Annotated in this window: 94 protein-coding genes, 1 pseudogene and 1 riboswitch (1 of these 96 running past the window's edge); of the genes and pseudogenes, 69 read left to right on the plus strand and 26 right to left on the minus strand. The window is 71.2% G+C overall.

All coding sequences use genetic code 11. From position 1 onward, the window contains the following. Together KUF83_RS29025 and KUF83_RS29030 are read left to right on the plus strand one after the other, a co-directional pair. A partial coding sequence (locus KUF83_RS29025; protein WP_217457941.1) for an AAA family ATPase occupies nucleotides 1-1,047 on the plus strand: 1,047 nt, incomplete at its 5' end. Between the two features lie 425 nt (nucleotides 1,048-1,472). Further along, nucleotides 1,473-2,891 carry a sugar porter family MFS transporter gene (locus KUF83_RS29030; RefSeq protein WP_217457942.1) on the plus strand — a complete coding sequence of 473 codons (1,419 nt, stop codon included), beginning with the start codon at nucleotides 1,473-1,475 and terminating at the stop codon, nucleotides 2,889-2,891. Nucleotides 2,892-2,975: 84 nt separating this feature from the next. Here KUF83_RS29030 and KUF83_RS29035 read toward each other — a convergent pair whose 3' ends face one another. After that, nucleotides 2,976-3,950: an LLM class flavin-dependent oxidoreductase gene (locus KUF83_RS29035; protein ID WP_217457943.1), complete on the minus strand. Its 975-nt coding sequence runs from the start codon at nucleotides 3,948-3,950 to the stop codon at nucleotides 2,976-2,978. A 452-nt stretch (nucleotides 3,951-4,402) separates the two neighbouring features. Between KUF83_RS29035 and ftsY the strand changes: the two genes are divergently transcribed. Next, nucleotides 4,403-5,590 (plus strand): signal recognition particle-docking protein FtsY, encoded by a 1,188-nt coding sequence (gene ftsY / locus KUF83_RS29040; RefSeq protein ID WP_217457944.1) that lies wholly within the window; start codon nucleotides 4,403-4,405, stop codon nucleotides 5,588-5,590. Nucleotides 5,591-5,687: 97 nt separating this feature from the next. On the opposite strand, the gene KUF83_RS29045 is transcribed toward ftsY, so the two are convergent. Further along, nucleotides 5,688-6,341 carry a bifunctional DNA primase/polymerase gene (locus tag KUF83_RS29045; protein WP_217457945.1) on the minus strand — a complete coding sequence of 218 codons (654 nt, stop codon included), beginning with the start codon at nucleotides 6,339-6,341 and terminating at the stop codon, nucleotides 5,688-5,690. A 438-nt stretch (nucleotides 6,342-6,779) separates the two neighbouring features. Here KUF83_RS29045 and KUF83_RS29050 point away from each other — a divergent pair, with 438 nt between their 5' ends. From KUF83_RS29050 to ffh, 5 genes are all read left to right on the plus strand, one after another. Next, nucleotides 6,780-8,267 (plus strand): hypothetical protein, encoded by a 1,488-nt coding sequence (locus KUF83_RS29050; protein ID WP_217457946.1) that lies wholly within the window; start codon nucleotides 6,780-6,782, stop codon nucleotides 8,265-8,267. Nucleotides 8,268-8,653: 386 nt separating this feature from the next. Beyond that, nucleotides 8,654-9,994, plus strand: coding sequence for an ammonium transporter (locus KUF83_RS29055; RefSeq protein ID WP_217457947.1), 1,341 nt, complete (start codon nucleotides 8,654-8,656; stop codon nucleotides 9,992-9,994). Then, nucleotides 9,991-10,329: a P-II family nitrogen regulator gene (locus KUF83_RS29060; protein ID WP_217457948.1), complete on the plus strand. Its 339-nt coding sequence runs from the start codon at nucleotides 9,991-9,993 to the stop codon at nucleotides 10,327-10,329. Before KUF83_RS29055 ends, KUF83_RS29060 begins: the two co-directional genes overlap by 4 nt. A 25-nt stretch (nucleotides 10,330-10,354) precedes the next feature. Beyond that, nucleotides 10,355-12,802, plus strand: coding sequence for a [protein-PII] uridylyltransferase (locus KUF83_RS29065; RefSeq protein WP_217457949.1), 2,448 nt, complete (start codon nucleotides 10,355-10,357; stop codon nucleotides 12,800-12,802). Between the two features lie 190 nt (nucleotides 12,803-12,992). Further along, entirely contained in the window at nucleotides 12,993-14,546 is a 1,554-nt protein-coding gene (gene ffh / locus KUF83_RS29070) for a signal recognition particle protein (RefSeq protein WP_217457950.1), read from the plus strand. A 217-nt stretch (nucleotides 14,547-14,763) separates the two neighbouring features. On the opposite strand, the gene KUF83_RS29075 is transcribed toward ffh, so the two are convergent. After that, complete coding sequence (locus KUF83_RS29075) at nucleotides 14,764-15,621, minus strand: SAM-dependent methyltransferase (protein ID WP_217457951.1); 858 nt, start codon at nucleotides 15,619-15,621, stop codon at nucleotides 14,764-14,766. 1,193 nt (nucleotides 15,622-16,814) lie between these two features. Here KUF83_RS29075 and KUF83_RS29080 point away from each other — a divergent pair. From KUF83_RS29080 to KUF83_RS29160, 17 genes are all read left to right on the plus strand, one after another. Next, a complete protein-coding gene (locus KUF83_RS29080) occupies nucleotides 16,815-17,411 on the plus strand; it encodes a hypothetical protein (protein WP_217457952.1) in 597 nt (198 codons plus the stop codon). A 320-nt stretch (nucleotides 17,412-17,731) separates the two neighbouring features. Further along, a complete protein-coding gene (gene rpsP / locus KUF83_RS29085; RefSeq protein WP_217457953.1) occupies nucleotides 17,732-18,151 on the plus strand; it encodes a 30S ribosomal protein S16 in 420 nt (139 codons plus the stop codon). A 2-nt stretch (nucleotides 18,152-18,153) separates the two neighbouring features. Next, entirely contained in the window at nucleotides 18,154-18,393 is a 240-nt protein-coding gene (locus KUF83_RS29090) for an RNA-binding protein (protein WP_005479813.1), read from the plus strand. 104 nt (nucleotides 18,394-18,497) lie between these two features. Further along, complete coding sequence (gene rimM, locus KUF83_RS29095; protein ID WP_217457954.1) at nucleotides 18,498-19,103, plus strand: ribosome maturation factor RimM; 606 nt, start codon at nucleotides 18,498-18,500, stop codon at nucleotides 19,101-19,103. Further along, on the plus strand, nucleotides 19,103-19,924 hold the full coding sequence (trmD, locus tag KUF83_RS29100) for a tRNA (guanosine(37)-N1)-methyltransferase TrmD (protein ID WP_217457955.1): 822 nt from the start codon (nucleotides 19,103-19,105) through the stop codon (nucleotides 19,922-19,924). The genes rimM and trmD overlap by 1 nt, the downstream gene beginning before the upstream one ends. A 135-nt stretch (nucleotides 19,925-20,059) precedes the next feature. Then, nucleotides 20,060-20,410, plus strand: a complete 351-nt coding sequence (gene rplS, locus KUF83_RS29105; RefSeq protein WP_217457956.1) for a 50S ribosomal protein L19 — start codon at nucleotides 20,060-20,062, stop codon at nucleotides 20,408-20,410. Nucleotides 20,411-20,454: 44 nt separating this feature from the next. Then, on the plus strand, nucleotides 20,455-21,213 hold the full coding sequence (lepB, locus tag KUF83_RS29110) for a signal peptidase I (RefSeq protein ID WP_217457957.1): 759 nt from the start codon (nucleotides 20,455-20,457) through the stop codon (nucleotides 21,211-21,213). Continuing rightward, entirely contained in the window at nucleotides 21,206-22,291 is a 1,086-nt protein-coding gene (gene lepB / locus KUF83_RS29115; protein ID WP_217458027.1) for a signal peptidase I, read from the plus strand. The genes lepB (KUF83_RS29110) and lepB (KUF83_RS29115) overlap by 8 nt, the downstream gene beginning before the upstream one ends. Continuing rightward, nucleotides 22,176-23,126, plus strand: a complete 951-nt coding sequence (gene lepB / locus KUF83_RS29120; RefSeq protein ID WP_217457958.1) for a signal peptidase I — start codon at nucleotides 22,176-22,178, stop codon at nucleotides 23,124-23,126. The genes lepB (KUF83_RS29115) and lepB (KUF83_RS29120) overlap by 116 nt, the downstream gene beginning before the upstream one ends. A 79-nt stretch (nucleotides 23,127-23,205) precedes the next feature. After that, nucleotides 23,206-23,952: a signal peptidase I gene (gene lepB, locus KUF83_RS29125; protein WP_217457959.1), complete on the plus strand. Its 747-nt coding sequence runs from the start codon at nucleotides 23,206-23,208 to the stop codon at nucleotides 23,950-23,952. A gap of 88 nt (nucleotides 23,953-24,040) precedes the next feature. After that, a complete protein-coding gene (locus tag KUF83_RS29130; protein WP_217458028.1) occupies nucleotides 24,041-24,526 on the plus strand; it encodes an NUDIX hydrolase in 486 nt (161 codons plus the stop codon). A 55-nt stretch (nucleotides 24,527-24,581) separates the two neighbouring features. After that, entirely contained in the window at nucleotides 24,582-24,890 is a 309-nt protein-coding gene (locus KUF83_RS29135; protein WP_055510545.1) for a DUF2469 domain-containing protein, read from the plus strand. A 118-nt stretch (nucleotides 24,891-25,008) separates the two neighbouring features. Beyond that, nucleotides 25,009-25,380 carry a YraN family protein gene (locus tag KUF83_RS29140; RefSeq protein WP_217457960.1) on the plus strand — a complete coding sequence of 124 codons (372 nt, stop codon included), beginning with the start codon at nucleotides 25,009-25,011 and terminating at the stop codon, nucleotides 25,378-25,380. Beyond that, complete coding sequence (locus KUF83_RS29145; RefSeq protein ID WP_217457961.1) at nucleotides 25,380-27,002, plus strand: YifB family Mg chelatase-like AAA ATPase; 1,623 nt, start codon at nucleotides 25,380-25,382, stop codon at nucleotides 27,000-27,002. The genes KUF83_RS29140 and KUF83_RS29145 overlap by 1 nt, the downstream gene beginning before the upstream one ends. Next, nucleotides 26,999-28,141 (plus strand): DNA-processing protein DprA, encoded by a 1,143-nt coding sequence (gene dprA / locus KUF83_RS29150; RefSeq protein ID WP_217457962.1) that lies wholly within the window; start codon nucleotides 26,999-27,001, stop codon nucleotides 28,139-28,141. The genes KUF83_RS29145 and dprA overlap by 4 nt, the downstream gene beginning before the upstream one ends. Before the next feature lie 277 nt (nucleotides 28,142-28,418). After that, entirely contained in the window at nucleotides 28,419-29,255 is an 837-nt protein-coding gene (whiG, locus tag KUF83_RS29155; protein ID WP_217457963.1) for an RNA polymerase sigma factor WhiG, read from the plus strand. A 237-nt stretch (nucleotides 29,256-29,492) separates the two neighbouring features. Next, complete coding sequence (locus KUF83_RS29160) at nucleotides 29,493-30,050, plus strand: TetR/AcrR family transcriptional regulator (RefSeq protein WP_217458029.1); 558 nt, start codon at nucleotides 29,493-29,495, stop codon at nucleotides 30,048-30,050. A gap of 270 nt (nucleotides 30,051-30,320) precedes the next feature. Here KUF83_RS29160 and KUF83_RS29165 read toward each other — a convergent pair whose 3' ends face one another. Next, entirely contained in the window at nucleotides 30,321-30,962 is a 642-nt protein-coding gene (locus KUF83_RS29165; protein WP_217457964.1) for a M23 family metallopeptidase, read from the minus strand. Between the two features lie 281 nt (nucleotides 30,963-31,243). On the opposite strand from KUF83_RS29165, the gene rpsB reads away from it, so the two are divergent. From rpsB to KUF83_RS29190, 5 genes are all read left to right on the plus strand, one after another. Beyond that, nucleotides 31,244-32,197, plus strand: coding sequence for a 30S ribosomal protein S2 (gene rpsB / locus KUF83_RS29170; protein WP_217457965.1), 954 nt, complete (start codon nucleotides 31,244-31,246; stop codon nucleotides 32,195-32,197). Between the two features lie 151 nt (nucleotides 32,198-32,348). Beyond that, nucleotides 32,349-33,185, plus strand: a complete 837-nt coding sequence (gene tsf / locus KUF83_RS29175; RefSeq protein ID WP_217457966.1) for a translation elongation factor Ts — start codon at nucleotides 32,349-32,351, stop codon at nucleotides 33,183-33,185. A 207-nt stretch (nucleotides 33,186-33,392) separates the two neighbouring features. Continuing rightward, nucleotides 33,393-34,166: a UMP kinase gene (gene pyrH, locus KUF83_RS29180; protein ID WP_217457967.1), complete on the plus strand. Its 774-nt coding sequence runs from the start codon at nucleotides 33,393-33,395 to the stop codon at nucleotides 34,164-34,166. Nucleotides 34,167-34,286: 120 nt separating this feature from the next. Continuing rightward, a complete protein-coding gene (gene frr, locus KUF83_RS29185; RefSeq protein ID WP_107021830.1) occupies nucleotides 34,287-34,844 on the plus strand; it encodes a ribosome recycling factor in 558 nt (185 codons plus the stop codon). Continuing rightward, the gene (locus tag KUF83_RS29190) at nucleotides 34,844-35,968 is read left to right on the plus strand and encodes a phosphatidate cytidylyltransferase (RefSeq protein WP_217457968.1); all 1,125 of its coding nucleotides are present in this window, start codon (nucleotides 34,844-34,846) and stop codon (nucleotides 35,966-35,968) included. The genes frr and KUF83_RS29190 overlap by 1 nt, the downstream gene beginning before the upstream one ends. A gap of 308 nt (nucleotides 35,969-36,276) precedes the next feature. On the opposite strand, the gene KUF83_RS29195 is transcribed toward KUF83_RS29190, so the two are convergent. Next, entirely contained in the window at nucleotides 36,277-36,519 is a 243-nt protein-coding gene (locus KUF83_RS29195) for a hypothetical protein (protein ID WP_217457969.1), read from the minus strand. Nucleotides 36,520-37,104: 585 nt separating this feature from the next. On the opposite strand from KUF83_RS29195, the gene rlmN reads away from it, so the two are divergent. From rlmN to KUF83_RS29220, 5 genes are all read left to right on the plus strand, one after another. Then, the gene (rlmN, locus tag KUF83_RS29200; protein ID WP_217457970.1) at nucleotides 37,105-38,211 is read left to right on the plus strand and encodes a 23S rRNA (adenine(2503)-C(2))-methyltransferase RlmN; all 1,107 of its coding nucleotides are present in this window, start codon (nucleotides 37,105-37,107) and stop codon (nucleotides 38,209-38,211) included. A gap of 24 nt (nucleotides 38,212-38,235) precedes the next feature. Further along, nucleotides 38,236-38,341: riboswitch (TPP riboswitch) on the plus strand. 79 nt (nucleotides 38,342-38,420) lie between these two features. Beyond that, on the plus strand, nucleotides 38,421-39,503 hold the full coding sequence (locus KUF83_RS29205; protein ID WP_217457971.1) for a thiamine ABC transporter substrate binding subunit: 1,083 nt from the start codon (nucleotides 38,421-38,423) through the stop codon (nucleotides 39,501-39,503). Continuing rightward, a complete protein-coding gene (locus KUF83_RS29210; RefSeq protein ID WP_217457972.1) occupies nucleotides 39,479-41,230 on the plus strand; it encodes an iron ABC transporter permease in 1,752 nt (583 codons plus the stop codon). Before KUF83_RS29205 ends, KUF83_RS29210 begins: the two co-directional genes overlap by 25 nt. 2 nt (nucleotides 41,231-41,232) lie before the next feature. Next, the gene (locus KUF83_RS29215) at nucleotides 41,233-42,264 is read left to right on the plus strand and encodes an ABC transporter ATP-binding protein (RefSeq protein ID WP_217457973.1); all 1,032 of its coding nucleotides are present in this window, start codon (nucleotides 41,233-41,235) and stop codon (nucleotides 42,262-42,264) included. Nucleotides 42,265-42,274: 10 nt separating this feature from the next. After that, nucleotides 42,275-43,066 carry a maleylpyruvate isomerase family mycothiol-dependent enzyme gene (locus KUF83_RS29220; protein ID WP_217457974.1) on the plus strand — a complete coding sequence of 264 codons (792 nt, stop codon included), beginning with the start codon at nucleotides 42,275-42,277 and terminating at the stop codon, nucleotides 43,064-43,066. 126 nt (nucleotides 43,067-43,192) lie between these two features. Here the strand turns inward: KUF83_RS29220 and KUF83_RS29225 are convergent, their stop codons facing one another. The 7 genes from KUF83_RS29225 to KUF83_RS29255 all read right to left on the minus strand — a co-directional run bounded on the left by KUF83_RS29225 (nucleotide 43,193) and on the right by KUF83_RS29255 (nucleotide 50,225). Further along, the gene (locus KUF83_RS29225; protein ID WP_217457975.1) at nucleotides 43,193-43,876 is read right to left on the minus strand and encodes an LAETG motif-containing sortase-dependent surface protein; all 684 of its coding nucleotides are present in this window, start codon (nucleotides 43,874-43,876) and stop codon (nucleotides 43,193-43,195) included. Between the two features lie 136 nt (nucleotides 43,877-44,012). After that, on the minus strand, nucleotides 44,013-45,146 hold the full coding sequence (locus tag KUF83_RS29230) for an LOG family protein (RefSeq protein ID WP_217457976.1): 1,134 nt from the start codon (nucleotides 45,144-45,146) through the stop codon (nucleotides 44,013-44,015). 24 nt (nucleotides 45,147-45,170) lie between these two features. Continuing rightward, nucleotides 45,171-45,578, minus strand: coding sequence for a VOC family protein (locus KUF83_RS29235; RefSeq protein WP_217457977.1), 408 nt, complete (start codon nucleotides 45,576-45,578; stop codon nucleotides 45,171-45,173). 121 nt (nucleotides 45,579-45,699) lie between these two features. After that, nucleotides 45,700-47,367 carry a hypothetical protein gene (locus tag KUF83_RS29240; RefSeq protein WP_217457978.1) on the minus strand — a complete coding sequence of 556 codons (1,668 nt, stop codon included), beginning with the start codon at nucleotides 47,365-47,367 and terminating at the stop codon, nucleotides 45,700-45,702. Continuing rightward, complete coding sequence (locus tag KUF83_RS29245; protein ID WP_217457979.1) at nucleotides 47,349-48,086, minus strand: ABC transporter ATP-binding protein; 738 nt, start codon at nucleotides 48,084-48,086, stop codon at nucleotides 47,349-47,351. The genes KUF83_RS29240 and KUF83_RS29245 overlap by 19 nt, the downstream gene beginning before the upstream one ends. 241 nt (nucleotides 48,087-48,327) lie before the next feature. Next, nucleotides 48,328-49,725, minus strand: a complete 1,398-nt coding sequence (locus KUF83_RS29250) for an aspartate aminotransferase family protein (protein WP_217457980.1) — start codon at nucleotides 49,723-49,725, stop codon at nucleotides 48,328-48,330. Next, on the minus strand, nucleotides 49,710-50,225 hold the full coding sequence (locus tag KUF83_RS29255; protein WP_217457981.1) for an Lrp/AsnC family transcriptional regulator: 516 nt from the start codon (nucleotides 50,223-50,225) through the stop codon (nucleotides 49,710-49,712). Before KUF83_RS29255 ends, KUF83_RS29250 begins: the two co-directional genes overlap by 16 nt. 188 nt (nucleotides 50,226-50,413) lie before the next feature. On the opposite strand from KUF83_RS29255, the gene KUF83_RS29260 reads away from it, so the two are divergent. The 5 genes from KUF83_RS29260 (at nucleotide 50,414) to KUF83_RS29280 (ending at nucleotide 55,568) form a co-directional block, all read left to right on the plus strand. Continuing rightward, on the plus strand, nucleotides 50,414-51,853 hold the full coding sequence (locus KUF83_RS29260) for a gamma-aminobutyraldehyde dehydrogenase (protein WP_217457982.1): 1,440 nt from the start codon (nucleotides 50,414-50,416) through the stop codon (nucleotides 51,851-51,853). A 174-nt stretch (nucleotides 51,854-52,027) separates the two neighbouring features. Next, nucleotides 52,028-53,215, plus strand: a complete 1,188-nt coding sequence (locus KUF83_RS29265; protein WP_217457983.1) for a spermidine/putrescine ABC transporter substrate-binding protein — start codon at nucleotides 52,028-52,030, stop codon at nucleotides 53,213-53,215. 117 nt (nucleotides 53,216-53,332) lie between these two features. Next, the gene (locus tag KUF83_RS29270) at nucleotides 53,333-54,013 is read left to right on the plus strand and encodes a DUF6308 family protein (RefSeq protein ID WP_217457984.1); all 681 of its coding nucleotides are present in this window, start codon (nucleotides 53,333-53,335) and stop codon (nucleotides 54,011-54,013) included. Between the two features lie 133 nt (nucleotides 54,014-54,146). Next, complete coding sequence (locus KUF83_RS29275) at nucleotides 54,147-54,947, plus strand: SGNH/GDSL hydrolase family protein (protein ID WP_217457985.1); 801 nt, start codon at nucleotides 54,147-54,149, stop codon at nucleotides 54,945-54,947. Between the two features lie 24 nt (nucleotides 54,948-54,971). Continuing rightward, the gene (locus KUF83_RS29280; protein ID WP_217457986.1) at nucleotides 54,972-55,568 is read left to right on the plus strand and encodes a PadR family transcriptional regulator; all 597 of its coding nucleotides are present in this window, start codon (nucleotides 54,972-54,974) and stop codon (nucleotides 55,566-55,568) included. A 61-nt stretch (nucleotides 55,569-55,629) separates the two neighbouring features. Here the strand turns inward: KUF83_RS29280 and KUF83_RS29285 are convergent, their stop codons facing one another. Continuing rightward, nucleotides 55,630-56,775: a serine hydrolase gene (locus tag KUF83_RS29285; protein WP_217457987.1), complete on the minus strand. Its 1,146-nt coding sequence runs from the start codon at nucleotides 56,773-56,775 to the stop codon at nucleotides 55,630-55,632. A gap of 604 nt (nucleotides 56,776-57,379) precedes the next feature. On the opposite strand from KUF83_RS29285, the gene KUF83_RS29290 reads away from it, so the two are divergent. Further along, nucleotides 57,380-59,071, plus strand: coding sequence for an RNA polymerase sigma factor (locus tag KUF83_RS29290; RefSeq protein WP_217457988.1), 1,692 nt, complete (start codon nucleotides 57,380-57,382; stop codon nucleotides 59,069-59,071). Nucleotides 59,072-59,074: 3 nt separating this feature from the next. Here the strand turns inward: KUF83_RS29290 and KUF83_RS29295 are convergent, their stop codons facing one another. Further along, nucleotides 59,075-59,758, minus strand: coding sequence for a glycerophosphodiester phosphodiesterase (locus KUF83_RS29295; RefSeq protein ID WP_217457989.1), 684 nt, complete (start codon nucleotides 59,756-59,758; stop codon nucleotides 59,075-59,077). Nucleotides 59,759-59,775: 17 nt separating this feature from the next. Then, on the minus strand, nucleotides 59,776-60,939 hold the full coding sequence (locus KUF83_RS29300; RefSeq protein WP_374106191.1) for an adenosine deaminase: 1,164 nt from the start codon (nucleotides 60,937-60,939) through the stop codon (nucleotides 59,776-59,778). A 54-nt stretch (nucleotides 60,940-60,993) separates the two neighbouring features. On the opposite strand from KUF83_RS29300, the gene KUF83_RS42860 reads away from it, so the two are divergent. Then, nucleotides 60,994-61,938 carry a hypothetical protein gene (locus tag KUF83_RS42860; RefSeq protein ID WP_308403186.1) on the plus strand — a complete coding sequence of 315 codons (945 nt, stop codon included), beginning with the start codon at nucleotides 60,994-60,996 and terminating at the stop codon, nucleotides 61,936-61,938. Between the two features lie 153 nt (nucleotides 61,939-62,091). On the opposite strand, the gene KUF83_RS29310 is transcribed toward KUF83_RS42860, so the two are convergent. Then, the gene (locus KUF83_RS29310) at nucleotides 62,092-62,652 is read right to left on the minus strand and encodes an NADAR family protein (protein WP_217457990.1); all 561 of its coding nucleotides are present in this window, start codon (nucleotides 62,650-62,652) and stop codon (nucleotides 62,092-62,094) included. A gap of 207 nt (nucleotides 62,653-62,859) precedes the next feature. Here KUF83_RS29310 and KUF83_RS29315 point away from each other — a divergent pair, with 207 nt between their 5' ends. From KUF83_RS29315 to KUF83_RS29350, 8 genes and pseudogenes are all read left to right on the plus strand, one after another. Next, the gene (locus KUF83_RS29315; protein WP_217457991.1) at nucleotides 62,860-64,380 is read left to right on the plus strand and encodes a gamma-aminobutyraldehyde dehydrogenase; all 1,521 of its coding nucleotides are present in this window, start codon (nucleotides 62,860-62,862) and stop codon (nucleotides 64,378-64,380) included. 49 nt (nucleotides 64,381-64,429) lie between these two features. Further along, nucleotides 64,430-65,674, plus strand: a complete 1,245-nt coding sequence (locus KUF83_RS29320; protein WP_217457992.1) for a spermidine/putrescine ABC transporter substrate-binding protein — start codon at nucleotides 64,430-64,432, stop codon at nucleotides 65,672-65,674. Beyond that, on the plus strand, nucleotides 65,671-66,843 hold the full coding sequence (locus KUF83_RS29325; RefSeq protein ID WP_374106192.1) for an ABC transporter ATP-binding protein: 1,173 nt from the start codon (nucleotides 65,671-65,673) through the stop codon (nucleotides 66,841-66,843). The genes KUF83_RS29320 and KUF83_RS29325 overlap by 4 nt, the downstream gene beginning before the upstream one ends. Beyond that, entirely contained in the window at nucleotides 66,843-67,772 is a 930-nt protein-coding gene (locus tag KUF83_RS29330; protein WP_217457993.1) for an ABC transporter permease, read from the plus strand. The genes KUF83_RS29325 and KUF83_RS29330 overlap by 1 nt, the downstream gene beginning before the upstream one ends. Next, entirely contained in the window at nucleotides 67,773-68,573 is an 801-nt protein-coding gene (locus tag KUF83_RS29335; protein ID WP_217457994.1) for an ABC transporter permease, read from the plus strand. A gap of 45 nt (nucleotides 68,574-68,618) precedes the next feature. Next, nucleotides 68,619-70,047 (plus strand): annotated as a pseudogene (locus tag KUF83_RS29340) (NAD(P)/FAD-dependent oxidoreductase). A 214-nt stretch (nucleotides 70,048-70,261) separates the two neighbouring features. After that, complete coding sequence (locus KUF83_RS29345) at nucleotides 70,262-70,714, plus strand: bifunctional DNA primase/polymerase (protein WP_217457996.1); 453 nt, start codon at nucleotides 70,262-70,264, stop codon at nucleotides 70,712-70,714. Nucleotides 70,715-70,842: 128 nt separating this feature from the next. Next, on the plus strand, nucleotides 70,843-72,666 hold the full coding sequence (locus KUF83_RS29350; RefSeq protein WP_217457997.1) for a glycoside hydrolase family 18 protein: 1,824 nt from the start codon (nucleotides 70,843-70,845) through the stop codon (nucleotides 72,664-72,666). 31 nt (nucleotides 72,667-72,697) lie between these two features. Here KUF83_RS29350 and KUF83_RS29355 read toward each other — a convergent pair whose 3' ends face one another. From KUF83_RS29355 to gabT, 4 genes are all read right to left on the minus strand, one after another. Next, nucleotides 72,698-73,972, minus strand: coding sequence for an McrC family protein (locus KUF83_RS29355; RefSeq protein ID WP_217457998.1), 1,275 nt, complete (start codon nucleotides 73,970-73,972; stop codon nucleotides 72,698-72,700). Nucleotides 73,973-73,975: 3 nt separating this feature from the next. Beyond that, nucleotides 73,976-76,441 (minus strand): AAA family ATPase, encoded by a 2,466-nt coding sequence (locus KUF83_RS29360; RefSeq protein WP_217457999.1) that lies wholly within the window; start codon nucleotides 76,439-76,441, stop codon nucleotides 73,976-73,978. A 33-nt stretch (nucleotides 76,442-76,474) separates the two neighbouring features. Then, nucleotides 76,475-77,182: a phosphatase PAP2 family protein gene (locus KUF83_RS29365; RefSeq protein WP_217458000.1), complete on the minus strand. Its 708-nt coding sequence runs from the start codon at nucleotides 77,180-77,182 to the stop codon at nucleotides 76,475-76,477. A gap of 489 nt (nucleotides 77,183-77,671) precedes the next feature. Next, nucleotides 77,672-79,006 carry a 4-aminobutyrate--2-oxoglutarate transaminase gene (gene gabT / locus KUF83_RS29370; protein ID WP_217458001.1) on the minus strand — a complete coding sequence of 445 codons (1,335 nt, stop codon included), beginning with the start codon at nucleotides 79,004-79,006 and terminating at the stop codon, nucleotides 77,672-77,674. A gap of 323 nt (nucleotides 79,007-79,329) precedes the next feature. On the opposite strand from gabT, the gene KUF83_RS29375 reads away from it, so the two are divergent. The 4 genes from KUF83_RS29375 to rpmF all read left to right on the plus strand — a co-directional run bounded on the left by KUF83_RS29375 (nucleotide 79,330) and on the right by rpmF (nucleotide 85,346). Beyond that, nucleotides 79,330-81,453, plus strand: a complete 2,124-nt coding sequence (locus KUF83_RS29375) for an ATP-binding protein (RefSeq protein ID WP_217458032.1) — start codon at nucleotides 79,330-79,332, stop codon at nucleotides 81,451-81,453. A gap of 196 nt (nucleotides 81,454-81,649) precedes the next feature. Further along, nucleotides 81,650-83,341 carry a PucR family transcriptional regulator gene (locus KUF83_RS29380; RefSeq protein ID WP_217458002.1) on the plus strand — a complete coding sequence of 564 codons (1,692 nt, stop codon included), beginning with the start codon at nucleotides 81,650-81,652 and terminating at the stop codon, nucleotides 83,339-83,341. Between the two features lie 262 nt (nucleotides 83,342-83,603). Next, nucleotides 83,604-85,049, plus strand: coding sequence for an aldehyde dehydrogenase family protein (locus KUF83_RS29385; protein WP_217458003.1), 1,446 nt, complete (start codon nucleotides 83,604-83,606; stop codon nucleotides 85,047-85,049). 126 nt (nucleotides 85,050-85,175) lie between these two features. Next, nucleotides 85,176-85,346 carry a 50S ribosomal protein L32 gene (rpmF, locus tag KUF83_RS29390; RefSeq protein WP_217458004.1) on the plus strand — a complete coding sequence of 57 codons (171 nt, stop codon included), beginning with the start codon at nucleotides 85,176-85,178 and terminating at the stop codon, nucleotides 85,344-85,346. Between the two features lie 87 nt (nucleotides 85,347-85,433). Here the strand turns inward: rpmF and KUF83_RS29395 are convergent, their stop codons facing one another. Next, a complete protein-coding gene (locus tag KUF83_RS29395) occupies nucleotides 85,434-88,271 on the minus strand; it encodes a glycoside hydrolase family 3 C-terminal domain-containing protein (RefSeq protein ID WP_217458005.1) in 2,838 nt (945 codons plus the stop codon). Between the two features lie 373 nt (nucleotides 88,272-88,644). On the opposite strand from KUF83_RS29395, the gene KUF83_RS29400 reads away from it, so the two are divergent. The 7 genes from KUF83_RS29400 (at nucleotide 88,645) to KUF83_RS29430 (ending at nucleotide 99,709) form a co-directional block, all read left to right on the plus strand. After that, nucleotides 88,645-90,324, plus strand: coding sequence for an extracellular solute-binding protein (locus KUF83_RS29400; RefSeq protein ID WP_217458006.1), 1,680 nt, complete (start codon nucleotides 88,645-88,647; stop codon nucleotides 90,322-90,324). Nucleotides 90,325-90,328: 4 nt separating this feature from the next. After that, nucleotides 90,329-91,426: a sugar ABC transporter permease gene (locus KUF83_RS29405; RefSeq protein WP_217458007.1), complete on the plus strand. Its 1,098-nt coding sequence runs from the start codon at nucleotides 90,329-90,331 to the stop codon at nucleotides 91,424-91,426. Further along, nucleotides 91,423-92,373 carry a carbohydrate ABC transporter permease gene (locus KUF83_RS29410; protein WP_217458008.1) on the plus strand — a complete coding sequence of 317 codons (951 nt, stop codon included), beginning with the start codon at nucleotides 91,423-91,425 and terminating at the stop codon, nucleotides 92,371-92,373. Before KUF83_RS29405 ends, KUF83_RS29410 begins: the two co-directional genes overlap by 4 nt. Before the next feature lie 154 nt (nucleotides 92,374-92,527). Continuing rightward, nucleotides 92,528-94,750 carry a sialidase family protein gene (locus KUF83_RS29415; protein WP_217458009.1) on the plus strand — a complete coding sequence of 741 codons (2,223 nt, stop codon included), beginning with the start codon at nucleotides 92,528-92,530 and terminating at the stop codon, nucleotides 94,748-94,750. Continuing rightward, nucleotides 94,747-96,735: a beta-galactosidase gene (locus KUF83_RS29420; protein WP_217458010.1), complete on the plus strand. Its 1,989-nt coding sequence runs from the start codon at nucleotides 94,747-94,749 to the stop codon at nucleotides 96,733-96,735. Before KUF83_RS29415 ends, KUF83_RS29420 begins: the two co-directional genes overlap by 4 nt. Next, entirely contained in the window at nucleotides 96,732-98,945 is a 2,214-nt protein-coding gene (locus KUF83_RS29425) for a glycoside hydrolase N-terminal domain-containing protein (protein WP_217458011.1), read from the plus strand. The genes KUF83_RS29420 and KUF83_RS29425 overlap by 4 nt, the downstream gene beginning before the upstream one ends. A 50-nt stretch (nucleotides 98,946-98,995) precedes the next feature. After that, a complete protein-coding gene (locus tag KUF83_RS29430; protein ID WP_217458012.1) occupies nucleotides 98,996-99,709 on the plus strand; it encodes a hypothetical protein in 714 nt (237 codons plus the stop codon). Nucleotides 99,710-99,783: 74 nt separating this feature from the next. Here the strand turns inward: KUF83_RS29430 and KUF83_RS29435 are convergent, their stop codons facing one another. Together KUF83_RS29435 and KUF83_RS29440 are read right to left on the minus strand one after the other, a co-directional pair. Then, entirely contained in the window at nucleotides 99,784-101,853 is a 2,070-nt protein-coding gene (locus KUF83_RS29435) for a TIM-barrel domain-containing protein (RefSeq protein ID WP_217458013.1), read from the minus strand. Between the two features lie 117 nt (nucleotides 101,854-101,970). After that, nucleotides 101,971-102,984, minus strand: a complete 1,014-nt coding sequence (locus KUF83_RS29440) for a LacI family DNA-binding transcriptional regulator (RefSeq protein ID WP_217458014.1) — start codon at nucleotides 102,982-102,984, stop codon at nucleotides 101,971-101,973. A gap of 383 nt (nucleotides 102,985-103,367) precedes the next feature. On the opposite strand from KUF83_RS29440, the gene KUF83_RS29445 reads away from it, so the two are divergent. From KUF83_RS29445 to KUF83_RS29475, 7 genes are all read left to right on the plus strand, one after another. Beyond that, complete coding sequence (locus KUF83_RS29445) at nucleotides 103,368-105,314, plus strand: acyl-CoA dehydrogenase family protein (protein ID WP_374106193.1); 1,947 nt, start codon at nucleotides 103,368-103,370, stop codon at nucleotides 105,312-105,314. A 209-nt stretch (nucleotides 105,315-105,523) separates the two neighbouring features. After that, entirely contained in the window at nucleotides 105,524-106,813 is a 1,290-nt protein-coding gene (gene dxr / locus KUF83_RS29450; protein ID WP_217458016.1) for a 1-deoxy-D-xylulose-5-phosphate reductoisomerase, read from the plus strand. Continuing rightward, on the plus strand, nucleotides 106,810-108,114 hold the full coding sequence (locus KUF83_RS29455; protein ID WP_217458017.1) for an RIP metalloprotease: 1,305 nt from the start codon (nucleotides 106,810-106,812) through the stop codon (nucleotides 108,112-108,114). Before dxr ends, KUF83_RS29455 begins: the two co-directional genes overlap by 4 nt. A 167-nt stretch (nucleotides 108,115-108,281) precedes the next feature. Further along, a complete protein-coding gene (ispG, locus tag KUF83_RS29460) occupies nucleotides 108,282-109,439 on the plus strand; it encodes a flavodoxin-dependent (E)-4-hydroxy-3-methylbut-2-enyl-diphosphate synthase (protein WP_217458018.1) in 1,158 nt (385 codons plus the stop codon). A 245-nt stretch (nucleotides 109,440-109,684) separates the two neighbouring features. Beyond that, entirely contained in the window at nucleotides 109,685-110,533 is an 849-nt protein-coding gene (locus tag KUF83_RS29465) for a GNAT family N-acetyltransferase (RefSeq protein WP_217458033.1), read from the plus strand. A gap of 144 nt (nucleotides 110,534-110,677) precedes the next feature. After that, entirely contained in the window at nucleotides 110,678-111,250 is a 573-nt protein-coding gene (locus KUF83_RS29470) for a GNAT family N-acetyltransferase (protein ID WP_217458019.1), read from the plus strand. A 143-nt stretch (nucleotides 111,251-111,393) separates the two neighbouring features. Continuing rightward, nucleotides 111,394-113,091: a proline--tRNA ligase gene (locus KUF83_RS29475; protein ID WP_217458020.1), complete on the plus strand. Its 1,698-nt coding sequence runs from the start codon at nucleotides 111,394-111,396 to the stop codon at nucleotides 113,089-113,091. Between the two features lie 50 nt (nucleotides 113,092-113,141). On the opposite strand, the gene KUF83_RS29480 is transcribed toward KUF83_RS29475, so the two are convergent. From KUF83_RS29480 to KUF83_RS29490, 3 genes are read right to left on the minus strand one after another with little or no spacing between them, the layout of a single operon-like run. Then, on the minus strand, nucleotides 113,142-114,035 hold the full coding sequence (locus tag KUF83_RS29480) for an aminoglycoside phosphotransferase family protein (protein WP_217458021.1): 894 nt from the start codon (nucleotides 114,033-114,035) through the stop codon (nucleotides 113,142-113,144). Nucleotides 114,036-114,062: 27 nt separating this feature from the next. Beyond that, nucleotides 114,063-114,551, minus strand: coding sequence for a ferritin-like domain-containing protein (locus KUF83_RS29485; RefSeq protein ID WP_308403189.1), 489 nt, complete (start codon nucleotides 114,549-114,551; stop codon nucleotides 114,063-114,065). Further along, nucleotides 114,548-115,096 (minus strand): hypothetical protein, encoded by a 549-nt coding sequence (locus KUF83_RS29490; RefSeq protein WP_217458022.1) that lies wholly within the window; start codon nucleotides 115,094-115,096, stop codon nucleotides 114,548-114,550. The genes KUF83_RS29485 and KUF83_RS29490 overlap by 4 nt, the downstream gene beginning before the upstream one ends. 206 nt (nucleotides 115,097-115,302) lie before the next feature. Here KUF83_RS29490 and rimP point away from each other — a divergent pair, with 206 nt between their 5' ends. Further along, on the plus strand, nucleotides 115,303-115,343 hold the start of the coding sequence (gene rimP / locus KUF83_RS29495; RefSeq protein ID WP_217458023.1) for a ribosome maturation factor RimP. The gene runs 478 nt beyond the window's last position; 41 of the gene's 519 nt are visible here — the first part of the coding sequence; it begins with the start codon at nucleotides 115,303-115,305; its stop codon lies off the right edge, out of view.

Consider the following 115,343-nt stretch of genomic DNA (forward strand, 5'->3'; position numbering starts at 1 on the left):
CACGAGGCCGCCGTCGCCGAGGCCGTCGCCGCGGGCGCGCGGCAGTTGCTCACCCACGTGGAGGTCTCGCTCGGCCGTGCGGACGAGGAGCGCACGGCCGCCGAGAGCGCCAAGGCGCGACGGGAGCAGGACCTCGTCGTCGCCCGGAACCAGGGCCGCGACCTCAAGGCCGAACTCGACAAGCTCACGGACTCGGTGCACCGCGGTGAGGTGCTCGGGGCCGAGAAGCGGCTGCGGATCGAGCAGTTGGAGGCCAAGGCGCTCGAAGAGCTGGGCGTCGAACCGGCCGGACTGATCGCGGACTTCGGGCCCGGACAGCTCGTACCGCCGTCCCTGCCCGCCGAGGGCGAGGAGCTGCCCGACGACCCGGAGCATCCGCGCAACCAGCCCCGCCCGTTCCACCGGGCCGAGCAGGAGAAGCGGCTCAGGTCCGCCGAGCGGGCCTACCAGCAGCTGGGCAAGGTCAATCCGCTCGCGCTGGAGGAGTTCGCCGCGCTGGAGGAGCGCCACAAGTTCCTCAGTGAGCAGCTGGAGGACCTGAAGAAGACACGGATCGACCTTCTGCAGGTGGTGAAGGAGGTCGACGAGCGGGTCGAGCAGGTCTTCACCGAGGCCTTCCGGGACACGGCGCGGGAGTTCGAGGGGGTCTTCGGCCGGCTGTTCCCGGGCGGGGACGGTCGGCTGGTCCTGACCGACCCCGGCAACATGCTCACCACGGGCGTCGATGTCGAGGCGCGGCCGCCCGGGAAGAAGGTCAAGCGGCTCTCGTTGCTCTCCGGCGGGGAGCGGTCGCTGACGGCCGTCGCGATGCTCGTGTCGATCTTCAAAGCGCGGCCCAGTCCGTTCTACGTGATGGACGAGGTCGAGGCGGCGCTCGACGACACCAACCTGCAGCGGCTGATCCGGATCATGGAGGAGCTGCAGGAGGCGTCGCAGCTGATCGTGATCACGCACCAGAAGCGGACGATGGAGGTCGCCGACGCGCTGTACGGCGTGTCCATGCAGGGCGACGGAGTGTCGAAGGTCATCAGCCAGCGGCTTCGCTGACGCTCGCCCGAACGGTCGTAGCGACCGCCGCCGGATCGGGGTCACCGCGCCTGCGGCCCACTCGGCGGCCGCCCCCGGCCCCGTGCCGTGAACCGGTCCCGGTCCCTACCCCGGCCCCGCTTGACGGTCCGGCAAGCCGCACGCCCGAGGTTGGCGCGATCACGGAGTTCTCAGCGGCGCTTCCGGGGTACTCCAGAGTTCATGCTGTTTCTGTCTCTTCAAGACTTGAACACAATTTCGTCACCTGAGGCATCCTTCTGGACGAGAGGCCGCCTCTTGACTACGAAACTTGAAGGCATAGTCTCTGCATCGATGCTTTTACCTTCAGGTGGTGGGTGGCGTAAACGTGTGCGCCACTGGAGACACCGTCCGGAAGGGCTCGCCCCCACCCCCGGCAGTGAGGCCGGTGGCCCGAGGAGTTACACGTGACCAGCACAGCGCAGCCATCCCCGTCAGGAGCCCAGGCGGCTCACCCCGAACATCTCGGGCACGTCATCTTCATCGCGGCGGCGGCCGCGATGGGCGGTTTCCTCTTCGGCTACGACAGTGCCGTGATCAACGGCGCCGTCGAGGCCATCAGGCACCGGTACGACATCGGCTCCGCGGCCCTGGCCCAGGTCATCGCCATCGCGCTGATCGGCTGCGCGATCGGTGCCGCCACCGCCGGCCGGATCGCCGACCGCATCGGCCGCATCCGCTGCATGCAGATCTCAGCCGTGCTGTTCACCGTCAGCGCCGTCGGCTCCGCGCTGCCCTTCGCCCTGTACGACCTGGCCTTCTGGCGGGTCGTCGGCGGGTTCGCCATCGGTATGGCCTCCGTCATCGGCCCGGCCTACATCGCCGAGGTCGCCCCGGCCGCGTACCGCGGGCGGCTCGGCTCCTTCCAGCAGGCCGCGATCGTCATCGGCATCGCCATCTCGCAGCTCGTCAACTGGGGCATCCTGAACGCCGCCGGCGGTGACCAGCGCGGCGAGATCATGGGTCTGGAAGCCTGGCAGGTCATGCTCGGCGTCATGGTCGTCCCGGCCGTCCTCTACGGCCTGCTCTCCTTCGCGATCCCCGAGTCGCCGCGCTTCCTGATCTCCGTGGGCCGCGACGAGCGCGCCCGCGAGGTGCTCCGGGAGGTCGAGGGCGACAAGATCGACCTGGACGCCCGCGTCGCCGAGATCGAGCACGCCATGAAGAGCGAGCACAAGTCGGTCTTCAAGGACCTGCTCGGCGGCACCTTCTTCTTCAAGCCGATCGTCTGGATCGGCATCGGCCTCTCGGTCTTCCAGCAGTTCGTCGGCATCAACGTCGCCTTCTACTACTCCGCGACGCTGTGGCAGTCGGTCGGCGTCGACCCGTCCGAGTCGTTCTTCTACTCGTTCACCACGTCGATCATCAACATCATCGGCACCGTGATCGCCATGATCTTCGTCGACCGGATCGGCCGCCGGCCCCTCGCGCTCATCGGTTCCGTGGGCATGGTCATCGGGCTCGCGCTGGAGGCCTGGGCCTTCTCCTTCGACCTCGTCGACGGCAAGCTGCCCGCCACGCAGGGCTGGGTCGCCCTGATCGCCGCCCACGTGTTCGTCCTCTTCTTCGCCCTCTCCTGGGGTGTCGTCGTCTGGGTCTTCCTCGGCGAGATGTTCCCCAACAAGCTCCGCGCCGCCGCCCTCGGTGTCGCCGCCGCCGCGCAGTGGATCGCCAACTGGGCCATCACCGCGAGCTTCCCGTCGCTGGCCGACTGGAACCTCTCCATGACCTACGTGATCTACACCGTGTTCGCCGCGCTCTCCATCCCGTTCGTGCTCAAGTTCGTGAAGGAGACGAAGGGCAAGACGCTGGAGGAGATGGGCTAGCCCATGAACCCGGGGAGACGGGCCAAGACCCCGCTGTCCTTCTCCCCGTACTCGTAGGAGGGCGCGCCGCCCCGGTTCGAGGGCCTACCGGTCCTTGAGCCGGGGCAGCACGTTCTCGCAGAACAGATGCATGCTCCGCCACCCCTCGTCGACGGGCATCCCGCCGGACAGCGGATGCAGTACGTAGTTGTCGAGGCCCTGCTTCAGGCACTCGTCCGGCGTCACGATCCGGTAGACGCCCTCGGCACGCAGCTCGTCGACCGTCGTGGCCGCCGACCTCACCGCCGAGCGGATGTCGGAGGACTGCCAGGAGGCGTACGTCCGCGCCTCGTGCAGGAAGTGCTCACCGTGCTCGGCCCAGGCGCGGTCCGGGTCCTCGGCGAGGTGCAGGAGCGGGGTCACCGCCGGGGGCATCATGGTCCAGCCCTGCGTGCCGTACTCGACGAGCCGCTCCTTGTAGTACGCCTCGAGCTCCGGCAGGTGCGCGCTCGGGAAGAACGGCAGCCCGAGCCGGGCGGCGCGCCGGGCCGCCGCCTTCGAGGAACCGCCCACCAGCAGCAGGGGGTGCGGATCCGAGAAGGGGCGCGGGGTGACCCGTACCGTACGGCCGCGGTACTCGAACTCCTCGCCGGACCACGCCTTCAGCAGTGTCTCCAGAAGCTCGTCCTGGAGGCGGCCGCGCCGCTTCCACTCCACGTCGAAGAGCTCGTACTCCTCGGGCCGGTAGCCGATGCCCGCCACCGTGACGAGCCGGCCGCCGCTGAGGAGGTCGAGTACGGCGATGTCCTCGGCCAGGCGCAGCGGATCGTGCAGGGGGCCGATGATCGCCGAGACGGTGACCGCGATCCTGCGGGTCGCGCCGAAGACCGCGCCCGCGAAGGTGAACGGCGACGGCAGCCAGTTGTTGGCCGCGCCGTGGTGTTCCTCGGTCTGCACGGTGGTCATACCGCGGTCGTCGGCATAGGCGGCCATCTCCAGTGCGGCCTTGTAGCGGTCGCTGAGCGAGGCGGGTGTGGCGCCGGGTTCGACGAGGTTGAAACGTACGACCGTTACGGGCATGGGAAAGTCCCCCTTCGCCGAGCGGGCGGGGTGCCGGTGGATCCGGTGCAGGGGGACGGTAGCTGACGGATCGTCAGACGGCCATAGTCCCGGAGCGGTCATGGCCCCGGACCGGCCGTCGTCCCGGACCTGCCGGCGGGGGGTTGGGCGGTTCCGTGGGGGCCGAGGCGTGGCCTCTCGGACGGCCGGGGCGGCACGGCCGGGTTCGTGCCCGGCGGCGGCTCACCGGCGGCTCACCGGCGACGAGGACATGTCATGGACCGCGCCACGCGCACTGCGCACACCGCGCCACGGCCAGTCGGTCGGCGTGGTCCATGACACGCCGCGGGAGCGCTGTGCGTACCCTGACGCATTCGATACTGGGCGCGCCGTGACCGTGCCCCCGAGGGGCCCGCGGCCCCACCGGCCGTGACGGACGGCCCGGCGGGAGGTCACGCCATACTGGAGCTGTTATGGAAATCGTCATCCTTGCTGTAGTCATCGCCGTGGTCGTGATCGGCGCGCTCGGCGGGCTCGTCGTCGGCAGCCGCAGGCGCAAGCAGCTGCCCCCGCCGCCCCCCGCCGCTCCCGACATCACCGCCCCGCCGGCCGAGCCGCACGTCGGCGACGAGGCCGAGACGCCGCGCGACGAACCGCGCCGCACGATAGAGGAGGTGGATCTTCCGGACACCTCGGCGACCGCACCGGTCGTCGAAGCACCCCCGGTCGAGGTCCCGGAGCCGACCGCCGGCCGGCTGGTGCGCCTGCGCGCCCGCCTCTCCCGCTCACAGAACGCGCTCGGCAAGGGGCTCCTCACGCTCCTCGCGCGCGAGCACCTCGACGAGGACACCTGGGAGGAGGTCGAGGACACGCTGCTCACCGCCGACGTCGGGGTGCAGCCCACCCAGGAGCTGGTCGAGCGACTGCGCGAGCGGGTGAGGGTGCTCGGCACGCGGACGCCCGAGGACCTGCGCACCCTGCTGCGTGAGGAACTGCTCGCGCTGCTGGAGCCCGACTTCGACCGCACCGTGAACACCGAGTCCGGCCTGGACACCCCCGGCATCGTGATGGTCGTCGGGGTCAACGGCACCGGCAAGACCACCACCACCGGCAAGCTCGCGCGCGTGCTCGTCGCCGACGGCAAGCACGTGGTGCTCGGCGCGGCCGACACCTTCCGGGCCGCCGCCGCCGACCAGCTGCAGACCTGGGGCGAGCGCGTCGGCGCCCGCACCGTCCGCGGTCCGGAGGGCGGCGACCCCGCCTCCATCGCCTTCGACGCCGTCAAGGAGGGCATCCAGGAGGGTGCCGACGTCGTCCTCATCGACACGGCGGGCCGGCTGCACACCAAGACCGGCCTCATGGACGAGCTCGGCAAGGTCAAGCGCGTCGTCGAGAAGCACGCCCCGCTCGACGAGGTGCTGCTCGTCCTGGACGCCACCACCGGCCAGAACGGCCTGGTCCAGGCGCGAGTCTTCGCCGAGGTCGTCGACATCACCGGCATCGTCCTGACCAAGCTGGACGGCACGGCCAAGGGCGGCATCGTCATCGCCGTCCAGCGCGAACTGGGCGTCCCCGTCAAGCTCGTCGGCCTGGGCGAGGGCGCGGACGACCTGGCCCCCTTCGAGCCGGAAGCGTTCGTGGATGCCCTTATCGGCGAGTGACATCGCGTACGAGAGGTACGCGCACGAGGAAGGGCCCCACCGCATGGTGCAGATGCGGCGGGGCCCTTCCGTACGGGTGGCGCCAGGCCGACAGGCGCTAGGCGCGTGAGCGGTGCGCCACGTAGGCCAGCGTCCCGAGCAGCAGTCGTGCGGCCGGCGGCTTCGTGGCCGAGTCGAGGGCGGGGGAGCGGAGCCAGCGGACCGGGCCGAGGCCGCCGCGGTCGGAGGGCGGGGCCGTGATGTGCGTACCGGACCCCAGGCCGTGCAGGTCGAGCGACGCGTCGTCCCAACCCATGCGGTAGAGCAGCTCGGGCAGTTCGGCCGCCGCGCCCGGAGCGACGAAGAAGTGGGCGCGGCCCTGGGGGGTGACCGCCACGGGACCCAGCGGCAGGCCCATGCGCTCCAGCCGGACCAGGGCCCGGCGGCCGGCGGACTCGGCCACCTCGATGACGTCGAAGGCGCGGCCCACGGGAAGCATCACCGCGGCGCCGGGGAACTCGCCCCAGCTCTCCGAGACCTCGTCCAGCGTGGCGCCGGCGGGGACGACCGGAGCGAAGTCCAGGGGATGCGCGCCGCGTTCGCGGCAGTTCGTCCGGCCGCATGAGCAGACTCCCGCGGCCGTCCGGGCGCCGGGCACCACGTCCCAGCCCCACAGGCCGGTGTACTCGGCCACGGTGGTGCACTCTGACGCACGGCCGCGGCGACGCGAGCCGGACCGGATTTCGCGGATGCCGCCGATCGTGAAGCCCATGCCCCCTCCAACGGGTCCGGCGCACCGGTGGTTACGTGACGGAATCGGAACGTAACTCTCAGTTCCCCCGGGTGCGCAGTCCATGCGGCGCCCGGTGGTGCCGCGGGTGGTGCGCCCGGCTTCGCGCGCCCCGATGTGCGTCACTCCGCCCACTCCCGGCCGTCATGTGTCAAGTGAATCGCGTACGAGCGGACGCGAGTTCATTCGAAGGGGTGGCGAATGGTGGCGTTTCCGGGATCGCCATGGCTGGAGGGGTGATCGTGGGATTACTGTGAGTGCACGAGTCCTGGGGACGCATGCACCAGTGGGTATGCCGGAGGCAACCCGGCTTCCCGTTCGATGGGTGAGAACGGCCGGACGGACGGCCCTGTGTACCGGCATTCTGGTAGGGCTTGGCGCACACAGCGCACAAGTGGGTTCAGGGATGGGGGCGTTCCGGTGGGCGGCAACGGCGGAAGCGGGACGACCGCGACTGGCACGGACAAGCGCCCCAATGAGCTGTTGGGTTCCTGGTTCGTGCGCAGCGGCTGGTCCAAGGGTGAGCTGGCGCGCCAAGTGAACCGCAGAGCGCGCCAGTTGGGAGCCAACCACATCTCGACGGACACCTCCCGTGTCCGCCGCTGGCTCGACGGCGAGAACCCCCGCGAGCCGATCCCGCGCATCCTCTCCGAGCTGTTCTCCGAGCGCTTCGGCTGTGTCGTCGCCGTCGAGGACCTGGGCCTGCGCGCCGCCCACCGGTCACCGTCGGTCTCCGGCGTCGACCTGCCCTGGACCGGCCCGCAGACGGTCGCGCTCATCAGCGAGTTCTCGCGCAGCGACCTGATGCTGGCGCGGCGCGGCTTCCTCGGCACGTCCCTGGCCCTCGCGGCGGGACCCACGCTCATCGAGCCCATGCAGCGCTGGCTGGTGCCCAGCCCCGCCTCCCCGCGCGAGGAGCCCGCTCCCTCCGCCGCCGCCTCGCGCCGCCCCGGCCGGCTCTCCCAGCCCGAGCTGGACCTCCTGGAGTCCACCACCGTCATGTTCCGCCAGTGGGACGCCCAGTGCGGCGGCGGCCTGCGCCGCAAGGCGGTCGTCGGCCAGCTGCACGAAGTGACCGACCTCCTCCAGGAGCCCCAGCCCGAGTCCACCACCAGGCGGCTGTTCAAGGTCGCCGCCGAGCTGGCCGAGCTCGCGGGCTGGATGAGCTACGACGTGGGGCTCCAGCCCACCGCGCAGAAGTACTTCGTCCTCGCCCTGCACGCCGCCAAGGAAGCCGCCGACCGGCCGCTGGGCTCGTACATCCTGTCCAGCATGAGCCGCCAGATGATCCACCTGGGCCGGCCCGACGACGCGCTGGAACTGATCCACCTCGCCCAGTACGGAAGCCGTGACTGCGCGAGCCCGCGCACCCAGTCCATGCTGTATGCGATGGAGGCCCGCGCCTACGCCAACATGGGGCAGCCCGGGAAGTGCAAGCGGGCCGTCCGGATGGCGGAGGACACCTTCGGCGACGCGGTCGAGTTCGACGAGCCCGAGCCCGACTGGATCCGCTTCTTCTCCGAGGCCGAGCTGCACGGCGAGAACTCCCACTCCTACCGTGACCTCGCCTACGTCGCGGGCCGTAGCCCCACCTACGCCTCGCTGGCCGAGCCCGTCATGCAGAAGGCCGTCGACCTCTTCGGGAAGGACTCCGAGCACCAGCGTTCGTACGCGCTCAACCTCGTCGGGATGGGCACGGTGCACCTGCTCCGGCGGGAGCCCGAGCAGAGCACCGTCCTGGTGCGCGAGGCCCTCAGGATCGCCAAGAAGGTCCGCTCCGAACGGGTCAACACTCGTATCCGAAAAACCGTCGACACGGCCGTCCGCGACTTCGGGGACCTCGCCGTCGTCGTGGACCTGACCGAGCAGCTCGCCGTCGACCTGCCCGAGACCGCCGAGGCGGTCTGACCCCAGTACGCCGGCCGCGGCCGCCGTCCTTACCGCCCGACTCGGCTCCCCCATGCCAGGTCATCGGACGGACGGCCGTGGTCGGTCACCTCTTTGCGCCTGAGCCGGAGCCGCTCCCGCGGAGGTGGCCGGTCGCCGCAGGGGTTCCTCAAGCGGTGATTGCGGTCGCACAGGTCAAAGGTTGCGTCACGATAACGATCGAGATCGCTGCTTTCCGGCGGTTCATCGAGGCGTAACACGCACGTCCTCTTCGTCACCCGGGCGAAACATTCAGGGGCGCCGGTCGAAACCGCGCTGCGCCAATCTCTGGCGCATAACCGGCCCACCCCTCATGACCGCTCATGGCTTCGCCCGCACGGGGCCGTACCAAAGACGAGGAGACGCCGATGGCACCAGCCATCACGATCGCCGCAGACGCTCCCACGCTGTCTGCCGCCAACACCGGGTTCATGCTCATCTGTTCCGCCCTGGTGCTGATCATGACGCCCGGTCTCGCCTTCTTCTACGGAGGCATGGTCCGGGTCAAGAGCACCCTGAACATGCTGATGATGAGCTTCATCAGCATGGGGATCGTCACCATCCTGTGGGTGCTCTACGGCTTCTCACTCGCCTTCGGCACCGACTCCGGCAGCATCATCGGCTGGTCCTCGGACTACGTCGGCCTCAGCGGCATCGGCCTCACGCAGCTCTGGGACGGCTACACGATCCCGATCTACGTCTTCGCCGTCTTCCAGCTGATGTTCGCGATCATCACGCCCGCCCTGATCAGCGGTGCGGTCGCGGACCGCGTGAAGTTCACGGGCTGGGCGCTGTTCGTCGCCCTGTGGGCCACCGTCGTCTACTTCCCCGTCGCGCACTGGGTCTGGGGCGCCGGCGGCTGGGCCTTCGAGCTCGGAGTCATCGACTTCGCCGGTGGTACGGCGGTCCACATCAACGCGGGTGCCGCGGCACTCGGTGTGATCCTCGTCATCGGCAAGCGTGTCGGATTCAAGAAGGACCCGATGCGCCCGCACAGCCTGCCGCTGGTCATGCTCGGCGCCGGTCTCCTGTGGTTCGGCTGGTTCGGCTTCAACGCCGGCTCGTGGCTCGGCAACGACGACGGCGTCGGCGCGCTGATGTTCATCAACACGCAGATCGCCACCGCCGCCGCCATGCTGGCCTGGCTCGCCTACGAGAAGATCCGCCACGGCGCGTTCACCACGCTGGGCGCCGCCTCCGGCGCGGTCGCCGGTCTGGTCGCGATCACCCCGGCGGGCGGAGCGGTCTCCCCGCTCGGCGCCATCGCCGTGGGAGCCATCGCGGGCATCCTCTGCGCCATGGCCGTGGGCCTGAAGTACAAGTTCGGCTTCGACGACTCCCTCGACGTCGTCGGTGTCCACCTCGTCGGCGGTGTCGCCGGCTCCCTGCTGATCGGCTTCTTCGCCACCGGCGGCGGCCAGTCCGACGTCGCGGGCCTCTTCTACGGCGGCGGCCTCGACCAGTTCTGGAAGCAGTGCGCCGGTGTCTTCGCGGTCCTCGCCTACTCCCTCGTGGCCTCCGCGGTGCTCGCCTTCCTGATCGACAAGACGATCGGAATGCGCGTCTCCGAGGACGACGAGATCGCCGGCATCGACCAGGCGGAGCACGCCGAGACCGCATACGACTTCAGCGGCGCCGGCGGCGGTGCCGCCCGGACCGCCGTCACGGCCCCGGTCGCCGGTACCGCGAGCAAGAAGGTGGACGCATGAAGCTCATCACCGCCGTCGTCAAGCCCCACCGGCTCGACGAGATCAAGGAGGCCCTCCAGGCCTTCGGCGTGCACGGCCTGACGGTCACCGAGGCGAGCGGCTACGGTCGTCAGCGGGGTCACACCGAGGTCTACCGCGGTGCCGAGTACACCGTCGACCTCGTTCCCAAGATCCGTATCGAGGTACTGGCCGAGGACGACGACGCCGAGCAGCTGCTCGACGTGATCGTGAAGGCGGCCCGTACCGGCAAGATCGGAGACGGCAAGGTCTGGTCCGTCCCGGTCGAGACGGCGGTCCGGGTCCGGACCGGCGAGCGCGGACCCGACGCGCTCTAGTCAGCAGACGAACAGGAGCCACTGGGTGACGAGTACGGACATGCGTACGGAAGCAGAGGACTCGGGACCCAGCGGCTATGCGGCGGCCCGGCTGCGTCTCCTCCAGGAGGGGGCGCGGTCCGGGCCGCCGCGCCGTGCGGCCCTCGCCGAACTGACCGACGACTGGCTCTCCGGTCTCTTCGACGCGGGCGCCGACCAGCCGCGCGGCATCTCGCTCGTCGCCGTCGGCGGCTACGGCCGCGGCGAGCTCTCCCCGCGCAGCGACCTCGACCTGGTGCTCCTGCACGACGGCAGCGCCGACCCCGGCACGGTGGCCCCCCTCGCCGACCGCATCTGGTACCCGGTCTGGGACCTCGGCCTCGCCCTCGACCACTCCGTCCGCACCCCGGCGGAGGCACGCAAGACGGCGGGCGAGGACCTCAAGGTGCAGCTCGGGCTGCTGGACGCCCGGCACATCGCGGGCGATCTCGGGCTGACCGCCGGACTGCGTACCGCCGTCCTCGCCGACTGGCGCAACCAGGCGCCGAAACGTCTCCCCGAACTCCAGGAGCTGTGCGCCGAACGCGCCGAGCGGCAGGGCGAGTTGCAGTACCTCCTCGAACCCGACCTCAAGGAGGCCCGCGGCGGCCTGCGCGACGCCACCGCACTGCGCGCCGTCGCCGCCTCCTGGCTAGCCGACGCACCTCGCGAAGGCCTCGCCGACGCCCGCAAGCGCCTTCTCGACGTCCGTGACGCCCTGCACCTGGCCACCGGCCGTGCCACCGACCGCCTCTCCCTCCAGGAGCAGGACCAGGTCGCCGCCGACCTCGGCCTGCTGGACGCCGACACCCTGCTCCGCCAGGTGTACGAGGCCGCCCGCGTCGTCTCGTACGCCAGTGATGTCACCTGGCGCGAGGTGGGGCGCGTGCTGCGGTCGCGCGCTGTCCGCCCGCGTCTGCGCGCCATGCTGGGCGGCGGCAAACCGGCCCCCGAGCGTTCCCCGCTGGCGGAGGGCGTGGTCGAGCAGGACGGCGAGGTCGTCCTCGCCCGCGCCGCCAGGCCCGAGCGCGATCCCGTGCTGCCGCTGCGCGCCGCCGCGGCGGCCGCCCAGGCGGGTCTGCCGCTCTCCCTGCACGCGGTCCGCCGGATGGCCGCCGCGACCCGTCCGCTGCCCACGCCGTGGCCCGCCGAGGCCCGCGAGCAGCTCGTCACGCTGCTCGGCTCGGGGCCCTCGACCATCGAGGTCTGGGAGGCGCTGGAGGCGGAGGGGCTGATCACCCGGCTGCTGCCCGACTGGGAGCGCGTCCGCTGCAGGCCGCAGCGCAACGCCGTGCACATCTGGACCGTCGACCGCCATCTGATCGAGACGGCGGTCCGCGCCGCCGAGTTCACCCGCCGCGTCCACCGCCCCGACCTCCTGCTGGTCTCCGCCCTGCTGCACGACATCGGCAAGGGATGGCCCGGCGACCACTCGGTGGCCGGCGAGATCATCGCGCGTGACGTGGCGGCCCGGATCGGCTTCGACCGCGCGGACGTGGCGACCCTCGCCACGCTCGTACGCCATCACCTGCTGCTCGTCGAGACCGCGACCAGGCGCGACCTGGAGGACCCGGCGACCGTGACCTCGGTCGCGGAGGCGGTCGGCTCGCAGGGCACCCTGGAGCTGCTGCACGCGCTGACCGAGGCGGACGCCCTGGCCACCGGGCCCGCCGCCTGGTCGTCGTGGCGCGGCTCCCTCGTCGCCGACCTGGTGAAGAGGGTCTCCGCCGTGCTCGCCGGGGACGACCCCGAGGAGCCCGAGGCCGCGGCGCCCACCGCCGAACAGGAGCGGCTCGCCATCGAGGCGTTCCGCACCGGCGGTCCCGTGCTCGCGCTGCGGGCCCAGACCGAACCGCCCACCGAGGAGCCCTCCGGAGACCCGGAACCCCTCGGTGTGGAACTGCTCGTCGCGGTGCCGGACCAGGAAGGCGTCCTGCCCGCGGTGGCGGGTGTCCTCGCCATGCACCGGCTCACCGTGCGGACGGCGGAACTGCGGGCGCTGGACCTGCCCGACGGCGTCCCCGGCTCCGTCCTGCTGCTCGACTGGCGGGTCGCCGCCGAGTACGGCTCACTGCCACAGGCCGCCCGCCTGCGCGCCGATCTCGTACGCGTCCTCGACGGCTCCCTCGACATCTCCGGACGCCTCGCCGAGCGCGACGCGGCCTACCCGCGCCGGCGGGGCATCGTGGCGCCGCCGGCCCGGGTGAGCGTGGCCTCCAGCGCATCGCGGCTCGCCACCGTCATCGAGGTGCGTGCCCACGACGCCCCCGGGCTGCTGCACCGCATCGGCCGCGCGCTGGAGAACGCGCACGTCCGGGTGCGCAGCGCGCACGTCTCCACGCTGGGCGCGAACGCGGTGGACGCGTTCTACGTGACGGGGCCCGAAGGGGCGCCGCTGCCGGGGGAGCAGGCGGCCTCGGTGGCCCGGACACTGGAGGACACGTTGCGGGAGTGAGCGCTCGCGCCGCCGCCCGATCGCTGTCGCGGTGCCTCCGGCCGTCCGTGGCCGGCCGCACACGTCCCCGCGCCCCTGAAGGGTGCGGATCCGGAACCCCGTGACAGGGTGGAGACCCTTCCTGGCGCGGGCAGATACCCTGGAGGGCGGACCTGCCCCCCTGCCCCCGACTTGAGGATTCGCGACCGCCGTGTTCGACACTCTCTCCGATCGCCTCGCAGCGACATTCAAGAACCTTCGCGGCAAGGGGCGCCTGTCCGAGGCGGACATCGACGCCACCGCGCGCGAGATCCGTATCGCCCTGCTGGAAGCGGACGTCGCGCTTCCCGTTGTGCGGGCCTTCATCAAGCAGGTCAAGGAGAGGGCCCTCGGGGCCGAGGTTTCCCAGGCGCTGAACCCTGCCCAGCAGGTCGTCAAGATCGTCAACGAGGAGCTCGTCGGCATCCTCGGCGGCGAGACCCGGCGGCTGCGGTTCGCGAAGCAGCCGCCGACCGTGATCATGCTCGCGGGTCTGCAGGGTGCCGGTAAGACCACGCTCGCCGGAAAGCTCGGCAAGTGGCTGCAGGGTCAGGGGCACGCCCCGCTGCTCGTCGCGTGCGACCTCCAGCGCCCGAACGCGGTGAACCAGCTGAGCGTCGTCGCCGAGCGCGCGGGCGTCGGCGTCTACGCGCCCCAGCCGGGCAACGGCGTCGGTGACCCGGTCCAGGTCGCCAAGGACTCCATCGAGTACGCGAAGCAGAAGCAGCACGACGTCGTCATCGTCGACACCGCGGGCCGCCTCGGTATCGACCAGGAGCTGATGCAGCAGGCCGCGGACATCCGTGACGCGGTCTCGCCGGACGAGATCCTCTTCGTCGTCGACGCGATGGTCGGTCAGGACGCGGTCAACACCGCCGAGGCCTTCCGCGACGGAGTCGGCTTCGACGGCGTGGTCCTCTCGAAGCTCGACGGCGACGCCCGCGGTGGTGCGGCGCTGTCCATCGCGCACGTGACCGGCCGCCAGGTCATGTTCGCGTCGAACGGCGAGAAGCTGGACGACTTCGACGCGTTCCACCCGGACCGCATGGCGTCCCGCATCCTCGGCATGGGCGACATGCTCACGCTGATCGAGAAGGCCGAGCAGACCTTCTCGCAGCAAGAGGCCGAGAAGATGGCTGAGAAGCTGGCCTCCAAGAAGGGCCAGGACTTCACGCTCGACGACTTCCTGGCGCAGATGGAGCAGGTCAGGAAGATGGGCTCCATCTCCAAGCTGCTCGGCATGCTTCCCGGCATGGGCCAGATCAAGGACCAGATCAACAACCTCGACGAGCGTGACGTCGACCGCACGGCCGCCATCATCAAGTCGATGACCCCGGCCGAGCGCCAGGACGCGACGATCATCAACGGCTCGCGCCGGGCCCGTATCGCCAAGGGTTCGGGCGTCGACGTCAGCGCGGTCAAGGGCCTGGTCGAGCGGTTCTTCGAAGCCCGCAAGATGATGTCCCGCATGGCCCAGGGCGGCGGCATGCCGGGCATGCCCGGGATGCCGGGCATGGGCGGTGGCCCCGGCCGGACGAAGAAGCAGCCCAAGAAGGCCAAGGGCAAGCAGCGCTCCGGCAACCCGATGAAGCGCAAGCAGCAGGAGGAAGAGGCCGCCGCGCGTCGCGAGGCCGCGGGTCAGGCCGGCGGCGCCTTCGGACTGCCGGGTGGCCAGCAGCCCCAGGACTTCGAACTGCCGGACGAGTTCAAGAAGTTCATGGGCTAGGGACTTTCCGTCCCCGCACCCCGTTCCGTCCCCGCACCTCGTTCCCTTCCACGGAAGCCGGGCGGGCTGAGTCCTTCAGCCCGCCCGGCTTCCGGCGTACGAGGCCGAGGACGAGACCGATCAGGCCGCAGAGATCCGGGGCGCGGCCGCAGGGACGGTTCGGACGGCCGTCCGGGGGAGGCGGGGGCGGAACCACCCCCGCCTCGCCCCTGGTGCCTCAGACCGTCCGCGCGACCAGATACCGGAAGACGTTGGGCATCCACACCGTCCCGTCCCGCCGCCGGTGCGGGTGCAGGGCCTCCCGCACCTCCTTGTCGACCCGAGCCTGGTCCGTGGCCGCGACGGCCGCGTCGAAGAGCCCGGTGGACAGCAGCCCACGGACCGCGTTGTCCACGTTCGCGTACCCGAAGGGGCAGGCGACCCGCCCGGACCCGTCGGGCCGCAGACCGGCCCGCCGGGCGACCTCCTCCAGGTCGTCACGGAGAGCCGGGCGCCAACTGCCCGTACCGTGCGGGGGTTCCGCCAGTTCGGTCGCGACCCGCAGGACCGAGGACGTGGCACAGCGCTCCGGAGGCCCCCAGCCCACGAGGACCACGGGAACACCCCGGGCGACGAGCGGGGTCGCGGCCGCCAGCGACTCACCGAGCCCTTCGGAGTCGCCGGCCACGCACCCGATCGGCTCGAAGACGGTCACCAGGTTGTACGCCGCCGTCGCCATGTCCTCGACGTCCGCGGGCCCTCCGTCCGTCAGCCGGGCACCGGCACGCGCGCGTGTGCCCCGCGGCTCGGGCAGTAAGCGCTCCCGCGCGAGAGCCAGCCGCTCCGGCGCGCGGGCCTGGGTACCGGAGACCGAGGCCCCCCGCGCCGCCGCCATCAGCAGCGCGAGGCCGGACCCGCAGCCGAGCCCCAACAGCCGGGTCGAGGAGCCCACTTCGAGTCGCTCGTAGACGGCCTCGTAGAGCGGTACGAGCATCCGCTCCTGAATCTCGGCCCAGTCACGCGCGCGTGCCCACTGATCCACCCGGGGTGTCGTCCCCGAGTGACGTAGGTGCTGCCGCACGAGCGTAGGTGTCATCGAATGCGCCCCAATCGCCGAGAGTTGCTTCTGTGCCCCGTTTCTTCGCCCCCGTGCAGTGCGCCGGCACTTCCCCCGTATGCCAGGTAACTCCGCGCTCGTCGTGGCGTCCAGGGGTTGCGGCGCCCGGTTTGGGTGCCACCGGCGTGCGACCCGGAAATTCACATACCGGCAACATGTGCCCCCATCAACACGCCATGGCAAAGGCACCTGTTCGACAGGAACGACCGACGTGGACCGCACGTCCGGAGGCCCCTGGCGCCTACGGAAAAGCGTCCGGCAGGCTTCTTGGGGGCCTCTTCTCGCGAGGCGAGTGGCCTGATCGCGTCGCACGGTGATGACAGTGGGTTGCGGGCGCCGCCGCGCCACGCCCCCGAGCGGGCCGTGGCCCCGCCCTCGAAGGTGACGAGACGGTTCCGGCCAAGGTCCACGCCCTCTGCGCCGACTGAGGACCGCGAGATCCCCGTGTCAGGGACGACGACCACCCCGGCGTCCCGTTCAGCCGCAGTACCGCCGACCGGGAACTCGGGGGAGCAGCCTCCGCGCGTCGGAACAGGCCCGTGACCTGGGGTACGGCGCCGCGAAGCCGCCCCGCCGCCTCCCCGGCCGCGAGGAACCTGAGGCGAGCGGCTTCCTCGGCCGCCTCCTTCCCGCTGTCGCAGAAGAGGACCTGGCGCCGCTTCCGGCCCGGTCCTACGAGCGGGGGAGGCCCGGACGTCCGGGCCGTCGGCGGTGGAGGAGGCCGCCGCGGCCGCCGCCGCGGTCGGTACGCGTGTTCCGTGTCACCCCGCGAAGGCGCCCATGGCCGGAGAAGAGGGATGCCGAGCTCGCCGCACGCGCGGCGACCGCACGGTGCCGGTGGTCGAGGGCGGGTCGGTGCCCGTGGCCTATGACGCACCCGGTAACGTCACCGTCGTGGCCCGCGCCCACAGAGCCCCGGCATTCCGCCGCAAGAAGGACCGAAACGCCTCTTGCGCACCGGATGACCGCAGGTGCCACGGCGTGCAGACGGTGCCTACACGCCAGGACGTACGTGGTACTACGTACCGGCTGGGTGGGAACTGTGAGGCTTCTCCGCAGATCAGCGCACCCGCCCTCGTCAGGACGCATCAGCGGCAACTGACGGGTACGTGCAAATTATTTGGGATGCCCCGGAATAGGAACACGGAGGCACCCCGGCTCGTTGTCATTACGTGAGCACGACACCACCTGTTCTCGCCGCAGAGCTGGCAGGGGCGTGGGCCGACATTCAGCGGCACCACCCCGAGCTGCCAGATCTTGCCGCGCCAGAGTCCCTGATCGGGGAGTCGTCGTCCGCCTGCGGACACGAACTCTCCTTCGAGCGACTGCTTCACGAGGCAGTCCACGGCATCGCCGCCGCCCGAGGTGTCCGTGACACCTCCCGCGCCGGCCGGTACCACAACCGCAGATTCCTCGCGATCGCCGAGGAGCTGGGCCTGGACCACCCCGAGGAGCCGCATCCCAGCAGCGGCTTCTCGCTGGTCACGCTCAACCCCGAGGCGAAGCGGCGCTACCGCCCGACCATCGAGCGGCTGCAGCGCGCCCTCAAGGCGCACACGGTCGCGACCGCCGCGGACACGGCCCGCAGCTTCCGGGGTCCGGCCGCCCGGCACGGCTCCTCCGGAGGAGGCGTGCGCGTGAAGGCGGTGTGCGACTGCGGACGGAACGTCCGCGTCGTCCCGTCGGTCCTCGCGCAGGCGCCGATCATGTGCGGAGGGTGCGGGAAGCCCTTCCGTATCCCGGAGGTGGTCGGCGCGGCAGCGGTCTGAGCGGACAGCCGACACAGCGGCGGGCGTCGTGCCGCCGGGGTGGTGCGGAAGGACGCGGCGGCACTTCGTGGGTGCCGGTTCGCGCGGCGGCCCACCTCGACGGCAGCACCCGCGCGGGCTCCTGCCCCGCCGCGGGCCGGCCGGAGACTGCCCGGGTCGAGGCGCCTGTCAGGGTGTGGCAGAATGGCCAGCTGTACTCGACAGCCGCACAGGACCCCTCTCTCCTCCGGCTGACGCGTCCATCGGGCACTCGGGTACCGCAACCCCACGCGGCAATCTCGCCGTGCCCAACCACGTCAAGACCAGGAGACACCACTTCCGTGGCAGTCAAGATCAAGCTGAAGCGTCTGGGCAAGATCCGTTCGCCTCACTACCGCATCGTCGTCGCCGACTCCCGTACCCGCCGTGACGGCAGGGCCATCGAGGAGATCGGCCTGTACCACCCGGTACAGAACCCCTCGCGCATCGAGGTCGACTCCGAGCGTGCGCAGTACTGGCTGGGTGTCGGCGCGCAGCCGACCGAGCCCGTTCTCGCCATTCTCAAGCTGACCGGCGACTGGCAGAAGCACAAGGGCCTGCCCGCCCCGGCGCCGCTGCTCGTCGCGGAGCCGAAGGCCACGCGCCCGTTGTTCGACGCCCTCGGCGGCGACGACGAGAGCAAGGGTGAGGCCATCACCCAGAAGAAGAAGGCTGAGAAGAAGGACGAGGCTCCCGCCGAGTCCGCGTCGACCGAGGCCTGAGCATGCTCGAGGAGGCTCTCGAGCACCTCGTGAAGGGCATCGTCGACAACCCGGACGATGTGCAGGTCGCCTCGCGTGACCTGCGCCGCGGTCGAGTCCTCGAGGTCCGGGTCCACCCCGACGACCTCGGCAAGGTGATCGGCCGCAACGGCCGCACGGCGCGCGCCCTGCGCACCGTCGTGGGTGCCATCGGCGGCCGCGGTGTCCGCGTCGACCTCGTCGACGTGGACCACGTCCGCTGACGTACACGCAACACCGGCTCGGGCCGGGGAGGGCCACTGGGCCGTCCCCGGCCCGTAGTCGTCTACGCAGGAATGCAGTAGGCACACGACAGGAGATCAACGAAGTGCAGCTCGTAGTCGCGCGGGTGGGCCGCGCCCATGGCATCAAGGGCGAGGTCACCGTCGAGGTACGCACCGACGAGCCGGAGCAGCGGCTCGGCCCCGGCGCCGTCCTGGCCACGGACCCCGCTTCGGCCGGCCCCCTGACCATCGAGACGGGGCGGGTGCACAGCGGCCGCCTCCTGCTGCGCTTCGCGGGCGTACGCGACCGCAACGCCGCCGAGGCGCTGCGCAACACCCTGCTGATCGCCGAGGTCGACCCGGACGCGACACCCGAGGACCCGGACGAGTACTACGACCACCAGCTCATGGACCTGGACGTCGTCCTGAAGGACGGCACCGAGGTCGGGCGGATCACCGAGATCTCGCACCTGCCCTCGCAGGACCTCTTCGTGGTCGAACGGGCCGACGGGACCGAGGTGCTGATCCCGTTCGTCGAGGAGATCGTCGTCGAGATCGACCTGGAGGAGCAGCGGGCCGTCATCGACCCGCCGCCGGGGCTGATCGACGACCGGGCCGAGATCGCCTCCTCCAGGGACGCCGACGACGCCCTCCCCGAAGACGCCGGGAACGGCCCGGCCCCGGAGAGCGCCCCGGGGGCGGACGCCTGATGCGGCTCGACGTCCTCACGATCTTCCCCGAGTACCTGGACCCCCTGAACGTCTCGCTCGTCGGCAAGGCACGCGCGCGTGGACAGCTGAACGTGCACGTGCATGATCTGCGGGAGTGGACCTACGACCGGCACAACACGGTCGACGACACCCCGTACGGCGGCGGTCCAGGCATGGTCATGAAGACCGAACCCTGGGGCGACGCGCTGGACTCCGTCCTCGCGGACGGCTACGAGACGGGCTCCCACGGGCCCGTCCTGGTCGTCCCCACGCCCAGCGGCCGCCCCTTCACCCAGGAACTCGCCGTCGAGCTCTCCGAGCGCCCGTGGCTGGTCTTCACGCCCGCCCGCTACGAGGGCATCGACCGCCGCGTCATCGACGAGTACGCGACCCGCATGCCCGTCGTCGAGGTGTCCATCGGCGACTACGTACTGGCCGGCGGCGAGGCGGCCGTCCTCGTCGTCACGGAGGCCGTGGCCCGGCTGCTGCCGGGCGTCCTCGGCAACGCCGAGTCGCACCGGGACGACTCGTTCGCGCCCGGCGCCATGGCGAACCTCCTCGAAGGGCCGGTCTACACGAAGCCGCCGCAGTGGCGCGGCCGCCAGATTCCGGACGTCCTGGTCAGCGGCCACCACGGCAGGATCGCCCGCTGGCGCCGGGACGAGGCCCTGCGGCGCACGACCGCCAACAGACCGGACCTCATCGAGCGCTGCGACCCCGCGGCCTTCGACAAGAAGGACCGCGAGATGCTCTCCATCCTCGGCTGGCAGCCCGGCCCCGACGGCCGATTTGGGCGCAGGCCGCAGACCGTGGAAGAATAGGCGGCTGTTGTACGTCGTCCGGCGTGCGCCCCTGCCACAGGGGGACACGACGCCCGCCCCGACGACGACAGCCCCCTTCTTTCACCACCGACTTCCGTTGATGACCTGTGGCATCAGCGAAGAAAGCAGACGATCATGTCCCAGCTGCTCGACTCCGTCGACTCCGCGTCGCTGCGCAGCGACGTCCCGGCCTTCCGCCCGGGTGACACCGTCAACGTCCACGTCCGCGTCATCGAGGGCAACCGCTCCCGTGTGCAGCAGTTCAAGGGCGTAGTCATCCGCCGCCAGGGCGCCGGTGTCCGTGAGACCTTCACGGTCCGCAAGGTCTCGTTCTCCGTGGGCGTCGAGCGCACCTTCCCGGTGCACACCCCGATCGTCGAGAAGATCGAGCTCGTCACCCGCGGTGACGTGCGTCGCGCGAAGCTCTACTACCTCCGTGAGCTGCGCGGCAAGGCCGCGAAGATCAAGGAGAAGCGCGACAACTGAGCTCGCGCCGGGTCCACATGAGAGCCGGATAGCATCTGGCTCACATGGACGCCCAAGCACAGCAGACGGAGCGCGACCGCTCCTCCCACCCCGCCGTGCCCGAGGAGATCTCGGACACAGAGGGGGCGGAGGGGCGGTCGCGTTTCGCGTTGGCGGGCCGGGCCGCCGACTGGCTTCCGGGCGGACGGATCAGCCTGACCGTGCTGTTCTGTCTGTTCTCCCTGCTGCTCCTCACCCGCTTCGTGATCCAGCCCTACGAGATTCCCAGCGGCTCGATGGAGCCCGGATTGAGGATCGGGGACCGCGTTCTCGTAAATAAGTTGGCGTACCGTTTCGGTGCTGAGCCGAGGCGCGGTGACGTCGTCGTGTTCGACGGCACCGGTTACTTCGGCGACGCCGACTACATCAAGCGTGTCGTCGGCGTGGGGGGAGACCATGTGGTCTGCTGCGACAGGCAGGGGAGGATCGAGGTGAACGGCCGGTCGGTCGACGAGTCGACGTTCCTTCACGAAGGGGACGAGCCGTCCGAAGCACCCTTCGACGTCGTCGTACCCGACGGCACCCTCTTCCTCCTCGGTGACCACCGTGGCGACTCCAGCGACTCCCGCGACCACCTGGGCTCCCCCGGCGGCGGCATGATCCCCGTCGGTGACGTGATCGGCAGAGCCGACTGGATCGCCTGGCCCACCGGCCACTGGACCCGGGTCGAGCGCGCCGACGTCTACGCGCGCGTGCCCGCCGCCACGGGCAGGACCGGCCCAGGCGCGAGCGGGCCGAAGAGCGCGGACGGTGTCCATGGGTAACCGCGGCAAGCCCCGCAGTGCTCGCAGTGCCGCCGAGGACCTCCTGCCCACCGGCTCCCGGCGTACCGGCGGCCCCGTACTGCCAGGCCGGGCGGAGCGCCGCAAGCTGGCCCGGAGAGTCAAGCGGCGCAGGCAGCGCTCCGCCGTCAAGGAGATCCCTCTCCTGATCGGTGTCGCCCTGCTCATCGCGCTCGTCCTCAAGACGTTCCTCGTCCAGGCCTTCGTGATCCCCTCGGGCTCCATGGAACAGACGATCCGGATCGGCGACCGCGTCCTGGTCGACAAGCTGACCCCGTGGTTCGGTTCGAAGCCCGAGCGCGGGGACGTCGTCGTCTTCAAGGACCCCGGCGGATGGCTGGAGGACGAGCAGCCGGTGGCGAAGACGAACGACCCGATCGTCGTCAAGCAGGTCAAGGAGGCGCTGACCTTCATCGGTCTGCTGCCCTCCGACAACGAACGGGACCTGATCAAACGGGTCGTCGCGGTCGGCGGCGACACCGTCAAGTGCTGCGACACCCAGGGCCGCGTCACCGTCAACGGCATGCCGATCAACGAGCCGTACATCAACCCCGGTGACAAACCGTCGTCGCTCGTCTTCGAGGTGAAGGTCCCCGCGGGGCGCCTCTGGGTGATGGGCGACCACCGCTCCAACTCCGCCGACTCCCGTTTCCACCGCACCGAGAAGTACAACGGCACCATCTCCGAGGACGTCGTGGGCCGCGCCATGGTCATCGCCTGGCCCATCGGGCACTGGAGCCGCCTGGAGGAGCACGACACCTATGTGTCCGTGCCCGACGCGTCAGGCGGGTCGACCGCCGCACTCGGCGCGTCGCATAGGGTGGCCACCGCGGATCGATACGGATTGATCCCGCTCCCGACCCCTGCGGAACTCCCGCTCGTTATGGGAGTGGTGGGCCTGCGTCGTATCCGTCGCAGGCGGCGGCACGGAGTGAGGAGTGGATGTGGGGGATTTGGCGGTCGGCGCACGATCCGGACACGAGGGCCCCGAAGGGCGACCGGGACGATCCGAAGAGGCGGTTTCCCCGGCCGCAGAGGACGCCGTGACCTCCGGAGATGACTCCGGTGACGACGCCGGCCGGGACGAGCGGGACACCGACGGCGCCTCGGCGGCGCCGAAGAAGCCGCGGTCCTTCTGGAAGGAACTGCCCCTGCTCATCGGCATCGCGCTGGTTCTCGCGCTGCTGATCAAGACTTTCCTGGTGCAGGCGTTCTCGATTCCCTCGGACTCGATGCAGAACACCCTCCAGCAGGGCGACCGCGTCCTCGTCGACAAACTGACTCCGTGGTTCGGCTCGGAGCCCGAGCGCGGCGAGGTCGTCGTCTTCCACGACCCCGACAAATGGCTGGCGGGCGAGCCGGCGCCGAACCCGAACGCGATCCAGACGGCTCTCAGCTGGATCGGCCTGATGCCCTCCTCCGAGGAGAAGGACCTCATCAAGCGCGTCATCGGGGTCGGCGGCGACACCATCGAGTGCAAGGGGACCGGCCCGCTGAGGGTCAACGGCAAGGCGCTGAACGAGCCTTACGTGTACCCGGGGAACACGCCCTGCACGGTGGACGACGGCGGCGGCCAGTTCAAGCTGAAGGTCCCCGAAGGCAAAATCTGGGTCATGGGCGACCACCGGCAGAACTCGCTGGACTCCCGTTACCACCAGCAGGACGCGCACAAGGGCTTCGTGCCCGTGGGCAACGTCGTGGGCCGCGCCATCGTCGTCGCCTGGCCGCCCACCCGCTGGTCCACGCTCCCCGTGCCGGACACCTTCGACCAGGACCTCAGCGCCGCCGCTCCGGGGGCGCTCGGGCTCGCGGGCGCGGTGCCCCTGGTGCTGTGGCGCAGGCGTCGCCTTACCGTCGGGAACACCAGGGTGTCCGGGCCGGGTACCGCCGGGTAGGGTGCCGTCCCAGATCGCCGATCTTCCGCGGCCCGGACCTGGGCCGCGGGGTCGATTCTCCGAGTTGGGGAGCACTGGGATGAGCGGGACAAGTCGTACGGACGAGGGCCACGGACGGCTCGGCAGCACGCTGTCGGGGCTGGCCGTGGCCCTCGGCTGTGTGCTCTTCCTCGGTGGGTTCGTGTGGGGCGCGATCGTCTACCAGCCGTACACCGTGCCGACCGACTCCATGTCGCCGACCATCGTCGCCGGTGACCGGGTGCTCGCCGAACGGATCGACGGCTCCGAGATCGAGCGCGGCGACGTCGTCGTCTTCAAGCAGGCCAGCTGGGGCAACCTCCCCATGGTCAAGCGGGTCGTCGCCGTCGGCGGGGACACGGTCGCCTGCTGCACGGAGGGCAAGCTGACCGTCAACGGCAAGAAGATCGAGGAACCGTATCTGCCGAAGGGCAGCGAGGCCGAGTCGACCGCGATCCCGTCCATCAAGGTGCCCGAGGGCCGGCTGTTCCTGCTCGGCGACGAGCGCAGCGGCTCGCTGGACTCCACCGCCCACCTGACGGAGGCCGGCAGCGGCACGGTGCCGCGCAGCTCGGTGAACGCGCGCGTCGACGCGGTGGCCTGGCCCATGAACGGCATGCTGATCCGTCCCACCGGCTTCGAGACGCTCGGCGGCATCTCCGAGCCGGGGCCCCTGCGACTGGTCCTCACCGCGGTCGTGGTGGGCGCGGTGCTCGTCCTCGGCGGTGGGGCGTACGGGCCGATCGCCAAGCGGGCCGGGCGCCGACGGAGCCGTACGGGGCCGAGGGAGCGGGCTCTTGCCGGCTGAGACACCTGGACCGGCGGAGGAGCGGTCGCCCTCCGGATCCGAAGGGCCGGGCGAGCGGCCGGTCTCGGGACCCGGCGGGCTCGGGGAGCTGCGGAAGGTCGCCCGGGTGGTCCTGCTCGACCCGAGGGACCGCATTCTGCTGCTGCACGGGCACGAACCGGAGGACCCGTCCGACAACTGGTGGTTCACCCCGGGCGGCGGTGTGGAGGGCGACGAGACCCGGGAAGAGGCCGCGCTGCGGGAACTCGTGGAGGAGACCGGCATCACCGAGGTCGAGCTGGGGCCGGTGCTGTGGCGGCGGACCTGCTCGTTCCCGTTCGCGGGGCGCCGCTGGGACCAGGACGAGTGGTACTACCTGGCCCGGACGGCGGACACGCGAGAGGTGGTGCCCGGGGCCACGGGGCTGACCGAGCTGGAACGGCGCAGTGTCGCCGGAGCGCGCTGGTGGACGTGCCAGGAACTTCACCAGGCGCATGAGACGGTGTATCCGACCAGACTCGCCGAGCTGCTGCGCAGGCTGCTCGACGAAGGGCCCCCGGCCAGGCCCGAGACCCTCGACACGGAAATCGTCTAGGGGCTCGCGGGGCTGGCGCACAATAGGGGGACGCACGGCTGAAGGGGAACATGCCATGAGCGCCGAGGACCTCGAGAAGTACGAGACCGAGATGGAGCTGAAGCTCTACCGGGAGTACCGCGATGTCGTCGGTCTGTTCAAATATGTGATCGAGACCGAACGGCGCTTCTACCTCACCAACGACTACGAGATGCAGGTGCACTCGGTTCAGGGTGAGGTGTTTTTCGAGGTGTCCATGGCGGATGCCTGGGTGTGGGACATGTATCGGCCTGCTCGGTTCGTCAAGCAGGTGCGCGTCCTCACGTTCAAGGACGTGAATATCGAGGAGCTGAACAAGAGCGACCTCGAACTGCCGAGCAGCTGAGGAGTCCACGGCGACCGCTCGTGTGGGTGACTGAGTTGTCCACAACCGGGCGGTCGTCCACCAAGATCCACTAGCGGATCGCGGTGGGCCCAGTGTTGGCGCCGGAGGTGGTGCCGACATGAATACGTCCAAGGCACGCAACGCACTCGGCCAGTACGGCGAGGATTTGGCCGCCCGGCGGCTGACCGAAGCCGGAATGACGGTCCTGCAGCGCAACTGGCGCGCGGGCAGGACCGGCGAGATCGACATCGTGGCCCGGGACGGCGACGCGCTGGTCTTCTGCGAGGTCAAGACCCGCCGCGCCGGGGTCTTCGAGCATCCGATGGCCGCCGTGACCCCCGTCAAGGCCCAGCGCCTGCGCCGCCTGGCCGAGCGCTGGCTGCAGGAACACGGAGGGGCACCACCCGGCGGCGTCCGTATCGACGTCGTGGGCGTCCTGCTGCCCGGCCGCGGCGCACCCGTCGTGGAGCACGTGCGAGGGGTGGCCTGATGGGCTTCGCGCGTACGTGCTCGGTGGCCCTCGTGGGCGTGGACGGAGTCGTCGTCGAGGTCCAGGCGGATCTGGAGCCCGGGATCGCGGCGTTCACCCTGGTGGGGCTGCCCGACAAGAGCCTGACGGAGAGCAGGGACCGGGTCAGGGCGGCCGTGGTCAACTCCGGCGCCGAGTGGCCGCAGAAGAAGCTCACTGTCGGACTCAGCCCGGCCTCGGTGCCCAAGGGCGGGAGCGGCTTCGACCTCGCCATCGCCTGCGCCGCGCTGGGCGCCGCCGAGCGCATCGATCCTCGTGTGCTGACCGACATCGTGATGATCGGCGAACTGGGTCTGGACGGACGGGTCCGTCCCGTACGGGGTGTGCTGCCGGCGGTGCTGGCCGCGGCCGACGCGGGATACGAACAGGTGGTGGTGCCCGAGTGCGCTGCCGCCGAGGCGTCACTGGTGCCCGGAGTGTCCGTGCTCGGTGTCCGCAGCCTCCGGCAGCTGATCGCCGTCCTCACGGACGAACCCGTGCCCGAGGAGGACCCGGACGGGGAGCGCCGGCCCGACCCGCTCGCGGGCCTGCGCATGCCGGGCACGAGCGCGGCCACCGGCATGCACGGCATGGGCGCCACCCAGCACGACCACGGACACGACCTGGCCGATGTCGTCGGCCAGCTCTCGGCACGGACCGCGGTGGAGGTCGCCGCGGCCGGTGGACATCACCTGTTCCTGGAGGGGCCGCCGGGAGCGGGCAAGACGATGCTCGCCGAGCGGCTGCCCGCCATCCTGCCGCCGCTCAGCCGTGGCGAGTCCCTGGAGGTCACCGCCGTCCACTCGGTCGCCGGCCTGCTGCCGCCCGGCAAACCCCTGGTGGACGTCGCTCCCTACTGCGCCCCGCACCACTCGGCGACCATGCAGGCACTGGTTGGCGGCGGCCAGGGGGTGGCACGGCCGGGGGCGGTCTCACTCGCCCACCGAGGAGTGCTCTTTTTGGACGAGACACCGGAATTCAGCAGTCATGCCCTCGACGCGCTGCGCCAGCCCCTCGAGTCGGGGCACGTGGTGATCGCGCGCAGTGCGGGTGTCGTGCGCTTTCCGGCCAGATTCCTGATGGTGCTCGCGGCCAATCCCTGCCCCTGCGGGCGGTTCTCGCAGCGCGACACCCTCTGCGAGTGCCCGCCCTCCGCGATCCGCCGCTATCAGGCCCGGCTCTCCGGACCGCTGCTCGACCGCGTGGACCTCAGGGTCGAGGTGGACCGTGTCACCCGTTCCCAGCTGACGGATCGGGGCGCACGGGGTGAATCCACCGAGACGGTCGCCGGCCGGGTCCGGGGGGCCAGGGAGCGGGCCGCCGTGCGTCTGGCAGACACCCCCTGGCGGACGAACAGCGAGGTGCCGGGCCGTGAGCTGCGCAGTCGGTGGTTCGCCTCCCCGGGCGCCATGGACGACGCGGAGCGCAGCCTGGAGCGCGGGGTGCTCACCGCCCGAGGGCTCGACCGTGTCCTGCGTGTCGCCTGGACCGTCGCGGATCTCGCGGGCCACGACCGGCCCGACGCCGGAGACGTGACCCTCGCGCTGCAACTGCGCACCGGGGTTCCCCGGGGTGTGCCGATGGCGATCGGGGCGTCCTCGTGAGCGGGGGCGAGGAGCGGTTCCACCGGGCTTTCCTCACCCGTGTCGTCGAGCCGGGGGACGAGGTCTGCGGACGGTGGCTCCGCGAGGTCGGAGCGGGGGAGGTGGTCCGACGCCTCATGGGACTCGGTCAGCAGCTGCCGGGCGTGACGGACACGAGATGGGCCGGTCTGCGGGCGCGGGCCGAGCGGGCGGACCCCGAGCGGGACCTCGCCCTGGCGCGGGATGCCGGCACCCGGTTCGTGTGTCCCGGTGATCCCGAATGGCCCGCGCAGCTCGACGACCTCGGGGATGCGAAGCCCATCGGGCTGTGGGTGCGAGGGCGGCCCAGCCTGCGGATATGGGCTCTGCGTTCCGTCGCGGTCGTCGGCGCGCGGGCCTGCACCGAGTACGGCGCCCACATGGCGTCCACGCTCGGGGCCGGGCTAGCGGAGCGAGGGTGGGTCGTGGTGTCGGGGGGTGCCTACGGCGTCGACGGTGCGACGCACCGAGGCGCGCTCGGGGCGGGCGGGGCCACCGTCGCCGTGCTCGCCTGCGGGGTCGACCGGCCCTACCCACGCGGCCACACACAGTTGATCACAAGGATCGCCGAACAGGGTCTGGTCATCGGTGAGTTGCCGCCCGGGGAGCATCCGACACCGAGCAGGTTCATTTTGCGCAACCGCGTCATCGCGGCGTTGACCCGCGGCACGGTGGTCGTCGAGGCGGCGTACCGGAGCGGCGCTCTGGTGACCGCCCGTGCCGCACAGAGGTTGGGCCGATTCACGATGGGAGTACCGGGGCCCGCCACCAGCAGTCTCTCCGCCGGCGTGCACGAACTCCTGCGCGGGGACGCGGTGCTGGTCACCGACGCCGCGGAAGTCGCCGAGCTCGTCGGCGACATGGGCGAGCTGGCCCCGGCCCGCAGAGGACCGGTGCTGCCCCGCGACCTGCTGGATCCGGCGGCCGCCCGTGTGCTGGCCGCGTTGCCAGCCAGGGAGGAGAGGACGCGGCAGGAGGTCGCCAGAGGCGCCGGGACGACCGAGGACGAGGCGATCGCGAGGCTGTACGAACTCCGCTCACTTGGCTTCGTCGAACGACACGGCGACGGCTGGAAGTTGACACGCCAGGCCACGATCTCTGTCGGCCCGAATCGGGGATGATGCTGACCGAGAGTGTTCGGCCGTCCGGGCGACGCCCCGAAGTCCTTGGAGTTTCCCGCAGTTGGCGCCTCGCGTTGATTACACAGGGCGACAGCAGTGCCCCTGGGAGGCGTCCAGCGGAACGTATCTGCGCACGGTGAGTCCCTCGATGTTCGCGCACTGCGACTCCTCAGTCACGCTACGCTCACGAGGACTCCGCTCAGACAGGCAACTCGACATCAGACAGACAGCTCACGCAGGTACCCCCAGTTCACTGCAGAACGGCACAAGGCGACGAATGCCCCAGCACACCTCCGGGTCCGACCGGGCGGCAGCTCCCCCCGCCGCCCGCGACGGCGTGCGGCCGCCCGCCCCCTCGACGCTCGACGAGCTGTGGAGGTCGTACAAGACCACCGGCGACGAGCGGCTGCGCGAACAGCTGATCCTGCACTACTCGCCGCTGGTGAAGTACGTCGCGGGCCGGGTGAGTGTGGGGCTGCCGCCCAATGTGGAGCAGGCGGACTTCGTGTCGTCGGGTGTGTTCGGGCTGATCGATGCCATCGAGAAGTTCGACATCGAGCGGGAGATCAAGTTCGAGACGTACGCGATCACGCGGATCCGGGGCGCGATGATCGACGAGCTGCGGGCGCTCGACTGGATCCCCCGGTCCGTCCGGCAGAAGGCACGCAACGTCGAGCGGGCCTACGCGACGCTCGAGGCGAAGCTGCGGCGCACGCCGTCGGAGTGCGAGGTGGCCGCGGAGATGGGGATCGCGGTCGACGAACTGCACACGGTGTTCAGCCAGTTGTCGCTGGCCAACGTCGTGGCCCTGGAGGAACTGCTGCATGTCGGCGGCGAGGGCGGCAACCGGCTGAGCCTGATGGACACGCTCGAGGACACCGCGGCCGACAACCCCGTGGAGGTCGCCGAGGACCGTGAACTGCGGCGCTTTCTGGCGCGGGCCATCAACACGCTGCCCGAGCGGGAGAAGACCGTGGTCACCCTCTACTACTACGAAGGTCTCACGCTCGCCGAGATCGGCAACGTACTCGGGGTGACGGAGAGCCGCGTCAGCCAGATCCACACCAAGTCCGTGCTGCAGCTTCGCGCGAAACTGGCGAGCTTCGGGCGCTGACTCGGCCCGATGATCCTGCTCCGGCGGACGGCACCCGGCGGTGCGGCCTCGACGGGGCTTCTTGCGCGCGGCCGGGAGTGGCCCGGCATGGCCCGTTCGGCGCCCCGGTTCGAGGTGTCTTGGCGGGATGTCCACTTCGGGCCCGGGGCCATGGACCAAGCCCTCACGGACGAGAGACTCCCGTCCTGGGCGGGGCGTCCGTAAAGTGGGAGCGTGCCAAGGATTCGAGCGGCCTCCGTGGCCGAGCACCGGTCGATGCAGCGAGCCGCTTTGCTGGACGCGGCACGGTCACTGCTGTCCGAGGGTGGGACGGAAGCGCTGACGTTCCCGGCGCTCGCCGAGCGGACGGGGCTGGCGCGGTCCTCCGTGTACGAGTACTTCCGGTCCCGGGCGGCTGTCGTCGAAGAGCTCTGCCAGGTCGACTTCCCGCTCTGGGCCGCCGAGGTCGAGTCGGCGATGTCGCTGGCCGGGACGCCCGAGGGCAGAGTCGAGGCGTATGTCCGCCGGCAGCTTGCGCTGGTCAGGGACCGGCAGCACCGGGCCGTCGTGGCGATCTCCGCGAGTGAGCTCGACGCGGGCGCGCGCGAGAAGATCCGTGCCGCCCACGGGGGACTCGTCGCGATGATCGTGGAGGCGCTGCGGGAGATGGGGCACGAGCAGCCCCGGACGGCCGCGATGCTCCTTCAGGGGATCGTGGACGCGGCGGTGCGCCGGATCGAGACCGGGGCGGCCGAGGATCCCGGAGCGATCACCGACGCCGCGGTGGCGATGGCTCTGCGAGGCGTCAGCGGCTGAGCCTGCCCGCTCGCGCGGCCGCCTCCCGAAGGCGGCGGCCCGACATCTCGCCCGCACCTGTGCGTACGACGGCGTGTGCTTCGGTGGCCGCTGTCCACAGCCCCGCCTCCGCCCTGGTCCTCCCAGACCGCTCCGCCCCTCGCCGAATCGGCCGGATTGCCGAATCAGCCGGATTGCCGGATCCGGAGATCTGTGGATCCGGCAGATCTGCGGATCCGGCAGGTTCGGTCGGGAGAGTGCAGGGCTCTTTGGAGGCGGAGTGGTCGCTCGTCACTGCCGGTACTCCAGTAGTCCGGTGACCGGCAGCAGGCGGGAGGGCCCCCGGTCGAGCAGCCACGGCGGCAGCAGGGACAGCGGGTCCAGATAGGTGTCGGTCCGGCGCAGTCCCCAGTGCAGGCACGAGGTCGGACAGTGCGACCCCGCTGGTTCGAGCACGCCGACCACCTCGCCCGCGGCCACTTCGGCGCCCTTCTCCGCCGTCGCCCGCACCGGCTCGTACGTCGTGCGCAGGGGCGGGTCTCCCGTGCCGGTCAGCTCGACCGAGACGACGCCGCGGCCCGCGACCCGGCCCGCGAAGGAGACCCGGCCGGGAGCGGCGGCACGGACCGGGGAGCCGGGGGCCGCGGTGAGATCGACGCCGCGGTGGCCGCGACCGTAGGCGGTCGCCGGAGGTTCCCAGCCGCGCACCACCGACGGACGCGATCCCACCGGCCAGGCGCGGCCGACCGTCGGGACCGGTGGGCCCACATCGCCTGAGGCACCGCCCCGGCCGCCGCCCGGGTCGCCGTCGCGGGCGGCGGCCGCCGGTCCTCCGACGACGAGCGCGGCGGCCACCGACAACGTCGACAGCAGGGCCGCCGGCACGGCCCACAGTGCCACCCGCCACGTACGAAGAAATCGTTCTGCTCGCATACGAGAACGGTCGCGTGTGCGGCGCGAAAAAGTGGATCATGACCGGGATCTGTGGAGTACCCGTCGGTTGTGGACATCGGCGTCACCCGGCGCCTCGCGGGTCCCGTACACTTCTTGTGGCGATCCGGGTCACCGGGTCGACTTCGCACGCCCCGACATCAGGCCGTCAAACAGTCGATGTCAGCGCCCCTCGGTCCCTTGTGGCAAGGCGCAACGCGGGCGTCAGGCGCGACCGCCGTCCGGCGGACGCGGCACAACCGAGAACACCAAGGAGTACGGCCATGGCCGTCGTCACGATGCGGGAGCTGCTGGAAAGCGGCGTCCACTTCGGTCACCAGACCCGCCGTTGGAACCCGAAGATGAAGCGCTTCATCTTCACGGAGCGCAACGGCATCTACATCATCGACCTGCTCCAGTCGCTGTCGTACATCGACCGCGCCTACGAGTTCGTCAAGGAGACCGTCGCCCACGGCGGCACGGTCATGTTCGTCGGCACCAAGAAGCAGGCGCAGGAGGCCATCGCCGAGCAGGCCACCCGCGTCGGCATGCCCTACGTCAACCAGCGCTGGCTGGGCGGCATGCTCACCAACTTCTCGACCGTCTACAAGCGTCTGCAGCGCCTCAAGGAGCTCGAGCAGATCGACTTCGAGGACGTCGCCGCGTCGGGTCTCACCAAGAAGGAGCTTCTCGTGCTCTCGCGCGAGAAGGCCAAGCTGGAGAAGACCCTCGGTGGTATCCGCGAGATGTCCAAGGTGCCCAGCGCCGTCTGGATCGTGGACACCAAGAAGGAGCACATCGCGGTCGGTGAGGCCCGGAAGCTCAACATTCCGGTCGTCGCCATCCTCGACACCAACTGCGACCCCGACGAGGTCGACTACAAGATCCCGGGCAACGACGACGCGATCCGCTCCGTCACCCTGCTCACCCGCGTGATCGCCGACGCCGTCGCCGAGGGCCTCATCTCCCGTTCCGGTGCCGGCAAGGCCGCCGAGGGTGACAAGGCCGCGGGCGAGCCGCTCGCCGCGTGGGAGCGCGACCTGCTCGAGGGTGGCGAGAAGAAGGCCGACGAGACCGCTGCCGAGGCGCCCGCCGCCGAGGCTCCGGCCGCTGAGGCCGAGGCTCCGGCTGCCGCCGAGGCTCCCGCCGAGACCGAGGCCCCCGCTGCTGAGGCTCCGGCTGCCGCCGAGGCCCCCGCCGCCGAGGCCGAGAAGCCGGCCGCGGCCGAGCAGGCCTGACGATCCAGCGTCACGGTTGAGTGACGGCGGGCGGCGCCGAGTGCGTCGCCCGCCGTTCACCCCCAGCCCGTAGATCTTCGGTGGACGCCCGCCCGATCAGCGGCGGACGCCGACCTCGAGACTTCGAACTCCGAGAAGAGATTCACAGATCATGGCGAACTACACCGCCGCCGACGTCAAGAAGCTCCGTGAGCTCACCGGCGCCGGCATGATGGACTGCAAGAAGGCGCTGGACGAGGCCGACGGCAACGTCGACAAGGCCGTCGAGGCGCTGCGCATCAAGGGCCAGAAGGGCGTCGCCAAGCGCGAGGGCCGCTCCGCCGAGAACGGCGCCGTGGTCTCCATCATCGCTGACGACAACACCTCCGGTGTCCTGGTCGAGCTGAAGTGCGAGACGGACTTCGTCGCCAAGGGCGAGAAGTTCCAGGCCGTCGCCAACCAGATCGCCCAGCACGCCGCCGCGACCTCCCCGGCCGACATCCAGGCGCTGCTCGCCTCGGAGATCGAGTCCGGCAAGACGGTCCAGGCGTTCGTCGACGAGGCCAACGCCAACCTGGGCGAGAAGATCGTCCTGGACCGCTTCGCGCAGTTCTCCGGCGCCTACGTGGCCACGTACATGCACCGCACCATGCCCGACCTGCCCCCGCAGATCGGTGTCCTGGTCGAGCTGGACAAGGCCGACGCCGACCTCGCCAAGGGCATCGCGCAGCACATCGCCGCCTTCGCGCCGAAGTACCTCTCCCGTGAGGACGTTCCGGCCGAGGTCGTCGAGTCCGAGCGTCGCGTCGCCGAGGAGACCACCCGCGCCGAGGGCAAGCCCGAGGCCGCGCTCCCGAAGATCGTCGAGGGTCGCGTCAACGGCTTCTTCAAGGAGGCCACCCTTCTCGGTCAGCCGTACGCGCTCGACCAGAAGAAGTCCGTCCAGAAGGTCCTGGACGAGGCCGGTGTCACCCTGAAGCGCTTCGCGCGCATCAAGGTCGGCATCTGAGTCCGTACCGCGATCGACGCGCGATCCCGCTAGGGTCGACAGCAGTCGTCCGTGCTGGTCGCGTATCCCGTTACGCGCGGGCGTGACGGACGACAGCAGATCAGACGAGGAGGCCATTGCCGAGCATGGGATGCGAACAACACCCCACCGGCAGTGGCCTTCTTCGTATGTGCGACACGTGCGACACGTAGAAGAGGCGAGATCTCCATGACCACCACCAAGGCCGCCGACAAGGACGAAAAGGGCGATACCGGCAAGGGTTCCGGCCGTTTCCTGCTGAAGCTTTCCGGTGAGGCGTTCGCCGGTGGCGGGGCACTCGGCGTCGACCCCGACGTGGTGCACAAGATGGCCCGGGAGATCGCCGCGGTGGTCCGCGGCGGTGCCCAGATCGCCGTCGTCATCGGCGGCGGCAACTTCTTCCGCGGGGCCGAACTCCAGCAGCGCGGCATGGACCGGGCCCGCTCCGACTACATGGGCATGCTCGGCACCGTCATGAACTGCCTCGCCCTCCAGGACTTCCTGGAGAAGGAGGGCATCGACTCACGCGTGCAGACCGCCATCACCATGGGGCAGGTCGCCGAGCCGTACATCCCGCTGCGCGCCGTGCGCCACCTGGAGAAGGGCCGTGTGGTCATCTTCGGCGCCGGCATGGGCATGCCGTACTTCTCCACCGACACCACCGCCGCCCAGCGCGCACTGGAGATCGACGCCGAGGCCCTGCTCATGGGCAAGAACGGTGTGGACGGGGTCTACGACTCCGACCCGAAGACCAACCCGGAAGCGGTCAAGTTCGACTCGCTCAGCTACGGCGAGGTCATCACCCGCGACCTGAAGGTCGCGGACATGACCGCGATCACCCTGTGCCGCGACAACAAGCTCCCGATCCTCGTCTTCGAGCTTCTGACAGAGGGCAATATCGCGCGGGCGGTCAAGGGTGAGAAGATCGGCACGCTTGTGGGTGACCAGGGCGGCCGGGCCTGACCGGGGGATGGACAATGTCCTGCCGGTCGGGAACCGTGCAGGAACAAGACGCGACGCAGCCGGCCGCCTACCCGTCAAGGAACCGCAGCCGGGCCTACTCAAGACACGCAGGAGCAAGTGGTGATCGAAGAGACCCTCCTCGAGGCCGAGGAGAAGATGGAGAAGGCCGTCGTGGTCGCCAAGGAGGACTTCGCCGCGATCCGCACCGGCCGTGCGCACCCGGCGATGTTCAACAAGATCGTGGCGGACTACTACGGCGCGCTGACACCGATCAACCAGCTGGCCTCGTTCTCGGTGCCCGAGCCGCGCATGGCCGTGGTGACGCCGTTCGACAAGAGCGCGATGCGCAACATCGAGCAGGCGATCCGTGACTCCGACCTCGGGGTCAACCCGAGCAACGACGGCAACATCATCCGGGTGGTGTTCCCCGAGCTGACCGAGGAGCGCCGCAAGGACTACATCAAGGTCGCCCGGACCAAGGCCGAGGACTCCAAGATCTCGATCCGTTCCGTCCGCCGCAAGGCGAAGGACGGCATCGACAAGATGATCAAGGACGGCGAGGTCGGCGAGGACGAGGGCCGCCGTGCGGAGAAGGAGCTCGACGACACCACCGCGAAGTACGTGGCCCAGGTCGACGAGCTGCTCAAGCACAAGGAAGCTGAGCTGCTCGAGGTCTGATGAACGACTCTTCCTGGGGGGCGCCGCCGCAAGCCGGGTACTGGGGGCCGTCCGACCAGGGGCCTGTCCAGGGGGTTGCCCCGGCGGGTCCCGCGTACGATGCGCACAACGCGCAGCAGACTCGCCCCATGCCCATCGTGCCCCACGTACCCGCACACGGCGGAGACCAGGACGACGACCGGGGGGCTGCTCGGACGGGCGGCCCCCTGTTCCGCGACGAGACGCCGACGCCGCCTCACCGGGCTCCGTCACAGAATCCGCAGGAGCCCATGTCCAGCGCCGCACAACCCGCACCCGCGCCGCAGAAGAAGAGCGCGGGCCGCGACCTGGGCGCTGCCATAGGGGTCGGGGTCGGGCTCGGCGCGGTGATCGTCGCGTCGTTGTTCGTCGTCAAGGCCGCCTTCATCGGCGTCATAGCTGTCGCCGTCGTGGTCGGCCTGTGGGAGCTCACGTCGAGGCTCGCGGAGCGCAAGGGCATCAAGGCGCCGCTCGTGCCACTGGCGTTGGGCGGCGCGGCGATGGTCGTCGCCGGTTACGTCCGCGGTGCCGAGGGCGCATGGGTGGCGATGGCGCTCACGGCGCTCGCGGTTCTGGTCTGGCGGATGACGGAACCACCCGAGGGCTACCTCAAGGACGTCACCGCGGGGGTCTTCGCGGCCTTCTACATCCCGTTCCTCGCCACGTTCGTGGCGATGATGCTCAGCGCGGACGACGGTGCGTGGCGGGTTCTCGTGTTCCTGCTGCTGGCCGTGGTCAGCGACACGGGGGCGTACGCCGTCGGCTGGCGCTTCGGCAAGCACAAGCTCGCTCCGCGCATCAGCCCCGGCAAGACCCGCGAGGGCCTGTTCGGCGCGGTGGCCTTCGCCATGGTGGCGGGCGCGCTGTGCATGCACTTCCTCATCGAGGACGGCACCTGGTGGCAGGGCCTGGTCCTCGGTGTCGCGGTCGCGGGCAGTGCCACGCTCGGTGACCTCGGTGAGTCGATGATCAAGCGGGACCTGGGCATCAAGGACATGGGCACCCTGCTCCCGGGCCACGGCGGGATCATGGACCGGCTGGACTCCCTGCTTCCCACGGCCCCTGTGGTGTGGCTGCTGCTGGTGATCTTCGTCGGCTCCGGCTGACGGCTGACGGCTGGTGACCACTGTGCGCGGAGACGGCTGACGGGTCCCGCGGACGACTGCCGGGTTCGCCTGACGGTCGCGGGGCTCCGGTCGACGGGCGCCGTGGTCCGGCCGACGGTTGCCGAAGGGTGCCGCCGAGCTGCGGAAGTGCGTGAGGGGCCCGCTGTCCACAGGACGGCGGGCCCCTTTTCTTTTCATGTGGCCGCAGCCGGGCCGCTCCCGCTCCACGTCGGCGTAACGTCCGTCATGACGGGGGCGTGACTGGGGCATGACCGGGAGCGCTTGCCGCAGGACCGCCCGCGGTGTCGTCATTCCGCGCCGTACTGGTGTGGTCGGCCGCCCTGCCATTCCACCCACGACGGATCGTCCAGCAGCTCCGACGCGTCCGGCAGGCCCGCGCGGCGCAGAAACTCGACGAGGTCGGCGTCACTGTGGGCGAGGCCGGCCCTTCCGGAGTGGATCGTGACCCGCCGTCCAGCGGCGCCCGTCAGGCGGTGCACAACGATGGGGGCGGCGCTTTTTCCCCCAGGCTGGGACTGTTCGCGGCTCACAGCACACCGGAGTCGGTGTGGGGTCGGCAATGGGGGCATGTCGCTGCGCCGCGTCCCGTAACCGCCCGGAGGTCCTGCTCGCGGGACCGCGGCTTCGTGTGCTCGCCTGGCACACCGCTGTGGCCTGGGCGGGAGGCACCGGGGGTGGCCATGCTGCCCGTTCGCCGCACGGCGAACTCCCGGCCGGGCACGGCCAAGGGCAGCGTGTGCGCAGCGCGGGCGACGGCTTCCTGTCGAACCGACCCGGAGGCGGGGTCATCTGCGCTGCGCGGCTGCCGGGCCGGCATCGAGCGGACGTGGTGCTGAGGATCCAGGTGAGACGCTTTATCGGACACACATTCGATTCTAGGTCCAGGGGTGACCTATATGGCAATGCCCTGCGCCAGCGGACCTGTGGGGCGCGAGGCCATGGCGGGAACGGATCGAAGGGGGGCGGCAGGGCGTCAGCCAGGGAGAACGCCTCTCGCGCCGAGCCGTTCATGGCCGTCGTACGCAGGCCGACCTCGGCCGCTCGACCCCGGACGACCTCTCTGCGGGAATCGGCGGCCCAGGTCACATGATTTGATCTGCGACACTGGGAGGGTTATGCCTGCACCCGGAGAACTCACATTCGTCGCCCCCCGCGGAGCCAAGAAGCCGCCGCGGCACCTTGCCGATCTCACGCCCGCCGAGCGTAAAGAGGCCGTTGCCGCGATCGGTGAGAAGCCGTTTCGTGCCAAGCAGCTCTCGCAGCACTACTTCGCGCGGTTCGCGCACGATCCGGAGCAGTGGACCGACATCCCGGCGGGATCGCGCGCCAAGCTCCAGGAGGCGTTGCTGCCCGAGCTGATGACGGTCGTGCGGCACCTGTCCACCGATCAGGACACCACCCGCAAGACCCTCTGGCGGCTCTTCGACGGCACCCTCGTCGAGTCCGTGCTGATGCGCTACCCGGACCGGGTCACCATGTGCATCAGTTCGCAGGCCGGCTGCGGGATGAACTGTCCGTTCTGCGCCACCGGACAGGCGGGCCTCGACCGGAACCTCTCCACCGGTGAGATCGTGCACCAGATCGTGGACGGGATGCGGGCCCTGCGGGACGGCGAGATCCCCGGCGGTCCTGCCCGGCTCAGCAACATCGTCTTCATGGGCATGGGCGAGCCCCTCGCGAACTACAAGCGGGTCGTCCAGTCCATCCGGGCCCTCACCGACCCCGAGCCGGACGGGCTCGGACTGTCGCAGCGCGGGATCACCGTGTCGACCGTCGGTCTCGTCCCCGCCATCCACCGGTTCTCCGACGAGGGCTTCAAGTGCCGCCTCGCCATCTCGCTGCACGCTCCTGACGACGAGCTGCGCGACACCCTCGTCCCGGTCAACACCCGGTGGAAGGTGCGCGAGGTACTGGACGCCGGCTGGGAGTACGCGGAGAGGTCGGGGCGCCGACTGTCCATCGAGTACGCGCTCATCCGGGACATCAACGACCAGGCGTGGCGGGGTGACCGGCTCGGCCGGATGCTCAAGGGCAAGCCCGTGCACGTCAATCTCATCCCGCTGAACCCCACCCCGGGTTCCAAGTGGACCGCCTCGCGGCCCGAGGACGAGAAGGCGTTCGTCGAGGCGATCGCCGCCCATGGTGTGCCCGTCACCGTCCGGGACACCCGTGGCCAGGAGATCGACGGGGCCTGCGGGCAGCTCGCGGCGACCGAGCGGTAGTCTGGCGGACGTACGTACATCTTCATATTCCGACAGGGGAGCGCCACAGCGCTGAGAGTGCGGGACAGCCCGCAGACCCTCTGAACCTTGCCCAGGTCATTCTGGGTAGGAAGTTCGGTCACTACTCAAGCTGTTGCGCCCTGCCCGGGATCCGACCGAGGTCCCGGGCAGGGCCGCGTCTCTTCCTGGTCACCCCCAGGAGGAATTCAGTGAGCACCACCACCAGGAAGTTCACGGCCGTGGCCGTGGGGCTCGGCCTCGCCGCGCTCACCGCGTGCGGGTCGTCCGACTCCGGCGACGAGGGCTCCGGGTCCAAGACCGTCACCCTCGTCAGCCATGACTCCTTCGCCTACACCAAGGCCGTACTGAAGGACTTCGAGAAGGAGTCCGGTTACAAGGTCAGGGTCCTCAAGGACGGCGACGCCGGTACGGCCGTCAACAAGGCCATCCTCACCAAGGACAACCCGCAGGGCGACGTCTTCTTCGGCGTCGACAACACGCTGCTGTCGCGGGCGCTCGACAACGGGCTGTTCCAGTCGTACGAGGCCAAGGGATCGGACCTGATCCTGCCGGAGTACCGGGTCGACCAGGACAAGCACCGGGTCACGCCCATCGACTCCGGTGACATCTGCGTCAACTACGACAAGGCCTACTTCAGCAAGCACAAGCTGGCCCCGCCGACGTCCTTCGACGACCTGATCAAGCCCGAGTACAAGGATCTTCTCGTCACCGAGAACGCGTCCACGTCCTCGCCCGGCCTCGGGTTCCTGCTCGGCACCGCCGCCAAGTACGGCGACAAGGGCTGGCAGGACTACTGGAAGAAGCTCAAGGCCAACGGCGTGAAGGTCGTCGACGGCTGGGAGCAGGCCTACAACGAGGAGTTCTCCGGGTCCGCCGGCGGCAAGAAGGCGAAGGCCGACCGGCCGCTCGTCGTCTCGTACGCGTCCTCGCCGCCCGCCGAGGTCATCTACGCCGACCCGAAGCCGAAGACCGCGCCGACCGGTGTCGCGGACGGCACCTGCTTCCGCCAGGTCGAGTACGCGGGCCTGCTGAGCAACGCGAAGAACACCGAGGGCGGCAAGGCGCTCATCGACTTCCTGGTCGGCAAGCCGTTCCAGGAGGACATGCCGCTGAACATGTTCGTGTACCCGGTGGTCGAGGGCGCCGCGGTGCCCGAGTCGTTCACCAAGTACGGTCCTGCGGCCGAGAACCCCGAGACCCTGGAACCCGCCAAGATCGCCGACAACCGTGACGAGTGGGTCAAGTCATGGACCTCGCTCGTACTGAAGTAGAGCCCCGCGCCGAGGCCGAGGCTGTGGTCGCGGGCGAGCCGCGCAAGCGCCCGCGCCCGCGCCCGCGTGCGCGACAGCGCTCGCGCCGGGGGAGCGCGGCCCGGCTCGGCCTCATGGCCGTACCCGTCGCGTTCTTCGCGGTCTTCTTCGCGTACCCGGTCGCGGCGATCACCGCCCGAGGGCTGAAGACCGACGGGGTCTGGCGGTTCGGGCGGATCTGGGACGTGCTCGCGCAGCCGGACGTCCGGCACGTCCTGTGGTTCACGACCTGGCAGGCGCTCGCCTCGACAGCGCTCACCCTGCTCATAGCGCTCCCCGGCGCGTATGTCTTCGCGCGCTTCGATTTCAGGGGCAAGCAGGTCCTGCGGGCGGTTGTGACCGTGCCGTTCGTGCTGCCGACCGTGGTCGTCGGCACGGCCTTCCTGGCGCTGCTCGGGCGGGGCGGGCTGCTGGACGAGCTGTGGGGCGTACGGCTCGACACGACCGTGTGGGCGATCCTGCTCGCGCACGTCTTCTTCAACTACGCGGTCGTCGTCCGCACGGTCGGCGGGCTGTGGTCACAGCTCGACCCGCGTCAGGAGGAGGCCGCGCGGATGCTCGGCGCCTCCCGGTTCGCGGCCTGGCGCACGGTGACCCTCCCGGCGCTCGGCCCGGCCGTGGCCGCCGCCGCGCTCATGGTCTTCCTCTTCACCTTCACCTCCTTCGGCGTGGTGCAGATCCTCGGCGGACCCACCTTCTCGACGCTGGAGGTGGAGATCTACCGGCAGACCTCGGAGATCTTCGATCTCTCGACGGCCGCCGTGCTGACACTCGTCCAGTTCGCGGCGGTGGGCGCGATCCTCGCCGTCCACGCCTGGACCGTACGGCGACGGGAGACGGCCCTGCGCCTGGTCGACGCCGCCACGACCGCGCGACGACCGCACGGGGCGGGGCAGTGGGCGCTGCTCGCCGGCGTCCTCGCCGTCATCGCCGTCCTGCTGGTGCTGCCGCTGGCCGTCCTCGTCGAGCGGTCCCTCGACGCCCCGGGGTTCGGCTACTACAAAGCGCTGACCAGCGACGAAGGCGGTCTCTTCCTGGTACCGCCGATCGACGCCGTCGGCAACTCGCTGCGGTACGCCCTCGCCGCCACCGCCATCGCGCTGCTGATCGGCGGACTCGCCGCGGCCGCCCTCACCCGCCGGGACGCCGGACGTCTCGTACGGGGCTTCGACGCGCTGCTCATGCTGCCGCTCGGCGTCTCCGCGGTGACCGTCGGCTTCGGTTTCCTCATCGCACTCGACGAACCGCCGCTGGACCTGCGGAGCACGTGGATCCTCGTGCCGCTCGCGCAGGCGCTGGTGGGCGTCCCCTTCGTCGTACGGACCATGCTGCCGGTACTGAGAGCGGTGGACGGGCGGCTGCGCGAGGCGGCATCGGTGCTCGGGGCCTCGCCCTGGCGGGTGTGGCGCGAGGTCGATCTGCCCATGGTGCGCCGGGCGCTGCTGATCGCGGCCGGGTTCGCCTTCGCCGTGTCGCTGGGCGAGTTCGGCGCGACCGTCTTCATCGCACGGCCCGACAACCCGACGCTGCCGGTCGCCGTGGCACGGCTGCTCGGGCGGGCCGGCGAGCTCAACTACGGGCAGGCCATGGCCCTTTCGACGATCTTGATGGTGGTGTGCGCGGTGGCGCTGCTGCTCCTCGAACGCCTTCGCACCGACCCTCGCTCCGACCGGACGGGAGAGTTCTGACCATGCTCAAGCTCGATGGGGCGACCGTGCGGTTCGACGGGCGGGCGGTGCTCGACGACGTCGGCCTCGAGGTCGCCGAGCACGAGATCGTGTGCGTCCTCGGACCCAGCGGCAGTGGCAAGTCGACGCTGCTGAGGGCCGTCGCCGGGCTCCAGCAGCTGGACGGCGGGCGGGTGTTCCTGGACGGCCGCGACCTCGACGGGGTGCCCGCGCACAAGCGGGGCCTCGGCCTGATGTTCCAGGACCACCAGCTGTTCCCGCAGCGCGACGTGGCCGGCAACGTGGCCTTCGGGCTGCGGATGCACGGCGAGTCCAAACACCAACAGGCTTCGCGGGTGGGGGAGTTGCTGGAGCTCGTGGGCCTGCCGGGCGCCCACCGGCGGGCCGTCGCCTCCCTCTCCGGTGGTGAACAGCAGCGCGTCGCGCTCGCCCGTGCCCTCGCGCCCCGGCCCCGGCTGCTCATGCTCGACGAACCGCTCGGCCAGCTGGACCGCTCGCTGCGCGAACGCCTCGTGGTGGAACTGCGGGAACTGTTCGCCGAGTTGGGCACCACCGTGCTCGCGGTCACCCACGACCAGGGCGAGGCCTTCGCGCTCGCCGACCGGGTCGTCGTGATGCGGGACGGGCGGATCGCCCAGTCGGGTACGCCACTCCAGGTCTGGCAGCGCCCTGCCGACGAGTTCGTGGCGCGGTTCCTCGGCTTCCAGAACGTGGCCGGGGCGACTGTCGTCGGGGAAGCGGCGGACACCCCCTGGGGCAAGGTGCCGGTGCCCTCCGACGCCCCGCAGGGCGAGGTCAGCCTGCTGGTCAGGCCGGCCGGAGTACGGCTCGTACCGGCCTCGGAGGGGCTGCGCTGCACGGTGGCCGCGCGGACCTTCCGGGGCACCCATGTCGCCGTGCACCTGCAGCCGCGCAACGCGCCGCGCCTGGAGGCGGCGTGCGCGCTGCGGGACGCTCCGGAGACCGGGGACGAGGTCGGGGTGGCCTTCGACGCAGCCGAAATCGTCGTACTCGAAGGGGCTCGGGCCGCCTAGGGTGCGGCTCATGACGCTACTGGGGCATGACCGCTACTGCGACGAAGTCGTCGGCCAGACCGCGCTGCTGAGGTCCCATCTCGCCGGAGCCGATCTCACCGAGACCGTGCCGACCTGCCCGGACTGGACACTGCGGGAGCTCGCCGTGCACGTGGGCGAGGCGCACCGCTGGGCCGAGCACATCGTCCGGACGGGAGCGGCGAAGAACGTGCCGGTCGAGAACGTGACCGGCGTCGGAGGGCCGCAGGACAGCGACCCCGCCGCGCTCGACGCGTGGCTCGCGGAGGGCGCCGCGCTGGCCGCCGGGACCTTCCGCACCGCCGGGGCCGACGCCGCGGCCTGGTCATGGGCCTGGGAGCACACGGCAGGCTTCTGGGCGCGGCGCATGGCGCACGAGACGCTGATCCACCGGGCCGACGCCGCCGTCACGGCCGGGGCGGCGTACGAGGTCGAGCCGGATCTCGCGGCCGACGCGATCGACGAGTGGCTGCAGATCGTCCGGTTCGCGCAGGAGACGTATCCCGGCAAGGCCGCGAACGAACTGCGCGGGGCGGGCCGCAGCATCCACCTCCACGCCACCGACACCGAGCCGGGCCTCGACGCCGAGTGGCTCATCGAGTTCGAGGACAAGGGCATCGACTGGCGGCGCGGTCACGAGAAGGCGACCGTGGCGTTGCGCGGGCCGCTCAGCGAGGTGCTGCTCGCCTTCTACCGGCGGCTTCCACCGGACGGCGGCCGTCTGGAGGTCCTGGGGGAGCGGGAGTTGCTGGACTTCTGGCTGGAGCGTGCCACGTTCGGCTAGCCCGCACAGGCAGGCAGGCAGGCAGGCACGCAGGCAGGGCGAGGCGGGCTCGTGCGTGGCCGGAGCGGCGAAGGGCCCGCCCCCTCGGTGAGGGGACGGGCCACAACGGGTACGAACAGGCCGGTCTCAGCGGCCGTTCGACGCGCCACGACGACGCAGCGCGAACATCACACCGGCACCGGCCGCCACGAGCGCGGCCGCTATCCCGGCGATGGCCCCGGTGTTGGAGCTCGAACCGGTCTCGGCGAGGTTCGACTCGCCCGCGGGCGACGGGGTGTTGTCCCCGGTCGACGCGGCCGGAGTGCTCTGCGACTCCGACGGCTCCGGGGACTCCGGAGTCGCCGAGGGGGTCGCGGGCGAGGAGGGCTTCTCCGAGGGCGACGGGGTCGCCGGAGGCGTCGACGTGTCCGAGGACTTGCACGCCTCGGACGGGGTGACCAGGTTCGGCTTGATGTCCTCGTCGACCTGCTTGCCGGCCTTGACGTGGATCCGGTACGTCGCGTTCGGCTTCCAGTCCTCCGAGAAGTCGATGGTCACGCCCTCGCGGGAACCCTTGACCTCCTGGCTGCCGACGAGCCGCTCGTCCGCGCCGTTCGACTCCAGGTAGACGGTGACCGTGGCCGGGACGCCGGTCGGGTCCTTGTCGGTGACGCTGATGACGCCCTTGGCGCCGTCGCACTTGGCGACGGCGGAGAACTCACTGATGTTGCAGGCGAGCGCGTTGCCGGCGAGACCCAGCGTGAGCGCGGCCGAGGCGGAGGCAACTCCGAGAATGCGCACGGAACGTGCGGTACGGCGAGATATGGACACGATTGCCCTTCACGGGATGCACAAGAACGAGGGGGGTGGTGGGAGCGGCTACGAAACAGCGATCCCAGACGCCTCACAGGTTTATTGGGCGCTGTCTCCGGTTGTCAATCCGTGTGTCCGTCTTGACCCCTTGGCTTTAACTTTCGTTTACATGGGCCAGCCGGGCCAGCGCCTCCGGTGCCTCCTCGATCCGGTCGACCAGGGCGATCCGGGACTCCATGGGCCGCTCGCGGGCGAGGGCCTGGAGAAGAGGCCAGGTGGGGAGGCGTTCCGTCCAGTGGGTGCGGTTGACCAGGACCATGGGGGTGGGTTCGCCGCGGGACTCGTAGTAGTTGGGCGTCGCGTTGTCGAAGATCTCCTGGACCGTTCCGGCGGCGCCGGGCAGGAAGACCACACCCGCGTTCGATCGGGCCAGCAGGCCGTCCTCGCGGGTGGCGTTGGCGAAGTACTTGGCGATGTGCGAGGCGAACGCGTTCGGCGGCTCGTGCCCGTAGAACCAGGTCGGGATGCCCACCGAGGTGTTGCCCTCGGGCCAGCGGGCGCGCACCTCGAAGGCGGCGCGTGCCCAGTCCGTCACCGACGGGACGAACGAGGGGGCCTTCGCGAGGAGTTCGCACGCCTCGTCCAGCATGGTGTCGTCGTACGGGGCCGCGTACGCGCCGAGGTTCGCCGCCTCCATCGCGCCGGGGCCGCCGCCCGTGGCCACCGTGTACCCGGCGCGCGCGAGCGCGCGTCCGAGCCGGGCCGCGCCACCGTACGCGTCCGTGCCGCGCGCGATGGCGTGGCCGCCCATCACGCCCACCACCCGTGACCCGCGCAGAAGTTCGTCGAGGGCGTCGGAGACGGCGTCGTCGTGGACCGAGCGCAGCATCGACGCGTATATGTCGCCGTCGGCCCTGGTCCGCTGGAACCACGTGTAGGCGAGGGCGTCCGGCGTCTGTTCGTACCCCTTGTCGAGCGCGTCGAACAGCTCGCCGGGCGTGTAGAGGAGCCCGCGGTACGGGTCGAACGGCAGGTCGGGAACCGGAGGGAAGAGCAGGGCGCCGTCGGCGCGGACCTTCGCCGCCGCGTTCTCCCGCATCAGGCAGCCGAGGAAGACGGCGCCCGCGGTGTCACTGGCGAGCAGCTCTCTCGTACGGTCCGTCAGATCGACGGCCTGGACGCGGAATCCGGCGAGTGTGCCGCGTGCCGAGACGGTCGCGTCGAACTCCTCGAGCGATTCGATCTCGCGGTCACCGTGGTGGGCCACATGGGCGGGGCTCGTCTGCACCCGCCCATGTAAGCACGGGCCGGGTCAGCCCTGGACGGCCGCCGGGTCCATCCACATGACCTCCCAGGAGTGGCCGTCCGGGTCGTCGAAGCCGCGCCCGTACATGAAGCCGTGGTCCTGGGGCTCGCCGCTGGCCGAACCGCCCGCCGCGATCGCCTTGTCGACCAGCTCGTCCACCTTCTCGCGGCTCTCGGCGCTGAGACACAGGAGCACCTCGCTCGTCTTCGTCGAGTCCGCGATCTCCTTCTTCGTGAAGTCCGCGTAGCGCTGCTTGTTCAGCAGCATCGCGACGATCGTGTCGCTGATCACGACGGACGCGCAGTGCTCGTCCGAGAACTGCGCGTTGAGCGTGTAGCCGAGCTCCGTGAAGAACTTCTTCGAGGCGTCGAGGTCGTTCACGGCCAGGTTCACGAAGATCATCTGCTGGTACATGCCTGGTCTCTCCCGTCGTGGTGATGTGCTGTTCGAAGGGGTAGACCGGAGGGCTGCCGGAAAGTCATCGGCCCGTGCGAACTTTTCTCGTACGCCCGGTCGATCCCTGCGTGTACGGGGGTCAGTGGGCCAGCGGCAGGGCCGCGAGCTCCGCGATCGCCCAGGTCAGGGGGCCGAGGACGGCCAGCAGGATGCCCGCGCGCAGGGCGGCCGCGGCGCGCAGCGTCGTGGCGGGCGCTCCGATCCGCAGCAGGGCGGCCGTGGTGTCGGCGCGCGCGTTCCTGGCCTCGACCGCGGCGGTCAGGAGCGTCGCCACGGCGCACCCGGCGACGAGCAGCGCGCCGAGCGTGGTGAGGGGCCCGACGTCGGGACGCGTACCGGTGTGGAGCACGGCCATGGCGTACGCGCCCGACGCCACCGCGCACACCACGCCGAGGGGGCGTCCGACGCGGGTCGCCTCCTCCATGAGCACGCGCCCGGCGAGCAGCCGCAGGGCGCCGGGCCGTACCGCCTGGAGCAGCCTGCCGCAGAGGTGGGTGATCGCCGGACCGGCCAGCGCCAGCCCGATCGCGGTGAGCGCCCAGCCGACGAGCACCCCGAGGGGCCCGCCGGTGAGTCCGCCGGGCAGCGCGGTCCCGTCGGGAGCGGGAGCGGTGCGGCCGGCGTACGTCTCCACCGCGAGACCGGCGGCGAGCACGGCGGCACCCCAGGGGAGACCACCGGGGGCGGGGAGCGGGGCCAGCGGGTGGTGGGGGTCCAGCGGGTGGCCGGGGCGGCCGGGGTGGTGCGGGAGTCCGGTGCGGTCCGAGTGGACCGTGACGTCGGCACGGTCCGCCCTGCCCTGGCCGCGGTCGTCGGGGCCGCCGTGGTGGATGGGTGCGGCGGGTCCGTCTTGCGCGGGCGGACCGGCGGCGACGGGCTCGTCCGAAGAGGTGCGCGTACCGGCGGGAGCCCGGCTGTCGGCGCGGGCGGCGGAGCGGCGGGGCACGTCGAGTCCGACGGTGGCGGCGGCCGCCCCGGGGCTGCTGTGCCCGGTGCTCGCGGCGTGTTCGTCGAGGTCTCCGCGAGCGCTCCGCGCGCCGGCGGCACCGGCCTGCGCGGGGGCGCCGGGGGCGTCCTGCCCGGGACCGTCCGCTCCCTCGGCGTGGCCGCCGGTCCTCGCGCCCCCTCGTGCACCGAAGCGTCCGTAGGCGCCGAACCCGACGCGCTCGGTGGAGCGTCCGTAGCCGCCGAAACCGCCCAGCCGTCCCGGGCGCCCGCCCGCCCTGGCCGGCCGGTGGTCCCGCGGGCGCAGCACCACCGCTGAGGCCACCGACGCGATGACCGGGACGAGCGCCAGGAGCGTGAGGGCGGCGGGCAGGGGCAGCGACTCGTCGGCGGCGAGGAGGCCGGCCGCGTCGCCGTCGAAGGGGAGGCCGGTCAGATCGCCGCGCAGGTGGAGGAAGAACAGCAGGGCGACCATCGAACCGAGCGTGCAGGACACGGCGGTGGAGACGGCCGCGAGGACCATCAGGCGGCCGGGGCCCAGTCCGATGGCCGAGAGGCCCGGCCGGGGCCGGGTGGCCGGGTCGGTCCGGGCCACGGCCACCGCGAACTGCACGGTGGCGGCGAGCGGCGCGAGGCACCAGGCGAGCCGCAGCACGGCCGCCGCCGACGCGTCCGGGTGCCCCATCGCGTATCCGAGGGTGCACAGCAGCAGGAAGCCCGTGCCCGCCGACGCCGCGGCGACGAGGAGCCTGCGGAACTGGACGGCGGGGTGGGCGCTGCGGGCTAGGCGGAGAGCGAGCACGCCGCCCGGCCTTCCGACTCGGCGACCGGCGGCAGGTGGACGGTGTTCACGCGCCGCCCGTCGAGCAGCGACACCGTGCGGTCGGCGAGCGCCGCGGTGTCCGCGTCGTGCGTGGCAAGGACGACGGTGATGCCGTGCGAGCGGGCCGCCGTGGTGAGCGTGCGCAGCACCTGGGCGCGGTCCGCGCGGTGCAGCGGAGCGGTGGGCTCGTCGGCGAAGAGCACGGTCGGCGCGGGGGCCAGCGCGCGGGCGATGACCACGCGCTGACGTTCCGCCTGCAGCAGGGCGTACGGGCGCTTGCGGGCGCAGCCGCCGACGTCGAGGCGGTCCAGCCACTCCAGGGCGGTGGTCTTGGCCCGGCGGCGGCCCACGCCCCGCAGCATCAGGGGCAGGGCCGCGTTCTCCCAGGCGTTCAGCTCGGGGACCAGGACCGGAGCCGGGTCGATCCAGCCGAAGCGGTCGCGGCGCAGCCGCTCGCGGGTCAGCGGACCCATGGTGTGGACCGGTGTGCTGTTGAACCAGACCTCGCCCTGCTGGGCCAGGAGCTGCCCCGACAGGCACTGGAGGAGGGTTGTCTTGCCGCTGCCGCGTGGGCCGCCGACGGCGAGGATCTCGCCCTCGCGGACTCCGAGGGAGACGCCGATGAGTGCGGGTGAGCCGTTGTGCTTGACGTGCAGGGCGCGTGCCCAGAGCACGTCGTTGTCCGGCGGAGCCACCATCGCGTACACCTCGGTTCAGATCTGACTTGCGCTGCCCGAGCGCCTCCGGGAAGGTCGCTCGGTCCCCCGGTCGGGGGAACGAAGGCAGGGCCGATCGGTCACTGGGCACGCTAGGGAGTCGGGGCCCGGAGGCCGGACAGCACGCGGCCCCGGGGCGCCCATTCTCACTCGAACGGGCGGCACCGGGGCCGGGGTTGATCACAGGTTCGGCTCATCGGGGCCGAGCCGGGCCGAACGGGGATCAGAGCTTCGCCCAGGCCTCCGTCAGCACCTGGCGGACGATCCCCTCGATCTCGTCGAACGTCGACTGGTCGGAGATCAGCGGCGGCGACAGCTGGATGACCGGGTCACCGCGGTCGTCGGCGCGGCAGTACAGGCCGTACTCGAAGAGCTTCTTGGAGACGAAGCCGTAGAGCACGCGCTCCGACTCCTCGTCCGTGAAGGTCTCCTTGGTGGCCTTGTCCTTGACGAGTTCGATGCCGTAGAAGAAGCCGTTGCCGCGGACGTCGCCGACGATCGGCAGGTCGTGCAGCTTCTGGAGGGTGGAGAGGAACGAGCCCTCGTTGTCCAGGACGTGCTGGTTGAGGTTCTCGCGCTCGAAGATGTCGAGGTTCGCGAGGCCCACGGCCGCCGACACCGGGTGGCCGCCGAAGGTGTAGCCGTGCAGGAAGGTGTTGTCGCCCTGGTAGAACGGCTCGGCGAGCCGGTCCGAGATGATGCAGGCGCCGATCGGGGAGTAGCCCGAGGTCATGCCCTTGGCGCAGGTGATCATGTCCGGTACGTAGTCGAACTTGTCGCAGGCGAACATCGTGCCGAGGCGGCCGAAGGCGCAGATGACCTCGTCCGAGACCAGCAGTACGTCGTACTGGTCGCAGATCTCGCGCACCCGCTGGAAGTACCCGGGCGGCGGCGGGAAGCAGCCGCCGGCGTTCTGCACGGGCTCCAGGAACACCGCGGCGACCGTCTCCGGGCCCTCGAAGAGGATCTGTTCCTCGATCTGGTCGGCGGCCCAGCGGCCGAAGGCCTCGGGGGAGACACCGGAGCCGTTGTCGAGGAAGGCGGGCGCGCGGTAGATGTTGGTGTTCGGGACCTTGTGGGCGCCCGGGACCAGCGGCTCGAAGGGGGCCTTCAGCGCCGGCAGCCCGGTGATGGACAGGGCGCCCTGGGGGGTGCCGTGGTAGGCGACCGCGCGCGAGATGACCTTGTACTTCGTCGGCTTGCCCTGGAGCTTGAAGTACTGCTTGGCGAGCTTCCACGCGGTCTCGACGGCCTCGCCGCCGCCCGTCGTGAAGAAGACCTTGTTCAGGTCGCCCGGGGCGTGGTGCGCGAGCCGCTCGGCCAGCTCCACGGCCTTCGGGTGGGCGTAGGACCAGATGGGGAAGAAGGCCAGCTCCTTCGCCTGCCGGGCGGCGGTCTCGGCCAGCTCGGCACGCCCGTGGCCCGCCTGGACCACGAACAGACCCGCGAGGCCGTCGAGGTAGCGCTTGCCCTTGTCGTCGTAGATGTAGGTGCCCTCGCCACGGACGATCGTGGGGACGGGCGCGTTCTCGTACGAGGACATGCGGGTGAAGTGCATCCACAGGTGGTCGTACGCGGTTCGGCTGAGGTCCTTGGCAGTCACGGCTATCGGGTTCCCCACATGTAGGTCTGCTTCTTGAGCTTGAGGTAGACGAAGCTTTCGGTGGAGCGCACGCCGGGCAGGGCCCGTATGCGTTTGTTGATGACCTCCAGCAGGTGGTCGTCGTCCTCGCAGACGATCTCGGCGAGGATGTCGAACGAGCCCGCGGTCATCACCACGTACTCGACCTCCGACATCGCGCTCAGCGCGTCCGCCACCGGTTCGAGGTCGCCGTCGACGTTCACACCCACCATCGCCTGCCTCCGGAAGCCCACGGTGAGCGGGTCCGTGACGGCGACGATCTGCATCACGCCCTGGTCGAGCAGCTTCTGGACGCGCTGGCGCACGGCCGCCTCGGAGAGGCCCACGGCCTTGCCGATCGCGGCGTACGGACGGCGGCCGTCCTCCTGCAGCTGCTCGATGATGGCGAGGGACACGGCATCCAGCTGAGGAGTGCCGCTCCTGGACTCGCGGGAGTCCCTGGGGTCTGCGCTTCGACTGGCCACGAGCTCACTGTGCACGAGGGCTCGACAGTTCCGCAAGGTCTGATCGATGAAATTCGTTGTCTGGGTGCGTGCAGTCTGCGGATTTCGCAGTTCTGGGGCGATCGGGGGTGTTGAAAACGTCGGGGTGAGGATTAGGGTGGGAGCCCAGGCGTCTCAGGTAGTGGACACCTGAGCCGTAGGACATCCGACAGGAGGGCCGGGCAGTGAGCACCGAGCTGCGTCGTCTGCGCAATTACATCGCCGGAGAGTTCCGCGATGCCGCCGATGGACGGACCACCGACGTGGTCAACCCCGCGACGGGCGAGGCGTACGCCACCGCGCCGCTGTCCGGTCAGGCCGACGTCGACGCGGCGATGGAGGCCGCCGCCGCGGCCTTCCCCGCCTGGCGCGACCAGACCCCCGCCGAGCGCCAGAAGGCCCTCCTCAAGATCGCGGACGCTTTCGAGGAGCGGGCCGAGGAGCTCATCGCGGCCGAGGTCGAGAACACGGGCAAGCCCATCGGACTGACCCGGTCCGAGGAGATCCCGCCCATGGTCGACCAGATCCGCTTCTTCGCGGGCGCGGCGCGCATGCTGGAAGGCCGGTCGGCCGGCGAGTACATGGAGGGCCTGACCTCGATCGTCCGCCGTGAGCCGGTCGGCGTCTGCGCGCAGGTCGCGCCGTGGAACTACCCGATGATGATGGCCGTGTGGAAGTTCGCCCCGGCGCTCGCCGCGGGCAACACGGTCGTGCTCAAGCCGTCCGACACCACCCCGGCCTCCACGGTCCTGATCGCCGAGATCATCGGCTCGATCGTCCCCGAGGGCGTCTTCAACGTCATCTGCGGCGACCGGGACACCGGCCGTCTGATGGTCGAGCACAGGACCCCGGCCATGGCGTCCATCACCGGATCCGTACGGGCGGGCATCTCCGTCGCCGAGTCCGCCGCCAAGGACGTCAAGCGGGTGCACCTGGAGCTCGGCGGCAAGGCGCCCGTCGTCGTCTTCGAGGACACCGACATCGCCAAGGCCGTCGAGGACATCTCGGTGGCCGGTTTCTTCAACGCGGGCCAGGACTGTACGGCCGCCACCCGCGTCCTCGTCCAGGAGTCCATCCACGACGAGTTCGTGACCGCGCTCGCCAAGGCCGCCGCCGACACGAAGACCGGTCAGCCGGACGACGAGGACGTGCTGTACGGGCCGCTCAACAACCCGAACCAGCTCAAGCAGGTCACCGGCTTCATCGAGCGTCTCCCCGCCCACGCCAAGGTCGAGGCGGGCGGCCACCGGGTCGGCGAGAAGGGCTTCTTCTACGCTCCGACCGTCGTGTCGGGCGTGAAGCAGGACGACGAGATCATCCAGAACGAGGTCTTCGGACCGGTCATCACCGTCCAGTCCTTCTCGGACGAGGCGCAGGCCGTCGAGTGGGCGAACGGCGTCGAGTACGCCCTCGCCTCCTCCGTCTGGACGAAGGACCACGCGCGCGCGATGCGCATGTCGAAGGTCCTCGACTTCGGCTGTGTGTGGATCAACACGCACATCCCGCTGGTCGCGGAGATGCCGCACGGCGGCTTCAAGAAGTCGGGCTACGGCAAGGACCTGTCGGGCTACGGGTTCGACGACTACACGCGCATCAAGCACGTGATGACGTCCATCGAGGGCTGAGTTCCCCGGTCCTCCGTCCCTCTTCGGGGAGCGAGACGGGGCCGGGGCGTCCGGGGCGGCCGTCCCCGGGGCGGGGCGGGCGGTGGTGGCGGGGCGACAACGTGTCCGCCGCCGGCCGGACGGCTCGACACCGCGTCCATTGCCCGGCCCCGCGCCCGGCGGCATGCTGCCCGGGTGCGAGCGAATCCGAGAAGCCTCCCGTCCCGCCGGTCCGTGCTGCGCACCCTGGGGACGGGCGCCGCGGCCGCGCTCGCCGCGGGATGCGGGGTGCCGGCCGGGTACGTCGCCCCGGCGGACCGGTCCAGAAGCGACCTCTCGGCCAGTGAGAAGCGGCTGACCTGGTCGAACTGGCCGCTCTACATCGACACGGACGACGAGGACGAGTCACGGCGTCCCACGCTCGACGCCTTCGAGGAGCGCACCGGGATCGCGGTCACCTACACCGAGGAGATCAACGACAACGACGAGTTCTTCGGGAAGATCAGCCCCTCACTGATGAACCATCAGGAGACCGGCCGGGACCTGATGGTGATCAGCGACTGGATGTGTGCGCGGTTCGTGCGCCTGGGGTGGGTCCAGGAGATGGACCGTGCCCGGCAGCCGAACGTCACCCGGTACCTCGACCCGCAACTGGGTTCGCCCGCCTTCGACCCGGGCCGCAGGTACACCGTGCCGTGGCAGTCGGGGATCACGGGCATCGCGTACAACCGCCGCAGGACCGGCCGGGAGATACGGCAGGTCTCCGACCTGTGGGCGGACGACCTCAAGGGGCGCGTCACGCTCCTGTCGGGGCTCGACGAGGCGTTCGCCCTGCTCATGCAGGGCAACGGCGTCGACGTCACCCGGTGGACCGCGGACGACTTCCACACGGTGTGCGACCAGGTCGACGAACTCGTCCGCACGGACCACATCCGCCGCTTCACCGGCAACGACTACATCAAGGACCTGTCGAGCGGAGACGTACTGGCCTGCCAGGCGTACAGCGGCGACGTGATCCAGCTCCAGGCCGACGACCCCGACATCGAGTTCGTCGTACCGGAGGAGGGGGCCGAGCTGTGGTCCGAGTCCCTGATGATCCCCAACCTCGCCCGCCACAAGGCGAACGCGGAGGAACTGGTCGACCACTACTACGAGCCGTCCGTGGCCGCCGAACTCGCCGCGTGGGTCAACTACGTCTGTCCCGTCCCGGCCGCCCGGGACGTCCTGGCCTCCGCCAAGGACGAGGAGACCGCCGCCCTGGCCGAGGATCCGCTCATCTTCCCCGACGGCGCCCTGCGCGCGCGTCTCGCCGTGGCCCGCGACATCACGGCCAAGGAGCGCACGGAGTACGCGAAGCGGTGGAACGCGATCGCGGGGCTGTAGGAGCAGCGCTGTTCCTGTGACGCGGAGTTCCCGTGGGCGCGAGGATGGGCCGGGCAGGGGCGCCGGGTCGGCGCGTCGTGCCGCGGAGCATTCACCCACCACGTCCCGGAGTGGCCCATGACCGCTGTCGCCCCACCGCCGCTGGATCACCGGCTGCGCGCTCTCGTCACCTCGGACCGGGCCGTGTCCGACCTCCGGCAGTACTTCGGCACCGGCGGGCAGGCCGGAGCGGTGCCGTTCACGGGCAGTCGATTCGAGTGCCTGGCCGGCGGGGGCGACCGCCCGGCGGTCGCGAACGCGGTGACCGCCGACGACCTGATCGCGGTGCAGACCCTGTCGGTCAGGATTCCCGTGCGGGCCGCACTCGACCTCCTGGAGGGCGACCTCGGCGCCGAGGTGGGCGGGCTGCTGAGCCGAGTCCCCCTCGGCCTCGACATGGCCGAGGCCGAGGCCGCCGACCTGGCCGACGGGTCACCGGCCCACACGGCCTGGCAGTTGCTGTGCGACCAGCCCGGAATCGGGTGGGTCACGGCAGGCAAACTCCTCGCCCGCAAGCGTCCACGGCTGCTGCCCGTCTACGACCAGGTCGTCCGCTGCGTCCTCGGCAGGCCCGCGTCCTTCTGGCTGGACCTGCACACCGCGCTGCGCCTCGACGACCGGGCGCTGCACCACGAGCTGACCGCCCTGCGGCGGTCCGCCGGCCTCCCCGGGACCGTCAGCGCGCTGCGGGTCTGTGACGTGGTGCTCTGGATGCGTCACCGTACGGACCACCAGCGCAGGAACTGCGCGGGGACCTGAGCCCGAGCCGGTCCCGGTGAGGCTGCCTGGGCGCCCGCGCGGCGCATGTCACGTCACCGGCCCGTCCCGCCTCTTGCCTTATTCAACAAAGTGAATAGGGTACTAGTGGGCTATGGGGAGTGGAGGTCATGCCGTGCCGAACAGCGGATATCTGCGGTACGTCGCCCTCGGTGACAGTCAGACCGAAGGGCTGGGGGACGGCGACGACGTGACAGGGCTGCGCGGATGCGCCGACCGGTTCGCGGAGGAGCTGGCGAAGGGGTCTCCGGACGTCCTGTACGCGAATCTCGCCGTCCGCGGGCGCCTCGCCGGGCAGGTGCGCGCCGAGCAGCTGCCGCCGGCCCTCGCGCTGCGGCCCGATGTGGCGACCGTGGTCGCCGGGATGAACGACCTGCTGAGGCCCCGCTTCGACGCGGACGAGGTGGCCGGCCACCTGGAGGCGATGTTCGCCGCGCTGACCGGGCAGGGCGCCCGCGTCGCGACGGTCACCTTTCCCGACGTCGGCCGGCTCACCCCGCTGGCCCGGCCGCTGGGCCGCCGGGTCCTCGCCCTCAACTCCCGTATCCGGGAGGCGGCCGGACGCCATGGAGTGGTCATCGCGGACATGTCCGCCCACGAGGTGGTGACGGACCCCCGGCTGTGGAGTCCGGACCGGCTGCACGCGAGCCCGCTCGGCCATGCGCGTATTGCCGCCGCGGTCGCGCACGCGTTCGGCCTGCCGGGCGGTGACGAAGCCTGGACGCTGCCCCTGCCGCCCGACGCGTCGGTGCCCACGCGGCTGCGGGTCGTCGGAGCGGAACTGCGCTGGGTCGGCGGTTTCCTGGGGCCCTGGCTCCTGCGCCGGGTCCAGGGGCGTTCGTCGGGCGACGGCCGGCAGGCCAAGCGGCCGGAGCTGCTCCCTCTCGTCCGCGTCGATAGTCGCGCCCTTGACTAATCAACACGGTGCTAGCTTGGACTCATGGCGTTGCGCAACGCGGTGATGGCCGCTCTCTTGGAGGGCGAGGCGTCCGGGTACGACCTCGCGAAGGGCTTCGAGGCCTCGGTCGCCAACTTCTGGATGGCCACCCCCCAGCAGCTCTACCGCGAGCTGGAGCGCATGGAGGGCGACGGACTGGTCCGCGCCCGCGTCGTCCAGCAGGAGCGCCGGCCCAACAAGCGGCTCTTCTCGCTCACCGCGGAGGGGCGCGGGGTCCTGCGCGCGTACGTCGCCGAAGGCCCGGCCAAACCACCGGCCATCAGGGACGAGCTGATGGTCAAGGTCCAGTGCGTCGACATCGGGGACGCCGCCGACATCGAGGCCGTACGGACGGCGGTCGCCGAGCGCGTTGAGCGGGCCACCGCCAAGCTCGCCCGCTACCGGCGCATGCAGGAACGCATGCTGGCCGGGCGCACCGAGGACGAGTACCTCGCCACCGCCGAGCGCGTCGGCCCCTACCTCACCCTCCAGGGCGGCATGGCCCTGGAGCGGGCGAACCTCCAGTGGGGCGACACGGTCCTCAAGCGCCTGGAACAGCGCGTCGCGGCACTCGGCGGCCCGGCCCGCGCCCACGGCTGACCCGGCCGCGCGCCGTTCACGCCGTTCGCGCCGGGCGGGCCTCACCGTCCGAGCGCCGCCCTCACCCTCCGAACGCCGCCCGCACGATCCGCTCGGCCACCGGATTCATGCCCTCGCCCTTGGCGTCGGTCGCGTTGACCGAGTACACGAGCGTGCGGGACAGGTCGCGCGTGGCCGCGACGAGCGTGCCGTACCCCGGGCGGGCTCCGGACTTCAGCCACAGGACGGTGCCGTTGCCCATGTCGTACCGCTGGAGGCCGGCGCTCATGGTCGCGCCGGGCACGTCGGGAAGCGTGAACATCTCCCTGTCCAGGAGCGGTTGGGGGACCAGCCGGCCCCGGAACAGCGCGAAGAGGAGCCGCTCCAGGTCCGCCGTCGTGGAGATCATGTCGCCGGCGGCCCACCGGTCCGACATGTTCCACTCGGTGGCGTCGACCAGCCTGCCGTCCGTCAGCTTCTGGTATCCGCGGTTGTGCGGTCCGTGGATGCGCGGGTCGGGGCCGCCGGGGAAGTACGTGTGCCGCATCCCGGCCGGCCGCAGGACCCGCACGGCTGCCTGGTGCTCGTACGAGTCGCCGGTGACCTTCTCGACGAGCAGGCCGAGCACGGTGTAGTCGATGTTGCCGTACTGCTGCCGGTCGCCGGGGTGGAAGGCCGGCCCCTGGGCGACCGACGCGGCCACGACCTCCTCGGGGGTCAGCGTCTCGTACCGCCGCTCGTACCCCTCGCCGGCCACGTCCCCCAGTGACGAGCCCGGCTTCAGCCCGCTGGTGAAGGTGAGCAACTGCCGTACGGTGATGGGCTCGAAGTCCTTCGACAGGAGGCCGGGGAGGTACGTCTGGACGTGCCCGTCCAGGTCCACCCTGCCCTCGGCGGCGAGCTGCAGCACGACGGCGGCCGTGACCACCTTGGTGGTGGAGCCGGCCCGGAAGCGCCCGTTCTCCAGCGCCTTTCGGCCACTTGGGAGATCGCGCACCCCGGCGCTGCCCCGCCAGGTGCCGTCCGTGCCGGCGACGCGTACGAGCGCGGCCGTGGTGTGTTCGTCCGGGATCCCCTTGAGTGCGGCGCGCAGAGCGGTGTCCGGATTCGCGCTCTCGCGTACGACGGCCGTGGGGGAGGGGGCGGCGAGGGCGGTCCCGGCCAGGGGGACCGCGGTCAGACCCAGGACCACGAGGGCGGCACAGGCGGTACGGAGACGGGCATGCATCAGTGGACTCCCGGAGTGATCGGTGACCTTCATCGTCCGGGCGTACGCCTTCTCGCGGATCCTCATCGAGGAGGGCGGCGACCCTGGACCGGGCTCCGGGCAACTGCCGTCCCGGATAGGGGAGTTGTCAGGGATCTTCCTTAGGGTGACGGGGCCCCGCACGAAAAAACTGTTATCCCGGAAGTCCTTCCCCCGTCTCCTGTGCGCGCGCTCCGCATGGCGCACACACCCCCTCACCCGCCCAGGAGTCGTCCGTGGCAGAGCAGAACAAGCACCGCGTCGGCCGGCGCGGCGCCCTCCGGATCGCGGGACCGCCAACCGGCACCTGAAGCGCCGCAGGCCGTGATCTCCGACATAGGCCGCGGGCAGATCAGGCCGGTCTGGGAGCTTTTGCGCAACCGCTGCGCGCGACACCGCCGGCCCTCGGGCCCTCGTATCTCGGCCATGGCTGAGAAAGTACGTGCCGAAGGCGGCGGTGGGGACCACGGGCCCCGCCACGGCGGGTTCGACCAGATGGACTTCGGGGCGCTCCTCCACCGCAAGTGACCTCCGGCGGCCCCGGTGGACGGCCCCGGCGAGCGACCTCGGCAGGGAAGGGACGGACGTGGACGGCCGGCAGTGGCGTACGACGATCGCGGCAGCGCAGGCCGGTGACCGGCGCGCGCTCGACGAACTCGTCGAGGGCTGGCTTCCGCTGGTCTACAACATCGTCGGCCGCGCGCTGAACGGCCATGCCGACGTCGACGACGTGGTGCAGGAGACCATGCTGCGCGCCGTCGGCAACCTCGGCACACTGCGCGATCCGGACAGCTTCCGTTCCTGGCTGGTCGCCATCGCCATGCGGCAGATACGCGACCGCGCCAGGCGGCGCACCTCCGAGACGCTCTCCGACGACGCGGCCCAGGAGGTCACCGACTTCGCCGAACTCACCGTCCTGCGCCTTCAGTTGGAGGGACAACGGCGTGAGGTCGCGGAAGCGGTGCGCTGGCTCGACGAGGAGGACCGGCAGCTGCTGTCGCTGTGGTGGCTGGAGGTCGCGGGCGAACTGAGCCGACGCGAACTGGCGGCGGCCGCCGGCGTCAGCCGCCAGCACGCCGCCGTACGCGTCCAGCGGATGAAGGCCCGGCTGGAGGCGGCGCGCGGCATCGTGCGGGCCCTCGACTCCTCCTGCCCCGGGCTGCGTGAGCTGACCGCCCGCTGGGACGAGCGGCCCGGCTCGGTGTGGCGCAAGCGGCTGGCCCGGCACATCCGGGGCTGTCGCCACTGCGCCGAACAGGGCGAGGCGGTCGTCCCCGCGGAACGGCTGCTCGTCGGCATCGCACTCGTCCCCGTCCCCGTCGGTCTCACGCTCTCGCTCGCCCTCGGCGGCAAGACGGCGGCCGCCGCCACGACCGCCGCCACCGGCATCGGCTGGTCCGCCAAAGCCGTCGCCGCGCTGACCAAGCCCGCCGTAGCCCTGACGGCCGGGGCGACCCTCGCCGCGGGCGGCGCCTACGTCGTCACACAGCCGGAACCGCCGCCACGGGCCGCCGCGCCCCCCACGGCGCCCTCCACGGCGTCGATCACGGCATCGAGCACCGCAGAGCCTAAGGCGCCCGGCCGCACCGCGACACCGGCTCCGTCGCCGTCCCCCGTCAGAACGCGGACGGACCTGTACGGCACGGTCGTCGATGCCGTCGACGAGGCTCCGGACCCGAACGCGCGGCCCGGCGATCTGCCGCGCCGACCCGAGTCCGGACTCACCAGCACCGGCGGCCCCAAGGCCGTGATGCAGCACCGCGGGGACAGCGTGACGCTCAGCGGCCGGGGCTATGTCCTGGTGCGCTGGCAGATCTCGCCGAAGTCGCGGCCGGGCGCCCTGGTCATGCCCGCCTGGACGGGCCTCAGGGGAAGGCTGTTCCACGTGGCGTCGGGCGGCGGCCGCCGGATGGACGACACCTTCGCCCCGAACGCCGACGGCTACACCTCCGGCATGGGCGGCCCGGCCGTCGGACACGCCGTCCTGCCGGCCGGCGCCCAGCAGATGTGGCAGAACGAGTACTTCTACGTCGACGGCACCGTCACCCTCACCCAGAACGAGCGGGGCTGCGACTACGGGCTGATCGTCTTCCCGTCCGACCGGGACGCTGTGACCAGGGACGTCATGACCGGCCCCGGCCAAGGCGCCATCCGCTACGGCCTCGTCCGCGACACCGGACAGGACACGGCACCCACCCCCCAGTACGTCACCCGCGAGACGCCGGCCGACCCGGCGACGGTTCGGCAGAGGTCCCGGGTGACCGGCGAACGCGGCTGAACCTCAGTCCCTGCGCAGGGCACACAGGGTGTCGATGCGGTTCGTCGTGATCGAGTCGACTCCCGCGTCGAGGAGGCGCCGCATGGACCGCCGGGTGTCCGGCGTCCACACCGACACCAGGTAGCCGTCCCGGTGGACGCGTGCGACGAGGTCCCGGTCGACCAGCCCGAACCGGTAGTTGAGCCAGCGCGGGCGCACCGCGTCGAGCACCGCGGGCCGCGGGGGCGCGAGGCTCGTCCAGGTGAGGGCGATCTCCGCGGCGGGGTCGGCCGCGCGGACCGCGAGCATGGTGCGGGCGCCCGCGCAGTAGTACACGCGCTCCTCGGCGCCGAGGTCATGGATGACGCCGACGATCCGGCGGACGGCACGCGCGTCCACCGGACCCGGCACGTCGACCATCAACCGGCCCTCGTCCGTCTCCTTGAGGGCCTCCTCCAGAGTGGGTACACCGTCCGAGGTGAGGCCCCGCACCTCGTCGCAGGAGAGCGACAGCAGCGGCCGGTCGTGCTCCCACAGCCGCTTCAGCGAGACGTCGTGCAGGAGCACGGGCACCCCGTCGCGGGTGAGCCGGACATCGATCTCCACCGCGTCCGCGCCCCGGCGGAGCGCGGAACGCAGCGAGTCGACGGTGTTCTCACGGACGCGGTAGGGGTCGCCGCGATGGGCCACGGCAGTCACGGTACGCATCGGCCCATTGTGCTGGTTCAGGGTGCGAGCCACCCAGCGGTGTACGTGTCGATCTCCGCGGCGAGGGCCGCCTTGCCGGGGCCGTCCAGGAAGGAGGCCTCGACGGCGTTCCTGGCGAGCGCCGCGAGACCCCGTTCGTCGAGGTCGAGGAGGCGGGCGGCCACCGCGTACTCGTTGTTGAGGTCCGTGCCGAACATCGGCGGGTCGTCGGAGTTGACGGTGACGACGACGCCGGCCCGCACGAACTCCTTGATGGGGTGCTCGTCGAGGGTGCGGACCGCGCGGGTGGCGATGTTGGAGGTCGGGCAGACCTCCAGGGGGATCCGGTGCTCGGCGAGGTGCGCGAGGAGCTCGGGGTCCCGGGCGGAGCTCGTACCGTGACCGATGCGCTCGGCACGCAGGTCCCTCAGCGCGTCCCAGACGGTCTCCGGCCCTGTCGTCTCTCCCGCGTGCGGCACGGAGTGCAGGCCGGCCGCGATCGCACGGTCGAAGTACGGCTTGAACTGCGGGCGGGGCACGCCGGTCTCGGGCCCGCCGAGCCCGAAGGCGACCAGGCCCTCGGGGCGGATCTTGTCGGTGGTGGCGAGCCGGACGGTCTCCTCGGCGGATTCCAGTCCCGCTTCACCGGGGATGTCGAAGCACCACCGCAGGACGGTCCCGAAGTCGGCCTCGGCGGCCGTGCGGGCGTCCTCGATCGCGTCCATGAAGGCGCCCTCGTCGATGCCGCGGCGGGTCGACGAGAACGGCGTGATCGTCAGCTCGGCGTAGCGGATCCGCTGCCGGGCCATGTCGCGGGCGACCTCGTACGTCAGGAGGCGGACGTCCTCGGGGGTGCGGATGAGGTCGACGACGGACAGGTACACGTCGATGAAGTGGGCGAAGTCCGTGAACGTGAAGTAGTCGGCCAGCGCCTCGGGGTCCGACGGCACCTTGGAGTCGGAGTGGCGGGCGGCCAGCTCGGAGACGATCCGGGGGGAGGCTGAGCCGACGTGGTGCACGTGGAGTTCGGCCTTGGGCAGTCCGGCGATGAAGGCGTGCAGGTCACGCGGGGTGCCGGGGGTGATCGGGTCGAGGTGGTCGGTCAAGGGTTCCTCCCCAGGAACGGCGCCGGGCCGGTGTACGGCGGCGCGGGTGATCGGCTGATCGGTGCTTCGGGGATCATCGTAGGCCGCCGTCCGCACGGGCAGGGCTCGGGCCGTAGCATGACGCCACGTACGACAGAGGGGACTCCGCGCATGTCCGACGACGCGCAGACACCGGATGCGCCGGGCGACGAGCCGCGGGACCACCCCGAGGATGCCCGTCCGGGGGCGGGGGTTCCGCTGGACAAGGCCCCTGCCGAGCCGAATCCCTGGGCTCCTCCGGCGGACGCGGGCCCGCTCCCGCCCTCGGTCCACGACCGGCAGACGGTCACGTCCTTCCCCGGCGCGGGGACACCGCCGCCTCCCGGGGCCGGGTATCCCGCGGGTCCGCCGGCCTGGACCAACCCTTCCGCGCCCGCACCGGGCGCCACCCCCGCCGACCCGTTCGCGCCCCCGGCCGCCCCGGCGCAGGGGAACCCCTTCGCCCCTCCGGGCGCCCCGTACCCCGCCCAGTACCCCGCGCCGTACCCCGCCGCGGGCGGCCCGCCCTCGGATCTTCCGGGCGACCCGTTCGCGCCCCCTGCCGGCCCTTATCCGCAGCCGCACCCGCACGCCCACCCCGCTCCGGGGTCGCCGGTGCCGCCGCCGCCCATCGCGCCGGGAGGGCCGGGCGAGGTGCCCTACGGATACGGCTACCCGGGGTATCCCGGGTACGGCGGTCAGGGCGCCGCCCACGGAACCGGCCCCGGCGGTCCTGGTTACGGCTGGCCCGGGATGCCCATGATGCCCAGCAACGGGCTGGGCACCGCGGGGCTCGTGCTCGGCATCATCGCCGCGGTCGGCTTCTGCCTGTGGCCGGTGGCCCTCGCCTGCGGCGTCCTCGCGGTGATCTTCGGCGCGATCGGCCGGGGCAGGGCGCGCCGCGGGGAGGCCACCAACCCCGGCCAGGCGCTGGCCGGCATCATCTGCGGCGCCGTGGGCATCGCCCTGGCCATCGCGTTCGTGGTGGTCTTCCTCGTCATGCCCGACGAGGAAGACGGCGGAGGCTCGGAGACGACCGACGACGGCTACAGCGCGGCGCTGACCGTCAACGGCTGACCCGGAGGGAGGACCGGGCTCCGCCCCGGCCTCCCCGTTGTGCCCTCAGCGGGGCCCGCCCCCTGCGGGGCTCGGGCCGGTGGCCGGCGCGGGGCGTCGTGGGCCGCGCGCGGTTCCCCGTGCCCGCTCAGGCCCGGGCGGGCGGGCGGGCTGTCAGGCGGCGGACCGCAGCCGGTCCCGGGCCTCCATCAGCGCGAATCCCAGCAGGTTCGGTCCCTGCCACCGCTCGGGGTCGAAGGCCCGCTCGTCGTCCGCGGCCAGACCGATCCCCCACACGCGATCCATGGGACTCGCCTCGACCAGCACCCGATCGCCCGTACCCATCAGGAACGATCCGAGCCGGATGTCCGAGGCGAACTTGCGCACGCTGCCCTCGACCACGATCCCGAAGCGCTCCCGCTCCCAGACGGCATCGTCGAACCCCCGCACCAGTCGCCCGGCCTTCTTCGCGAGCGCGGGGCTCGACGCGTCCAGCGCAAGCCGCTCCGCCTCCGCGTCGCCGAACAGCCGTGCCTTGTGCGCCATCATCCAGTGCTCGGCCGTCCGGTACTCCACCCCGTCCGCCGTGAAGGGCGAGGGCCACCACTGGCTCAGACAGCTCGCCCCGACCTGCCCGTCCGCGCGCGGCCGATGGCCCCAGAAGTGCAGATACCTGACTCTCGCCCCCGAGCGGACCGCGCCGACCAGCGTGTCCCGACAATCGATCTTCCCCATGCACGCGAGTGTGGCACGCACCACTGACACTCCGTCCTGCCTTTTCGCGGGCGACTCGACACCTGGTCGACAGATTCCGTCGCGTAACCAAAAGGCAACAACGGAATCACTTGTTGGAGCACCATTGCTCTGCCAGGATCGGCACTCAAATCGAGCTGGAGCTACGCCGACCCCCGGGTTGCGGGGCGTGCGGCGGAGGAGAGCGACATGCACAGTCCGGGCCATCGCTTCCAGGCGCAGGACCACTTCGCGGACGGCGCGCAGTACATCGCCGGCCGGCTGACCAAGGGCACGTCAGGCCGCGGCCACACCGTCGTCGACCCCGCCACCGGCGACGAGGTCTACACGTACGAACTGGCCAGCACCGTGGACGTGGACGCGGCCGTGGAGGCGGCGCGGGAGGCGTTTCCCGGCTGGGCCGGGGCCACCCCCGGTGAGCGCTCCGACGCCATGCACCGTTTCGCCGCGGTGCTCGCCGACCGTGCCGAGGAGTTCGCGCAGGCGGAGTCCCTCCAGTGCGGCAAGCCGATCAAGCTGACCCGGGAGTTCGACGTCCCGGGCACGATCGACAACGCGGCCTTCTTCGCCGGCGCGGCCCGCCACCTCCAGGGCCAGTCCGCCGGCGAGTACTCCGGCGACCACACCTCGTACGTACGCCGTGAACCCATCGGCGTCGTCGGCTCCATCGCCCCCTGGAACTACCCCCTCCAGATGGCCGCCTGGAAGGTCCTCCCGGCGATCGCCGCGGGCAACACCATCGTCCTGAAGCCCGCCGAGCTCACCCCGCTGACCTCGCTGCTGTTCGCCGAGGCGGCCACCCAGGCGGGCATCCCGGACGGCGTCGTCAACATCGTCACCGGCGCGGGCAAGGACGCGGGCGAGCACCTCGTCGGACACCCCGACGTCGCCATGACCTCCTTCACGGGCTCCACGGCCGTCGGCAAGCGGGTCGCCGAGATCGCCACCGCCACCGTCACCCGCCTCCACCTGGAGCTCGGCGGCAAGGCTCCCTTCGTGGTCTTCGACGACGCGGACCTGGAGGCCGCCGTGCACGGCGCGGTCGCGGGCTCGCTCATCAACACCGGCCAGGACTGCACGGCCGCCACGCGCGCGTACGTCCAAAGGCCCCTCTACGAAGAGTTCGTCTCCCGGACGGCCGACCTCATGGCGACCGTCCGGCTCGGCGATCCCTTCGCGCCGGACACCGACCTCGGCCCGCTGATCTCGGTCGCCCAGCGCGACCGCGTCGCCGGGTTCGTCGACCGGGCACGCTCCTACGCGCGCGTGGTCACCGGCGGCGAGATCCCGCGCCACCTCGGGCACGGCGCCTACTACCGCCCCACCCTCGTGGCCGACGCCGCGCAGGACAGCGAGATCGTGCAGGCCGAGATCTTCGGACCGGTCCTGGTGGTGCTGCCCTTCGACAGCGACGACGAGGGCATCCGGCTCGCCAACGACACCCCGTACGGTCTCGCCGCGTCCGCGTGGAGCCGTGACGTGTACCGCGCGAACCGTGCCACCCGCGAGATCAAGGCGGGCTGCGTGTGGATCAACGACCACATCCCGATCATCAGTGAGATGCCGCACGGCGGCTCCAAGGCGTCCGGCTTCGGCAAGGACATGTCCTCGTACTCGTTCGAGGAGTACACGCAGATCAAGCACGTCATGTTCGACAACACCGCGGTGGCCAGGAAGGACTGGCACCGCACGATCTTCGGGGACCGCTAGTCACCACCGGCCGAGACCGGCCGAACCCTCCCGAAAGGGCACCACGAGCATGGAGCAGTACGAGCCCGACCGCCTGTTTCCGGCCCGGCCGGCCGCCGTGCGGCGCAGCCTCGGCGACGGCAGGGCCTCCCTCACCCGCCGTTCGCTGTTGCGCGCCTCGACGGGCGGCGCGCTCGCCCTCGGCGGGCTCGGGACGCTGAGCGCCTGCGGCATCCCCGCGGCGAAGAACACCGCGGGCGTCTCGTCCGAGGACCACTCGGCCAAGGAGAAGCGGATCAGCTTCTCCAACTGGACCGAGTACATGGACGTCGACGACAGCGAGAAGCGTCACCCCACGCTCGACGCGTTCACCGGACGCACCGGCATCAGCGTCAAGTACACCGAGGACATCAACGACAACGTCGAGTTCTTCGGGAAGATAAAACCGCAGCTCGCGGCGGGCCAGGACACCGGGCGCGACCTCATCTGCGTCACCGACTGGCTGGCCGCCCGCCTCATCCGCTTCGGCTGGGTACAGAAGCTGGACGCCTCCAACCTGCCGCACGCGTACGCCAACCTCTCCCAGCAGTTCCGCACCCCCGACTGGGACCCGGGACGCGCGTACTCGTATCCCTGGACCGGTATCTCCACCGTCATCGCCTACAACAAGAAGGCGCTGGACGGTGTGGAGGTGAAGTCGCTGTCGGACATGCTCGACAACCCCAAGCTCAAGGGGCGTATCGGTTTCCTGTCGGAGATGCGCGACAGCATGGGCATGACCCTGCTCGACATGGGCAAGGACCCGGCGAAGTTCACGGACGACGACTTCGACGCGGCGATCGCCCGGCTCCAGAAGGCCGTCGACAAGGGCCAGATCCGCCGCTTCACCGGCAACGACTACACGTCCGACCTCACCAAGGGCGACCTCGCGGCCTGTGTCGCCTGGGCCGGTGACGTCGTGCAGCTCAAGGCGGACAGCCCGGACGTCGACTTCGTCATCCCGGACAGCGGCTACCTGACGTCCACGGACAACCTGCTCGTCCCCAGCAAGGCACGGCACAAGACCAACGCCGAGCGGCTCATCGACTACTACTACGAGCCCGGTCCGGCCGCGCAGCTCGCCGCGTACATCAACTACGTCTGTCCCGTCGACGGAGTGAAGGCCGAGCTGGCGAAGATCGACAAGTCGGCGGCGAACAACCCGCTGATCATTCCCGACGCCGCCATGGCGGCCAAGTCCCACTCCTTCCGCTCCCTGAGCACGAAGGAAGAGACGTCGTACGAAGAGAAGTTCGCAAAGCTGACGGGGGCGTGATCACCGTGACCACGAAGAACGACACAGACACCGGTGGCGACGTCCGTCTCTCCGGGATCAGCAAGACCTACGGCTCCTTCACCGCGGTCCAGCCCCTCGACCTGACCGTCCCGCAGGGCTCCTTCTTCGCCCTGCTCGGCGCCTCCGGCTGCGGCAAGACCACCACCCTGCGCATGATCGCCGGCCTGGAGGAACCTTCCTCCGGCTCGGTCTCCCTCGGCGACCAGGACGTCACGAACCTGCCGCCGTACAAGCGGCCCGTGAACACCGTCTTCCAGTCGTACGCCCTCTTCCCGCACCTGGACATCTTCGAGAACGTCGCCTTCGGTCTGCGCCGGCGCGGCATCAAGTCGGTGAAGAAGCAGGTCGGTGACATGCTCGACCTGGTCCAGCTCGGCGAGCAGGCCCGCAAGAAGCCGCACCAGCTCTCCGGCGGCCAGCAGCAGCGCGTGGCCGTCGCCCGCGCGCTGATCAACACCCCCAAGGTGCTCCTCCTCGACGAGCCGCTCGGCGCCCTCGACCTCAAGCTGCGCCGCCAGATGCAGCTGGAGCTCAAGCGCATCCAGACCGAGGTCGGCATCACCTTCGTGCACGTCACGCACGACCAGGAGGAGGCCATGACGATGGCCGACACGGTCGCCGTGATGAACGCGGGCCGTGTCGAGCAGCTCGGCTCGCCCGCCGACCTCTACGAGAACCCGCACACCACGTTCGTCGCCAACTTCCTCGGCACCTCCAACCTCATCGAGGCCGAGGTCGACAGCCGCAGCGGCGACGAGATCGTCCTCAGGGCGGGCGGCGGCAAGCTCGTCCTGCCCGTGGCCCGGTGTTCCGCGCCCACGACGACCGGCGGCAAGGTCCTGGTGGGCGTACGTCCCGAGAAGATCTCGCTCACGCACGCCGACGCCGCGGGCGAGATCCCGGCGGGCCGCAACCGCATCACCGGCACGATCGCCGACTCCAGCTTCATCGGCGTCTCCACGCAGTACGTCATCGACAGCCCGGTCTGCCCGGAGTTCGAGGTCTACGCCCAGAACATCGACCGCGACGCACGGCTCGTGCCCGGCGCCGAGGTGGTCCTGCACTGGAATCCCGCGCACACCTTCGGTCTGGACGCCGCTCAGGACATCGACGCCGGCATCGAAACGGTCGAGGAAGAGGCGTCCTGATGACGACCGTCACCGACGCGCCACCCCTGGCGCCGGCCCCAGCGCCGAAGGAGCGCCCGCCTCGCAGGAGAGGCCGCCTCACCCCGTACTGGCTGCTGCTCCCCGGCCTGCTGTGGCTGGTCGTCTTCTTCGCCCTGCCGATGGTCTACCAGGCCTCCACGTCCGTGCAGACGGGCTCCCTGGAGGAGGGCTACAAGGTCACCTGGCACTTCGCGACCTACTGGGACGCGGTGGCCGACTACTGGCCGCAGTTCGTGCGCTCCATCGCGTACGCCGGCACCGCCACCATCCTGTGCCTGCTGCTCGGTTACCCGCTCGCGTATCTGATCGCGTTCCGGGCGGGCCGCTGGCGCAACCTCATCCTGATCCTGGTGATCGCGCCGTTCTTCACCAGCTTCCTGATCCGTACGCTCGCCTGGAAGACGATCCTCGCGGACGGCGGCCCGGTCGTCGGCGCCCTCAACTCGCTGCACGTCCTGGACGTCACGAGCTGGCTCGGCATCACGGCGGGGGACCGGGTCCTGGCCACCCCGCTCGCGGTGGTCTGCGGCCTCACGTACAACTTCCTGCCGTTCATGATCCTGCCGCTCTACACCTCCCTGGAGCGGATCGACGGGCGGCTGCACGAGGCGGCGGGCGACCTGTACGCGAAGCCCTTCACGACCTTCCGCAAGGTGACGTTCCCGCTGTCGATGCCCGGTGTCGTCTCCGGGACCCTGCTCACCTTCATTCCGGCGAGCGGCGACTACGTGAACGCCGACCTGCTCGGCTCCACGGACACCCGCATGGTCGGAAACGTCATCCAGACGCAGTTCCTGCGCATTCTCGACTATCCGACGGCCGCCGCCCTCTCCTTCATTCTCATGGCGGGAATCCTCGCCATCGTCACGCTCTACATCCGTAAGTCCGGGACGGAGGATCTGGTCTAGATGGCCCTCTTGCGCTGGTTGAAAAGGCGTCTCGTCGTCATCGCGGGTCTGCTGACGCTCGGTTATCTGCTGCTGCCGAACATCGTCGTCACGGTGTTCTCCTTCAACAATCCGAAGGGGCGCTTCAACTACGAATGGCAGCAGTTCTCCACGGACGCCTGGACCGATCCCTGCGGGGTCGCCGACCTGTGCGGCTCGCTCTCGCTGAGCCTGCAGATCGCCGCCTGGGCGACGCTGGGTGCCACCGTCCTCGGCACGATGATCGCCTTCGCGCTGGTCCGCTACCGCTTCCGTGCGCGCGGCGCCGTGAACTCGCTGATCTTCCTTCCGATGGCGATGCCCGAGGTCGTCATGGCCGCCTCGCTGCTCACGCTCTTCCTCAACCTGGGCGCGCAGCTGGGCTTCTGGACGATCCTGATCGCGCACATCATGTTCTGCCTGAGCTTCGTGGTCACCGCCGTCAAGGCGCGCGTGATGTCGATGGACCCGCGCCTGGAACAGGCGGCGCAGGACCTGTACGCGGGTCCCGTGCAGACCTTCGTCCGCGTCACCCTGCCCATCGCCGCTCCCGGGATCGCCGCGGGAGCGCTGCTCGCGTTCGCGCTCTCCTTCGACGACTTCATCATCACCAATTTCAACGCGGGTTCGACGGTCACGTTCCCCATGTTCGTCTGGGGCTCTGCGCAGCGCGGCACACCCGTTCAGATCAACGTCATCGGTACGGCCATGTTCATCGTCGCCGTACTGTTCGTGCTGGCCGGAATGGTCATCGGCAACCGCAGGAACCGCCACAAGGCATAGCAGCACAGGAATTCAAGAAAGCAGCAGTCGTAGGGAGTTGAAATCATGGCCCGAGGCGCCATGAGCCGTGACAAGAACTGGGCGAAGTCGCTTTCGGACGTCCAGCCGGTCTCTTACTGGCTGGACGACCCGGGCAGGCCGCGTCCCGAGCCCGCCCTCACCACCGCCGAGACCTGCGACCTGCTCGTCGTGGGCGGCGGCTACAGCGGGCTGTGGACCGCGCTCCTCGCCAAGGAGCGCGACCCCGGACGCGAGGTGGTCCTGGTCGAGGGCCGCGAGGCCGGCTGGGCCGCCTCGGGCCGCAACGGCGGCTTCTGTGCGGCCTCCGTCACCCACGGTCTCGCCAACGGCCTGACCCGCTGGCCCGACGAGATCCACAAGCTGGAGGAGCTGGGCGCCCGCAACCTCGACGCCATCGAGGCCGCCGTCGCCCGCTACTCCCTCGACTGCGACTTCGAGCGCACCGGCGAGATCGACGTCGCCACCGAGCCGTACCAGGCGGCCGAACTGCGCGAGTGGCACGAGGAGTTGAAGAACCGGGGTCTGGCCGACGGCGTCGAGTACCTGGACGCCGAAGCCGTACGGGAGCAGGTCGACTCGCCGACCTTCCTCGCCGGCCTGCACGACCGCCGGGGCGTCGCCATGCTCAACCCCGCCAAGCTCGTCTGGGGCCTCAAGCGCGCCTGCGTCGAGCTGGGTGTCCGCGTGTACGAGAACACGCCCGCGCTCGACCTGAAGCCGTACGGCGCCGGGATGGCCGTGCGCACGCCGTACGGCAGTGTGCGCGCCCGCCAGGTCGCCCTCGGCACGAACATCTTCCCGAACCTGGTCCGGCGCGTGCGCCCGTACACCGTCCCCGGTCTACGACTACGCGCTGATGACCGAGCCGCTGACCGCGGGCCAGCTCGCCTCGATCGGCTGGAAGAACCGGCAGGGGCTCGGGGACTCGGCGAACCAGTTCCACTACTTCCGGCTGTCCGCCGACAACCGGATCCTGTGGGGCGGTTACGACGCGGTCTACCCGTACGGCGGCCGGGTCCGCGCCGAGTACGACGACCGGCCCGAGACCTACGCCAAGCTCGCCGGGCACTTCTTCACCTGCTTCCCGCAGCTGGAGGGCGTCCGCTTCAGCCACGCCTGGGGCGGTGCGATCGACACCTGCTCCCGCTTCTCGGCCTTCTTCGGCACGGCGCACCGGGGGCGGGTCGCGTACGCGGCGGGCTACACGGGCCTCGGTGTCGGGGCGACCCGGTTCGGTGCGGACGTGATGCTCGACCTGCTGTCGGGGGAGCGCACGGAGCGTACGTCGCTGGAGATGGTCCGCAGGAAGCCGGTGCCCTTCCCGCCGGAGCCGTTCGCGTGGACGGGCATTGCGCTCACCAAGTGGTCGCTCGCCCGGGCGGACGCACACGGTGGCCGGCGCAACCTGTGGCTGCGGACGATGGACCGGGTGGGCCTCGGCTTCGACAGTTGAGCGCCCGGACGCCCTGGGTGGGGGAACGGCCGGGGCGGCCGCGTGCGGCCCCGAGGGCGTGCGGGTCCGTATGTGATCCACGGGCGTACGCCCAGCTCGCTCCCGTGATCCGCTTCACCACCAACACGCAGCCGGAACCCGCGTAATGCCCGGCCCGAACCTCCCTCTCCCCTGTGACGCGACCAGCGTCGACACGAGAGAGGGAGGTTCCGCCATGACTGGGCCCAAGACGGCGGTCGAGTGGCTGGCATCCGTGGCACCGGACCCCGAGGCCTGCCGCTGGGAATGGGAGCGCAATCCGATGGGGGTCGCGCTGCTGCCGGCGGGCAAGGCGTGGGACGTGCTCATCCTGCCCGGCCGGCTCGGCTATCCGACGCTCGACGTGCTGACCCGTGTGCTCGACCAGCCCGGACCGGTACTCGTCGACTTCGGTGACGCGCGGATGGGTTTCCTCGTCCCGCCGGGGACGGCCGCGCGCTGGCTCGGCACGGGGGTGCGCACAGCGGGGCGCGGTACGTGGATCGTGGTGCCCTACCCCGGGCGGTCGACCGGCGGGGTCCGCTGGCTGGTCCCCCCGGACGGCTCCGGCACGCTCACCGACCCGGCGCTCCTGGAACTGGCGATGCACGAGGCGGCGGCGGGCCTCGCCGGGAACGGGGAGCGATAGCCGTGCCGGTCCCGGCAACGGGCGGCCGTACGCGGCCCGGTGCGTGTCACAGGTCTTGACAACCGGATTGGTCTGGACCAGGTTGGGCGCGCTCCTCCCTCCTCTTCCCCCATGCTCTGGAGGCAGTTGTGGACCGCACCGGACGTGCCGGACCGTTCCCGCGTCACAGACTTCTCGCCGTGTGCACGGCCACCGTCCTGGCCGTACCCGGCCTCGCCGCACTCTCGTCGGCCGCCCGTGCGGCCGACGCGGACCTGGTCCGCAACGGCGGATTCGAGGCAGGACTCGACGGCTGGACCTGCACGGCGGGCACGGTCGTCGGCTCACCCGTCCGCAGCGGCGCTTCGGCGCTGAGGGCGACCCCGGCCGGCGGCGACAACGCCCGATGCGCACAGACCGTGACCGTCCGGCCCGACTCCCAGTACACACTCGCCGCCCACGTCCGCGGCGCCTACGTGTACGTCGGCGCGAGCGGCACCGGCACCACCGACGTCTCCGCCTGGACGCAGTCCGCCCCCGACTGGCAGCGGCTCGCCACGACCTTCCGCACCGGCCCCTCCACCACCAGGGTCACGCTCTACACGCACGGCTGGTACGGCACCGGCGCGTACCACGCCGACGACCTCTCCCTGGTCGGGCCCGGCGTCGACGCGGGGCAGCCACCCGCCGCACCCACCGGTCTGACGGTCGCCGCGGTCACCTCCACCGGCGTCGGGCTGTCCTGGCCGGCGGTGCCGGGCGCGACGGGCTACGCCGTCTACCGCGACGGAGCGAAGGTCCGGACACCGAGCGGGACCTCGGCCACCGTCGACGGGCTGACACCGTCGACCGCCTACTCCTTCCAGGTCGCCGCCGTGAACGCCGCCGGAGAGTCCGCGAAGTCCCCGGCCGTCACCGCGACCACCACGGCCGGACCGGGCGGCGGCGACCCCACGGACCTACCCGCACACGCCCTGGTCGGCTACCTCCACGCGAGCTTCGCCAACGGCTCCGGCTACACGAGGATGGCCGACGTCCCGGACAGCTGGGACGTGATCGACCTCGCCTTCGGCGAACCCACCACCACGACCTCCGGCGACATCCGCTTCGACCGCTGCCCGGCCGCCGAGTGCCCGGGGGTCGAGACCGACGCCGAGTTCAAGGCGGCGATCAGGGCCAAGCAGGCCGCGGGCAAGAAGGTCCTCATCTCCATCGGCGGCCAGAACGGCCAGGTGCAGCTGACGACGGCGGCGGCCCGCGACACGTTCGTCTCCTCCGTGTCGAAGATCATCGACGAGTACGGACTCGACGGCCTGGACATCGACTTCGAGGGACACTCCCTCTCCCTGAACGCCGACGACACCGACTTCAGGAACCCGAAGACCCCGGTGATCGTGAACCTCGTCTCGGCCCTGAAGACCCTGAAGGCCAGGTACGGGGACGACTTCGTCCTCACGATGGCCCCGGAGACGTTCTTCGTCCAGCTCGGACACCAGTACTACGGAACCGGCAAGTGGGGCGGCCAGGATCCGCGGGCCGGCGCCTACCTCCCGGTCATCCACGCCCTGCGCGACGACTTGACGCTGCTGCACGTCCAGGACTACAACTCCGGGCCGGTCATGGGTCTCGACAACCAGTACCACTCCATGGGCGGGGCCGACTTCCACATCGCCATGACGGACATGCTCCTGACCGGCTTCCCAGTCGCGGGCGACGCGGCCAACGTCTTCCCGCCCCTGCGCCCGGACCAGATAGCCATCGGCATGCCGGCCTCGACGAACGCGGGCAACGGCCACGTGCCGTCGTCGGAGGTCGACAAGACCCTGGACTGCCTGACGAAGGGTACGAACTGCGGCTCGTACACCCCGCACGGCACCTGGCCCGCCCTGCGCGGCCTCATGACGTGGTCGATCAACTGGGACCGGTACGGGGACTGGCAGTTCTCGAGGAACTTCGACCGCTACTTCGGCTGAGGCCGCACGCCGCGGCGGCGCGTCGGCGCGGTCAGCCCAGCGCCGCCGCGAAGACGCTCGCGAGCACAGGGCCGCGCTCGGCGCCGCCCAGGGCGTCGAGCACCGACGGCAGGTCGAGCGACACGGACCTGACCCGTGCCGACGCGCTGCCGTCCCAGCGGCGCACCGTGACGCTCTCTCGCGCCGCGGACGCCCCGCCGGGGTGGAGCAGCACACAGGTCGGCGTGCCGCCCCCGGGCTGCCGGGCCAGGGCATGGGCGTAGAGGAAGGCCTGGTACAGGTCGGGCGTGCTGAGCTTCCTGCCGTCGTACAGCTTGTACTTGACGTCGACGGGACGGGTCAGCGTTTCCCCGTCCCGGCTCCCGGAGATCAGGATGTCCGGCCGCACCTCGCTGTAATGACGCCCGGTCCGGTCGTCGCGCAGCACACCGCGCAGGCGCGCCTGGTCCCGGACGGCGAACCCGGTGCCGGCCGCCGCCTCCCGCAGCAACCGGGTGGCGAAGGACTCGAACAGCACGTTCATGTCGACGAGGAACGCCCTGGAGGGGAGCGGCCCCGCAGCAAAGAGGTCCGTGATGCCGCCGCCCGACAGCAGCAGAGCCGCCCAGCGGTGCGCGCCCTCGTAGTGGGCGTTGTGGCGGTGATAGCCCAGGGACGCCAGCGCCACCCGCAGATCGCCGAGCCGCGTCGGTGCGAGCCCGGCGAACCGGGCCGCCGCACGCCGGGCCCTGGAGCGCACGGCCGGGGAGCTCGCCGTACGCGCCGCGAGGTCCACGGCGGCGGCGCACAGCCGGTTGTCCACGATGTCCGTGTCGTGTTCGTCGAACCGGCAGGCCAGCCGGTCCAGCCGCCCGTAGTGCCGCAGGACCTGACGGTCGACCAGCAGACGCCCCCGGACCACGGGCAGTTCGTCCTCGACGCTGACGTAGTCGCGGCGCACCCCGCGGGCCAGCAGTCGCTCGCAGTGCTCGGTCACCAGGAGCGCGACCAGGTCCCGCAGGTGCGGGGCTCCCTCGCGCAGGGTGCGCGCCGCGTCGAGGGCGGGCAGCCCGCGGCCCGCCGCGTACTCCAGCATCCGCAGGACGTCGAGCTCCTCGCCCAGGTACTTGGGCAGGACGCGGATCTCGCAGGCGTCGAGACGGACGACTCCCACGCACGGGCCGGCAGTCAACTCCATCCGCCCGCCCGCCAGTTCACGCACCCGGAGACGCGTGGCCAGCCCTTCGGCCGCGCACAGCACCCGGTCGGCGGCACTCAGCCGGACCCCTTCGACGACTCGCGTCTCGTACTCCCGCAACGTGACCACGGGCTACTCCGCCGCCCCGCCCCCGAGCTGAAGCTCGGTGTAGAGGGCGGTCGTGAGCCCCTCGTCGCTGAGGTCGCGCAGGGTGTGCGTCTCGGGGTCGACCAGCGCCTCACCGAGGAAGGCCGCGAGCAACGAGTAGTCGTCGTACGCGTACTCCTGGAGCAGCGGGAGGATCTCGCCCCGGACGATCGCGGCCAGTGCGGCGGCCGAGTCCACCGGCGTGCCGTTCGGCAGGAAGAACGCCTGGCCGATCTGCTTCTCCCGGTCCAGGTGGGCACGGATGCGCTGGTTGAGCGAGTCCAGCAGGTCCGCGAGATGCAGTTGCTCCACATGGCAGCCCTGCAACGGCGAGGAATCGGGGAGCAGTTCGAGGAAGGCGAAGCGTCGGCGGATCGCGGCGTCGAGCAACCGGACGGAACGGTCGGCGGTGTTCATGGTGCCGATCAGATACACGTTGTCGGGCACCCTGAATTGCTCCTGGCTGAGCGGCAGCAGGACCGAGTAGCCGCGTTTGTCCTTCTCCAGCAGTGTGATCAGTTCACCGAAGATCTTGGGCAGATTGCCGCGGTTCAGCTCGTCGACGACGACCAGGTAAGGGTGGTCCGGGTCGGCCGCGGCCGCCGCGCACACCCGCTTGAACACACCGTCCGTCCGGTCCAGCAGGAGTCCGCCCGATCCGCCCTGCACCGGACGGAACCCCTCGACGAAGTCCTCGTAGCCGTAGCCGGGGTGGAACGTGACCGTCGTCAGCCGTCCGGCCCCGGTCAGCGCGTCGAGCGTGCCGCCGAAGGAGGGGGTGCCCGGTTCCGCGTAAGGGTCGACTCCCGGGAGGCCGTCCGACAGTTCGCCGAGCCAGCGGGCGGCGAAACGCAGCGCCGTGTACGTCTTACCGGTGCCCGGCGGCCCGAACAGGACGGCCTGGCCGCGTCGTTGCAGAGCGTCGGCGAGCGGCCGAAGATCGGCGTCGAGCGGCTGGGCGGCCAGGGTGCTCGCCGTCGTGGAGGGGGCCTCGGCCGGCTGCCCTGTTCGCCGGACCCTCGCCCACAGCTGAGCGGGTACGTCCTTCACGGTGACGGTCGCCCAGGACCTCTCCGGCTCCTCCAGCCGTCCCGCGTGGGTCTCGTCCCACTCCACCTCGACCGTGTGGCGGAACGTGGCGCGGTCCTCCCGCCACACGTATCCGTCGCCCGTCACCTGTCCGACGGCGAGGATCTCGCTGGTCCCTCTGTTGGCGACGACCAGGTCACCGGGGCGCAGGCTCAGCAATTTCCAGACCTCGTTGGCCTTCGCGGAGATCTTGGACCTGTAGCCGTTGTACTCGTCGGAGTAGGCGGCGGCGAACGCGGTCACGAATTCGTCCTTGTCCGCGTACGAGCGCAGGTCCGGCACGTCGTCCCAGCCCACCGCGATGAAACCGCCCGCGCGGCACTCCTCCCACATCTTGCCGCCCTCCCCGGCGGCGATCTTCACGATCTGCTGCGTCCGGTTGGGGTCGGCCCACCAGTACAGGAACTCCACCACCAGGTCGTACGGCCAGCCCGCGAACCGTTCGTCGGTGTCGACGACCTCCTTGAGCCGGGCCCGCAGCGCGAACCGCTCCAGCCCGGACGCCGGCTGCCCGGTCAGCCGCTGGAGGAAGTGCCGCGAATGATCGGTGCCGTACACCGGGACGGACCCCTCCGGCGCGTACACCCGGAGGGTCTTGGAAACGAGCGAGGGCCCCGAGCGGATGGCGTCGATCGAGTCGAGGTCGGCGATGCGGCCCTCGCGGGCCGCGGTCACGGCGGCGACGATTCCGGCACGCACGGCCTCCCACGCCTCCTCCTCGTCCGCGTAGCGCGGGTCGTGCCACCAGGAACCGTCCTGGCTGCGGGCGTAGAGGAGGTGCTTCATGGAGGAGCCGCCGGCGATGCTGCCCAGCGCGTGACTGCCGAACTCCATGAGATAGCAGAACGGCTTGGCCTGCGCACTGTCGCCCTGGCCCAGGGCGTACCGCGCCAGGGGCAGAGAGGGCCAGTCCTCCCAGGGGAAGGACCGGCGGACCTCCTCCGCGGCCTCCTCCATCTCGTGCAGCCTCGACGCGAAGCGGCCGGGGTCGAACGCCGTGATCGCGTCGTCGAGGGGCCAGGGCCGCAGGGCCGCCGCCCGAGTGGACGAGATGGGCCGCAGCACACAGCTGCAAGGGGCGACGAGCGGCCGCCCCGAGCCGTTCAGCAGCCCGATCGACCGGGCGAACTCCGTCCGCCCCGCGATGTCGTCGGACGGGGCCGAATCGATCAGGCGACGCCAGAGCAGACGTTCCGGGTCGGGGAAGCGAGGCAGCTCGTGCGGGTCGGTCAGGTGGAGGCAGGCGGGGTCGTGGTGGATCATCCGGCCGTGCGTGGGGAGGATCACCTCTCCGGGTGAGGGGGTGAGCGCGTAGTCGCGGCGTTCGAAGGTGACGGCCACCTGTTCCCGCTCGTCCGCCATCGTGCTCCCCTCACCCCGCCGACCGCAGGCCGGCTACCGCTGCAAAGACCCTCGACCGTATCGCGCGACGGCCGACGCCATGAGGTGAAGCAGGATCAGGGACAGGCACCAGCTTCCCGCCACGTCCAGCGGCCAGTGGTAGCCGCGCCGGATCAGGCCGTAGCTCACGGCCGCCACCAGGACCAGGCAGGCGATGGCCAGTTCGCGGCGCAGGTAGCGGTTGTGGAGCCAGGGGAGCAGCAGGAGGACGGCGGCCCCGTAGGCGACGGCGGCCGTGGCGGTGTGGCCCGAGGGGTAGTAGCCGTCGCCCGCCATGCCGGGCGGGCCGGTGCGTCCCACGGCCTCCTTCAGCGGGACGACCAGGACCGGCACGGCGGCCATGGCGGTCAGGGCCGCGAGCGGCGGAAGCCACCAGCGGGGGAGGGCCGCGCGCAGGGCACGCCACGCGACGTACGCGGCGACCGCGAGCAGGACGGGGACGGCGACCGTGACGTTGCCGAGGTCCGCGAGGAACTCGGCGGCGCCCTCCGGGAGGCGGCTGCCCGCGAGCGCCTCGGCGAGGCGCTCGTCCGCGCGGCGCACCGGGGTGTCGACGGCGGCCTGCCAGGTGAGGAGGGCGAAGAGGACGAGGAGCGGGCCGAGGATCCACACCGGCCGCACCGCGACGGGGGCCCTCCCGGCGGGGACGGGAGGGTCGGGCTGCGGCTGGGGCGGGTCCTGCTGGTCCGGCACGGTCGGCATGGCACCCAGCCTGGCAGGAACGACCGGCCGCGCGTACGCGAGGGGTCCGAAGGTGTCCCCGGATACGCCGAAGGGCTTGCACCAGGGGGGGTAGGTGCAAGCCCTTCGGTGGTACCGGCGCTCCGCGCCGTCCGCTGCGACCCGCTTGCGCGGATGCTCACGAAGTGGCGCCGAGGCGTCAGATCGGATCGGGTTGTCGCGCGCCCCGGGGGGTTTGGGGCGAGCGACTGTCCGATCGGTGAGGAGACCCGGAGCGCAAGGCCCCGGTTGTGTGCGCGAAGGCACGACCAGGGCGAAGCTGGGGAGGCCCCGACCCGGTGTCGCCCACAGTCCCCTGTGGGCGGGGTGCATCTCTCATCTGCGTAGAACCTACGACAGGGAAAGAGCGTCCGACAGGCCCCGTCGGATCCCGCCATGCACCTCGCACACCTTCTTCACACGCCCCGCTCCTCGCGACCCCGAGACCGGAACCGATGAGACAGACGCCGCTCAGATGCGGGCAAAAGCCTGCTCGATGATGTCGAGGCCCTCGGACAGCAGGTCCTCGCCGATGACCAGCGGCGGCAGGAAACGCAGCACGTTCCCGTAGGTGCCACAGGTCAGGACCAGCAGGCCCTCCTGGTGGCAGGCCTTGGCGAGCGCGGCCGTCGCCGCCGCGTCCGGCTCCTTCGTCGTACGGTCCTTGACCAGCTCGATCGCGATCATCGCGCCCCGGCCGCGGACGTCGCCGATGATGTCGAACTTCTCCGCCATCGCGCCGAGGCGCGCCTTCATCGTCGTCTCGATCGCCTTCGCCCTGGCGTTGAGGTCGAGCTCCTTCATCGTCTCGATCGAGCCGAGCGCGCCCGCGCAGGCCACCGGGTTGCCGCCGTAGGTGCCGCCCAGGCCGCCCGCGTGCGCGGCGTCCATGATCTCGGCGCGGCCGGTGACGGCGGCGAGCGGCAGACCGCCCGCGATGCCCTTGGCGGTGGTGATCAGGTCCGGGACGATGCCCTCGTCCTCGCACGCGAACCACTGGCCCGTGCGGCAGAACCCGGACTGGATCTCGTCGGCGACGAAGACGATGCCGTTGTCGGACGCGAACTCGCTCAGAGCCGGCAGGAAGCCCTTGGCGGGCTCGATGAAGCCGCCCTCGCCGAGCAGCGGCTCGATGATGATCGCGGCCACGTTCTCCGCGCCGACCTGCTTGGAGATCTGGTCGATGGCCTGCGCGGCGGCCTCCGGGCCCGCGTTCTGCGGACCGGTCGGCCAGCGGTAGCCGTACGCCACGGGAACGCGGTACACCTCGGGCGCGAACGGGCCGAAGCCGTGCTTGTACGGCATGTTCTTCGCGGTCAGGGCCATCGTGAGGTTGGTGCGGCCGTGGTAGCCGTGGTCGAAGACGACGACGGCCTGCCGCTTGGTGTACGCCCGTGCGATCTTGACGGCGTTCTCGACGGCCTCGGCGCCGGAGTTGAACAGGGCGCTCTTCTTGGCGTGGTCCCCGGGCGTCAGCTCGGCGAGCGCCTCGGCGACGGCCACGTACCCCTCGTACGGCGTGACCATGAAACAGGTGTGGGTGAAGTTCTGCAGCTGGGCGGCGGCCCGGCGCACGACGGCCTCGGCGGAGGCGCCGACGCTCGTCACCGCGATGCCGGAACCGAAGTCGATGAGCCGGTTCCCGTCGACGTCCTCGATGATCCCGCCGCCCGCGCGCGCGGTGAAGACGGGCAGCACGGACCCCACACCGGCGGCGACCGCGGCACTGCGGCGGGCCTGCAGCTCCTGCGACTTCGGGCCGGGAATGGCGGTGACGAGGCGGCGCTCCTGCGGAACTGCGCTCATGAGGGGCTCCCTGGGGTCTGGCGAACGGCTGGCGTACGACGGGCTGGCGGGCTTGCGTGCGGCTTGCGGAACGGCTTCTCTTCGCACGCTCGGCTTCCTTCCTCGCAGGCTAGGGCCGGGAGCGGGGAGCGGGCATGCTCCATCTGGGCGTTGTCCCGGGATGCGCTTGTCCGTCTTGGACAGGGCGCGGCCGGGAAGCGCCGAGGGGCCGGGCGCCGGTATCGCCGCGCACCCGGCCCGGTAAGCGGTGAACTCCCCTTGTGAGGGCGTTAGATTGACTCGCAGACGACGTACGGAGCGGCTGGTCAGGGGTGGCAGAGGCGATGGACAGCGACGGCACGCACGACGCACGGGGCACGCACGCCGATCGTGTGCCGCGGCCTGCCGGGCCGCCCCAGGTGCCGCCGAGGCCCGCGCAGGCGCCCGGGGCGCCGCCGCTGCCGGACGGCTCCGCCTTCCTCACCTGGTTGCGGACGCCCCGGCCCGAGGCCGCGCCGGGCGTGTGGCGGTTCGGGCACCGGCCCCGGCCGGACGAGGAGCCGGACGAGATCCCCACGCGCCAATTGCTGAGCGGGGCACTGATCGCCTTCCTCGTGGGATGGCTGGTCTGGTCACTGCTGCAGAACCGCTACCTGGGCGACTGGTGGTGGGTGCCGCTCTACCTGATCACCCCCGACTCCTGGCGCGGCGGGGACAGCCAGATCGGCAACTTCCTCGTCTACCGGGGCTATGAGCTGCTCGTCGCCCTGGCCATCATGGTCGCCGTCGGACGGGTCGGCCGCTGGAGCGAGGTCTGGCGCCGCTTCGCGGCCCCCCACTTCCGGCGCCGACGGCCCCAGCAGGCGGCGCCCGCGCCCGAGGAGGACCCCGCCCAGTGGAACCAGCTCCGCGCCGCCGGGGCCGCCGACGCCGCCGAGCGGCTCGGCGCCGACGCGCGGGCCGGGCTCATGCGCGACGTCGACCACGCCCGGATCACCCGGGCCTGGCAGGGCGTGCGCAGCGGGCGGCACAGCCTCGCGACCTTCACCGGAGCCGTGCTCAGGGAAGGCGCCGCCGCCTGTCTGCACCCCTCCGGCGAGCGGGACCTGCCGGGCCGGCTCGCGCGGCACGACCTCGTCACGGGGCAGGTGCGGCTCGGTACGACCGCCGACGACCCGCGCAACCCGTACGCCTACCGCGGCACCGGGCTGGCGCTCGGGCCCGACCTGCTCGGGACCTCGCTGCTCGCCGTCGGACCCGCCGGATCCGGCAAGACCGGCGCCGTCGTCTGGCCGCTGGCCGAGTCGCTGTGCCTGCACGCACTCGCCGGACGGGCCGCCGTGGTCGTCGTCGGCGCCGCGGGAGCGGGCCTCGGCCCGGTGGACGCGTACGACGTCGTGGTGCGGGTGGGCAACCCCGAGTCCGTGTACGACCTCGACCTGTACGGCGGTACCACCGACCCCGACGAGGCCGCTGCCGTACTCGCCGAGGCGCTCGTCGGGGATCTCACCGACCCCCACCCCAGCGGGGAGAGCCGCCGGTCCACCACCGTGCTCGCGCAGCTGCTCGGGCCGTACCGGGCCGTCCACGGGCGCTTTCCCTCCGTACCCGAGCTGAGGCAGCTCCTCGACGGAGCGCCGGGTCCGCTCGCGGCGCTCCGGAAGGCCCTGACCGAGGGCGGCCAGGAGTCGCTGCTGCGGGAACTGGACGCGCGGGAACGGCAGCTGGGACATCCCGGCGACGTGGGGAGCGTCCTCGCGGACCGGGTGGCCCTGCTCGACCGGCCCGCCTTCGCCGGCTTCTTCGACACGTCCGGCCAGTCCCGGCCCTTCTCGCTGCGGGCCCTCGACCATCCCGTGCGCGTGCGGATCGATCTGCCCCAGCGCGGGCACGCGGACGCCTCACGGATTCTCGCGCGGCTCGTGCTCGCCCAGTTCGCGGCGAGTGTCGCGGTACGCGAGGACCGGTCGCTGTTCGCCTGCCTGGTGCTCGACGACGCCACAGGGCTCGTCACCCCCGACGCGGTACGGGGGATCCAGCGGCTGCGGTCCGCCAACGCCGGGGTCGTGATGACGCTGCGCACCCTCGACGACGCGCCGCGGCCGCTGCGCTCGCCGCTGCTGGGCGCGATCGGGTGCCGGGTGGCGCTGTCCGGGCTCACACCGTGGGACGGCCAGGACTTCGCCGAGGTGTGGGGCAAGGAGTGGACCGAGGCGCGGGACGTCACCGACCGGCAGATCATCGCGGAGACACCGGCCGGGAAGGCGGTGCACATGCTCCGGCGGGTGATCACGGGGAACGCGCCCACCGCCCGGGCCGTGACCGTGCGGCAGGTCGAGCGGGAGCGCTGGTCGGCGTCCGAACTGGCCCACGGGGTTCCGCCGGGGCACGCCGTGCTCTCGCTCACCAGCGTGCGGGGCGAGCACGCGCCGCCGCTGCTCGTGGATCTGCGCAACCCGGGCGGCTGAGGGGCTGAGGGGCTCGGGGGCCGCCCGAGTCCGGCAGGGCCTCGGTCTGACAGGTGCGCCGAGCAGGACGTCTGGACATATGGTCACGGGCCGACCGTACGGTGAGGCAGAATCGGCATAGGTCGTTCATACATCGCGGCCAAAAGATCACACCGTCCGTGCCCCTCGAAGAACCTGTGAAGACCTGAAGGCCCTCATGCCCCCCACGCTCGCCTCGCTCGTCCATCACTCGACGCTCAAGCTCACCGTGCGCGCGGGCGGGGACCGCCTGGACACCCCTGTCCGCTGGGTCCACGCCAGCGAGCTCACCGACCCCGTGCCGTACATGGAGGGCGGGGAGCTCCTGCTCATCACCGCCCTCAAGCTGGACGCCGAGGACGCCGACGCCATGCGCCGGTACGTGAAGCGGCTGGTCGGGGCGGGAGTGGCCGGGCTCGGCTTCGCCGTCGGCGTGCACTACGAGGAGATTCCCGGGGCGCTGGCCGACGCGGCGGCCGAGGAGGGCCTGCCGCTGCTGGAGGTCCCCCGGCGTACGCCCTTCCTCGCCATCAGCAAGGCCGTGTCCGCGGCCATCGCCGCCGACCAGTACCGGGCGGTGACCGCGGGGTTCGCCGCCCAGCGGGAGCTGACGAAGCAGGCCCTGAGCGACGGGCCCGAAGGGCTGCTGTCCGCACTCGCCTCGCAGATCGACGGATGGGCCGCGCTGTACGACGCCTCCGGGGCCGTCGTCGCCACCGCGCCGGAATGGGCGGGGCGCAGGGCGGCCAGGATCACCGGGGACGTGGAGAGGCTGCGGGAGCGGGCCGCGCCCGCGAGTTCCGTCGTCGGCGGGGACCCCGCGGACGACGAGGACCGGATCGAGCTGCACTCGCTGGGCACCGGACGGCGCGCTCGCGCCGCACTCGCCGTCGGGACCGCGGCCGCGCTGGGAACGGCCGAGCGGTACGCCGTGCACTCCGCCATCGCCCTGCTGACCCTGACCACGGAGCGGTCCCGGTCGCTGTACGCCGCCGAGCAGCGGATCGGGGCGGCCGTGCTGCGGATGCTGCTCGCCGGGCAGCCCGACCACGCCCGGGGGGTCGCCGGGGACCTGTACGGGGGACTGCTGGACGCGCCCTACCGGATGATGCTCGCCGAGGCCGCGTCGGCGTCCGCCGGGCGGGCGCGGGCCGGTGGCCCTGACGGCGAGGTGGACGCGTCGGGGGTCGAGGCGGCCGCGGCCGTGCTCGCCGACGCCGGGGGTGATCTGGTGGCCGGCCTCGTCGAGATCGTGGAGTCGGCGGCCGCCCGGTCCGGCGAGGCCGTGCTCGTGGTGCCCGACGGGGAGCGGCTGGTGGTGCTCGCCGCGGACGGGGGCGCGGTGGTCGCGGCCTGCGCCCGGTACGCGGAGACCGTCGGTATCGCGCGGAGCGGTTCAGAACAGGGGACCGACGAGGACGAGCTCGTCGTGGGCGTGTCCGCGCCCGCGGGCCCCATCGCCGCCGGGGCCGCCTACAAGCAGGCCGAGCAGGCGTTGTCCGTCGCCCGGCGGCGGGGGCGGGTGCTGGTGGAGCACGAGGAGGTGGCGACGGGGTCCGTGGTGCCGTTGCTGGCCGACGACGCCGTGCGGGCCTTCGCCGACGGGCTGCTGCGGGCGCTGTACGAGCACGACGCGACGGGGCGGGGAGATCTCGTCGCCTCGTTGCGGGCCTGGTTGTCGCGGCACGGGCAGTGGGACGCGGCAGCGGCGGATCTCGGGGTGCACCGGCACACGCTGCGGTACCGGATGCGGCGGGTCGAGGAGATCCTCGGGCGGTCCCTGGACGATCCGGATGTGCGGATGGAGCTGTGGCTGGCCCTGAAGGCCACGAGTGCGGCGACGACTGTGGTGGGGGCCGGGGCGGAGTAGGCCTCCGCCCCGGCCCCCACCGGGGATGGGGAGAGGCGGGGCGGGGTGCGGTGGTGTTGTGTCCGCGGGCGGGTGAGGGCTTGTCGCGCAGTTCCCCGCGCCCCTCACAAGCGGGCGCCGAGCCCCTCGGAGCCCCGGCTACGACAAAGCGGAGCGAGAGCGGTGCGGAGTGCTCCGGGGCGGACAAGCGACCTCGGGGGGTCGCAGGCCTACCGTGGGGGTGGAAAGCCTCAGACACACCAACGGAAGGGCCGGGAACTCGATGACTTCCACCCATGCCTTCTGGCTCGCCGGTCGCCAGGCCACCGGTGAGACCACCTTCGACGTCACCTCGCCCTGGGACGGCCGCCTCGTCGGCACGGTCGCCGTACCGAGTGACGCCCAGGTCGAGGAGGCCGTCGCGGCCGCGTACGCCGTGCGGGACGAGTTCGCCGCCACGCCGGCCCATGTGCGCGCCGCCGCCCTGGACCACGTCAGCAGGCGGCTCGTCGAGCGGACCGAGGAGATCGCCCGGCTCATCTCCGCCGAGAACGGCAAGCCGCTCAAGTGGGCCCGCGGCGAGGTCGGCCGGGCCGTGTCCGTCTTCCGGTTCGCCGCCGAGGAGGCCCGCCGGTTCAACGGCGGAGAGGCCCAGCGGCTCGACACCGACCTCGGGGGCCAGGGGCGGCTCGCCCTCACCCGGCGCTTCCCGAAGGGCGTCGTCCTCGGCATCGCGCCCTTCAACTTCCCGCTCAACCTGTGCGCCCACAAGATCGCTCCGGCGATCGCGGCGGGCGCGCCCATCATCCTGAAGCCCGCTCCCGCGACACCGCTGAGCGGCCTGCTCATCGGGGAACTGCTGGCCGAGACCGAGCTGCCGGCCGGCTCCTGGTCGGTGCTGCCCGTCGCGAACGACAGGATGCCCGCGCTGGTGCAGGACGAGCGGCTGCCCGTCATCTCCTTCACCGGGTCCGACAAGGTCGGCTACGCGATCATGGACTCCGTGCCGCGCAAGCACCTCACCCTGGAGCTCGGCGGCAACGGGGCGGCGGTCGTGCTCGCCGACTGGGCCAGTGACGAGGACCTGGACCGGGCCGCGACGCGTATCGCGACCTTCAGCAACTACCAGGGCGGCCAGTCCTGCATCTCCGTGCAGCGGGTGATCGCGGACGCGTCGGTGTACGACCGGCTGCTGCCCCGCATCGTCGCCGCGGTCGAGGCGCAGGTGACGGGTGACCCGTCCGACGACGCGACCGATGTCGGACCCCTGGTGAGCGAGGACGCCGCCCGGCGTGTGGAGTCGTGGGTCGAGGAGGCCGTCGGGGCCGGGGCCCGGCTGCTCGCCGGCGGCAAGCGCGACGGTGCCTCGTACGCGCCGACCGTGCTGGCCGACGTGCCGGCCGACGTGACGATCTCCTGCGAGGAGGTCTTCGGGCCCGTGCTCACCGTGCAGAAGGTGCAGGGGGAGGCCGCTGCCTTCGCCGCGGTCAACGAGTCCAAGTACGGGCTGCAGGCAGGTGTGTTCACCCATGACCTGCAGACCGCCTTCCGTGCCCACCGGGCGCTGGAGGTGGGTGGCGTCGTGATCGGTGACGTGCCCTCCTACCGTGCCGACCAGATGCCGTACGGCGGGGTGAAGCAGTCCGGTGTGGGGCGCGAGGGCGTGCGGTTCGCCATGGACGACTACACGTACGAGCGCGTACTGGTGCTCACGGGGCTCGCTCTCTGAGACCTGGCGCCCAAGCGACGGCCGGAGCCCGCTGTGCGGGGGCTCCGGCCGTCGTCGTGTGACGTGGGTCCCAGGGGGCCGGGCCCCTATAGCTAGTGACAATCGTTTTCAGGTAGGGTGCCGGGCATGGCCGTCCCGAAGCGCAAGATGTCCCGCTCCAACACCCGTCACCGCAGGTCCCAGTGGAAGGCGGCGACCCCCGATCTCGTCCCGTTCCACGTCGACGGGCGGGAGTACGCGGTGCCCCGCCGCCTGATCCGTGCCTACGAGCGCGGGCTCATCCGGCCCGAGGGGTGACCTCCCGCCTCCCCCGGACGAAGGGGCCCGGCACCGATGCCTTCCGGTGCCGGGCCCCTTCCTTTCCCGTCGGGCTGGTCCGGACCCTCAACCGGAGAAGCCGACGTGCGCGAACCTCAGCGGGCCGCGCAGTCCGATGCGCAGATCGCGGACCCCGGAGGCCTGGAACGGGGTGCTGACGGAGGTGTAGGCGTACGAGCCCGCCGTGGGCGCGATGTCGAGGCGGGCGATCACCCGGCCGTCGTCCAGGCTCAGTTCGAGCGTGCCCTCGCCCGATACCTCGACCGTGACGGAGCGGGTCCCCGGGCCGAAGTCGCATGCCTGGTAAAGCAGTTCGGCCGTGCCGTCGTTCGCGGGTGCGACCGCGTCGCCCGACCGTTTCGTGTGGTCGACGATCTCCGTGCCCCGCTGCTCGTCGAAGTCGACGGCGGCCAGGCCGCGTTCGAGGACCGGGCGCGGGAGGGCGGGAGCGCCGGCCGGTTCGACCGTCCCGCGAAGACGGATGTCCTCGCTGGACGCGCCCACGAGGAGTTCGTGGCCGCCGGGCTCCAGACGCCACGCGCCGTGGGTGACGTCCCAGAACTCGAAGGCGCCGAGCGGGAGTTCGAAGGACAGCTCGGTGGAGGCGCCCGCGGCGAGACGGACACGCCGGTGGGCCAGCAGGGCGCGGCGGGGGCGCGGGACGGACGGGCTCACGGGGCGGCCGTAGAGCTGGGCCACCTCGTCGGCCTCGGTGTCACCGGTGTTGGTGACCGTGAACGTGACCTCAACGGACTCCTCCCCGGCCCGCGCCGAGAAGTCCCCGTACGCGAAGGACGCGTACGACAGGCCGTGGCCGAACGGGAAGAGCGGGTCGCCCTCGAAGTACAGATACGTCTGGCGGCTGCCGATCACGTCGTAGTCGAGAAGACCGGGCAGATCCGCGTCCGAGGCGTACCAGGTCTGGGGCAGACGGCCCGCCGGGGAGACGTCCCCCGCGAGGACGCGGGCCAGGGCGGTACCGGCCGCCTGGCCGCCATGGGCCGTCCACAGGACCGCGGGCAGGTCCGTGGGGTCGATCGCGTAGGGGTAGGAGGACGTGACGATCAGGGCCGTGCGCGGGTTCGCGGCCTTCGCGGCGGCCAGCAGGCGGCTCTGGTGGGCGGGGAGCGCGAGCGTGGTGCGGTCCTCCGTCTCGCGCCCGTTGATGTGCGGGTCGTTGCCCGCGACCACGAGGACGACGTCGGCGGCGGCCGCCGCGCGCGCCACCGCGGCCTCGCCGCGCTCCGAGAACTCCAGCTCCAGGATTTCCGGATTCCCGTCGGCAACCTTCACGCCGTCGGCGGTCACAGAGACGTAGCGACCCGTAGCGACGTGCCTCAGGAGGTGACCGTTCTCGTGGGACTCGTGCGGTTCCAGGCGGAACGTCTCCTGCACGAACCAGCCACCGGGCTGGTCGGCGGAGGCGCGTACGAAGCCGTCGTCGGCGACCGACAGATAGCGGCCGTCGGGAGCGCGGAACGTGAGGACGCCCTCGCCCCAGTCGATCAGCGCGAGCTCGGTCCCGGTGTCGTCGGTGGTCAGCGGGGGCAGGTCGGTGCGGCCCGCGAGAAGGGCCGGGTCCAGCGCGCCCTCGGCGCCGCGGACCTCGTCGGTCGCGTCGTCGGCTCGCGGGACGCTCAGGTACGTACCGGCGGAGGTCCTCAGGCGTACGCGGTCCACGCCCTCGGCGAAGTCCACCCGGTCGGCGCCGAAACGCTCGTACAGGCCTTCGAGCGGTGTGGAGCGGTGGATGAGGGTGCCGCTGTACCAGTCGAGCTTGCACTCGTCGGCGAGCAGGCCGACCACCGCGACGCGGGCCGCCGGGTCGGTGAGGGGGAGCAGGCCGTCGTTCTTGAGCAGGACCACCGCCTGCTCCGCCGCCTCCAGCGCGAGCGCCCGGTGCGCGGGGGTGTCGAAGTCCTTGCAGTCCGCGTACGGGTCGAGGCGCGGGTCGAACTCGCCGAGGCGGAAGCGGACCGCGAGCTGGCGGCGGACCGCCGCGTCGATGTCGGCCTCGGTCACCAGGCCCCGGTCCAGGGCCCCTCGAATCCGTTCGACGATCTTCGAGCTGTCCGTCCCGTGGTCGGTGAAGCTGTCGACACCGGCGAGCAGCGACGCGGCCGTCGCCTCCTCGTGCGTGTCGAAGTAGTGCTCGGAGTCGACCAGGTTCGAGGGCGCGCCCGCGTCCGAGCAGACCAGCAGCTCCTGGTCCGTCCAGGCGCGCAGGTGCTCGTCCAGGTACGGCGACACGTGGTTCGGGCGGCCGTTGACCAGGTTGTACGCGGGCATCACGCCGGCCACCGCGCCCGCCTCGACCGTCTCGCGGAAGGCGCGCAGATCGTACTCGTGCAGCACGCGGGGGCGGACGGAGCTCGACCCGGTGGCCCGGTCCGTCTCGTTGTTGTGCGCGAGCCAGTGCTTGAGGACCGGTGCCGTGCGCCAGTACGCGGGATGGTCGCCGCGCAGGCCGCGGGTGTACGCGGTGGCGATCGCCGAGGTCAGCTTCGGGTCCTCCGAGTAGCCCTCTTCGTTCCGGCCCCACAGGGGGTGGCGCAGGAGATTGACCGTGGGTGCCCAGACGTTGAGGCCGACGCGGTCGTCGCGCGAGCGCATCGTGCGGGTCTCGGTGGCGACCGCCTCGCCGACCCTGCGTACCAGTTCACCGTTCCAGGTCGCGCCCAGGCCGACCGCCTGGGGGAACACCGTGGCGGGGCCCATCCAGGCGACCCCGTGCAGTGCCTCCTGTCCGGTGCGGAAGGCGGCGATGCCGAGCCGCTCCACCGCGGGCCCGAACTGGTGCAGCATCGCCACCCGTTCGTCCAGGGTGAGCCGCGACAGAAGATCGTCGATGCGCTTCGCGAACGGCAGCTGCGAGTCGCGGAAAGGCGGCGTTTGTGCAGTCACGCGAGGATCCCTTTACGGAAGACGAGGAAAAGCGGCGAAGAGCTTTCGAAGCGCTTCGATGCTGATTCGACGGATGGCCGGGTGTCAAGACACCTCGACGCAACAACTCCGAATCCTCACCGCCATCCCAGGAGTTGAAAGGGCACTGGTTCAGACCTCCATACCTCCCAGGAATGTTGGAATCGGCTCTTGTGCACCCCCAGGCGTTCACTTAACCTCGCAGCAACATCGAAGCGCTTCGACTGTCGAAGACGCCGCTCCTGGGTGTGCACTCCTCCTGGGTCCGCTTCAGCTCAGCCAGTTCCACTCAAGACACCGCAGCCGACGGCCGAACCGCCGGGTGTCCTGCTGTGCGCCATGAAGGGTTGACGCAATGACGCCGAACTCCCCCTCCGCTCCCAGCCGGAGAAGCTTCCTCGGCTCCACGGCGGTCGCCGCCGCCGCGGTGGCCGGCGGGATGCCGCTGCTGGCCGCCTGCGGTGGCTCCGACAGCGGCTCCAAGGAGGGCACGACCTCGGGCAAGGACGCGAAGAAGATCCTTCCCGCCTTCGTGGCGCAGAGCGTGGTGACGCCGGACATCGCGTCGAAGAACGGCTCCGCCGTCGGGTTCACCGGCAAGCTCTCGCTCGCCGACCTGAAGACCTCGGTGCCGCAAAAGCTCGGCAAGGGCAGCACCATCAAGATCATCTCGCCGTTCTGGGGCTCGCCGCCGAAGGGCGGCAACCCGTACTACTCGGCGATGAACGCGCTGATCGGCGCCGAGGTCGTCTGGCAGAACCAGGACGGCAACACGTACGACGAGAAGCTGGGCGCCGTCCTCGCCTCCAGTGACATGCCGGACGTCGTGGTGATCCCCAGCTGGAACATGGGCGGCAAGATACCCAGCGCCATCATCAGCAAGATGGCGGACCTCGGTCCGTACCTCTCGGGCGACAAGGTCAAGGAGTACCCGAACCTCGCGGCCATCCCGACCGACGCCTGGCAGCGCTCCATCTTCGGCGGCAAGCTGCGCGGCCTGCCGCAGCCCTCTCCCACCGTCACCGGCATCGTGCCCTTCTACCGCAAGGACGTCTTCGACAAGGAGGGGTACGAAGTCCCCACCTCCGCCGACGAGTTCCTGGCCCTCGCCAAGGAGATCACCAACGCCAAGGCGAAGGTGTGGGCCTGCGACGACATGAAGTGGACCGCCTTCAACAGCTTCGGCGTGCTGTCCGGCAGCGAGAAGTCGCTCGGCTGGAACCTCGTCGACGGCGAGCTGATCTACCGGGTCGAGACCGAGGAGTATCTCGAAGCGCTGGAGTGGACCCGCAAGCTGTACTCGGCGGGTGTCGTCCACCCCGACGCCAGGGCGGCGAACCAGGGCAACGCGGGTCAGCGCTTCACCGACGGCCAGGTCATGATGTACAACCAGAACATCTCGGACTGGTGGGGCAAGATGGCCGAACAGGCCACCCAGAACAAGGAATTCCGCATATCCGGCATGGACATCTTCGGCCATGACGGGGGCGACCCCCAGCTGTGGGCCGCCTCGCCCGCAGGCATCTTCGCCTTCATCAACAAGAAGGCGTCGAAAGCGGTGATCCACGACGTGCTGGCCGCCGCGAACGTCACCGCGGCCCCGTACGGCACCAAGGAGTACATGCTCACCAACTACGGGGTGGAGGGCACGCACTACACCATCAAGGACGGTGTGCCCACCAAGAACGACAAGGGCAACCAGGAGGTCCTGAACGCCTTCGTCATGCTCGCGAGCCCTGCCCCGACCATCGCCCACCCCGACCTGCCGGACATCGCGAAGGAACAGGTGGAGTGGCAGCAGCGGATGGGGGCCTTCACCAAGAAGTCCTCCTTCTTCGGGCTCCAGATCACCGAACCGGCCCGGTACACCAGCCTCTCCAACGACTTCGAGGACCTGGAGGACAGCGTCGTCCGCGGCCGCAAGAAGGTCAGCGACATGCAGCAGGCGGTGTCGGAGTGGAAGAGCCAGGGCGGCGACAAGCTGCGCGACTGGTACAAGAAGCTGCTGGACGACAGCGGCTCCGCGCAGGGGTGACGAAGTGGCACACAGCACCACTCCGGGCGCCGCCCCGCGCACAGCGCCTTCGTCGACGACGGACGACACCGCCGAACCCTCCGCCAAAGGGCACAGGTCCGCCGGACCCGGCCGATCCACGAGGCCCGGCGGGGTCACCCGGGCCGAGAAGAAGGCCCTGAAGAAGGCCGCGAACGGCGGCACGCTCAGGACCCGCCTCAAGCGGGACCGCACGCTGGTACTGATGACCCTGCCGGCCGTCCTGCTGGTCCTGGTCTTCAACTACATACCGATCCTGGGCAACGTCGTCGCCTTCCAGGAGTACGACCCGTACGTCAGCGACAACGGCTTCGTCGCCATCTTCCACAGCCCCTGGGTCGGCTTCGAGCAGTTCTCACGGATCTTCGAGGACTCGGCGTTCTGGGACGCCGTCCAGAACACGTTCGTCCTGTTCTCGCTCCAGCTGCTGCTGTTCTTCCCGATCCCGATCGTGCTCGCGCTGCTCATCAACAGCGTGCTCAGGCCCCGGGTGCGGGCGATCTCGCAGGCGATCCTCTACCTCCCGCACTTCTTCTCCTGGGTGCTGGTCATCACCGTCTTCCAGCAGATCTTCGGTGGCGCCGGCATCATCGCGCAGACCCTGCGCCGGCACGGCCACGAGGGCTTCGACCTCATGACCGACCCGGGGGTCTTCAAGTTCCTGGTGACGGCGGAGGGCGTCTGGAAGGACGCCGGCTGGGGCATCATCGTCTTCCTCGCGGCACTGGCCTCCGTCAGTCCCGACCTGTACGAGGCCGCGGCGATGGACGGGGCCGGCCGATGGCGCCGGATGTGGCACGTCACGCTGCCCGCGCTGCGGCCGGTGATCGCCCTGCTCCTGGTGCTGCGGGTCGGTGACGCGCTCACGGTCGGCTTCGAACAGATCCTGCTGCAGAGAGACGCGGTGGGACCGGGCGCGGCGGAAGTGCTCGACACCTTCGTGTGGTGGAACGGCGTCCGCAACCAGGAGTTCAGTTACGCGGCGGCCGCGGGCCTGATCAAGGGCGTGGTCAGTCTCGGTCTCGTCCTCGCCGCGAACAAGGTCGCCCATCTCATGGGCGAGCAGGGGGTGTACAAGAAGTGAGCGCTGTCACCGACGAACGGCCGAAGGCCCCCGGCCCGCGGACTCCCGGCCGCTGGGCCGCCCCGCCGCGGCCCGTCTGGGAGGAGGAACCCCACAAGGCCGGACTCGCCGGCAAGGGCGTCGTCCTCGCCGTCGCCTGTCTCGCCGTCCTGTTCCCGCTGTGGATCGTCGTCGTCACCAGCCTGTCCTCGAAGGAGGCCATCAGCGAGGCCGGCGGACTGGTGGTGGTCCCCAAGGGCATCACCTTCATCGCCTACCAGGAACTGCTGAGCGGCGGCCAGGTCACCCGCGCCACCCTCGTCAGCCTGGGGGTCACGCTCGTCGGCACGGTGTTCTCGATGACGGTGTCCATCCTCGCCGCGTACGGGCTCTCCCGCATCGGGTCCGTCGGGCACCGCTGGTTCCTGATGATCCTGCTCGCCACGATGTTCTTCGGCGCGGGCCTCATCCCGACGTACCTGCTCGTGCAGTCGCTGGGGCTGACGGACACGTATCTCGCGCTGATCCTGCCGAGCGCGATCAGCGTCTTCAACATCCTGGTCCTGCGGGCGTTCTTCATGGGCATCTCGCCGGAACTCACCGACAGCGCGCGGATCGACGGGGCGGGGGACTGGCGGATCCTCTGGCAGATCGTGATGCCGCTCTCCCGCGCCGTCATCGCGGTGATCACGCTCTTCTACGCCGTCGGCTACTGGAGCGCCTGGTTCAACGCGTCGATCTACCTCAGCGACCAGGACATGATGCCGCTGCAGAACGTCATGATCCAGCTCGTCCAGAAGCAGGAGCCGCCGGTCGGCATGGGCCAGGCCATCAAGACGGGCCAGCTCTCCGCGCTCGCCGTCCAGATGGCGGTCATGGTGCTGGCCCTGCTCCCCGTCGCCTTCCTCTCGCCCTTCGTCCAGAAGCACTTCAAGAAGGGCATGCTGACCGGCGCCGTCAAGGGGTGACGTGCGTCCCCCTTCTGGCTTGGTCCGGGAATTGTCCGGTTGTTTCGTCGGCTGCGGGGCCGCTGTGGCTGATCGCGCAGTTCCCCGCGCCCCTCAAGGGGCGCTCGTCCGCTCCTCCTTGTGAAGTTCCCCCTTTCTTGGAACGAGGTATGTCATGCGCACGCCCCGCCTGAGCAGACGCGCCGTCCTTGCCGGGACCGCTGCCACCGTGGCTGCCACCGCCGTCTCCGGGGCCGTCAGCCCCGCGGCGGCGGCCCCGGCGGCGGACGCGCCCGCCTACCGCTGGCGCAACGTCGTCATCGGCGGTACCGGGTTCGTCACCGGGGTGCTGTTCCACCCCTCCGTACGGGGTCTCGCCTATGCCCGTACCGACATCGGCGGCGCCTACCGCTGGGACGACCGGGCAGGCCGCTGGACCCCGCTCACCGACCACCTCGGGTGGGACGACTGGAACCTCCTCGGCGTGGAGGCGATCGCCGTCGACCCGGCGCACCCGGACCGGGTCTACCTCTCCCTCGGCACGTACGCCCAGGCGTGGGCCGGCAACGGCGCGGTGCTGCGTTCGGAGGACCGGGGCGCGACCTGGCGCCGGACCGACCTCGACGTGAAACTCGGCGCCAACGAGGACGGGCGGGGCGCGGGGGAGCGGCTCCTGGTCGATCCGCGGGACAGCGACACGCTGTGGCTGGGAACCCGGCACGACGGGCTGCTCCGGTCCACCGACCGCGGGGCGACCTGGGCGCCGGTGAGCGGCTTCCCGGGGAAGCCGAGCGCCTCCGGGCAGGGCGTCATGTTCCTCGTCGCCGCCGGGCGGGCCGTCTACGCCGGGTGGGGCGACGGCGACGGCACCGAGGGGACGGCGAACCTGTACCGCACGGCCGACGGGACGGCGTGGGAGGCCGTCCCCGGGCAGCCCTCCGGTACCTCCGCCAAGGTGCCGGTCAGGGCGGCCTACGACCGGCACACGCGCGAGCTGTACGTGACGTACGCCAACGCGCCCGGACCCAACGGCCAGTCCGACGGCAGCGTGCACAAACTGCGGACCACGACCGGCACGTGGGCCGACGTGACTCCCGTGAAGCCGGGCGGGACCACCTCCGACGGGTCCACCGACTCCTTCGCGTACGGCGGAGCCGCCGTGGACGCCCGCCGCCCGGGCACCGTCGTCGTCTCCACCAACAACCGCTGGGCCGCCATCGACACCGTGTACCGCAGCACGAACGGCGGCCGCACCTGGACGTCCCTCAAGGACACCGCCGTGTTCGACGTGTCCGAGACCCCCTACCTCAAGTGGGGCGCCGACAAGCCGAAGTTCGGCTGGTGGATCCAGGCGCTCGCCCTGGACCCGTACGACTCGAAGCACCTCGTCTTCGGGACCGGCGCGACCCTCTACGGCACCCGTGACCTCAAGCACTGGGCGCCGCAGATCCGCGGCCTGGAGGAGACCTCCGTACGCCAGCTGATCTCGCCCCCGGCCGGGAAGGCGCACCTGCTCAGCGGGCTCGGGGACATCGGCGTGATGTACCACGAGAAGCTCACGGCGTCCCCGTCGCGCGGCATGGCGTCGAACCCCGTCTTCGGGACGGCGACGGGGCTCGCCCAGGCCGCGGCCAAGCCGTCGTACGTGGTCCGCGCGGGCTGGGGCGACCACGGCAACGGGGCCCACTCGCACGACGGCGGACGGACCTGGACGCCCTTCGGGGCCCAGCCCGCCATCGCCAAGGACGCGCCGGGGCCGATCGCCGTCAACGCCGACGGCAGCGCGCTGCTGTGGTCGTTCGTGCACTGGGACGGCACGAAGTACGCGGCCCACCGCTCCACGGACAACGGCGCGACCTGGTCCGAGGTCGCCTCCTTCCCGAAGGGCGCCACACCGGTCGCCGACCCGGCCGACCCCGCCCGCTTCTACGCGTACGACACCGACAGCGGAACCCTGTACGCCAGCACGGACAGCGGTCGCTCGTTCACGGCCCGCGCGAGCGGACTGTCCTCGGGAGACACCCAGTTCGAACTGGTCGCGGCGCCCGGGCGCAGCGGAGACCTGTGGCTGAGTCTGAAGTGGAACGGCCTCCACCGCTCCACCGACGGCGGGGCGACCTTCTCGAAGGTGGACAGCTGCTGGGCCTCGTACACGCTCGGATTCGGCAGGGCGGCCGACGGCGCCGGCTATCCGGCGCTCTACCTGGTCGGCTCGACGGAGACCATCACCGCCGTGTACCGCTCCGACGACGAGGCGAAGACCTGGACGCGCATCAACGACGACGCCCACCAGTGGGGCTGGACGGGCGAGGTGATCACGGGCGACCCGCGCGTGTACGGCAGGGTGTACCTGGCGACCAACGGACGCGGCATCCAGTACGGGGAGCCCGCCCGATGACCGCCCAGGAAGGGCCCGGGCGGCCGGGCCTCGCCGACGTCACCCGCGGACGTGTCCTCTTCGGCGGCGACTACAACCCCGAGCAGTGGCCCGAGGAGACCTGGCACGAGGACGTACGCCTGATGAAGGCGGCCGGTGTCAACTCCGTCACCCTCGGCGTCTTCTCCTGGGCGAAGCTCGAACCGCGGCCGGGGGAGCGGGAGTTCGGCTGGCTCGACCGTCTGATGGACCTCATGCACGACAACGGCATCGGGGTCGTCCTCGCCACCCCCACCTCCTCGCCGCCGCCCTGGCTGGGCCGCCTCCACCCGGACACACTGCCCCGCGACGAGGACGGCCGCACCGAGTGGTGGGGAGGCCGCCAGCACTTCTCGCACTCCAGCGCCACCTACCGCCGCCACGCCGCCGCCATCACCGAGGACCTGGCCGCCCGCTACGGAAGCCATCCCGCCCTCACGATGTGGCACATCAACAACGAGTACTGCACGTTCGACTGGGGCGACGAGGCCGCCGTCACCTTCCGCCGCTGGCTGCGGAACAGGTACGGCACCCTCGACGCCCTCAACACCGCCTGGGGCACGGCCTTCTGGAGCCAGGGCTACGGCGACTGGGAGGAGATCCTGCCGCCGCGCCACGCCCACTACATGAAGAACCCCACCCAGGTACTGGACTTCAGGCGCTACACCTGCGACATGCTCCTGGAGTGTTACGCCGCCGAGCGTGACATCGTCCGCCGGTACTCCCCGGACCTCCCGGTGACCACCAACTTCATGCCGATGTGGGTGGGCCAGGACGCCTGGAAGTGGGTCCAGGAGGAGGACGTCGTCTCCGTCGACATCTATCCCGACCCGCGTGACCCCTTCGGCGCGCAGAACGGCGCGCTCATCCAGGACATGACGCGCTCCCAGGCCCGTGGCCCGTGGATGCTGATGGAGCAGGCCGCGGGACCGGTGAACTGGCGGGGCGTCAACCACCCCAAGCCGCGCGGCCTCAACCGCCTGTGGTCCCTCCAGGCCGTCGCCCGGGGCGCCGACGCCGTCTGCTACTTCCAGTGGCGGCAGTCCAGACAGGGCGCGGAGAAGTTCCACTCGGGCATGGTCAGCCACGCGGGGGAGCAGGGGCGCACCTACCAGGAGATCAGGCAGCTGGGCACCGAACTGGCCCGGCTCGAAGGCGAGGTGACGGGCCGTCACTCCGTGTCCGAGGTGGCGATCCTCCATGAGTGGAACGCCTGGTGGGCGGGGTCCCAGGACGGCCGGCTCTCCTGCGAGGTCGACCATCCGCAGGTCGTGCGCGCCTGGCACCGCGCACTGTGGGAGGCCCACGTCACCACGGACTTCGCGCACCCCGAGCACGACCTGTCCGCGTACGGGCTGGTCGTCGTGCCCCAGCTGTACCTGCTCACCGACGCCGCGATCGACAACCTCGTCGCGTACGTACGAGGCGGCGGCACCCTGGTCTGCGGCTTCCTGACCGGGGTCGCGGACGAGGACGACCGGGTGCGGCCCGGTGGCATGGACGAGCGGCTGCGCGAGCTCTTCGGGATCCGGACCCTGCACGAGTGGTGGCCCCTCGACCGCGGGGAGGAAGCCGAGTGCGACGGCTTCCGGGGCACGCTGTGGTCCGAGGAGATCGAGGCCGGGGACGGTGTCGCGGTGGCCGTCTACAAGGGTGGTGAGCTGGACGGACTCCCGGCGGTACTGCGCAGGGGCCGCGCCTGGTACGTCTCCACGCTGCCCGAACCCGCCGCGCTGCGCGAGCTGTTGGAGGGCGTGGCCGCCGAGGCCGGGGTGCGGCCGGTGCTCGATGGGCTGCCCGCACAGGTCGAGGCCGTGCGCCGGGGAGACCTCCTCTTCGTCCTCAACCACGGACGGGACCCGGTCACGGTGGCCGTGCCCGGAACGTACCGGGACCTGCTCGACGGCCGACAGGTCACGGACTCCCTGGAGCTGGGCCGCTACGGGGCGGCGGTGCTGTCGCCGTGAGCGCCGGCGCCCCGCCGCCCCCGCCGCACGGCACCTGGGAGCCGCGTCCCGCCGCCCGCTGGGAGGACGCCTTCCTGAGCGGCAACGGCCGACACGGAGCGCTGGTGTTCGGCGATCCCGGCGACGACCGGGTCATCGCCACGCACCACACCCTCGTCCGCCCCAACGGCGGCGAGCGCGCCCGCCCACCGGAGCTGGCGGCCGAACTGCCCGCCCTCCAGGACCGGTTGCTCGCGGGCGACCGAGCCGCGGCCGAGGACTTCACGGACGGGCGCCCCCTGCAGTGGGTGCAGCCCTTCCACCCCGCCTTCCAGGTGCGGCTGCGACGGCCGTCCGACGGGGAACGCGGCTACCGCCGCTCGGTCGACTTCACCACGGGTGTCGCCGACTCGGTCTGCGCGGGCTGGCGCAGCCGGGTCTTCGTCTCGCGCGCCGACGACGTGATCGTCCAGTACGTGACCTCGCCGGGGCTCACCCTGGACATCGCGCTGGACCACCGGCTCCCCGGCGCCCCGGGCGGGCTGGGCGTCAGCGAGGGCACGGTCCTCACCCCCGAGGGCGCCGTACTCACCCTGCGCGCCCGCTACCCCGGCAGCGACCGCGCGTACACGGGGGTGACGCTGGCCGTGGTCACCGGCGGCCGTACGACGCTGACCCCGCCGGGCCTGCGCGTGACGGGAGCCGAGTCGGTCCTGCTGCTGACGCGCCTCGCCCGGCACACCGGGGAACTGGACACGGTGGCACGGGCGCAGGCCCTGCGCGAGCTGCTGCCGGACGACGAGGACCCGTACGGAACCCTCCTGGACCGCCACCTGCGCCTCCACCGCACCGCGTACGCCCGCGCCTGCCTCGCCCTCGACGCCGACGACACCGAACGCGCGCTCCCCGGCTCCGAGCTGCTGAAGCGCCCCAAGAGCCCGGCCCTCCTCGAACGGCTCTTCGCGGCCGGCCGCTACCACCTGCTGTCCGCGAGCGGGATGCTCCCGCCGAGACTCACCGGGCTGTGGACCGGCGACTGGGACACGGCCTGGTCCGGGGCGTTCACCACGGACGCCAACCTCAACCTGCAGACCGCGTCGGCCGTCGCCGCCGCGCTGCCCGAGGTCGTCGAGGCCCACGCCACGCTGATCCACGGGCAGTTGCCGCACTGGCGGGACAACGCCCGCGCCGTCTTCGGTGCCCGGGGCATCGTCGCCCCGCCCCACACGGACGGCGAGTCGGGGTACACGTACCACTTCAGCCGCGAGTACCCCCTGCACCTGTGGACGGCGGGCGCCGACTGGCTGCTCAAGCCCCTGGTCGACCACGACGAGACCCGAGGGGAACGGGACCCGCGATTGGCCGGCGCCCTGGCCGAAGTCGCCCTGTTCTACGAGGACTTCCTCACCCGGACCGACGAGCGGGGCCGGCTCGTCGTCGTGCCCTCCTACTCACCGGAGAACCGGCCGGCGAACGCGAGCTGGGGCGCGGTCAACGCCGCCATGGACCTCTCGGCGGCCCGGCACGCCCTGCTCACGGCGGCCGCCTACCACCCGGGCCCCGACGCCGACCGGTGGCGCGGCCTCGCCGAGCGGCTGCCCCCGCACCGCGTCAACGACGACGGCGCCCTCGCCGAGTGGGCGTGGCCCGGCCTCGACGACACGTACGACCACCGGCACCTCAGCCATCTGTACGGCGTGTGGCCGCACGACGAGATCAACCCCTACGACACCCCCGGGCTCGCCGCCGCGGCACACCGCGCGCTCGAACTGCGGGGCGCCGAGAACGACTCCGCGCACGGCCACCTGCACCACGCCCTTGTCGCGGCCCGCCTGCGCGACGGCGAGCGGGTCGCCCACGCGCTCGGCCAGGTACTGGAGGGCGACTACTTCCACGCCTCCCTCATGAGCGCGCACTACCCCCACCGCGACGTCTACAACGCGGACGCCGCGCACACCCTCCCCGCCCTGATCGTCGAGGCGCTGATCCAGTCGACCCCCGACCGGCTGGTCCTCCTCCCCGCCCTGCCCGCCACCCTCCCGGCGGGTGAACTCCTCGGCGTGACCACGAGGTTCGGCGCGGTGGTCGACCTCAGCTGGAACCCGCGGCAGGCCCGGGCGGTGGTGCGCCCCACCCGCACCTGCCGTGTCGACCTCAGAACTCTCTCCGGAGCGCGACAGCTCTCCCTGCGCGCCGGAGAGGACTGCGTCCTGACCCTGGGGCCGCAGTAGATCCACCGCAGACACATCCCCCACATCCCCCCACCCATGGAAGGGACACCATGGCAACACGCATCCTGAACAGGCTCACCAAGGCCCTCCTGGCCCCCGCCCTCGCACTCGGCGCCACCATCGGTCTCGCCTCGGCCCCCGCCTCGGCGGCCGTCTGGAACTCCTGCGACCAGTGGGGCAACACCAGCCTCAACGGCTACACGCTCTACAACAACATCTGGGGCGGCGGCGCCGGCGGCCAGTGCATCTGGGCCAACTCCGGCACCAACTGGGGCGTCAACGCCAACCACCCCAACACCGGCGGCATCAAGTCCTACCCGAACGCCAAGAAGGTGATCAACAAGTCGATCACCTCGCTCGGCTCGCTCAGCAGCAGCTACAACGTCACGGTCCCGTCGTCCGGCGCGTACAACACGTCGTACGACATCTGGGACACGGACTACGACTACGAGATCATGCTCTGGGTCAACTACAACGGAGCCGTGGGCCCGCTCGGCACCTCGCAGGGCAACGTCACCCTCGGCGGCCACACCTGGTCCGTCTACAAGGGCAGCAACGGCGCCAACGAGGTCTTCTCGTTCCTGCGCACCTCGGACTCCAACTCCGGCACCGTCAACGTCCTGCCGATCCTCAAGTGGATCAAGGACACCAAGCACTGGATGGGCAACGAGACCATCGGCGACGTCCAGTTCGGCTTCGAGATCACCTCGTCGTCGGGCGGCCTGGACTTCCGCACCAACAGCATGTCGGTCTCCAGCAGCTGACCCCGTGCGACGCAGGTGAACGGCGGTGCGGCCGGCCCCTCCCGGGAGCCGGCCGCACCCTCACGTCCGCGGGGTCACTCCGCCACCGGCAGCCGTGCCCCGTCCCGCAGGAACAGCGGAATACGCTCCAGCGGCGCGTCGACGGTCACGGCCGCGCCCCCCTCGTACGACTCGCCGGTCCACGCGTCGGTCCAGCGCGCGCCCGCCGGAAGGTGGACCGTCCGGGCCGTCGCCCCCGCCGTGAGCACCGGCGCGACCAGCAGGTCCCGGCCGAAGAGGTACGCGTCGTCCACGGACCACGCCGCCTGGTCCTCGGGGAACTCCAGGAACAGCGGCCGCATCACCGGCAGCCCCTCCTCGTGGGCCTCCCGCATGACCTCCAGCACGTACGGCTTCAGACGCTCACGCAGGTGGAGGTACTTCTCCAGGATCGCGCCGGCCTCCTCGCCGTACGACCACACCTCGTTCGGGCCGCCGGTCATCTCCGGGCCGAGCGGCGTGCCCGGGTCCCGGAAGCCGTGCAGGCGCATCAGCGGGGACAGCGCGCCGAACTGGAACCAGCGGATCATGACCTCGCGGTACGCCGGGTCGTCCGGGTCACCGCCGTGGAAGCCCCCGATGTCGGTGTTCCACCAGGGGATGCCGGACAGCGAGGTGTTGAGACCCGCCGCGATCTGGCGGCGCAGCGTCGCGAAGTCCGTGCCGATGTCGCCGGACCACAGGGCGGCCCCGTAGCGCTGACTGCCCGCCCACGCCGACCTGTTGAGGGTGACGACCTCGCTCTCGCCGGCCGCCAGCATGCCCTCGTGGAAGGTGCGGGCGTTCTCGCGCGGATACATGTTGCCCACTTCGAGTCCCGGGCCCGCCCAGTAGCGCAGGTTCTCCTGGAATCCCGGCTTCAGCTCCGGCTCGCAGGCGTCCAGCCAGAAGGACGTGATCCCGTACGGCTCCAGGTAGTTGTCCCTGATCCGCGACCACAGGAACGCACGCGCCTCGGGGTTCGTCGCGTCGTAGAAGGCGACCTGGACCGTGGAGGCGACCTCCTTGTCCGGCCAGTCGGCGTGTGCCATGGGCCCGTACTGCGTGCCGATGAACCAGCCCCGCTGCTCCATCAGTTGATGGTTCTCGGAGAGAGGGGAGACGGACGGCCAGACGGACACGACGAGCTTGATGCCGAGTTCCGTGAGCTCCCGTTGCATCGCCGCCGGGTCCGGCCACTCGGCCGGGTCGAACTTCCACTCGCCCAGATGTGTCCAGTGGAAGAAGTCGCACACGATGACGTCGATGGGCAGGCCGCGGCGCTTGTACTCCCGTGCCACGCCGAGGAGTTCGTCCTGGGTGCGGTAGCGCAGCTTGCACTGCCAGAAGCCCGCCGCCCACTCCGGCAGCATCGGCGTGCGCCCGGTGACCGCGCTGTACCGGCGCTGCGCGTCGGCCGGCCGGCCCGCGGTGATCCAGTAGTCGATCTGCCGGGCCGAGTCCGCCACCCACCGCGTGCCGTTGCCCGCGAGCTCGACGCGGCCGATCGCCGGGCTGTTCCACAGCAGGGTGTAGCCGCGGCTGGAGGTGAGGACCGGGATGGTCACCTCGGCGTTGCGCTGGACCAGGTCGAGGACGGCGCCCTTCTGGTCGAGCAGCCCGTGCTGGTGCTGCCCGAGGCCGTACAGCTTCTCGCCCTCGTACGCGGCGAAGCGCTGCTCCAGACGGTGGTGGCCGTTGCCGACGGGGGTGTAGAGGCGCGGCCCCGGCCACCAGAAGTGGGCGCGCTCCTCGGCGAGCAGCTCGGTGCCGTCGTCGCTGCGGACGAAGCGGACCAGGCCCTCGGCGTCGACCTCCACGGTCAGCGCGCCGACGGTCAGCAGTCCCCGCCCGTCCTCGATCTTGACGGTGGCCTCCGTGGCGGGCGGCTCGTCGAGCACGGCGGCGGGCAGACCCTCCAGGACGGGCCCGCCGAGCCTGGCCCGGACCCGGACGGCGTCCGGACCCCACGGCTCGATGCGTACGGTCTCCTGGCGGCCGCTCCACTCCAGCGCGCCGTCGCGTTCGCGGAACGTGCCGACGGTGGGGGAGGACTGGGCGAGACTCGCGGACCCCTGCCCGGGCCTTCCGTGCTCTCCGGGCTGGTTCTCGGCAGGCTGATTCATACGGGGTGCTCCTGAAGGAAGGAGTGGCGACAGGACCCCGGCGGCACGGCCGGCCGGGACAGACGGGGGCTCCCCACCTCCCCTCGTGCGTACGGGAGATGGGGTGGTGCGGTGAGGTCAGGAAGTGGCGGGAGCGGGACCCGTGCTCGCCCGGACCGTCAACTCGGGTGCGATGAGCACGACTTCGTCCTTGCCGTGCCCCTCCAGCTTGGCGATCAGCTGCTCCACCGCGTTGCGGCCCATCTCCTGGGCGGGGATGGCCACCGAGGTCAGCCGCACCGACGCCTGGACGGCGACCTGGTCCGGGCAGATCGCGATCACCGACACGTCCTCCGGTACCGCCCGGCCCTGCCTGCGCAGCAGCGCGAGCAGCGGCTCGACGGCCGACTCGTTCTGCACGACGAAGCCCGTGGTGCCGGGGCGCTCGTCGAAGACCCGGGCCAGGGTCAGTGACATGGCGTCGAAGCCGCCCTCGCACGGGCGGTGGAGCACCCGCAGGCCGAGCTCCCGCGACCGGGTGCGGAGTCCGTCGAGCGTGCGCTCGGCGAAGCCCGTGTGCCGCTCGTAGACCGCGGGCGCCTCGCCGATGACAGCGATGTCACGGTGACCGAGCATCGCCAGATGCTCGGCGCACAGCGCACCCGTCGCTCGGAAGTCGAGATCCACGCAGGTCAGGCCGCTGGTGTCGGCGGGGAGCCCGATGAGGACGGACGGCTGGTCGGTGCCGCGCAGCAGCGGCAGCCGCTCGTCGTCGAGCTCGACGTCCATCAGGATCATCGCGTCGGCGAGCCCGCTCCCGGTGACCCGGCGCACGGCGTCGGGGCCCTCCTCGCCGGTGAGCAGCAGCACGTCGTACCCGTGGGTGCGCGCAGAGGTCGTCACCGCGATGGCGATCTCCATCATCACGGGTACGTACATGTCGGTGCGGAGCGGGATCATCAGCGCGATGATGTTGGACCGGTTGCTTGCCAGCGCCCGGGCTCCCGCGTTGGGGTGGTACCCGAGCTCCTGGATGCTCTGCTCGACCCGCTGGCGGGTGCCCACGGAGATCGACCGCTTGCCGCTGAGGACATAGCTCACCGTGCTCGCCGAGACTCCGGCATGCTGGGCGACCTCGGCGAGGGTGACCATCCAGCTCTCCAAGCATTGTGTGAAGCGCTTCGACAGTGCGCGTTACGGACAAGGGCGAGTGAGGGTGGCTCGACAGTAGCTTGACGGCGAGTGGGTGTCCATAGGTTGTCGAAGCGCTTCGACTCCATGGTTGTACGGGGGAGCCCACCGGGGCGGGAGAAGGGCCTGATGCGCGGGTGCGGGCGGGTGGAGGCTCGGCACGCCGTCCTCGCGCCCCTGTCCGGCGGCCCGGCGGGCCCGCTCGCCGGATCCCGGCGCGGGCACGTCCGTGGAGGGGGCCCGAATGGTGCGCGAGGACTGGTGGGTGGGTCCGGAATCGGGTACATACGATCGAGTAGCACCGGTGAGTAACGGAACGGACCAAGATCCCTATTCGCGGCGAGGTGAGCCTCTTGTCCGCAACACCCCACCAGCCCGCTGTCTCCGAACGCGAGGCCCGACAGGTCGCCGAGGCCGCGCGGGAGCAGGACTGGCGCAAACCCAGTTTCGCCAAGGAGCTGTTCCTCGGCCGCTTCCGCCTCGATCTCATCCACCCCCACCCGATGCCCCCCGACGAGGACGCGCGGCGCGGCGAGGAATTCCTCGCCAGGCTGCGCGACTTCTGCGAGACCAAGATCGACTCGGCGCTCATCGAGCGCGAGGCGCGGATCCCCGACGAGGTGATCAACGGGCTCAAGGAGCTCGGCGCCCTCGGCATGAAGATCGACACGAAGTACGGCGGCCTGGGTCTGACGCAGGTCTACTACAACAAGGCGCTGGCCCTGGTCGGCTCCGCGAACCCGGCGATCGGCGCGCTGCTCTCCGCGCATCAGTCGATCGGCGTACCGCAGCCGCTGAAGCTCTTCGGCACCCAGGAGCAGAAGGACGCCTTCCTCCCGCGCCTGGCCCGTACCGACATCTCCGCCTTCCTGCTCACCGAGCCCGACGTGGGCTCCGACCCGGCGCGCCTGGCCACCAGCGCCGTACCCGACGGCGACGACTACGTCCTCGACGGGGTGAAGCTCTGGACGACCAACGGCGTCGTCGCGGACCTGCTGGTCGTGATGGCGCGCGTGCCGAAGTCCGAGGGCCACAAGGGCGGCATCACCGCCTTCGTCGTGGAGGCCGCGTCGGAGGGCGTCACGGTCGAGAACCGCAACGCGTTCATGGGGCTGCGCGGTCTGGAGAACGGCGTCACCCGCTTCCACCAGGTCCGGGTGCCCGCCGCGAACCGCATCGGGCCGGAGGGCGCCGGGCTCAAGATCGCACTCACCACGCTCAACACCGGACGGCTCTCGCTGCCCGCCATGTGCGTCGGCGCCGGCAAGTGGTGCCTGAAGATCGCCCGCGAGTGGTCGTCCGTGCGGGAGCAGTGGGGCAAGCCGGTGGCCCACCACGAGGCCGTGGGCGCGAAGATCTCCTTCATCGCGGCGACCACGTTCGCCCTGGAGGCCGTCCTCGACCTGTCGTCGCAGATGGCCGACGAGAACCGCAACGACATCCGCATCGAGGCCGCCCTCGCCAAGCTGTACGGCTCCGAGATGGCCTGGCTGATGGCCGACGAGCTGGTCCAGATCCGCGGCGGACGCGGCTTCGAGACCGCCGACTCCCTCGCGGCCCGCGGCGAACGGGCCGTCCCCGCCGAGCAGATCCTGCGCGACCTGCGCATCAACCGCATCTTCGAGGGCTCGACGGAGATCATGCACCTGCTGATCGCGCGGGAGGCGGTCGACGCCCACCTCTCCGTGGCCGGCGACCTCATCGACCGGGAGAAGTCCCTCTCGGACAAGGCGAAGGCGGGCGCGAACGCCGGCGTGTTCTACGCCAAGTGGCTCCCGAAACTGATCGCGGGCCCCGGTCAACTGCCGCGCTCCTACGGGGACTTCCATCCGGCCGGACACGTCGACCTGTCCGGCCACCTCCGGTACGTGGAGCGCTCCGCCCGCAAGCTCGCCCGGTCCACCTTCTACGCCATGTCCCGCTGGCAGGGCCGGATGGAGACCAAGCAGGGCTTCCTCGGCCGGATCGTCGACATCGGCGCCGAACTGTTCGCGATGAGCGCCGCCTGTGTCCGCGCCGAACTCCTGCGCTCGACCGAGGCGCACGGCCGGGAGGCGTACCAGCTCGCCGACGCCTTCTGCAGCCAGTCCCGCGTCCGGGTGGAGGAGCTCTTCGGCCGGCTGTGGTCCAACACCGACGATCTCGACCGCAAGGTGGTCAAGGGAGTCCTCGGCGGCGCCTACACCTGGCTGGAGGAGGGAGTCGTCGACCCGTCCGGCGAAGGCCCGTGGATCGCCGACGCGACACCGGGCGCGACCGAACGGGAGAACGTCCACCGGCCCATCCGCTGACCCCTCCCCCGGGAGGCGCCGCAGCCCCGGCCCCGTGCCGCCGCTCACCGCACCGAATCCGTGCGGCGAGCGGCGACACGGCGAACGGGTTGTGCGGGGCCGCCGGTCGCGCACAACCCGCTCGCCCGAAGAGCCCCTCCGTGCCCCTTACGAGGCACTCCCGGGACGCCCCTGTCCCGTCGGTGCGGTGTTGCGGCAACAATGGAGGGATGAGCGACAGTCCAGCCCCCCTCGCCGATCCGCATCTAGTCTTCGATCCCGTGCACGGAGCACGGGACGTCGTGATCCTCGGCTCCACCGGATCGATCGGCACCCAGGCCATCGACCTCGTGCTGCGCCATCCCGACCGGTTCCGGGTGACCGGGCTCTCCGCGGCGGGCGGGAGGGTGGAGCTCCTGGCGGAGCAGGCGCACCGGCTCCGCGTCAAGACCGTCGCCGTGGCCCGCGAGGACGCCGTACCGGCACTGCGCGAGGCCCTGTCCGCCCGGTACGGGCCGGGGGAGGCCCTGCCCGAGCTCCTCGCCGGAGCGGACGCGGCCACGCACCTCGCCGCCTCCCCGGGCCACACCGTCCTGAACGGCATCACCGGCTCGATCGGCCTCGCCCCCACTCTCGCCGCCCTGGAAGCGGGCCGCACCCTCGCGCTCGCCAACAAGGAGTCGCTCATCGTCGGCGGCCCCCTGGTGAAGGCGCTGGCCGCGCCGGGCCAGATCATCCCCGTCGACTCCGAGCACGCGGCCCTGTTCCAGGCGCTGGCCTCGGGCACCAGGGCCGACGTACGCAAGCTGGTCGTCACCGCTTCCGGAGGCCCCTTCCGGGGACGTACGAAGGCCGAGCTCGCCGCCGTCACCCCCGCGGACGCCCTCGCCCATCCCACCTGGGCCATGGGACCGGTCATCACCGTCAACTCCTCGACCCTCGTCAACAAGGGGCTCGAAGTCATCGAGGCGCACCTCCTCTACGACATTCCCTTCGAGCGGATTGAGGTGGTCGTGCACCCGCAGTCGTATGTCCACTCGATGGTGGAGTTCACGGACGGATCGACGATGGCCCAGGCGACGCCCCCCGACATGCGCGGGCCGATCGCCATCGGTCTGGGCTGGCCCGAGCGCGTCCCCGACGCGGCGCCCGCCTTCGACTGGTCGAAGGCGTCGAGCTGGGAGTTCTTCCCCCTCGACACCGACGCGTTTCCGGCGGTGGGGCTCGCCCGGCACGTCGGGGAGCTCGCGGGCACGGCCCCCGCGGTGTTCAATGCGGCCAACGAGGAGTGCGTGGACGCGTTCCTGAACGGCTCGCTGCCGTATCCCGGGATCATGGAGACCGTCACGGAGGTCGTCGCCGAGCACGGCACACCCCGTACGGGAACCTCGCTCACCGTCCCGGACGTCCTCGAAGCGGAGACCTGGGCGCGCGCCCGGGCCCGCGAACTGACAGCGCGGGCGACAGCCCGGACAACAGCTCGGACGACAGCCATGACAACGGCGGAGGCTCGTGCATGACGACCCTGATGATGATCCTCGGCATAGTCGTCTTCGCGATCGGCCTGCTCTTCTCGATCGCCTGGCACGAGCTGGGACATCTCTCCACGGCCAAGCTCTTCGGCATCCGCGTGCCGCAGTACATGGTCGGCTTCGGTCCGACGATCTTCTCGCGCCGCAAGGGCGACACCGAGTACGGGATCAAGGCGATTCCGCTCGGCGGCTACATCCGCATGATCGGCATGTTCCCGCCCGGTCCGGACGGCAAGATCGAGGCCCGCTCCACCTCACCGTGGCGCGGCATGATCGAGGACGCGAGGGCCCAGTCCTTCGAGGAGCTCCAGCCGGGCGACGAGAAACGCCTCTTCTACACGCGCAAGCCGTGGAAGCGCGTGATCGTGATGTTCGCCGGCCCCTTCATGAACCTGATCCTGGCCGTGGCGATCTTCCTCGGCGTGATGATGACCTTCGGCATCCAGACGCAGACCACCACGGTCGGCAAGGTCTCCGACTGCGTCATCGAGCAGAGCGAGAACCGCTCGGAGTGCCAGAAGAGCGACACGGCGGCGCCCGCCAAGGCCGCCGGGCTCCAGGGCGGTGACAAGATCGTCGCGTTCGACGGCAAGGAGGTCACCGACTGGGCCGCCCTCCAGTCCGACATCCGCGCCAACCCCGGCAAGGACGTCACCCTCACCGTCGAGCGCGACGGCAGGCAGCTCGACCTGTCCGCGCACCTGATCCGCAACCAGGTCAGCAAGACGGACGGCGACGGCGGCTACGTCGAGGGCAAGTACGTGTACGCCGGCTTCCTCGGCTTCACACCCGCCTCCGGCATCGTGCAGCAGTCGTTCGGGCAGTCCGTGGACCGCATGGGCGACATGATGCAGAACGGCGTCGAGTCGCTGATCGCCCTGCCGTCCAAGGTCCCCGCCCTGTGGGACGCGGCCTTCGGCGACGGCGAGCGCGAGGCGGACTCCCCGATGGGCGTGGTCGGCGCGGCCCGCGTCGGCGGCGAGGTCTTCACGCTCGACATCCCGCCGGAGAACCAGATCGCGATGATGCTGTTCCTCGTCGCGGGCTTCAACCTCTCCCTGTTCCTCTTCAACATGCTCCCGCTGCTCCCGCTCGACGGCGGGCACATCGCGGGCGCCCTGTGGGAGTCGCTGAGGCGCAACGCGGCGAAGGTGCTGCGGCGGCCGGACCCCGGTCCGTTCGACGTGGCGAAGCTGATGCCCGTCGCCTACGTGGTGGCCGGGATCTTCATCTGCTTCACGATCCTGGTGCTGATCGCCGACGTGGTCAATCCGGTGAGAATCTCCTAGTCGCACGGAGTTCACGACGGCCGGGCATGCTGCATGCCCGGCCGTCCTCCTATGGGTGGACCTGCCTGCGTGATGTGCTCCCGCCTGCGGGGGTGCCGTAATCTCGATGACTGGAGCCCGTCAGCTTTCGGGACCGACCGAATCCTTACCTTGGGGTTGCACAGCAGATGACTGCGATTTCACTCGGCATGCCGTCCGTTCCGACCAAGCTCGCCGAGCGCCGCAAGAGCCGGCAGATCCAGGTCGGAACCGTGGCGGTGGGCGGAGACGCACCCGTCTCGGTGCAGTCGATGACGACCACGCGTACGTCCGACATCGGCGCCACCCTCCAGCAGATCGCCGAGCTGACCGCGGCCGGCTGCCAGATCGTGCGGGTGGCGTGCCCCACACAGGACGACGCGGACGCGCTCGCCACCATCGCCCGCAAGTCGCAGCTCCCGGTGATCGCGGACATCCACTTCCAGCCGAAGTACGTGTTCGCCGCGATCGACGCCGGCTGCGCCGCGGTCCGCGTGAACCCCGGCAACATCAAGCAGTTCGACGACCAGGTCAAGGAGATCGCGCGGGCCGCCAAGGACACCGGCACGCCGATCCGCATCGGCGTCAACGCCGGTTCGCTCGACCGGCGCCTGCTCCAGAAGTACGGCAAGGCGACGCCCGAGGCGCTGGTCGAGTCCGCGCTCTGGGAGGCCTCGCTCTTCGAGGAGCACGGCTTCCAGGACATCAAGATCTCGGTCAAGCACAACGACCCGGTCGTCATGGTCAACGCCTACCGCCAGCTGGCCGCCGCGTGCGACTACCCGCTGCACCTCGGCGTGACCGAGGCGGGGCCCGCCTTCCAGGGCACGATCAAGTCCGCGGTGGCCTTCGGCGCGCTGCTCTCCGAGGGCATCGGCGACACCATCCGCGTCTCCCTCTCGGCCCCGCCGGTCGAGGAGATCAAGGTCGGCATGCAGATCCTGGAGTCGCTGAACCTCAAGCAGCGCCGCCTGGAGATCGTCTCCTGCCCGTCCTGCGGGCGCGCCCAGGTCGACGTCTACAAGCTGGCCGAGGAGGTCACCGCGGGTCTTGAGGGCATGGAGGTGCCGCTGCGCGTCGCGGTCATGGGCTGCGTCGTGAACGGACCGGGCGAGGCCCGCGAGGCCGACCTCGGTGTCGCCTCCGGCAACGGCAAGGGCCAGATCTTCGTCAAGGGCGAGGTCATCAAGACCGTCCCCGAGTCGAAGATCGTCGAGACGCTGATCGAGGAGGCGATGAAGATCGCCGAGCAGATGGAGGCGGACGGAATCGCCTCCGGCGAGCCCTCGGTGTCGGTGGCGGGCTGACCTCACGGTCCACCAACTCCGGACGGGCTGAAGGATCCAGCCCGTCCGAGGCTCGTCCGGCGCCGGTCCGGCGTTCGGGGACGAGCGCGTGAGCGCACTGCGGGCCCGGTGGCGCGGCCCCGGGGCCGCGCCGGGAAACGGCGGTGGGGGCGGAGAGGAACCTCCCCGGAGCCACTGTGCGGCGTGGCACATCTTCCCCAGGTACAGTGCGGAGACCAGCAGACCTGATGGTGAAGGCCCCGTACGTGTTGACGCAGACGACCACCAGGGTCCTCGAACCGAGTGACCTGGACGCCGCACTCGCCGTCCTCGACCGCGAGCCGGTCGCGAACGCCTTCGTGTCCTCCCGCGTACAGGTCGCGGGCCTGGACCCCTGGCGCCTCGGCGGCGAGATGTGGGGCTGGTACGAGGACGGCATGCTCACGTCCCTCTGTTACGCCGGCGCGAACCTCGTCCCGATCTGCGCGACCCCCCGGGCCGTACGGGCCTTCGCGGACCGCGCCCGCAGGGCGGGCCGCCGCTGTTCCTCCATCGTCGGCCCCTCCGAGGCCACGGCCCAGCTCTGGCGCCTCCTCGAACCGAACTGGGGCCCCGCCCGCGAGATCCGGCCGCACCAGCCCCTGATGGTCGCCGACCGGCTCCCCTCCCACATCGCCCCGGATCCGTACGTCCGCCGCATCCGCAAGGACGAGATGGAGGCGATCATGCCGGCGTGCGTGGCGATGTTCACCGAGGAGGTCGGCGTCTCCCCGCTCGCGGGCGACGGCGGTCTCCTCTACCAGGCGAGGGTCGCCGAACTCGTCGGCTCCGGACGCTCGTTCGCCCGCCTCGACCGCGACGGCCGAGTCGTCTTCAAGGCGGAGATCGGCGCCGCGACCTCGCAGGCCTGCCAGATCCAGGGTGTTTGGGTCGCCCCCGAGTACCGCGGCCGGGGCTTCGCGGCCCCCGGCATGGCGGCCGTCCTGCGCTACGCCCTCGCGGACGTCGCCCCGGTCGTCAGCCTCTACGTCAACGACTTCAACACGGCCGCCCGGGCCACCTACCGCAGAGTGGGCTTCCAGGAGGTCGGCGCCTTCATGAGCATCCTCTTCTGAGGAGTGCGCCCCCTGCCGGGGCGAGGAGCCGTGACCTCCGCGGCCCGGCCGCACGGGTACTACCGGCCATCGCGGACCCGCGCCAACAGGACAACCCTCGGTCCGCCACGCCCCCGGACGAATACGCCCGGGTAGTCTCCGGGCATGCTGTCCTTCCCCGGTCAGGGCCCCCTGACGCCCGACGATGTCGTCATCGGCCCGCTGGACCTGGCCGCCCGGATCGACGAGGCGCTGACCGTCCAGGCCGTGGCCTTCGGACTCGGCGCGGACGAGATCGCCGTACGACGCCAGATCGTGCTCCGGCACCTCACCTTCCCCGGTGCCCGCGCGCTCGGCGCGACCGGGGCCGGTGACGGACGGCTCGCCGGCTTCGTCTACGGCATGCCCAACGACCGCACGCACTGGTGGTCCACCGTCGTCGAGCCGTACCTGCGGGGTCAGGGGTACGACGACTGGCTGGACCACTCCTTCGTGATCACCGAACTGCACGTCCACCCCGACTTCCAGAACCGCGGGATCGGCCGCGCCCTGATCACCACCATCACGGACAGCGCCACCGAACCGCGTTCGATCCTCTCGGCCATCGACACGGAGAGCCCGGCGCGCGGCCTGTACCGCTCGCTCGGCTACGAGGACCTGGCCAGGCAGGTCCTGTTCCCCAGCGCACCGAAGCCGTACGCGGTGATGGGCGCCCCGCTGCCCCTGCGGCGACGCTGAGGCCCCCGGCCGCCGACAATCGATTTCCGGCGACGGCGGACCCCCGGCTAACCTCCTAAGCGGTCCCCGGGCACGTGGGGCACGCCCCCCGCACCGCCCGGCACGGCTTAGCCATCACCCTTACGCAGCAGGAGTCGAGAACCATGGCCCAGGTCCAGCGCATGTCCCGTTTGATGGTCAAGACACTGCGTGACGACCCGGCGGACGCCGAGGTGCTCAGCCACAAACTGCTGGTGCGCGCCGGCTACGTGCGCCGCACCGCCGCCGGCCTGTGGTCCTGGCTGCCGCTGGGCAAGAAGGTCCTCGCCAACGTCGAGCGGGTCGTCCGCGAGGAGATGGACGCCATCGGCGCCCAGGAGGTCACGCTCCCCGCCCTGCTGCCGAAGGAGCCCTACGAGGCGACCGGCCGCTGGGAGGAGTACGGCCCCGAGCTGTTCCGCCTGAACGACCGCAAGGGCGGCGACTACCTCCTCGGCCCCACCCACGAGGAGATCTTCACCCTCCTGGTCAAGGACCAGTGCACGTCCTACAAGGACCTGCCCGTCATCCTCTACCAGATCCAGAACAAGTACCGCGACGAGGCCCGCCCGCGCGCCGGCATCCTGCGCGGCCGCGAGTTCCTGATGAAGGACTCGTACTCCTTCGACACCGAGGACGAGGGCCTGGCCCAGTCGTACGCCCTGCACCGCGAGGCGTACCAGAAGATCTTCGCGCGCCTCGGTCTGGACTACCGCATCTGCGCGGCCACCGCGGGCGCCATGGGCGGCTCCAAGTCCGAGGAGTTCCTCGCTCCGGCCGCGGCCGGCGAGGACACCTTCGCCGACTGCCCCCACTGCGACTACGCGGCCAACACCGAGGCGATCACATACGCGCTCCAGCCGGTGGACGGTTCGGCCGTGCCCGCTCTCGAAGAGATCCCCACCCCCGACACCCCGACCATCGAGACGCTCGCCGCGTACCTGGAGGTCGCCGCCTCCGCCACGCTCAAGAACCTCCTGGTCAAGGTGGACGGCGAGATCGTCGCCATCGGCGTCCCCGGCGACCGCGAGGTCGACATGGACAAGGTGGAGGCGCACTTCGCCCCCGCCGCCGTCGAGCTCGTCACGGCCGAGGACTTCACGGGCCGCGACGACCTCGTACGCGGATACGTCGGCCCGCAGGGCCTGGAGAAGGTCCGCTACCTCGCCGACCCGCGCGTCGCCCCCGGCACCGCCTGGATCACCGGCGCCAACAAGGACGGCGTGCACGCGAAGAACGTCGTCGCGGGCCGTGACTTCGAGGTCGACACGTACGTGGACGCGGTCGTCGTAAGGGAGGGCGACCCCTGCCCGTCCTGCGGCACCGGCCTCAAGCTGGACCGCGCCATCGAGATCGGCCACATCTTCCAGCTCGGCCGCAAGTACGCCGACGCCCTCCAGCTCGACGTGCTCGGCAAGCAGGGCAAGCCGGTCCGCGTCACCATGGGCTCGTACGGCATCGGTGTCTCGCGTGCCGTCGCCGCGCTCGCCGAGCAGCACGCCGACGAGCAGGGCCTCGTCTGGCCCGCCGAGATCGCCCCGGCCGACGTCCACGTCGTCGCGGCGGGCAAGGCCCTCCAGACCGAGCTGGCGCTCGACGTCTCGGAGAAGCTGGGCGCGGCGGGCGTACGCGTCCTCGTGGACGACCGCGCGGGTGTGTCGCCCGGCGTGAAGTTCACGGACGCCGAGCTCATCGGCGTACCGAAGATCCTGGTGGCCGGCCGGCGTTCGGCCGACGGCGTCCTGGAGCTGAAGGACCGCCGCACCGGTGAGCGCGAGGAGCTGACGGTGGACGAGGCCATCGCCCGCCTGACGGCGAAGTGACCGGCGCCCGGGAGCCGCCCCTGAGCGGGCGGCCCCCGGGCCGGCCGGGCCTACAGCCAGTCGGCGAACTCCAGCAGCAGCTCGGCGTCCCGCGACCGGCCCACGCGCCGGGCCCGTACGCCCGATTCCACGGCCCGGAACAGGGTCCAGCCGCGCAGCCGCTCCTGGTCCACGTCCAGGGACTCCGCGAGGCGCTTCACCCGGCGCCGGGTGGTCGCGGCGCCGGACGGCGAGGCGATCAGGTCCTCGACCCGGTCACGGACCAGCCGGGCCAGATCGAAGGCGCACTCTCCGACCACCGGGTCGGGACCCACGGCCAGCCAGGGGCTCCGCTCGCCGGCCAGGACCTTGCTCTGGCGGAAGGTGCCGTGCAGCAGGCGGGCCGCGGGCGCGGACGCCAGCAGTTCCTCGCGGACCGCGAGAGCCGCGTCCACCAGGGGCATCGCCTCCGCGTCGGCGCCCGCCCGCATCGCCTCGGCCTGCCGGCCGGTCCGCTCGGCCACCGTCTCGAAGACATGCCCGGCCGGCGGCTCGACCCACAGCCTGCGCAGGGCGCCCGCCGCCTCCAGCATCGACTTGGCCTCCGGAAGCGACCGCACCGACACATCGGGATGCAGCCGCTCCAGCAGCAGGACGCCCTCGGCGCCGGCCGGCTCCAGGAGGCGTACCGCGCCCAGGCCGTCCCAGTGCGCCAGCGCGGCCCGTTCGCTCTCGGGGCGGGCCCGGCGCGGCGCGAGCTTCAGGACGGCGGGAGTGCCGTCCGGCAGCCGGACGAGGACCACCAGGCTGCTGCGTCCGCCGGGAACCTGCACACGCTCCACGGTCGACTCGCGTAGCGCGACGGCCTGTTGAGCCGCCTGTGGCAGCTTCTCCAGCCAGTCGTCAGCGCCCGGTGCCGCCTCGCCGAGCGCCTTGACGAGACGCTGCGGCGGTTCGAAAGCCATGCGCGAGTCGTTTCCTTCCTGTATGCGTCACCCGGTTCCGGTCGCCGACGCGGTGGACGTGGCCGACCGCTCGGCGAGACCAGGGAAGGCTACGCTCTCACCGCGCCAGCGCACCGCCCGCACCGCCGCTTCGCGCAGGGCGCCCGCCGCCGCGCGCCGCCGGCCGCCGTCTGCGGCCCGGACGAGATCGGAGTACACCCCGGCCACGCGGTCCTCCAGTTCGGCGGCGAGCCGCACCGCCGACTCCGAGTCCGTCACCGGGAACGGAAGCGCGTAGGCAGCCGCCGCCGGCGCGGGCTTCCCGCCCAGGTCGCGTACGTCCCGCGTCAGCTCGTCCCGCCGTGCCCGGTGCGCGTCGTACGCGGCCCGCGCCTCGGTCCGCCGCGCCTCGACGATCTTGCCGCCCACGACCCCGTAGCCGTACACGGCGGCGTGCTCGGCCCCGAGCGCGGCCTGTACGGCCTTCAGCTCCGCCGACGCCTTCGCTTCCACCCTGGCTCTGCCGGGACCGCTCACTTCTCGTCCTCCGTCAGCAAAAACGCGTGCACCGCACCGGCCGCCGCCACCGACGCCAGCAGTCGGGCCAGCTCTCCCGGCACCTCCATGAGCGCCTTCGTGCGCCGGTCCGACACCTCGCGCTCGGCCGCGGCGAGCCCGGTGAGGGCGTCCTTCTCCACCACCGGTACCTCGGGGGAGGGGGAGGCGCCCGGGGAGGGGGGCGTCGACGCGGACCTCGACGCGGACGCCGCGTCCGAGGCCCGCCCGCCGCCCCCGAACGCCTCGGCGTGCCGTACGACATCCGCCAGCAGCGGTGACAGACGACCGGCCAGCGTGGGATGCACGGCGAGCACGGCCTCGTACCGCTGCGCGAGCCGCTCGCTGTCGCGGGCCGCACGCGCGCGTGCCCGCACGGCGGCGGCCGTGCTCCCCTTGGTGGTCTCGGAGGGGGATTCGGAGGCGGAGCAGCCGGCGAGCAGCGCGGTGCCCGCACCGGCGGCCCCGGCGAGCAGGCTCCTTCGGCGCGGCCCCGAAGGGGTGCGCGACGGCAGGGTGAACGGCACGGCAGACGTCCTCGGAGGGCTCGTTCGAACGAAAAGGGCGGCAGGCCCTTGATCACGGTACCCGCGTACCGCCCCCACACCCACCAGCGGCGCCGCCCCGCCGCCCGACGGGCCACGGTGGACGGCAACACCCCCCGGGACCGGATACCCTTTGACCTGACACGCGACCTACCCACAACAGCACACGCGGCCGAGGAGTCACCCGGATGAGCACCACCCAGAGCGAGAGGCTTCGAGAGCTCCTGGA

It is taken from the genome of Streptomyces sp. BV286, assembly GCF_019090165.1.
Taxonomy (GTDB): domain Bacteria; phylum Actinomycetota; class Actinomycetes; order Streptomycetales; family Streptomycetaceae; genus Streptomyces.

What these genes read in the sequence shown, in the direction of transcription:
- KUF83_RS29035 (WP_217457943.1), bottom strand. Translation starts at nt 3,950, where the DNA reads ATGCCCGTAACGGTCGTACGTTTCAACCTCGTCGAACCCGGCGCCACA.
- ftsY (WP_217457944.1), top strand. Translation starts at nt 4,403, where the DNA reads ATGGAAATCGTCATCCTTGCTGTAGTCATCGCCGTGGTCGTGATCGGC.
- KUF83_RS29045 (WP_217457945.1), bottom strand. Translation starts at nt 6,341, where the DNA reads ATGGGCTTCACGATCGGCGGCATCCGCGAAATCCGGTCCGGCTCGCGT.
- KUF83_RS29055 (WP_217457947.1), top strand. Translation starts at nt 8,654, where the DNA reads ATGGCACCAGCCATCACGATCGCCGCAGACGCTCCCACGCTGTCTGCC.
- KUF83_RS29060 (WP_217457948.1), top strand. Translation starts at nt 9,991, where the DNA reads ATGAAGCTCATCACCGCCGTCGTCAAGCCCCACCGGCTCGACGAGATC.
- KUF83_RS29075 (WP_217457951.1), bottom strand. Translation starts at nt 15,621, where the DNA reads ATGACACCTACGCTCGTGCGGCAGCACCTACGTCACTCGGGGACGACA.
- KUF83_RS29090 (WP_005479813.1), top strand. Translation starts at nt 18,154, where the DNA reads ATGCTCGAGGAGGCTCTCGAGCACCTCGTGAAGGGCATCGTCGACAAC.
- trmD (WP_217457955.1), top strand. Translation starts at nt 19,103, where the DNA reads ATGCGGCTCGACGTCCTCACGATCTTCCCCGAGTACCTGGACCCCCTG.
- rplS (WP_217457956.1), top strand. Translation starts at nt 20,060, where the DNA reads ATGTCCCAGCTGCTCGACTCCGTCGACTCCGCGTCGCTGCGCAGCGAC.
- lepB (WP_217457957.1), top strand. Translation starts at nt 20,455, where the DNA reads ATGGACGCCCAAGCACAGCAGACGGAGCGCGACCGCTCCTCCCACCCC.
- lepB (WP_217458027.1), top strand. Translation starts at nt 21,206, where the DNA reads ATGGGTAACCGCGGCAAGCCCCGCAGTGCTCGCAGTGCCGCCGAGGAC.
- lepB (WP_217457959.1), top strand. Translation starts at nt 23,206, where the DNA reads ATGAGCGGGACAAGTCGTACGGACGAGGGCCACGGACGGCTCGGCAGC.
- KUF83_RS29135 (WP_055510545.1), top strand. Translation starts at nt 24,582, where the DNA reads ATGAGCGCCGAGGACCTCGAGAAGTACGAGACCGAGATGGAGCTGAAG.
- KUF83_RS29140 (WP_217457960.1), top strand. Translation starts at nt 25,009, where the DNA reads ATGAATACGTCCAAGGCACGCAACGCACTCGGCCAGTACGGCGAGGAT.
- KUF83_RS29145 (WP_217457961.1), top strand. Translation starts at nt 25,380, where the DNA reads ATGGGCTTCGCGCGTACGTGCTCGGTGGCCCTCGTGGGCGTGGACGGA.
- whiG (WP_217457963.1), top strand. Translation starts at nt 28,419, where the DNA reads ATGCCCCAGCACACCTCCGGGTCCGACCGGGCGGCAGCTCCCCCCGCC.
- KUF83_RS29165 (WP_217457964.1), bottom strand. Translation starts at nt 30,962, where the DNA reads ATGCGAGCAGAACGATTTCTTCGTACGTGGCGGGTGGCACTGTGGGCC.
- rpsB (WP_217457965.1), top strand. Translation starts at nt 31,244, where the DNA reads ATGGCCGTCGTCACGATGCGGGAGCTGCTGGAAAGCGGCGTCCACTTC.
- tsf (WP_217457966.1), top strand. Translation starts at nt 32,349, where the DNA reads ATGGCGAACTACACCGCCGCCGACGTCAAGAAGCTCCGTGAGCTCACC.
- pyrH (WP_217457967.1), top strand. Translation starts at nt 33,393, where the DNA reads ATGACCACCACCAAGGCCGCCGACAAGGACGAAAAGGGCGATACCGGC.
- KUF83_RS29190 (WP_217457968.1), top strand. Translation starts at nt 34,844, where the DNA reads ATGAACGACTCTTCCTGGGGGGCGCCGCCGCAAGCCGGGTACTGGGGG.
- rlmN (WP_217457970.1), top strand. Translation starts at nt 37,105, where the DNA reads ATGCCTGCACCCGGAGAACTCACATTCGTCGCCCCCCGCGGAGCCAAG.
- KUF83_RS29210 (WP_217457972.1), top strand. Translation starts at nt 39,479, where the DNA reads ATGGACCTCGCTCGTACTGAAGTAGAGCCCCGCGCCGAGGCCGAGGCT.
- KUF83_RS29215 (WP_217457973.1), top strand. Translation starts at nt 41,233, where the DNA reads ATGCTCAAGCTCGATGGGGCGACCGTGCGGTTCGACGGGCGGGCGGTG.
- KUF83_RS29220 (WP_217457974.1), top strand. Translation starts at nt 42,275, where the DNA reads ATGACGCTACTGGGGCATGACCGCTACTGCGACGAAGTCGTCGGCCAG.
- KUF83_RS29235 (WP_217457977.1), bottom strand. Translation starts at nt 45,578, where the DNA reads ATGTACCAGCAGATGATCTTCGTGAACCTGGCCGTGAACGACCTCGAC.
- KUF83_RS29245 (WP_217457979.1), bottom strand. Translation starts at nt 48,086, where the DNA reads ATGGTGGCTCCGCCGGACAACGACGTGCTCTGGGCACGCGCCCTGCAC.
- KUF83_RS29270 (WP_217457984.1), top strand. Translation starts at nt 53,333, where the DNA reads ATGACCGCTGTCGCCCCACCGCCGCTGGATCACCGGCTGCGCGCTCTC.
- KUF83_RS29280 (WP_217457986.1), top strand. Translation starts at nt 54,972, where the DNA reads ATGGCGTTGCGCAACGCGGTGATGGCCGCTCTCTTGGAGGGCGAGGCG.
- KUF83_RS29285 (WP_217457987.1), bottom strand. Translation starts at nt 56,775, where the DNA reads ATGCATGCCCGTCTCCGTACCGCCTGTGCCGCCCTCGTGGTCCTGGGT.
- KUF83_RS29295 (WP_217457989.1), bottom strand. Translation starts at nt 59,758, where the DNA reads ATGCGTACCGTGACTGCCGTGGCCCATCGCGGCGACCCCTACCGCGTC.
- KUF83_RS42860 (WP_308403186.1), top strand. Translation starts at nt 60,994, where the DNA reads ATGTCCGACGACGCGCAGACACCGGATGCGCCGGGCGACGAGCCGCGG.
- KUF83_RS29310 (WP_217457990.1), bottom strand. Translation starts at nt 62,652, where the DNA reads ATGGGGAAGATCGATTGTCGGGACACGCTGGTCGGCGCGGTCCGCTCG.
- KUF83_RS29315 (WP_217457991.1), top strand. Translation starts at nt 62,860, where the DNA reads ATGCACAGTCCGGGCCATCGCTTCCAGGCGCAGGACCACTTCGCGGAC.
- KUF83_RS29320 (WP_217457992.1), top strand. Translation starts at nt 64,430, where the DNA reads ATGGAGCAGTACGAGCCCGACCGCCTGTTTCCGGCCCGGCCGGCCGCC.
- KUF83_RS29330 (WP_217457993.1), top strand. Translation starts at nt 66,843, where the DNA reads ATGACGACCGTCACCGACGCGCCACCCCTGGCGCCGGCCCCAGCGCCG.
- KUF83_RS29335 (WP_217457994.1), top strand. Translation starts at nt 67,773, where the DNA reads ATGGCCCTCTTGCGCTGGTTGAAAAGGCGTCTCGTCGTCATCGCGGGT.
- KUF83_RS29345 (WP_217457996.1), top strand. Translation starts at nt 70,262, where the DNA reads ATGACTGGGCCCAAGACGGCGGTCGAGTGGCTGGCATCCGTGGCACCG.
- KUF83_RS29360 (WP_217457999.1), bottom strand. Translation starts at nt 76,441, where the DNA reads ATGGCGGACGAGCGGGAACAGGTGGCCGTCACCTTCGAACGCCGCGAC.
- KUF83_RS29365 (WP_217458000.1), bottom strand. Translation starts at nt 77,182, where the DNA reads ATGCCGACCGTGCCGGACCAGCAGGACCCGCCCCAGCCGCAGCCCGAC.
- gabT (WP_217458001.1), bottom strand. Translation starts at nt 79,006, where the DNA reads ATGAGCGCAGTTCCGCAGGAGCGCCGCCTCGTCACCGCCATTCCCGGC.
- KUF83_RS29375 (WP_217458032.1), top strand. Translation starts at nt 79,330, where the DNA reads ATGGACAGCGACGGCACGCACGACGCACGGGGCACGCACGCCGATCGT.
- KUF83_RS29380 (WP_217458002.1), top strand. Translation starts at nt 81,650, where the DNA reads ATGCCCCCCACGCTCGCCTCGCTCGTCCATCACTCGACGCTCAAGCTC.
- KUF83_RS29385 (WP_217458003.1), top strand. Translation starts at nt 83,604, where the DNA reads ATGACTTCCACCCATGCCTTCTGGCTCGCCGGTCGCCAGGCCACCGGT.
- rpmF (WP_217458004.1), top strand. Translation starts at nt 85,176, where the DNA reads ATGGCCGTCCCGAAGCGCAAGATGTCCCGCTCCAACACCCGTCACCGC.
- KUF83_RS29400 (WP_217458006.1), top strand. Translation starts at nt 88,645, where the DNA reads ATGACGCCGAACTCCCCCTCCGCTCCCAGCCGGAGAAGCTTCCTCGGC.
- KUF83_RS29415 (WP_217458009.1), top strand. Translation starts at nt 92,528, where the DNA reads ATGCGCACGCCCCGCCTGAGCAGACGCGCCGTCCTTGCCGGGACCGCT.
- KUF83_RS29420 (WP_217458010.1), top strand. Translation starts at nt 94,747, where the DNA reads ATGACCGCCCAGGAAGGGCCCGGGCGGCCGGGCCTCGCCGACGTCACC.
- KUF83_RS29430 (WP_217458012.1), top strand. Translation starts at nt 98,996, where the DNA reads ATGGCAACACGCATCCTGAACAGGCTCACCAAGGCCCTCCTGGCCCCC.
- KUF83_RS29435 (WP_217458013.1), bottom strand. Translation starts at nt 101,853, where the DNA reads ATGAATCAGCCTGCCGAGAACCAGCCCGGAGAGCACGGAAGGCCCGGG.
- KUF83_RS29440 (WP_217458014.1), bottom strand. Translation starts at nt 102,984, where the DNA reads ATGGTCACCCTCGCCGAGGTCGCCCAGCATGCCGGAGTCTCGGCGAGC.
- dxr (WP_217458016.1), top strand. Translation starts at nt 105,524, where the DNA reads ATGAGCGACAGTCCAGCCCCCCTCGCCGATCCGCATCTAGTCTTCGAT.
- KUF83_RS29455 (WP_217458017.1), top strand. Translation starts at nt 106,810, where the DNA reads ATGACGACCCTGATGATGATCCTCGGCATAGTCGTCTTCGCGATCGGC.
- ispG (WP_217458018.1), top strand. Translation starts at nt 108,282, where the DNA reads ATGACTGCGATTTCACTCGGCATGCCGTCCGTTCCGACCAAGCTCGCC.
- KUF83_RS29470 (WP_217458019.1), top strand. Translation starts at nt 110,678, where the DNA reads ATGCTGTCCTTCCCCGGTCAGGGCCCCCTGACGCCCGACGATGTCGTC.
- KUF83_RS29475 (WP_217458020.1), top strand. Translation starts at nt 111,394, where the DNA reads ATGGCCCAGGTCCAGCGCATGTCCCGTTTGATGGTCAAGACACTGCGT.
- KUF83_RS29480 (WP_217458021.1), bottom strand. Translation starts at nt 114,035, where the DNA reads ATGGCTTTCGAACCGCCGCAGCGTCTCGTCAAGGCGCTCGGCGAGGCG.